General features: G+C 49.9%; 100 protein-coding genes, 18 pseudogenes and 1 other annotated feature. Of the genes and pseudogenes, 85 read left to right on the forward strand and 33 right to left on the reverse strand.

Annotated elements, in window-relative coordinates:
- The 3 genes from repA to HGD79_RS25765 all read left to right on the forward strand — a co-directional run bounded on the left by repA (position 1) and on the right by HGD79_RS25765 (position 2,359).
- The gene (gene repA / locus HGD79_RS25755) at positions 1 to 858 is read left to right on the forward strand and encodes an incFII family plasmid replication initiator RepA (RefSeq protein ID WP_042634321.1); all 858 of its coding nucleotides are present in this window, start codon (positions 1 to 3) and stop codon (positions 856 to 858) included.
- A gap of 965 nt (positions 859 to 1,823) precedes the next feature.
- Positions 1,824 to 2,075: a type II toxin-antitoxin system Phd/YefM family antitoxin gene (locus HGD79_RS25760; RefSeq protein ID WP_001132900.1), complete on the forward strand. Its 252-nt coding sequence runs from the start codon at positions 1,824 to 1,826 to the stop codon at positions 2,073 to 2,075.
- Positions 2,072 to 2,359 carry a type II toxin-antitoxin system RelE/ParE family toxin gene (locus HGD79_RS25765; RefSeq protein WP_000222766.1) on the forward strand — a complete coding sequence of 96 codons (288 nt, stop codon included), beginning with the start codon at positions 2,072 to 2,074 and terminating at the stop codon, positions 2,357 to 2,359. The genes HGD79_RS25760 and HGD79_RS25765 overlap by 4 nt, the downstream gene beginning before the upstream one ends.
- Before the next feature lie 276 nt (positions 2,360 to 2,635).
- Here HGD79_RS25765 and HGD79_RS25770 read toward each other — a convergent pair.
- A protein-coding gene (locus tag HGD79_RS25770; RefSeq protein WP_168848548.1) for an IS3 family transposase occupies positions 2,636 to 3,849 on the reverse strand; the annotation gives its coding sequence in 2 pieces (ribosomal slippage) (positions 2,636 to 3,558 and positions 3,558 to 3,849; 1,215 coding nt in all).
- Positions 3,452 to 3,568 (reverse strand) — a sequence feature (AL1L pseudoknot). (Overlaps the previous gene by 117 nt.)
- Positions 3,850 to 4,475: 626 nt before the next feature.
- Between HGD79_RS25770 and HGD79_RS25775 the strand changes: the two genes are divergently transcribed.
- Together HGD79_RS25775 and HGD79_RS25780 are read left to right on the forward strand one after the other, a co-directional pair.
- Positions 4,476 to 8,378 (forward strand): autotransporter outer membrane beta-barrel domain-containing protein, encoded by a 3,903-nt coding sequence (locus tag HGD79_RS25775; RefSeq protein WP_168848549.1) that lies wholly within the window; start codon positions 4,476 to 4,478, stop codon positions 8,376 to 8,378.
- 309 nt (positions 8,379 to 8,687) lie between these two features.
- A pseudogene (locus HGD79_RS25780) lies at positions 8,688 to 8,995 on the forward strand (transposase); the annotation flags it as partial.
- Between the two features lie 7 nt (positions 8,996 to 9,002).
- Here the strand turns inward: HGD79_RS25780 and HGD79_RS25785 are convergent.
- Positions 9,003 to 10,154, reverse strand: coding sequence for an IS30-like element IS30 family transposase (locus HGD79_RS25785; RefSeq protein ID WP_001254932.1), 1,152 nt, complete (start codon positions 10,152 to 10,154; stop codon positions 9,003 to 9,005).
- Positions 10,155 to 10,221: 67 nt separating this feature from the next.
- A pseudogene (locus HGD79_RS25790) lies at positions 10,222 to 10,479 on the reverse strand (IS3 family transposase); the annotation flags it as partial.
- Positions 10,480 to 10,574: 95 nt separating this feature from the next.
- Between HGD79_RS25790 and HGD79_RS27005 the strand changes: the two are divergent.
- Positions 10,575 to 10,787 (forward strand): annotated as a pseudogene (locus HGD79_RS27005) (helix-turn-helix transcriptional regulator); the annotation flags it as partial.
- Here the strand turns inward: HGD79_RS27005 and HGD79_RS26410 are convergent.
- Positions 10,758 to 10,949: pseudogene (locus HGD79_RS26410) on the reverse strand (IS91 family transposase); the annotation flags it as partial. The pseudogenes HGD79_RS27005 and HGD79_RS26410 sit on opposite strands and share 30 nt — an antisense overlap.
- A gap of 170 nt (positions 10,950 to 11,119) precedes the next feature.
- Between HGD79_RS26410 and tsh the strand changes: the two are divergent.
- Entirely contained in the window at positions 11,120 to 15,253 is a 4,134-nt protein-coding gene (gene tsh / locus HGD79_RS25800; RefSeq protein ID WP_063085579.1) for a temperature-sensitive protease autotransporter hemagglutinin Tsh/Hbp, read from the forward strand.
- 108 nt (positions 15,254 to 15,361) lie between these two features.
- Positions 15,362 to 15,753 (forward strand): annotated as a pseudogene (gene def / locus HGD79_RS25805) (peptide deformylase); the annotation flags it as partial.
- Between the two features lie 46 nt (positions 15,754 to 15,799).
- On the opposite strand, the pseudogene HGD79_RS26785 reads toward def, so the two are convergent.
- The 9 genes and pseudogenes from HGD79_RS26785 to HGD79_RS25845 all read right to left on the reverse strand — a co-directional run.
- Positions 15,800 to 15,901, reverse strand: a pseudogene (locus HGD79_RS26785) (resolvase); the annotation flags it as partial.
- A 169-nt stretch (positions 15,902 to 16,070) separates the two neighbouring features.
- Positions 16,071 to 17,270: an IS91 family transposase gene (locus HGD79_RS25810; RefSeq protein WP_000948429.1), complete on the reverse strand. Its 1,200-nt coding sequence runs from the start codon at positions 17,268 to 17,270 to the stop codon at positions 16,071 to 16,073.
- A 9-nt stretch (positions 17,271 to 17,279) separates the two neighbouring features.
- Positions 17,280 to 17,468, reverse strand: a complete 189-nt coding sequence (locus tag HGD79_RS25815) for a hypothetical protein (protein ID WP_000957857.1) — start codon at positions 17,466 to 17,468, stop codon at positions 17,280 to 17,282.
- 201 nt (positions 17,469 to 17,669) lie between these two features.
- Positions 17,670 to 19,079: pseudogene (ltrA, locus tag HGD79_RS25820) on the reverse strand (group II intron reverse transcriptase/maturase).
- Positions 19,080 to 19,121: 42 nt separating this feature from the next.
- Positions 19,122 to 20,309 (reverse strand): annotated as a pseudogene (locus tag HGD79_RS25825) (ISL3 family transposase); the annotation flags it as partial.
- A 117-nt stretch (positions 20,310 to 20,426) separates the two neighbouring features.
- Positions 20,427 to 20,876, reverse strand: a complete 450-nt coding sequence (gene afaD / locus HGD79_RS25830) for an AfaD family invasin (protein WP_105910642.1) — start codon at positions 20,874 to 20,876, stop codon at positions 20,427 to 20,429.
- Positions 20,873 to 23,320, reverse strand: coding sequence for a fimbria/pilus outer membrane usher protein (locus HGD79_RS25835; RefSeq protein WP_094308965.1), 2,448 nt, complete (start codon positions 23,318 to 23,320; stop codon positions 20,873 to 20,875). Before HGD79_RS25835 ends, afaD begins: the two co-directional genes overlap by 4 nt.
- A 15-nt stretch (positions 23,321 to 23,335) precedes the next feature.
- Positions 23,336 to 24,097, reverse strand: a complete 762-nt coding sequence (locus HGD79_RS25840; RefSeq protein WP_074425405.1) for a fimbria/pilus periplasmic chaperone — start codon at positions 24,095 to 24,097, stop codon at positions 23,336 to 23,338.
- A gap of 140 nt (positions 24,098 to 24,237) precedes the next feature.
- Entirely contained in the window at positions 24,238 to 24,741 is a 504-nt protein-coding gene (locus HGD79_RS25845; RefSeq protein ID WP_157769469.1) for a CD15/CS22/SEF14 family fimbrial major subunit, read from the reverse strand.
- A gap of 431 nt (positions 24,742 to 25,172) precedes the next feature.
- On the opposite strand from HGD79_RS25845, the gene HGD79_RS25850 reads away from it, so the two are divergent.
- From HGD79_RS25850 to HGD79_RS25865, 4 genes and pseudogenes are all read left to right on the forward strand, one after another.
- Positions 25,173 to 25,781: a helix-turn-helix domain-containing protein gene (locus HGD79_RS25850; protein WP_074425400.1), complete on the forward strand. Its 609-nt coding sequence runs from the start codon at positions 25,173 to 25,175 to the stop codon at positions 25,779 to 25,781.
- 52 nt (positions 25,782 to 25,833) lie between these two features.
- Positions 25,834 to 26,442: pseudogene (locus tag HGD79_RS25855) on the forward strand (autotransporter outer membrane beta-barrel domain-containing protein); the annotation flags it as partial.
- A 213-nt stretch (positions 26,443 to 26,655) separates the two neighbouring features.
- A complete protein-coding gene (locus HGD79_RS25860; RefSeq protein ID WP_232683390.1) occupies positions 26,656 to 27,120 on the forward strand; it encodes a hypothetical protein in 465 nt (154 codons plus the stop codon).
- A gap of 213 nt (positions 27,121 to 27,333) precedes the next feature.
- Positions 27,334 to 28,164, forward strand: coding sequence for an AraC family transcriptional regulator (locus HGD79_RS25865; protein ID WP_112889124.1), 831 nt, complete (start codon positions 27,334 to 27,336; stop codon positions 28,162 to 28,164).
- 130 nt (positions 28,165 to 28,294) lie between these two features.
- On the opposite strand, the gene HGD79_RS25870 is transcribed toward HGD79_RS25865, so the two are convergent.
- On the reverse strand, positions 28,295 to 29,251 hold the full coding sequence (locus HGD79_RS25870; RefSeq protein ID WP_112889123.1) for an IS481 family transposase: 957 nt from the start codon (positions 29,249 to 29,251) through the stop codon (positions 28,295 to 28,297).
- Between HGD79_RS25870 and HGD79_RS25875 the strand changes: the two are divergent.
- Both HGD79_RS25875 and HGD79_RS25880 read left to right on the forward strand, forming a co-directional pair.
- A pseudogene (locus tag HGD79_RS25875) lies at positions 29,214 to 29,666 on the forward strand (IS110-like element ISEc21 family transposase); the annotation flags it as partial. The gene HGD79_RS25870 and the pseudogene HGD79_RS25875 sit on opposite strands and share 38 nt — an antisense overlap.
- 16 nt (positions 29,667 to 29,682) lie before the next feature.
- Positions 29,683 to 29,991: pseudogene (locus HGD79_RS25880) on the forward strand (integrase core domain-containing protein); the annotation flags it as partial.
- A 29-nt stretch (positions 29,992 to 30,020) separates the two neighbouring features.
- Here the strand turns inward: HGD79_RS25880 and HGD79_RS25885 are convergent.
- The 10 genes and pseudogenes from HGD79_RS25885 to vapB form a co-directional block, all read right to left on the reverse strand.
- A complete protein-coding gene (locus HGD79_RS25885; protein ID WP_094308932.1) occupies positions 30,021 to 30,230 on the reverse strand; it encodes a hypothetical protein in 210 nt (69 codons plus the stop codon).
- A gap of 48 nt (positions 30,231 to 30,278) precedes the next feature.
- Positions 30,279 to 30,482 carry an HHA domain-containing protein gene (locus HGD79_RS25890; protein WP_004150739.1) on the reverse strand — a complete coding sequence of 68 codons (204 nt, stop codon included), beginning with the start codon at positions 30,480 to 30,482 and terminating at the stop codon, positions 30,279 to 30,281.
- Positions 30,483 to 30,542: 60 nt separating this feature from the next.
- Complete coding sequence (locus tag HGD79_RS25895) at positions 30,543 to 31,037, reverse strand: DNA-binding protein (protein WP_094313750.1); 495 nt, start codon at positions 31,035 to 31,037, stop codon at positions 30,543 to 30,545.
- A 30-nt stretch (positions 31,038 to 31,067) separates the two neighbouring features.
- Complete coding sequence (locus tag HGD79_RS25900; RefSeq protein ID WP_094309628.1) at positions 31,068 to 31,640, reverse strand: hypothetical protein; 573 nt, start codon at positions 31,638 to 31,640, stop codon at positions 31,068 to 31,070.
- A gap of 4 nt (positions 31,641 to 31,644) precedes the next feature.
- A complete protein-coding gene (locus tag HGD79_RS25905; RefSeq protein ID WP_065801593.1) occupies positions 31,645 to 31,893 on the reverse strand; it encodes a hypothetical protein in 249 nt (82 codons plus the stop codon).
- A gap of 278 nt (positions 31,894 to 32,171) precedes the next feature.
- Positions 32,172 to 33,178, reverse strand: a pseudogene (locus tag HGD79_RS25910) (IS110 family transposase).
- Positions 33,179 to 33,734: 556 nt separating this feature from the next.
- Positions 33,735 to 33,989, reverse strand: coding sequence for a hypothetical protein (locus tag HGD79_RS25915; protein ID WP_095153353.1), 255 nt, complete (start codon positions 33,987 to 33,989; stop codon positions 33,735 to 33,737).
- Positions 33,990 to 34,052: 63 nt separating this feature from the next.
- Positions 34,053 to 34,298, reverse strand: coding sequence for a hypothetical protein (locus HGD79_RS25920; protein ID WP_065801591.1), 246 nt, complete (start codon positions 34,296 to 34,298; stop codon positions 34,053 to 34,055).
- Between the two features lie 34 nt (positions 34,299 to 34,332).
- A complete protein-coding gene (locus HGD79_RS25925; protein ID WP_023292131.1) occupies positions 34,333 to 34,749 on the reverse strand; it encodes a type II toxin-antitoxin system VapC family toxin in 417 nt (138 codons plus the stop codon).
- Positions 34,746 to 34,976 carry a type II toxin-antitoxin system VapB family antitoxin gene (gene vapB / locus HGD79_RS25930; RefSeq protein ID WP_021312476.1) on the reverse strand — a complete coding sequence of 77 codons (231 nt, stop codon included), beginning with the start codon at positions 34,974 to 34,976 and terminating at the stop codon, positions 34,746 to 34,748. The genes HGD79_RS25925 and vapB overlap by 4 nt, the downstream gene beginning before the upstream one ends.
- A gap of 575 nt (positions 34,977 to 35,551) precedes the next feature.
- Here vapB and HGD79_RS25935 point away from each other — a divergent pair.
- The 3 genes from HGD79_RS25935 to HGD79_RS25945 all read left to right on the forward strand — a co-directional run bounded on the left by HGD79_RS25935 (position 35,552) and on the right by HGD79_RS25945 (position 37,422).
- Entirely contained in the window at positions 35,552 to 35,902 is a 351-nt protein-coding gene (locus tag HGD79_RS25935; RefSeq protein WP_000493379.1) for a hypothetical protein, read from the forward strand.
- 43 nt (positions 35,903 to 35,945) lie between these two features.
- Complete coding sequence (locus HGD79_RS26790) at positions 35,946 to 36,305, forward strand: hypothetical protein (protein ID WP_247653396.1); 360 nt, start codon at positions 35,946 to 35,948, stop codon at positions 36,303 to 36,305.
- A gap of 325 nt (positions 36,306 to 36,630) precedes the next feature.
- On the forward strand, positions 36,631 to 37,422 hold the full coding sequence (locus tag HGD79_RS25945; protein WP_112907394.1) for a site-specific integrase: 792 nt from the start codon (positions 36,631 to 36,633) through the stop codon (positions 37,420 to 37,422).
- Positions 37,423 to 37,559: 137 nt separating this feature from the next.
- Here the strand turns inward: HGD79_RS25945 and HGD79_RS25950 are convergent, their stop codons facing one another.
- Together HGD79_RS25950 and HGD79_RS25955 are read right to left on the reverse strand one after the other, a co-directional pair.
- Positions 37,560 to 37,835: a hypothetical protein gene (locus HGD79_RS25950; RefSeq protein ID WP_000239529.1), complete on the reverse strand. Its 276-nt coding sequence runs from the start codon at positions 37,833 to 37,835 to the stop codon at positions 37,560 to 37,562.
- On the reverse strand, positions 37,829 to 38,473 hold the full coding sequence (locus HGD79_RS25955; protein ID WP_000633913.1) for a division plane positioning ATPase MipZ: 645 nt from the start codon (positions 38,471 to 38,473) through the stop codon (positions 37,829 to 37,831). Before HGD79_RS25955 ends, HGD79_RS25950 begins: the two co-directional genes overlap by 7 nt.
- 228 nt (positions 38,474 to 38,701) lie before the next feature.
- Between HGD79_RS25955 and parM the strand changes: the two genes are divergently transcribed.
- Entirely contained in the window at positions 38,702 to 39,673 is a 972-nt protein-coding gene (parM, locus tag HGD79_RS25960) for a plasmid segregation protein ParM domain-containing protein (RefSeq protein ID WP_001103690.1), read from the forward strand.
- A gap of 4 nt (positions 39,674 to 39,677) precedes the next feature.
- The gene (locus tag HGD79_RS25965; protein WP_000340829.1) at positions 39,678 to 40,070 is read left to right on the forward strand and encodes a plasmid partitioning/stability family protein; all 393 of its coding nucleotides are present in this window, start codon (positions 39,678 to 39,680) and stop codon (positions 40,068 to 40,070) included.
- Between the two features lie 4 nt (positions 40,071 to 40,074).
- Here the strand turns inward: HGD79_RS25965 and HGD79_RS25970 are convergent, their stop codons facing one another.
- The 3 genes from HGD79_RS25970 to HGD79_RS25980 are packed head-to-tail and all read right to left on the reverse strand — an operon-like array spanning position 40,075 to position 42,028.
- A complete protein-coding gene (locus HGD79_RS25970) occupies positions 40,075 to 41,346 on the reverse strand; it encodes a Y-family DNA polymerase (protein WP_000457496.1) in 1,272 nt (423 codons plus the stop codon).
- Positions 41,346 to 41,783 carry a translesion error-prone DNA polymerase V autoproteolytic subunit gene (umuD, locus tag HGD79_RS25975; protein ID WP_000109071.1) on the reverse strand — a complete coding sequence of 146 codons (438 nt, stop codon included), beginning with the start codon at positions 41,781 to 41,783 and terminating at the stop codon, positions 41,346 to 41,348. The genes HGD79_RS25970 and umuD overlap by 1 nt, the downstream gene beginning before the upstream one ends.
- A complete protein-coding gene (locus HGD79_RS25980) occupies positions 41,780 to 42,028 on the reverse strand; it encodes a DinI-like family protein (protein WP_000618110.1) in 249 nt (82 codons plus the stop codon). Before HGD79_RS25980 ends, umuD begins: the two co-directional genes overlap by 4 nt.
- Before the next feature lie 417 nt (positions 42,029 to 42,445).
- Here HGD79_RS25980 and HGD79_RS25985 point away from each other — a divergent pair, with 417 nt between their 5' ends.
- From HGD79_RS25985 to HGD79_RS26030, 9 genes are all read left to right on the forward strand, one after another.
- Entirely contained in the window at positions 42,446 to 43,348 is a 903-nt protein-coding gene (locus HGD79_RS25985) for a DUF1281 domain-containing protein (RefSeq protein ID WP_001302618.1), read from the forward strand.
- Complete coding sequence (locus HGD79_RS25990) at positions 43,345 to 43,656, forward strand: hypothetical protein (RefSeq protein WP_032317461.1); 312 nt, start codon at positions 43,345 to 43,347, stop codon at positions 43,654 to 43,656. The genes HGD79_RS25985 and HGD79_RS25990 overlap by 4 nt, the downstream gene beginning before the upstream one ends.
- Positions 43,657 to 43,732: 76 nt before the next feature.
- A complete protein-coding gene (locus HGD79_RS25995) occupies positions 43,733 to 44,416 on the forward strand; it encodes a DNA methylase (RefSeq protein ID WP_168848551.1) in 684 nt (227 codons plus the stop codon).
- Positions 44,417 to 44,638 (forward strand): hypothetical protein, encoded by a 222-nt coding sequence (locus HGD79_RS26000; RefSeq protein ID WP_001104879.1) that lies wholly within the window; start codon positions 44,417 to 44,419, stop codon positions 44,636 to 44,638.
- On the forward strand, positions 44,619 to 45,086 hold the full coding sequence (locus HGD79_RS26005) for a DUF1380 family protein (RefSeq protein ID WP_223672102.1): 468 nt from the start codon (positions 44,619 to 44,621) through the stop codon (positions 45,084 to 45,086). The genes HGD79_RS26000 and HGD79_RS26005 overlap by 20 nt, the downstream gene beginning before the upstream one ends.
- A gap of 45 nt (positions 45,087 to 45,131) precedes the next feature.
- Positions 45,132 to 45,908 carry a hypothetical protein gene (locus HGD79_RS26415; RefSeq protein WP_175120217.1) on the forward strand — a complete coding sequence of 259 codons (777 nt, stop codon included), beginning with the start codon at positions 45,132 to 45,134 and terminating at the stop codon, positions 45,906 to 45,908.
- Positions 45,909 to 46,324: 416 nt separating this feature from the next.
- On the forward strand, positions 46,325 to 46,750 hold the full coding sequence (locus HGD79_RS26020; protein ID WP_069200721.1) for an antirestriction protein: 426 nt from the start codon (positions 46,325 to 46,327) through the stop codon (positions 46,748 to 46,750).
- 46 nt (positions 46,751 to 46,796) lie between these two features.
- Complete coding sequence (locus HGD79_RS26025) at positions 46,797 to 47,219, forward strand: DUF1380 family protein (protein ID WP_000271726.1); 423 nt, start codon at positions 46,797 to 46,799, stop codon at positions 47,217 to 47,219.
- Complete coding sequence (locus HGD79_RS26030; RefSeq protein ID WP_001027500.1) at positions 47,216 to 47,407, forward strand: hypothetical protein; 192 nt, start codon at positions 47,216 to 47,218, stop codon at positions 47,405 to 47,407. The genes HGD79_RS26025 and HGD79_RS26030 overlap by 4 nt, the downstream gene beginning before the upstream one ends.
- A gap of 271 nt (positions 47,408 to 47,678) precedes the next feature.
- On the opposite strand, the gene HGD79_RS26035 is transcribed toward HGD79_RS26030, so the two are convergent.
- Positions 47,679 to 47,927, reverse strand: coding sequence for a hypothetical protein (locus HGD79_RS26035; protein ID WP_077879799.1), 249 nt, complete (start codon positions 47,925 to 47,927; stop codon positions 47,679 to 47,681).
- Between the two features lie 517 nt (positions 47,928 to 48,444).
- Between HGD79_RS26035 and HGD79_RS26040 the strand changes: the two genes are divergently transcribed.
- The 3 genes from HGD79_RS26040 to HGD79_RS26050 are packed head-to-tail and all read left to right on the forward strand — an operon-like array spanning position 48,445 to position 50,699.
- The gene (locus HGD79_RS26040; RefSeq protein WP_000218642.1) at positions 48,445 to 48,675 is read left to right on the forward strand and encodes a hypothetical protein; all 231 of its coding nucleotides are present in this window, start codon (positions 48,445 to 48,447) and stop codon (positions 48,673 to 48,675) included.
- A 51-nt stretch (positions 48,676 to 48,726) separates the two neighbouring features.
- Entirely contained in the window at positions 48,727 to 50,088 is a 1,362-nt protein-coding gene (locus HGD79_RS26045; RefSeq protein ID WP_000170675.1) for a DUF3560 domain-containing protein, read from the forward strand.
- A 47-nt stretch (positions 50,089 to 50,135) separates the two neighbouring features.
- Positions 50,136 to 50,699 carry a class I SAM-dependent methyltransferase gene (locus tag HGD79_RS26050; protein WP_112889164.1) on the forward strand — a complete coding sequence of 188 codons (564 nt, stop codon included), beginning with the start codon at positions 50,136 to 50,138 and terminating at the stop codon, positions 50,697 to 50,699.
- Here the strand turns inward: HGD79_RS26050 and HGD79_RS27010 are convergent.
- Positions 50,680 to 51,307: pseudogene (locus tag HGD79_RS27010) on the reverse strand (hypothetical protein). The gene HGD79_RS26050 and the pseudogene HGD79_RS27010 sit on opposite strands and share 20 nt — an antisense overlap.
- A gap of 27 nt (positions 51,308 to 51,334) precedes the next feature.
- Between HGD79_RS27010 and HGD79_RS26795 the strand changes: the two are divergent.
- From HGD79_RS26795 to HGD79_RS26085, 8 genes and pseudogenes are all read left to right on the forward strand, one after another.
- On the forward strand, positions 51,335 to 51,541 hold the full coding sequence (locus HGD79_RS26795) for a hypothetical protein (protein WP_000547945.1): 207 nt from the start codon (positions 51,335 to 51,337) through the stop codon (positions 51,539 to 51,541).
- Between the two features lie 25 nt (positions 51,542 to 51,566).
- Positions 51,567 to 52,097, forward strand: coding sequence for a single-stranded DNA-binding protein (locus HGD79_RS26060; RefSeq protein WP_032214168.1), 531 nt, complete (start codon positions 51,567 to 51,569; stop codon positions 52,095 to 52,097).
- Between the two features lie 55 nt (positions 52,098 to 52,152).
- On the forward strand, positions 52,153 to 52,386 hold the full coding sequence (locus HGD79_RS26065; RefSeq protein WP_000005971.1) for a DUF905 domain-containing protein: 234 nt from the start codon (positions 52,153 to 52,155) through the stop codon (positions 52,384 to 52,386).
- Positions 52,387 to 52,449: 63 nt separating this feature from the next.
- Positions 52,450 to 54,408, forward strand: coding sequence for a ParB/RepB/Spo0J family partition protein (locus tag HGD79_RS26070; protein ID WP_168848552.1), 1,959 nt, complete (start codon positions 52,450 to 52,452; stop codon positions 54,406 to 54,408).
- Positions 54,409 to 54,462: 54 nt separating this feature from the next.
- Positions 54,463 to 54,897, forward strand: a complete 435-nt coding sequence (gene psiB, locus HGD79_RS26075; protein ID WP_042634413.1) for a conjugation system SOS inhibitor PsiB — start codon at positions 54,463 to 54,465, stop codon at positions 54,895 to 54,897.
- Positions 54,894 to 55,680: pseudogene (locus HGD79_RS26080) on the forward strand (plasmid SOS inhibition protein A). Before psiB ends, HGD79_RS26080 begins: the two are co-directional and overlap by 4 nt.
- 149 nt (positions 55,681 to 55,829) lie before the next feature.
- Positions 55,830 to 55,982: pseudogene (locus tag HGD79_RS26800) on the forward strand (DUF5431 family protein); the annotation flags it as partial.
- Positions 55,927 to 56,049 (forward strand): Hok/Gef family protein, encoded by a 123-nt coding sequence (locus tag HGD79_RS26085; RefSeq protein WP_223163518.1) that lies wholly within the window; start codon positions 55,927 to 55,929, stop codon positions 56,047 to 56,049. The pseudogene HGD79_RS26800 and the gene HGD79_RS26085, both read left to right, overlap by 56 nt.
- A gap of 300 nt (positions 56,050 to 56,349) precedes the next feature.
- Here HGD79_RS26085 and HGD79_RS26425 read toward each other — a convergent pair.
- A pseudogene (locus tag HGD79_RS26425) lies at positions 56,350 to 56,646 on the reverse strand (hypothetical protein); the annotation flags it as partial.
- Between the two features lie 69 nt (positions 56,647 to 56,715).
- On the opposite strand from HGD79_RS26425, the pseudogene HGD79_RS27015 reads away from it, so the two are divergent.
- The 3 genes and pseudogenes from HGD79_RS27015 to HGD79_RS26100 all read left to right on the forward strand — a co-directional run.
- A pseudogene (locus HGD79_RS27015) lies at positions 56,716 to 56,838 on the forward strand (single-stranded DNA-binding protein); the annotation flags it as partial.
- 31 nt (positions 56,839 to 56,869) lie between these two features.
- Positions 56,870 to 57,166, forward strand: a complete 297-nt coding sequence (locus HGD79_RS26095) for a hypothetical protein (RefSeq protein WP_001272240.1) — start codon at positions 56,870 to 56,872, stop codon at positions 57,164 to 57,166.
- A 105-nt stretch (positions 57,167 to 57,271) separates the two neighbouring features.
- Positions 57,272 to 58,093 (forward strand): DUF932 domain-containing protein, encoded by an 822-nt coding sequence (locus HGD79_RS26100; protein ID WP_001234469.1) that lies wholly within the window; start codon positions 57,272 to 57,274, stop codon positions 58,091 to 58,093.
- A gap of 296 nt (positions 58,094 to 58,389) precedes the next feature.
- On the opposite strand, the gene HGD79_RS26105 is transcribed toward HGD79_RS26100, so the two are convergent.
- A complete protein-coding gene (locus HGD79_RS26105) occupies positions 58,390 to 59,037 on the reverse strand; it encodes a transglycosylase SLT domain-containing protein (RefSeq protein ID WP_162716379.1) in 648 nt (215 codons plus the stop codon).
- Positions 59,038 to 59,312: 275 nt separating this feature from the next.
- Between HGD79_RS26105 and traM the strand changes: the two genes are divergently transcribed.
- From traM to tap, 43 genes and pseudogenes are all read left to right on the forward strand, one after another.
- Positions 59,313 to 59,696 (forward strand): conjugal transfer relaxosome DNA-binding protein TraM, encoded by a 384-nt coding sequence (gene traM / locus HGD79_RS26110; RefSeq protein ID WP_168848554.1) that lies wholly within the window; start codon positions 59,313 to 59,315, stop codon positions 59,694 to 59,696.
- Positions 59,697 to 59,887: 191 nt separating this feature from the next.
- On the forward strand, positions 59,888 to 60,535 hold the full coding sequence (locus tag HGD79_RS26115; RefSeq protein WP_000338012.1) for a transcriptional regulator TraJ family protein: 648 nt from the start codon (positions 59,888 to 59,890) through the stop codon (positions 60,533 to 60,535).
- Positions 60,536 to 60,654: 119 nt separating this feature from the next.
- Positions 60,655 to 60,882 (forward strand): conjugal transfer relaxosome protein TraY, encoded by a 228-nt coding sequence (gene traY, locus HGD79_RS26120; RefSeq protein WP_000589558.1) that lies wholly within the window; start codon positions 60,655 to 60,657, stop codon positions 60,880 to 60,882.
- Between the two features lie 33 nt (positions 60,883 to 60,915).
- Positions 60,916 to 61,278, forward strand: a complete 363-nt coding sequence (traA, locus tag HGD79_RS26125) for a type IV conjugative transfer system pilin TraA (protein ID WP_112889070.1) — start codon at positions 60,916 to 60,918, stop codon at positions 61,276 to 61,278.
- Between the two features lie 4 nt (positions 61,279 to 61,282).
- Positions 61,283 to 61,594, forward strand: a complete 312-nt coding sequence (gene traL / locus HGD79_RS26130) for a type IV conjugative transfer system protein TraL (RefSeq protein ID WP_000012101.1) — start codon at positions 61,283 to 61,285, stop codon at positions 61,592 to 61,594.
- Positions 61,595 to 61,615: 21 nt separating this feature from the next.
- Positions 61,616 to 62,182 (forward strand): type IV conjugative transfer system protein TraE, encoded by a 567-nt coding sequence (traE, locus tag HGD79_RS26135; protein ID WP_000399793.1) that lies wholly within the window; start codon positions 61,616 to 61,618, stop codon positions 62,180 to 62,182.
- Positions 62,169 to 62,897 carry a type-F conjugative transfer system secretin TraK gene (traK, locus tag HGD79_RS26140; RefSeq protein ID WP_001230787.1) on the forward strand — a complete coding sequence of 243 codons (729 nt, stop codon included), beginning with the start codon at positions 62,169 to 62,171 and terminating at the stop codon, positions 62,895 to 62,897. The genes traE and traK overlap by 14 nt, the downstream gene beginning before the upstream one ends.
- Positions 62,897 to 64,324 carry an F-type conjugal transfer pilus assembly protein TraB gene (traB, locus tag HGD79_RS26145; RefSeq protein WP_000146685.1) on the forward strand — a complete coding sequence of 476 codons (1,428 nt, stop codon included), beginning with the start codon at positions 62,897 to 62,899 and terminating at the stop codon, positions 64,322 to 64,324. Before traK ends, traB begins: the two co-directional genes overlap by 1 nt.
- A complete protein-coding gene (gene traP / locus HGD79_RS26150) occupies positions 64,314 to 64,886 on the forward strand; it encodes a conjugal transfer pilus-stabilizing protein TraP (RefSeq protein WP_024179131.1) in 573 nt (190 codons plus the stop codon). Before traB ends, traP begins: the two co-directional genes overlap by 11 nt.
- On the forward strand, positions 64,883 to 65,080 hold the full coding sequence (locus HGD79_RS26155; RefSeq protein ID WP_001324648.1) for a conjugal transfer protein TrbD: 198 nt from the start codon (positions 64,883 to 64,885) through the stop codon (positions 65,078 to 65,080). The genes traP and HGD79_RS26155 overlap by 4 nt, the downstream gene beginning before the upstream one ends.
- A gap of 11 nt (positions 65,081 to 65,091) precedes the next feature.
- Positions 65,092 to 65,343, forward strand: a complete 252-nt coding sequence (gene trbG / locus HGD79_RS26160; RefSeq protein ID WP_001038341.1) for a conjugal transfer protein TrbG — start codon at positions 65,092 to 65,094, stop codon at positions 65,341 to 65,343.
- A complete protein-coding gene (gene traV / locus HGD79_RS26165; RefSeq protein WP_000809906.1) occupies positions 65,340 to 65,855 on the forward strand; it encodes a type IV conjugative transfer system lipoprotein TraV in 516 nt (171 codons plus the stop codon). The genes trbG and traV overlap by 4 nt, the downstream gene beginning before the upstream one ends.
- A 134-nt stretch (positions 65,856 to 65,989) precedes the next feature.
- Positions 65,990 to 66,211 (forward strand): conjugal transfer protein TraR, encoded by a 222-nt coding sequence (gene traR / locus HGD79_RS26170; RefSeq protein WP_001278689.1) that lies wholly within the window; start codon positions 65,990 to 65,992, stop codon positions 66,209 to 66,211.
- Between the two features lie 159 nt (positions 66,212 to 66,370).
- A complete protein-coding gene (gene traC, locus HGD79_RS26175) occupies positions 66,371 to 68,998 on the forward strand; it encodes a type IV secretion system protein TraC (RefSeq protein WP_001064243.1) in 2,628 nt (875 codons plus the stop codon).
- Positions 68,995 to 69,381 (forward strand): type-F conjugative transfer system protein TrbI, encoded by a 387-nt coding sequence (gene trbI, locus HGD79_RS26180; RefSeq protein WP_000214096.1) that lies wholly within the window; start codon positions 68,995 to 68,997, stop codon positions 69,379 to 69,381. The genes traC and trbI overlap by 4 nt, the downstream gene beginning before the upstream one ends.
- A complete protein-coding gene (traW, locus tag HGD79_RS26185; protein WP_001203720.1) occupies positions 69,378 to 70,010 on the forward strand; it encodes a type-F conjugative transfer system protein TraW in 633 nt (210 codons plus the stop codon). The genes trbI and traW overlap by 4 nt, the downstream gene beginning before the upstream one ends.
- The gene (gene traU / locus HGD79_RS26190) at positions 70,007 to 70,999 is read left to right on the forward strand and encodes a conjugal transfer pilus assembly protein TraU (protein ID WP_000830839.1); all 993 of its coding nucleotides are present in this window, start codon (positions 70,007 to 70,009) and stop codon (positions 70,997 to 70,999) included. Before traW ends, traU begins: the two co-directional genes overlap by 4 nt.
- A 25-nt stretch (positions 71,000 to 71,024) precedes the next feature.
- Positions 71,025 to 71,486, forward strand: a complete 462-nt coding sequence (locus HGD79_RS26195) for a hypothetical protein (RefSeq protein WP_000277845.1) — start codon at positions 71,025 to 71,027, stop codon at positions 71,484 to 71,486.
- Positions 71,487 to 71,515: 29 nt separating this feature from the next.
- Positions 71,516 to 71,968, forward strand: a complete 453-nt coding sequence (locus HGD79_RS26200; RefSeq protein ID WP_000069427.1) for a hypothetical protein — start codon at positions 71,516 to 71,518, stop codon at positions 71,966 to 71,968.
- A 27-nt stretch (positions 71,969 to 71,995) separates the two neighbouring features.
- On the forward strand, positions 71,996 to 72,634 hold the full coding sequence (gene trbC, locus HGD79_RS26205; RefSeq protein ID WP_001104248.1) for a type-F conjugative transfer system pilin assembly protein TrbC: 639 nt from the start codon (positions 71,996 to 71,998) through the stop codon (positions 72,632 to 72,634).
- Positions 72,631 to 74,439, forward strand: coding sequence for a type-F conjugative transfer system mating-pair stabilization protein TraN (gene traN, locus HGD79_RS26210; RefSeq protein WP_063078212.1), 1,809 nt, complete (start codon positions 72,631 to 72,633; stop codon positions 74,437 to 74,439). The genes trbC and traN overlap by 4 nt, the downstream gene beginning before the upstream one ends.
- A gap of 26 nt (positions 74,440 to 74,465) precedes the next feature.
- Entirely contained in the window at positions 74,466 to 74,726 is a 261-nt protein-coding gene (locus HGD79_RS26215) for a conjugal transfer protein TrbE (RefSeq protein ID WP_000864323.1), read from the forward strand.
- Entirely contained in the window at positions 74,719 to 75,462 is a 744-nt protein-coding gene (gene traF, locus HGD79_RS26220; protein WP_168848555.1) for a type-F conjugative transfer system pilin assembly protein TraF, read from the forward strand. Before HGD79_RS26215 ends, traF begins: the two co-directional genes overlap by 8 nt.
- 15 nt (positions 75,463 to 75,477) lie before the next feature.
- Positions 75,478 to 75,825, forward strand: a complete 348-nt coding sequence (gene trbA / locus HGD79_RS26225; protein ID WP_001287893.1) for a conjugal transfer protein TrbA — start codon at positions 75,478 to 75,480, stop codon at positions 75,823 to 75,825.
- A gap of 118 nt (positions 75,826 to 75,943) precedes the next feature.
- Entirely contained in the window at positions 75,944 to 76,228 is a 285-nt protein-coding gene (traQ, locus tag HGD79_RS26230) for a type-F conjugative transfer system pilin chaperone TraQ (RefSeq protein WP_000624108.1), read from the forward strand.
- On the forward strand, positions 76,215 to 76,760 hold the full coding sequence (gene trbB / locus HGD79_RS26235; protein WP_000059818.1) for a type-F conjugative transfer system pilin assembly thiol-disulfide isomerase TrbB: 546 nt from the start codon (positions 76,215 to 76,217) through the stop codon (positions 76,758 to 76,760). The genes traQ and trbB overlap by 14 nt, the downstream gene beginning before the upstream one ends.
- Entirely contained in the window at positions 76,750 to 77,064 is a 315-nt protein-coding gene (trbJ, locus tag HGD79_RS26240; RefSeq protein ID WP_001384255.1) for a P-type conjugative transfer protein TrbJ, read from the forward strand. The genes trbB and trbJ overlap by 11 nt, the downstream gene beginning before the upstream one ends.
- Complete coding sequence (gene trbF, locus HGD79_RS26245) at positions 77,018 to 77,410, forward strand: F-type conjugal transfer protein TrbF (protein ID WP_000126338.1); 393 nt, start codon at positions 77,018 to 77,020, stop codon at positions 77,408 to 77,410. The genes trbJ and trbF overlap by 47 nt, the downstream gene beginning before the upstream one ends.
- A complete protein-coding gene (gene traH / locus HGD79_RS26250) occupies positions 77,397 to 78,770 on the forward strand; it encodes a conjugal transfer pilus assembly protein TraH (protein ID WP_000944325.1) in 1,374 nt (457 codons plus the stop codon). Before trbF ends, traH begins: the two co-directional genes overlap by 14 nt.
- Positions 78,767 to 81,589: a conjugal transfer mating-pair stabilization protein TraG gene (gene traG, locus HGD79_RS26255; RefSeq protein ID WP_168848556.1), complete on the forward strand. Its 2,823-nt coding sequence runs from the start codon at positions 78,767 to 78,769 to the stop codon at positions 81,587 to 81,589. Before traH ends, traG begins: the two co-directional genes overlap by 4 nt.
- A 14-nt stretch (positions 81,590 to 81,603) precedes the next feature.
- Complete coding sequence (locus HGD79_RS26260; protein WP_000605510.1) at positions 81,604 to 82,107, forward strand: hypothetical protein; 504 nt, start codon at positions 81,604 to 81,606, stop codon at positions 82,105 to 82,107.
- A gap of 31 nt (positions 82,108 to 82,138) precedes the next feature.
- Entirely contained in the window at positions 82,139 to 82,870 is a 732-nt protein-coding gene (gene traT / locus HGD79_RS26265) for a conjugal transfer complement resistance protein TraT (RefSeq protein ID WP_000850424.1), read from the forward strand.
- Positions 82,871 to 83,072: 202 nt separating this feature from the next.
- Positions 83,073 to 83,810 carry a hypothetical protein gene (locus tag HGD79_RS26270; RefSeq protein WP_000199900.1) on the forward strand — a complete coding sequence of 246 codons (738 nt, stop codon included), beginning with the start codon at positions 83,073 to 83,075 and terminating at the stop codon, positions 83,808 to 83,810.
- Positions 83,811 to 83,860: 50 nt separating this feature from the next.
- Complete coding sequence (traD, locus tag HGD79_RS26275) at positions 83,861 to 86,059, forward strand: type IV conjugative transfer system coupling protein TraD (protein ID WP_063078211.1); 2,199 nt, start codon at positions 83,861 to 83,863, stop codon at positions 86,057 to 86,059.
- On the forward strand, positions 86,059 to 91,329 hold the full coding sequence (traI, locus tag HGD79_RS26280; protein WP_112907288.1) for a conjugative transfer relaxase/helicase TraI: 5,271 nt from the start codon (positions 86,059 to 86,061) through the stop codon (positions 91,327 to 91,329). The genes traD and traI overlap by 1 nt, the downstream gene beginning before the upstream one ends.
- A gap of 19 nt (positions 91,330 to 91,348) precedes the next feature.
- Positions 91,349 to 92,095, forward strand: coding sequence for a conjugal transfer pilus acetylase TraX (traX, locus tag HGD79_RS26285; RefSeq protein ID WP_000205711.1), 747 nt, complete (start codon positions 91,349 to 91,351; stop codon positions 92,093 to 92,095).
- A 58-nt stretch (positions 92,096 to 92,153) separates the two neighbouring features.
- Positions 92,154 to 93,014, forward strand: a complete 861-nt coding sequence (locus HGD79_RS26290) for an alpha/beta hydrolase (protein WP_000704522.1) — start codon at positions 92,154 to 92,156, stop codon at positions 93,012 to 93,014.
- Positions 93,015 to 93,116: 102 nt separating this feature from the next.
- Entirely contained in the window at positions 93,117 to 93,677 is a 561-nt protein-coding gene (locus HGD79_RS26295) for a fertility inhibition protein FinO (RefSeq protein ID WP_000840464.1), read from the forward strand.
- 130 nt (positions 93,678 to 93,807) lie between these two features.
- Positions 93,808 to 94,017, forward strand: a complete 210-nt coding sequence (locus HGD79_RS26300; protein WP_001297500.1) for a hypothetical protein — start codon at positions 93,808 to 93,810, stop codon at positions 94,015 to 94,017.
- A gap of 411 nt (positions 94,018 to 94,428) precedes the next feature.
- Positions 94,429 to 95,055 (forward strand): NYN domain-containing protein, encoded by a 627-nt coding sequence (locus HGD79_RS26305; protein ID WP_000794191.1) that lies wholly within the window; start codon positions 94,429 to 94,431, stop codon positions 95,053 to 95,055.
- A 151-nt stretch (positions 95,056 to 95,206) separates the two neighbouring features.
- On the forward strand, positions 95,207 to 95,797 hold the full coding sequence (locus HGD79_RS26310) for a DUF2726 domain-containing protein (RefSeq protein ID WP_001375082.1): 591 nt from the start codon (positions 95,207 to 95,209) through the stop codon (positions 95,795 to 95,797).
- A 239-nt stretch (positions 95,798 to 96,036) separates the two neighbouring features.
- Positions 96,037 to 96,285 carry a replication regulatory protein RepA gene (locus HGD79_RS26315; protein WP_000083839.1) on the forward strand — a complete coding sequence of 83 codons (249 nt, stop codon included), beginning with the start codon at positions 96,037 to 96,039 and terminating at the stop codon, positions 96,283 to 96,285.
- Positions 96,286 to 96,529: 244 nt separating this feature from the next.
- A pseudogene (tap, locus tag HGD79_RS27020) lies at positions 96,530 to 96,595 on the forward strand (RepA leader peptide Tap); the annotation flags it as partial.

A 96,595-nucleotide genomic window follows, 5' to 3' on the forward strand; every position in this document is an offset into this window, starting at 1 on the left:
GTGACTGATCTTCAACAAACGTATTACCGCCAGGTAAAGAACCCGAATCCGGTATTTACACCCCGTAAAGGTGCCGGAACGCTGAAGTTCTGCGAAAAACTGATGGAAAAGGCGGTGGGCTTCACCTCCCGTTTTGATTTCGCTATTCATGTGGCGCATGCCCGTTCCCGTGGTTTGCGTCGGCGCATGCCACCGGTGCTGCGTCGACGGGCTATTGATGCGCTCCTGCAGGGGCTGTGTTTCCACTATGACCCGCTGGCCAACCGCGTCCAGTGCTCCATCACCACGCTGGCCATTGAGTGCGGACTGGCGACGGAGTCTGCTGCCGGAAAACTCTCCATTACCCGTGCCACCCGTGCCCTGACGTTCCTGTCAGAGCTGGGACTGATTACCTACCAGACGGAATATGACCCGCTTATCGGGTGCTACATTCCGACCGACATCACGTTCACACTGGCTCTGTTTGCTGCCCTTGATGTGTCTGAGGATGCAGTGGCAGCTGCGCGCCGCAGTCGTGTTGAATGGGAAAACAAACAGCGCAAAAAGCAGGGGCTGGATACCCTGGGTATGGATGAGCTGATAGCGAAAGCCTGGCGTTTTGTGCGTGAGCGTTTCCGCAGTTACCAGACAGAACTTAAGTCCCGTGGAATAAAACGTGCCCGTGCGCATCGTGATGCGAACAGGGAACGTCAGGATATCGTCACCCTGGTGAAACGGCAGCTGACGCGTGAAATCTCGGAAGGGCGCTTCACTGCCAGTCGTGAGGCGGTAAAACGTGAAGTGGAGCGTCGTGTGAAGGAGCGCATGATTCTGTCACGTAACCGCAATTACAGCCGGCTGGCCACCGCTTCCCCCTGAAAGTGACCTCCTCAGAATAATCCGGCCTGCGCCGGAGGCATCCGCACGTCTGAAGCCCGCCAGTGCACAAAAAAACAGCGCCACATACAAAAAACAACCTCATCATCCACCTTCAGGTGCATCCGGTCCCCCCTGTTTTCGATACAAAATACGCCTCACTGACGGGGAATTTTGCTTATCCACATATAACTGCAAGGGACTTCCCCATAAGATTACAACCGTTCATGTCATAAAGCGCCAGTCGGCAGCCTTACAGGGTGCAATGTATCTTTTAAACACCTGTTTATATCTCCTTTAAACTACTTAATTACATTCATTTAAAAAGAGAACCTATTCACTGCCTGTCCTGTGGACAGACAGATATGCACCTCCCACCGCAAGCGGCGGGCCCCGACCAGAACCACTTTAGTTACAACACACAAAAACAACCTCCTGAAAAACCCCGGTCCTGCGCAGAATCGAAACCACAAAGCCCTCCTTCATAACTGAAAAGCGCCGCCGCCCCCGCCCAAAGGGCGGGAACAACATCGCTTTTAATTATGAATGTTGTAACTAATAGTCGTCATCGCTGTCAGTCTTCTCGCTGGAAGTATTGAGTACACGCTCGTAAGCGGCCCTGACGGCCCGCTAACGCGGAGATACGCCCCGACTTCGGGTAAACCCTCGTCGGGACCACTCCGACCGCGCACAGAAGCTCTGTTGTGGCTGAAAGCGGATATGGCTTAGCAGGACTGAGGATGGGTAAGGTGATATCTATCAATCCGTACCGGCTTACGCCGGGCTTCGGCGGTTTTACTCCGGTATCATATGCAACAACGGAGTACCGCCTTCCATGCCGCTGACGCGGCATCAGAATAATACAAACAGCATTTAATGCATTTGCAAAAGTGTGAGTAATAAAGACTTGTTAAGTGGTCGTTTCAGGGATATCGTTAAGACTTGTTAAACAGTCTCAAAGGTGCGTTATGCCTAACATCATTCTGTCTGACACCAGTGCAAGTGTCAGTGAACTGAAAAAAAATCCTATGGCTACAGTCAGTGCCGGAGATGGTTACCCTGTCGCCATTCTTAACCGGAATCAGCCGGCATTCTACTGTGTGCCTGCTGAACTGTATGAAAGGATGCTTGATGCTCTGGATGACCAGGAACTGGTGAAACTGGTTACTGAACGCAGCAATCAGCCACTGCATGATGTGGACCTAGACAGTTATTTATGACTTATACGGTAAAATTCAGGGATGATGCGCTCAAGGAATGGCTGAAACTGGATAAGACCATTCAACAACAGTTTGTGAAAAAACTAAAAAAATGCAGCGAAAATCCTCATATACCGTCAGCAAAACTAAGAGGGCTAAAGGATTGCTACAAAATTAAACTACGTGCATCGGGATTTCGTCTGGTTTATCAGGTGATTGACGATATGTTAATTATTGCGGTTGTTGCGGTAGGAAAACGAGAACGTAGTAACGTTTATAATCTCGCCAGTGAGAGAATGAGATAGTAACATATAAATAGCCTTTCCCGCAGATAACTCTCAGAATTGTTATTTTCTCTGTGGACCAGTCTACTCGCCTGAGGCAGGAGAAGAAAAGTTTTGTTGAGAGTATGATTTTACCTGCCGGGATGAGTCCCGGGGGATTTATATCATCAGACAAACTGGAACGGAGAGACATGTTTTATGACAATACTCGTGACGGCACAGACTCAACTCATAGTTGGTGAGGCTAGGGGTCAGTGAACCGCCCCGATTTTCCTGGAGAGTGTTTTATCTGTGAACTCAGGCTGCCAGATCATTGTTTCCGATGGAAGCATAATGAGCTTTTTCTGCTTCTGCCGGAGGAGTATGGCCCAGCCTTCCCAGCAATCGTCGATTGTTATACCAGTCCACCCACGTGAGTGTGGCCAGTTCCACTTCTGCACGGTTTTTCCAGCTCTTACGGTGTATTACCTCCGCTTTGTAAAGACCATTGATGCTCTCAGCCATCGCGTTGTCATACGAGTCGCCTGTGCTCCCTGTTGATGCCAGTAATCCGGCTTCCTTAAGCCGCTGCGTGTAGGCCAGCGATACATACTGAGAGCCTTTATCGCTGTGATGGATGGTGCCAGACGGACGGCGGGCCCACAACGCCTGCTCAAGTGCATCCAGCACCAATGTCGTTTCCATGGACGATGAGACCCGCCATCCCACGATATATCCGGCAAACACATCAATGATGAACGCCACATAGACGACCCCCTGCCATGTGCTGACGTAAGTAGAATCAGCCACCCACAACTGGTCAGGACGTTCTGCCACGAACTGACGGTTTACGCGGTCGCCTGCGACAACGGCTTTCCGGCTGATGGTCGTACGGACCTTTTTACCACGGAGAACACCGGCAAGTCCCATAACCGCCATGAGACGTGCCACAGTGCATCTGGCCACTCTGATACCTTCCCGTAACAACTGACGCCAGACTTTACGCACACCGTATACCTTGTGATTTTCATCGTATACGCGCTGTATCTCTTTCTTCAGCCAGTCATCGCGCTGCGCACGGGCACTGCGTTTATCCGGATGATGTCGCTGTTGCTGACAGTGGTAATACGTTGACGGGGCAATATGCAGTTCACTGCATACCGGTCCGACCCCGTACTGCTCACGCAGCTTATCCAGCAGTGGCATTATTTTTTCCAGAGGCGGTCGAACTCCGCCTTCGCAAAATAAGCGGAAGCCTGGCGAAGGATATCGTTACTGCGGCGCAGTTCACGATTTTCACGTTCCAGCTCTTTCAGACGCTGACGTTCAGCGGTGGTGAGTCCACCATCACCGCCCCCGGTATCCCGCTCATGCTGGCGAACCCAGACACGCAGAGTCTCTGGCGTACAGCCAATCTTTGGAGCAATGGAACAAATTGCCGCCCATTGTGAGTGATATTCGCCCTGACTTTCCAGAACCATACGAACTGCCCGTTGACGGACTTCGGGGGAAAAACGAGTATTTTTAGTCATCCTGTTTACCTCTTTCTCAGGAAGTTTAGTCTCCAGGATTTCCGGGGCGGTTCAGATCGTGACATTGACAAACTTTGTGAGCTAACGTTGCCATAGGCACCATATTTCCCTGGAGGAAACAGAATCCGCAAAGCGTTCGTTGTGGCATCACAATCCATCCATTGCCTTTCAACTGTTATATCTGGCTACTATGATGTTGTCCTGACATTACAGCAGAGTTCCGGATTGAACGATAAAACATCGCCAGGGAACTTCTACTGCATGCCATCTACAAAACACTTTTGGCATACAACATGAGAACTATCCCACACAAAGGCATCAGAATACTCCCCCCTGAATTAATAAGAAATATTAATCAATATCGCATCTGTATGCTTTATCCTTCCCGGTACCAGGCATACTTTAAAAAATAAAAAACATGATAAAAAACTACCGCTCCTCCTTTTTTTTGCTGAGTTCCCGCTGAAGAATCCATAATGAACATGATGTTTTTGTTATCTGCATCATAACAAACTCACCAAATGCTAAACATTTGTCTGAAAAATAGTTACAATCATAAAAATGTTAGAGACACCCCTCTAACAGATTAACAACAATAATACTTTTCCTAACATACTGGAGCTTATATGAATAAAGTATATTCTCTTAAATACAGTCATATTACCGGAGGATTAATCGCAGTATCTGAATTAACGCGCAGAATAACGACAGGATCCAGAAAAAAACCATTTCCTATTATTTCATTATCCCTGATTGGTGTAATAACCCCCTCAGTTGCATCTCAAATGGACCTTACAAATTTTTATTCGCAGGATTTCTTCGATTTTGCACAAAATAAAGGAGCATTCAAACCAGGAGCAAAAAACATCACTATTCTGAAAAAAGATGGCTCTACCCTTGAATTACCAGATGTACCATTCCCTGATTTTTCATCTGTATCGAATAAGGGGTCAACTACTGCAATTGGTGGTTCATATACTGTTACTGCAACCCACAATAATATATCTCATCACTCTATATCAACCCAGGGATTTGGACAAACAAACTATTCATATATAGACAGAATGAGTAAAGGTGACTTTGCAGTAACTCGAGTTAACAAATTTATTGTTGAAGGCATTGGAGATATAGAAAGCGCGGACATTAATTTGTCACAAAGTGAAGCTCTTGAAAAATACGGGGTTATGTATAAAGGCAAAAAACAACTAATAGGATTCAGAGCTGGAGCGGGCAGCCTCATTTTTGAGAAAAATGGAAAATTAACAAATAATCAAAATGTCAGCTACGCACCGGATATCAGAAATGGTTCTTTTGTACTGATTGATGGCTGGGAAGGAGAACGCATCACCACCAATAATCTTTTTGATGAATTTAAAAACAGAACTACTGGTGGTGACAGTGGGTCTTCTCTTTTTGTATACGATAATGAAAAGAATAAATGGGTTATTCTTGGTACATTATTTGGTGAATATCATTACAGCAATGGGCAGATCCGTTCTGCATTCAACAAATATGACCAGTCTCTGGTAAACAAGTTGAAAGATTATTTTACTCAACAGATAAACCTGTCAGGTAAAAGCGCAGTCATAAAAAATGACAATATAACTATCAACTCCTCATCTGACAGTATTAAAGTTGTTAACCAGCTCAAGAATAATAAGACTGTGCAAATGGATTTATCTTTTAACGGTGGTGGAACTATAAATCTTGAACAGGATTTGCATACAGGTTCTGGAGGGCTTATTTTTGATGATTCCAGTGTATATGAAATAAACGGAAATAATTACTCATACAAAGGTGCTGGTATTAACACCGGAAATAGCTCTGTTGTTAACTGGAATGTAAAAGGAATTAAAGGTAATGATCTCCACAAAATAGGTGAGGGCACACTTAATATAAAAGCAATGCAGGATGGGAATTTAAAGATCGGTGACGGCAAAGTTGTTTTGCAGGCTGAAAAATCATTTGATAACATTTATATAACCAGCGGAAAAGCAACGGTCGTTATCGATAAAAACAATGCATTAAATAATGAAAATGAGTTCAGTGGGCTCTACTTTTCTAAAAATGGAGGAGTGCTGGACCTGAATGGATACGATCAATTCTTTAAAAAAATAGCTGCAACCGACAATGGTGCTACAATAACAAACACATCAGAAAAAACAGCCACCTTATCTTTATCCAGTACATCCGACTATCTTTACCATGGGAATATCAGTAATAATATTCAGATACGCCATGAACATACAGGTAAGAAGAGTGATTCACTACTCATTCTTGACGGAGATATAAATATAAATAATGACATACATATTAAAAATGCGCAGGTTGTGATGCAGGGACATGCCACATCCCATACTGTTGTAAAAAATCAGGCATGTGGTTTACCATCTTTTTTATGTCCGGTTACAACAACCGCCCACTTATCCAATCTTGAAAAAAATGATGCATTAAAAAATGGGGTTGCGTATAAAGCAAATAACCAGTCAGCATCATTTGAACAACCAGACTGGGAAGATCGCCAGTTCTCATTCAGAACCATGATTCTGGATAATTCGGTTTTTACAACCTCTCGTAACTCTTTTCTGAAAGGAGATATTATCTCATCAGGCTCTGATATCTATTTTGGAAGCAAGAATGATGTATATATTGACACTCTCGCTGGTGAGAATATTACCGGGAATGGATTCAGCTTTAGCCAGAATATTAAAAAAGGCGTATCTGCGGGTGATTCCGGTTTTAGCGGAGGGATTTACTCTACTGATGGTAGTATCAGGATTGGTGATAAAGCAAATGTCACCCTGACTAAATCCAGTTCAATGAATAATACAACTCTGACTATCGAGAAAGGTGGTTTAATAAATGCTCAGGGTGGCCTGTTCACCAGTAAAGAATCACTGATTGCGGGACAGATGAACCTGACCGGTAAACCCGATCTAAATACAACCACCTGGTCGCCATCTATTTATTTAGGTATCGGTGGCTACAGACTGACTGAAGATGGCGCTCAATTCACAGCCAGAAACCAGGCATCTGTAATTGCTGATATTTATTCTGATAAAGCGGCAAATATCTCGCTTGGTAGGGAAATCAATGCTGAAAGTAAGAACACTCCTGCTTACTCATCATTTGCCATATCATTATTGAATGGATTTGACACCTCACTGGAAGGAAAAATTAACGCCTCAAAATCAACTCTATCCATGAATGATGCATTGTGGAAAGTAACAGGCAATTCATCACTGAAAAAAGTAAGTTACAATGGAAGCATGACTTTATTTACTGGTGAAAACAATAAAACGTTTAGCACTCTGACCGTTGATGAACTTACTGCAAATAAATCAGCATTTGTCATGCGAACTGATATGACTAACTCAGATAAGTTAGTTGTAAATAGTAAAGTAGAAGGTCAGGATAATATCCTTCTGGTTAATTTCCTGCAGAAGAATGGTGACAACAAGAAACTGAATATTGACCTGGTCAGTACTCCTGGTGGTACAGATAAAAACACTTTTAAGGCGAGTACACAGAGTATCGGTTTCAGTGATGTAACCCCTGTAATTGAGCAACGTGATGCAGAGAATAAAACAACCTGGACCCTGACTGGCTATAAGACTGTTGCCAATAATGATGCCACTAAAAAAGCCACATCCCTGATGTCCGGTAGCTATAAAGCGTTTTTAAGCGAAGTGAACAATCTGAATAAACGTATGGGTGACCTGCGTGACATCAATGGTGAAGCTGGCGCATGGGCACGCATCATGAGCGGAACCGGCTCTGCCGGTGGTGGTTTCAGTGACAACTACACACATGTTCAGGTCGGTGTCGACAAAAAACATGAGCTGGATGGACTGGATTTGTTTACCGGTTTTACTGTCACACACACTGACAGCAGTGCCTCCGCCGATGTTTTCAGCGGTAAAACGAAGTCTGTGGGGGCAGGCCTGTATGCATCCGCCATGTTTGATTCCGGTGCCTATATCGACCTGATTGGTAAGTATGTTCACCATGATAATGAGTACACGGCAACCTTTGCCGGACTCGGAACCCGTGATTATAGTACGCATTCATGGTATGCCGGTGCTGAAGCAGGCTACCGCTATCATGTCACTGAGGATACCTGGATTGAGCCACAGGCTGAGCTGGTTTACGGTGCTGTATCCGGTAAACAGTTTGCATGGAAGGACCAGGGGATGCATCTTTCCATGAAGGACAAAGACTACAATCCGCTGATTGGTCGTACCGGTGTGGATGTGGGTAAATCCTTCTCTGGTAAGGACTGGAAAGTGACAGCCCGTGCCGGTCTGGGCTACCAGTTCGACCTGCTGGCTAACGGCGAAACCGTATTACGGGACGCATCTGGTGAAAAACGCATCAAAGGTGAAAAGGACAGCCGTATGCTGATGTCCGTTGGCCTGAATGCAGAAATCAGGGACAACGTCCGCTTTGGACTGGAGTTTGAGAAATCCGCCTTTGGTAAGTACAACGTTGATAATGCTGTCAACGCTAACTTCCGTTACTCGTTCTGATACTCCGTATTCAAAAGGGCCTGCGGGCCCTTTACGCTCAGAACCTGCCGCCCTGATATGTCTGAGAGACATTTCAGGGATGTCAGTCGACTGGTTTACTTAACTGCGATGACTAAAGCTGGCAGTAATGTCGGCTTTTTTACGGCCACATAAGTCTTCCTCTCATCCGGAACTGTGATACAAATCCTGCATACAGGATTGATCGCCGGTTCCCACAAATGGCACATCTTCAGTAAGATAGCGAAGGTTACATTCCCCCGTCATGTGTGGCACTGTAGTGGCACACTAAATTTGGCCACCTGATGAAAGGTGATATTCTCACCACAACACAAAACAGGTGACTTAATGAACAAGAAAACCAAACGAACCTTCACCCCTGAGTTCAGGCTGGAATGTGCACAGCTGATTGTTGATAAGGGCTACTCATATCGACAGGCCAGTGAAGCGATGAATGTCGGTTCAACCACGCTTGAGAGCTGGGTACGCCAGCTCAGGCGAGAGCGCCATGGTATTACGCCCTCTGCCACACCCATTACTCCAGACCAGCAACGTATCCGCGAGCTGGAAAAGCAAGTTCGCCGTCTGGAGGAACAAAATACGATATTAAAAAAGGCTACTGTAGATTCAATCTGTCAATGCAACACCCCTTTCAATTATCTCTTTCGGTGTTTTGAACTTCAGTGTCTTTCTCGGTCTGTTGTTTAGCTGAGCAGCAACCAGATCTAGTTCATGTTGAGTATATTGGGCAAGACATGTCTTTTTAGGAAAGTACTGCCGAATTAGCCCATTTGTGTTCTCATTTGTTCCCCGCTGCCAAGGACTCTGAGGATCGCAGAAGTAAACTTTAACGCCGGTGCTGACAGTAAATTCCAGATGTCTGGCCAGTTCCATTCCTCTGTCCCATGTCAGTGATTTTCTGAGTTCTGACGGTAAACTCAGGAATTTGTCGGTAAGAGCCTGATTTACTGAGACAGAATCTTTGCCCCTGAGTCTAAGGATGATCGTATAACGTGATTTTCGGTCTACAAGTGTGGCTATATGAGAGTTTTTTGTACCTGAGACTAAATCGCCCTCCCAATGTCCCAGAGAGCGTCTGTTATCGATATTTCGGGAACGTTCGTGAATTGGTGTTCCGTTCACTATGTTAATCGTACCTCTTTCGCCTTTGCGGGTATGACGCCTGCCATGGCGAAGGCTATGCGACCGTCGCAGATGCTGTATATTCAGGTGGTGTAGCGCTTCACGGCTACGAAAGTACAGCGTTTTATAAATTGTCTCAGGTGATATTCGCAGCGTTTTTTGACGTGGTTTTGTTCGCCTTAACCATCCTGATATTTGCTCTGGAGACCATTTCATCTCCAGCTTTTCCAGAACAAGCTTTCGCAATGGTAAATTTTGATCCAGTAAGCACGGTTTTGGCCTTTTCGCCATTCTGTTGGCTCGGTTATTAGCATCAACAGCTTTGTAATAGCGTCTGCCCCGATTACGCTGAACTTCACGTGAGATCGTCGAAGGACTGCGATTCAGCGCAGTAGCTATCGCACGAATGCTCATTTTGGCTGACAAACCAGCTCGTATCTCCTCGCGCTCAGACAGTGTCAGGTGAGCTACAGCCCGCTTACGCTCATGGGGTTTTATGCCGCCAGTATCCCTTAACATAGTGAAGATCGTTCCGGGTTTTGAACCCAGGATATTCGCTATTTCACTGAAGCCTGTTCCGTTCTTCCATAGTTCAAAAACAGAGGCTTTTTCCTCTGCTGTAAATGTTCGTCTCATTCAAAAAACCTCCGCAACCCCATGTTTTCACATAACTGTTGCGTTGACCAATTGAATCTACAGTAGCCTTTTTTAATATTTCATTCTCCATTTCAATGCGTTGTAGCTTTTTCCTCAGCTCACGTATTTCGATTTGTTCTGGTGTTATCGGAGAGGCTTTTGGTGTTTTGCCCTGACGCTCATCACGCAGTTGTTTGACCCATCTTGTCATTGTGGAAAGGCCAACATCCATAGCTTTGGCGGCATCTGCCACCGTGTAGTTCTGGTCAACAACCAGTTGAGCGGATTCGCGTTTAAACTCTGCGCTGAAATTTCTTTTTTTCATTGGAGCACCTGTGTTGTTCTGAGGTGAGCATATCACCTCTGTTCAGGTGGCCAAATTCAGTAAACCACTTCAAGGATGCGCCTGAAGGAGATGAAATGACGAAAGTAAAAAGTGTTCCGTTCAGCCAGGTAAAGCAAAAACTGCTTAATACTCCAGAAGCTGTTAAAGGGTATGAAGATGCTGACAAAGAACTGGAGATGGTAGAAATGTTATACGAAATGAGAGAAAAAGCGGGGTTAACAAAGTCTGCGCTGGCCGAACGAATGGGATTACGCCCGTCAGCCATCAGCCGGCTGGAAAGTAATCCTTATCAGACTGATATCCCGCGCGTTTTTCTTCAGCCCGTCCACATTCAGCCCCGCTATGGCACGCCGGTATACCATCCGACCGCCACACAGCACGCATTCGAGCGGGTCACGACTCAGGAACTGTTTCACCATTTGTGCATAGCACACATTCGCCACCGGTTCTGGCATACTTTATGTGCAGGCATAACGGTGCTCTCCCTGAATTTGTGAAAGAATCAGTAGTTCACATCACGCTATGCCTGTCTCCTTTTTCTGGGGATTCCTCAGGATGATGGTGATTATCCGTTATGCCTGAGTAGTACTGATTTTATTTTTCTCAGGAGTAATTAAAAATGAACAGAATTTATTCTCTTCGCTACAGCGCTGTGGCCCGGGGCTTTATTGCCGTATCTGAGTTTGCTAGGAAATGTGTTCATAAGTCTGTCAGACGTCTGTGTTTCCCGGTTTTATTACTGATCCCGGTACTATTCTCTGCAGGAAGTCTTGCGGGAACGGTCAATAATGAACTCGGGTATCAGTTATTTCGTGATTTTGCTGAAAATAAGGGGATGTTCCGCCCGGGGGCAACGAATATCGCTATTTATAATAAGCAGGGAGAATTTGTCGGTACGCTGGATAAGGCAGCTATGCCTGATTTCAGTGCTGTGGATTCGGAAATCGGTGTGGCGACACTGATAAACCCGCAGTATATCGCCAGCGTGAAACATAACGGGGGATATACAAACGTTAGCTTTGGTGATGGTGAAAACCGTTACAATATCGTGGACCGGAATAATGCGCCGTCACTGGATTTTCATGCCCCCCGGCTGGGTAAACTGGTGACAGAGGTTGCCCCTACTGCGGTGACGGCGCAGGGGGCAGTGGCTGGCGCATATCTGGATAAGGAGCGCTATCCTGTTTTTTATCGTCTGGGGTCTGGTACTCAGTATATTAAGGACAGTAACGGACAGCTGACAAAAATGGGAGGTGCATATTCCTGGCTGACCGGCGGGACTGTCGGTAGCCTGTCATCCTATCAGAATGGAGAAATGATTAGCACCAGTTCAGGTCTGGTTTTTGATTACAAACTTAATGGTGCAATGCCCATTTATGGCGAGGCCGGTGACAGCGGTTCGCCTTTATTTGCTTTTGATACTGTTCAGAATAAATGGGTGCTGGTCGGTGTTCTTACTGCGGGGAATGGCGCGGGGGGCAGGGGAAATAACTGGGCTGTTATTCCACTGGATTTTATCGGGCAGAAATTTAATGAAGACAATGATGCCCCGGTCACGTTCAGAACATCGGAAGGTGGTGCACTGGAGTGGAGCTTTAACAGCAGTACCGGAGCTGGTGCGCTGACACAGGGAACCACCACATATGCCATGCACGGGCAGCAGGGAAATGACCTGAATGCTGGTAAGAACCTGATATTTCAGGGGCAGAATGGTCAGATTAACCTTAAGGATTCGGTTTCTCAGGGGGCGGGTTCCCTGACGTTCCGTGATAATTACACAGTAACAACCTCTAACGGAAGTACCTGGACCGGTGCCGGTATTGTTGTGGACAACGGGGTGTCCGTAAACTGGCAGGTTAATGGTGTTAAGGGCGATAACCTGCATAAAATTGGTGAAGGTACGCTGACGGTACAGGGTACAGGTATTAATGAAGGTGGCCTGAAGGTCGGGGACGGAAAGGTTGTACTGAACCAGCAGGCGGACAATAAAGGACAGGTGCAGGCGTTCAGCAGTGTTAATATTGCCAGTGGCCGGCCGACCGTGGTACTGACTGATGAGCGGCAGGTAAATCCGGATACCGTCTCATGGGGATATCGTGGGGGCACACTGGATGTTAATGGTAACAGTCTGACGTTTCATCAGTTGAAGGCGGCAGATTATGGTGCCGTGCTGGCGAATAACGTTGATAAACGGGCCACTATCACGCTGGACTATGCCCTGCGGGCTGACAAAGTAGCACTGAATGGCTGGTCGGAATCAGGTAAAGGAACTGCCGGAAATTTATATAAATACAATAACCCGTACACAAATACGACGGATTACTTCATCCTGAAGCAGAGCACCTATGGTTATTTCCCCACGGACCAGAGCAGCAACGCCACCTGGGAGTTTGTGGGGCACAGTCAGGGGGATGCACAGAAACTGGTAGCTGACCGTTTCAATACTGCAGGGTATCTGTTTCACGGACAACTGAAAGGCAATCTGAATGTGGACAATCGCCTGCCTGAAGGCGTTACCGGTGCTCTGGTGATGGACGGAGCTGCGGATATCTCCGGTACATTCACCCAGGAAAACGGGCGTCTGACGCTGCAGGGGCATCCGGTTATCCATGCATACAATACTCAGTCTGTGGCTGACAAACTGGCTGCCAGTGGAGACCATTCGGTTCTGACTCAGCCTACGTCATTCAGTCAGGAGGACTGGGAGAACCGCAGTTTTACCTTTGACAGGCTGTCACTGAAGAACACTGATTTTGGTCTTGGTCGCAATGCCACACTGAACACAACCATCCAGGCAGATAACTCCAGCGTCACGCTGGGCGACAGCCGGGTATTTATCGACAAAAACGATGGCCAGGGAACAGCCTTTACCCTTGAAGAAGGCACATCTGTTGCAACTAAAGATGCAGATAAAAGTGTCTTCAACGGCACCGTCAACCTGGATAATCAGTCAGTGCTGAATATCAATGATATATTCAATGGCGGAATACAGGCGAACAACAGTACCGTGAATATCTCCTCAGACAGTGCCGTTCTGGGGAACTCAACACTGACCAGTACCGCCCTGAATCTGAACAAGGGAGCAAATGCTCTGGCCAGTCAGAGTTTTGTTTCTGACGGTCCAGTGAATATTTCTGATGCCACCCTGAGTCTGAACAGCCGTCCTGATGAGGTATCTCACACACTTTTACCTGTATACGATTATGCCGGTTCATGGAACCTGAAGGGAGACGATGCCCGCCTGAACGTGGGGCCGTACAGTATGTTGTCAGGTAATATCAATGTTCAGGATAAAGGGACTGTCACCCTCGGAGGGGAAGGGGAACTGAGTCCTGACCTGACTCTTCAGAATCAGATGTTGTACAGCCTGTTTAACGGGTACCGCAATATCTGGAGCGGGAGCCTGAATGCACCGGATGCCACCGTCAGCATGACAGACACCAAGTGGTCGATGAACGGAAACTCCACGGCAGGAAATATGAAACTTAACCGGACAATAGTCGGTTTTAACGGGGGAACATCACCGTTCACGACACTGACAACAGATAATCTGGACGCGGTTCAGTCAGCATTTGTCATGCGTACAGACCTTAACAAGGCAGACAAACTGGTGATAAACAAGTCGGCAACAGGTCATGACAACAGCATCTGGGTTAACTTCCTGAAAAAACCTTCTAACAAGGACACGCTTGATATTCCACTGGTCAGCGCACCTGAAGCGACAGCTGATAATCTGTTCAGGGCATCAACACGGGTTGTGGGATTCAGTGATGTCACCCCCATCCTTAGTGTCAGAAAAGAGGACGGGAAAAAAGAGTGGGTCCTCGATGGTTACCAGGTTGCACGTAACGACGGCCAGGGTAAGGCTGCCGCCACATTCATGCACATCAGCTATAACAACTTCATCACTGAAGTTAACAACCTGAACAAACGCATGGGCGATTTGAGGGATATTAATGGCGAAGCCGGTACGTGGGTGCGTCTGCTGAACGGTTCCGGCTCTGCTGATGGCGGTTTCACTGACCACTATACCCTGCTGCAGATGGGGGCTGACCGTAAGCACGAACTGGGAAGTATGGACCTGTTTACCGGCGTGATGGCCACCTACACTGACACAGATGCGTCAGCAGACCTGTACAGCGGTAAAACAAAATCATGGGGTGGTGGTTTCTATGCCAGTGGTCTGTTCCGGTCCGGCGCTTACTTTGATGTGATTGCCAAATATATTCACAATGAAAACAAATATGACCTGAACTTTGCCGGAGCTGGTAAACAGAACTTCCGCAGCCATTCACTGTATGCAGGTGCAGAAGTCGGATACCGTTATCATCTGACAGATACGACGTTTGTTGAACCTCAGGCGGAACTGGTCTGGGGAAGACTGCAGGGCCAAACATTTAACTGGAACGACAGTGGAATGGATGTCTCAATGCGTCGTAACAGCGTTAATCCTCTGGTAGGCAGAACCGGCGTTGTTTCCGGTAAAACCTTCAGTGGTAAGGACTGGAGTCTGACAGCCCGTGCCGGCCTGCATTATGAGTTCGATCTGACGGACAGTGCTGATGTTCATCTGAAGGATGCAGCGGGAGAACATCAGATTAATGGCAGAAAAGACAGTCGTATGCTTTACGGTGTGGGGTTAAATGCCCGGTTTGGCGACAATACGCGTCTGGGGCTGGAAGTTGAACGCTCTGCATTTGGTAAATACAACACAGATGATGCGATAAACGCTAATATTCGTTATTCATTCTGATGCTGTGCAGCAAAGGGACTATTGCTTTGTCCCTTTGCTGCGATTATCTGATTACGGTACAGTAGAAGAAATAATCTTTCTAACTCCTGAACACATCTCTGGAGATTTATGTCAGTTTTGCAAGTGTTACATATTCCGGACGAGCGGCTTCGCAAAGTTGCTAAACCGGTAGAAGAAGTGAATGCAGAAATTCAGCGTATCGTCGATGATATGTTCGAGACGATGTACGCAGAAAAAGTATTGGCCTGGCGGCAACCCAGGTTGATATCCATCAACGTATCATTGTAATTGATGTTTCGGAAAACCGTGACGAACGGCTGGTGTTAATCAATCCGGAGCTTTTAGAAAAAAGCGGCGAAACAGGCATTGAAGAAGGTTGCCTGTCAATCCCTGAACAACGAGCTTTAGTGCCACGCGCAGAGAAAGTTAAAATTCGCGCCCTGGACCGCGACGGTAAACCATTTGAACTGGAAGCAGACGGTCTGTTAGCCATCTGTATTGGGCTCCGTTTGGGAAACGGAAAATATTGTACGTTAAGGCTATTTTTTAATCAGGTTTAACCTCTTTATAGAGCGCCTGAATGCGACAAACTTGGGAAGTACTATAGCCTGTCACCTCTGCCGTTTCACGGATGCGCAGTTTCTTGACGTATAGGAAATTGAAAAACCAGTCGATACCATTGTCCACGCCTTATGCCACGTGAGCCTTTCTGCTTTTCCCACCACTCCGGTGGTTTCCCTCTCTCTATGGTCGATTTTTATACCGTAACAGGCTGTTTTTTATACTTTCACCGATTCCCGGGCACACTTAGCCTGTGTCAGGCCGGCATATACCTCAGTAGACTGATATCCCGCGCGTTTTTCTTCAGCCCTGATACATTCAGCCCCGCAATGGCCCGGCGGTATACCATCCGGCAGCCACACAGCACGCATTCGAACGGGTCACGACTCAGGAACTGTTTCACCATTTGTGCATAGCACACTTTCGCCACTGGTTCCGGTTTATCCATCCCCAGTGCACGGTACACCTGCGGCAGCTTCTCTCCACACACACGGTTGGCAAGGAACCCGAAGTACCTCACCATCTTAAAAAACTTCTCCGGGATGTGCTGTTTCAGCCTCGCGACCAGCTCACGCTGTGTCAGCGTTTCCGTCGCCGTTTCTCCCGTTTTGTGGTCCAGGTAACGGAAGCTCAGGCTTGCCCCTCCGTTGTAATGAGCCAGTCGGGAAGCCGCTATTGGTGGCTTCTTCAGATAACGACCCAGGTAGCGTGCCGTATTCCGCCCTCCGGCTGTCTTCTTCGACATGTACACATGCCAGTATTTTCCGCCGGATTTCAGCACCAGGCTTCTCCACTGTGATTCCGTCGTGATATGTGACAACGACTCCGGCATTGCCATCCCCTCTGACCACGCTTTCAGAAGCAGCTGCCGCATATTCCACATCCACCGTGAACGCATCGCGTCTTTCAGGAAGCTCAGCTTTTTCCACTGACCATGCTTATTCAGACCTCCACAGGTTACAGACACATGTACATGCGGATGCCAGTTGAGACGACGGCCATACGTGTGGATGGCGCAGAAGATACCGGGTTCCAGCCCCCGTTTTCGGGCGGCATACAGCAGATTCTCCACCGCCAGACGGCACACGTCATTCAGCAGCCAGCGGTTGCTTTCGAACACCGGCCACAGCGTGTCCGGCAGGGTGAAGACCAGATGTACCCAGTCGCAGTCAGGAAGACGATTCAGCTGTGTTGCTGTCCACAGGTCTGTGGCCTTCTTTCCGCAGGACGGGCAGGCACGGCTGCCGCATGAGTTGGTCAGGTACTTTACGTGCTGACAGTCCGGGTTATCACACCCGAACTCTTTTACACCCAGTATCCGTGTGCCGCAGGCCAGCATTTTGGTGACGGCTTCAACCTCGATATCGCGCAGACCGCCCGCATCCAGGAAGGACGTCCAGCACTGGTTGGCTGTGAACAGACGTTTCAGAGGGCGGGGAGTAAAACCGGACAACATGAGGATGGATTAAACCCCGGTATCCTGTAGCAGGGTAAGGGCTGCTGTATCGCCACGGCGCTTCAGGATGGAGGTCGTCACCATCGCAGGTGGTGGGTCCATGGGTTTGAGCATTTTCATCCAGTCCCATTCTCGTTGTGAGAGCTTCTCAGCACCAACAGAGAGCAGAACTGTATCGATACTTTTGCGGGTCAACATAAGGGGATGAGTCCTTAATAAAACAGGTCCTCAGAGCATACATATTCTGCGGGGCGTGCGGCAACAACAGGACGAACCGGGGCGGTTTTCAATTTGCAGCCGCCAGGCTGCCGTGGTTCAAAAAAACGGCCTCCGCAAAATAATGTTGCGGTAGGGATACCCGTTACCGGGTACCCCCGCACAGTTCCCGGCGTGCGCTATTCACGCACCGGGCTCCTGCCTTGGGTGTCTGGCGGTGAACCGCTCCACAGGCCATGGATGCAGAACCCGAACCTTCGGCAGCCATACGGCTGCCAGTCTGTTTGCTTTCGTCCATGTCGTATCATCCTGCTGCCTCCTGCGCCTCAGCGCCCGCAGCCAGAGGTCTGTTACGTATATCCTGAACTTCCGCATCATGGGATAGTTGCCCGGGACTGAGTGGTAGTTCAGGTATCCCTGAACCACTCTCCTGAGCCATTTTCCCTGTTCGGGGATTGACTAATGCCAGCGCTTTCGTAGTCCGTCCTTGATCGCTTTCAGTGTCGCCGTCATCCTATCCCGGCGTGTCTTTCGTATCAGCATGAACCTGCCACTACGATCTTTCCCACTGATATGCGTGAACCCGAGGAAGTTGAACGTTTCTGGTTTACCTTTTCCCCTGCTGGCGCGGTTTTCGGCTGCGAAGCGCCCGAACTCCATCAGTCGGGTTTTCTTCGGATGTACCGTGAGTCCGAACTCCTTGAGTCTGCGCTGCATGGCTATACGAAAGCGTTGAGCGTCGATTCGCTTGTCGAACCCGATGACTATGTCATCTGCGTATCTGACCATGACCACATTGCCTGTTGCATGGCGGCGTCGCCACTGATGCGCCCACAGATCGAAGACATAGTGGAGGTAGATGTTTGCCAGCAGCGGCGAGATAACCGCACCCTGTGGGGTGCCTTCCTCCGATGCCCGCCATTCTCCTTCCTCTGAGGTCCCGGCTGTGAGCCACTTTCGTATGAGCCTGATTACCCACTGGTCGCCGATTCTGTGTTCTATGAACCTGATTAGCCATTCATGGCTTACCTTGTCGAAGAACTGACTGATATCGGCATCCAGTACCCAGTTTACATTGGTCCGAACCAGCGCTGTGGCTAGTGCGTCCAGCGCATTGTGCTGGCTTCACCCGGGTCTAAACCCGTATGAAAACCCCATAAAATCATTTTCGTAGACTGCATTCAGGATCTTAACCAGCGCATACTGGACGATTTTGTCCTCCAGTGAGGCGATGCCGAGCGGGCGCTGTTTTCCATCCGCTTTCGGGATGTAGTGCCGCCTGCCGGCCTGAGCCCTGTAACTGCCCTGATGAAGCCTCCGGTGCAGATCTGCTATGTTGACCTTCAGGTTTTCGGCGTAGTCCTTCCACCTGACACCATCAACTCCGGCAGCCGCTTTCCTGCTCAGGGAGAGGAATGCGTTCTCCAGTGCCTCTGCTGTCAGGAGGTGGAACAATGCGGTAAACCGTTCTTTCTTCCGCTGCTTCGCAGCTTCCCGCACGCGTGACAGCCTCTGTGACATACTTTCCCGGCTCTGCGTCCGGCGCATGTGTGGCTGTTCCGCGTTTCCCTTGGCCCCGCTCCTTCGCTCCACTGACTCCGCTCCTTGCGGATTGTTCGCCAGCTTCGCAGCTACTATCACTCCCAGCTTAAAGCGCTCCCGGTTCCTGTATCCTCTGGCTTTTATTCTCAGCAGTCTGATCTTGCTGTTCAGCGCCTCTGCATTACCATTCGAGACACGATGACGCATCGCATTCAGTATTCCATATAACCGTTTTTTGATGGTTTTCGCTGCGTTTTTCATCATCGGCACATCACATTCAGACGCCAGCGATATCCACTGCAATCAGTCATTCCTGCGTTCTGTGCTCCAGGGGCGATCCCAGATATTTTTGGCCAGCTCTTTCAGTGTCCAGCACTGGCTTGTCTGCTGCATCTGTTCCCGCAGCCACATCAGCTTTTCCTGCCGGGACTCAGTCATCCATTTGTCGCTGTACTGCCACAGGAAGCGGGTACCTTTGGCCTGACGGCGGCTTTCAACCGGAAGACGGGGATGTTCATTCTGGCGGGTTTTATCCACCACCTCACCCAGCTGTTTCGCTACGTGGAAGCGGTCAAAGGCGATTTTATCAACTGCACACGGTAAGTGGATGCGCGCGGCTCTTATATAGCCCGCATTCATGTCCATTGAGAGCGTTTTAATGGCCTGCAGCTGTCCGTCAGTCAGGGTTCTGAGGTAACTGGCAAGACTTTCCTTACCTCGATCATCCGTTAAAGCCAGCGCCCGCCCGTCACGATCGGAGATCACCGTTATATAACGATGTCCTTTTTTAAAAGCGACCTCGTCCACATTCATATGCCGGGCTGCTAATGGCTTTTTTATCCGTGCAAGACCTCGTTTAACCGCGCGGCTCATAATGCCGTCAACGGCATTCCAGCTCAGTTTGAGTGGTTTCCTGACTGCATCAACAGTGCTGATTTTCAGCCATGAAAGCACGAATGATTCGGACAGCAGCGTATACCGGCTGCCGGGTCCCGCCCACGGAACAGGCAAAGTCTGGCATCCATGCTTCGGACACATAACACGGGGCACACTGGCTTCAACTATTGTGGCGAACTGGCAGGTATCGAGGTGGCGCCATTTACGATGCCGGTGATCGTGAACGGGGCAGGATTTCCCGCAGGCTGGACAGGTTAACTGAGTATTTTCAGCGATCCCGACAGTAACGGTAACAGAAGCGGCATTTTCATCGAGAGAAAGAGACTTTACCTGCCACGGAGCTGACAAGTTGAGGATATGTGCATAGAGGGACTTTTCGTCCATGGTGGTGACCTCTGGCGATTTAATACGCCATTATCATGCCTTCAGCCACCACAACAAGGGAAGACCCATAAATAACCGGTAACTGTCAGATCAGGTCTGAGCTAATACATGTATACATCAATCTGTTTTAACTTCTTTAGCAAACAGGTGTATCAAATAAACATCCGGATTAACTCTGTAATTATTTGAAAAATATAGTTCAAATTTTGATAGCATATTGATGCGCGAACTAATTCCTAGTCCAGTTTTATCCGGATGCCAGCCTTCGCCACCAAGCCTTATTGCTATTCTGTTTTGTGGATTGTTTTTACCTCTAAATATGTATGTTGCTTGTTGTCCGGGTACTTTTTCTGCACTAGAACTTACTATGACATATGATTTACCATCACTTTTTACATAACCTGTACCCAAAACATGGTTGTTCTGAGTGGATTCGTTGAGTTTTTCATTATCCATATTGATGCTAATTTCCAATTTTTTAGCTGCAGCTATCGTTGAATGTGTTAATAACGAAAATAGTAATAGCATCAATAGACTGTAGTTTTCTTTTAATAAGAAGCATTTCATTTACAAACTCCATTCAGGAAAGTTAGCGATTGTACTTTTGCGTGATGTCCTGTAAGGTTGTAACTGACCTTACAACTATCAGATGCTTCTCTTCCCCAAGTCGCATTTATTTCCTGTGTTCCATCGAGACCTGTGACATAAGCCTCGCCATTATCGCCAACAATAGATGTTGATTGCACCACTCCTTTTTCATCTTTAACTGCTAAAATTGTGCCAAAAGGTAGATGTTTTCCTTTTTTATTACTGATTTTAATGAGTGCGTTCACTCCGATACTGGTATTATATTTTGCCTTAACAATCGCCCCTGTAGTTGGGACTACTTTAATATCAGTTTGTTTAATGCTGCTATTATTTGGCAGCGAACTAGGATCTATTGATACTGTATTGTCCATATATGGCATTAGTGAACTAGAGAATGTATAACCTCTAAAATCAGTTTTTATACCAGGAAGTCCTAAAACGGTAGCCCCACTAACACCTTTTGCTTCAACTAAAGCCGTAGTATTGGAAATCCGCTGTCCAAATGTTATCCCTGATGAATGCGCTAAAATACCACCAGAGAGTGCTAAGCCAACTTCACGATGAGTGCTACTATAGTTATAGTTTGCACCAAGTGTTCCATACGTTCCGTTCCACGATGCATTAAAATAACTGAATTTTTTATATTTTGAGGCTTCCTGGATTTGCTCCCTTACTTGCCAGCTCATACGCCTGTCAAATGCCATGCCGTTGAAACCTATATCATGTGTTGTTTTATTATCAGACGATGAAGTCAATTGATAGTTTGCGTAAATCTCCTTATTTGTTAAGTCTTGTAGAGGAATATTTAACATTATGTTAAACAAGTCTTCATTATCGTTCTTTCCATATTTCTTAAAGGATGTTCGTGTATAGCTTAAGGATAGAGATGTACTTCCAATATCTTTTCCATACCAAACTGCAATTGAGTTGCTTCCATTTTTTTTCCAATAGTTATCATGATTATAACTTAAGTTAATCGCCCCCCAAGCGCCCAATGGTTGACTTAACATTGCATAAATTGTTGATTTCTTGCTGTAATATACATAATCATTGTAACTATCTATTGTTTCGGAAAGTGTGCGATAGTCTTTTGAATAATTGTAATGGTTTGCGATAGATATATCAGTATTTGTAGTATTGAGATTTTTAGTATACCTTATGCCATAAGCGCTACCACTTATAAAAGAGGTTTTTTCATACGGTTTAGATTTAGCGTACTTCATGTCGAAGGATATTGCGCCATATTCACCAGCATCCTTACTTATACCAACGGCATAAGAACTATAAATATCGGCTAACTGAACACCGCCAAATATACTTAAACCATAAGGAAGACCGTAAGAATAGGTGCCCTCTGCGAATATTGGTTCATATTTATGTATATCTGTATTGCGATACTTACCAGCCGTAAAACTATAATTTGAATAACCTTTTGCCAGAGAAATAACAGGTATTGTGTAAGGGATAGAATACATTTGTTTCTGTCCGTTACTTTCAATAATGGTGACATCAAATAAGCCACTTCCAAAGTTACTGAATTGATTGCTGTTAATTTCGAATTCACCAGGTGGAACAGAAGTAGAATAAAGAAGATAGCCTTGTTGTCTAATTTCCACAACAGCTTGAGTTTTAGCAATTCCACGGATTTTCGGCGAGTATGCTCTCGCAGAATACGGAATCATATTTTCATCTTTATTAAAGGTAACCCCTCGAAAAGAGATGCTGTCAAAAATATTCGTGTTAGTATATTTGTCGCCAATAATCAATCTGCTTTTTAATGAATTAATACCCCTTTCAGCATATGTATATGCTGACTCAAAATCTGTATTTTCTTTTGACTTTTTCCAAGTTGATAAATTCCTAATGCGCCATGGACCTACGTTGAGCCCTGGTTCTATTTGACCAAAATATGAATCACCTCGTTTATTGTTTGATTTGAGATAATTAGCCTGATAGTTGAATATCAACGCGTTAAGCCCATCATCCCAAAGCGATTCATCAGCAATCTCGCTGTTCTTGTCAGCTAAAAATCCTGATGGGATGTTTAACAGTAAGATTTGATTTGTTGGGTTAAAGAGGTATTTTATATTTTCCTTGTCTAGATTAACACATTGCTCATCATCAAAAATAAACTCATCAATTTTTTTTTGCAAAAATCCATATTTAATTAGGTTTTCTTGTGTCAGGCAAGGAGCAAGATTATTACCTATATTTTTAAAATATATTTCTGTTGTTTCTTTTAGTTCATTATTGATATATATATCAACAACATAGTTTCCTTGGGTTGTCTTGCTGTCAAAAAAATTTAAATCTGCATTTTCATCCATTGCTAAGTAGCGATAATTAAATTTATATTCTTTTGCAAAAGAATCTCCGGAATTAATGATGGATGTAAGGATTAAAACAGGAATGGTCTTCTTCATTTTCATTTCTTATATTTAAAGCGTCACTTCGTTATTAATTTCAGCACCTATATCATCCAATACAACCGAATTAACCTTGTCTCCTTTGCTGGCTTTAGCAAAGTTACTTACGGATTTGTAAGGTTCAATATATCCATCAGGTATAGCGACCTCTTTTCCATTGACAGTTATTCTTGCTATATTTATATAGAGGGGGGATGGGTTTTCTACTAACAATTCTCCCTCCTTAATACCCCATCTTAATTTCTTGTTAGCTTCTTCTACCGATATGTCAACTGATTTCGGCCTGGTTAGTAGCTTAATGCAACTATTAGTAATTACGTTTATATTAACATGTGTTGATTTATTATTGTCCTCAGTATCATAAGAGGATATATTTTCTGGAGGAATACCTTTTACACATATCCAGAATAATGATTCTCTGTCTTTTTTCAGAACATTTGAAACCGGAACAATTCTTAACCTCGTTTGAATTTCACTTTCAAGCCTTAATACAGGCGGTGTTATGATAAATGGGGCTTTCGTCTTTTTATCATCAGAGAAAACCTGAGATTGCACAATTATAGGATATTTTTTTTCATTTTTAATCCAAAAAGATGACGCTAACATTCCCTCATTATAAATTACACGAGTACTTCCTAATCTCAAGCCATAGATTTTATCTTCTATTTTGACAATGGCATTTGATTTCGCAACCGAAGTATTTGCTGTTTGCGCGTGACTTAAAAAAGAAGTTAAAAATAAAACAGGGATAAAAATTTTTCTATATTTGTACATATAGCACTCTTTTATACAAGCATTAGCAACAGTTGTTTATATATGGGTTATTAAATGTTACAACGTCAGCATCTTACAGAATTCCCCCGATTGATAAACACACCCTCAAAATTGAGGGTGTGTTCTGATAAGTAATTTAATTAGTTCTGATATTGTTGAATGTAGAATGTTGCCGTATATGTTCCAGCAGGAATATTATTCCCATTTTGGAAGGATCTAATGTCAAGATTAATGTTATCCCCGGTATTTACTAATTTCCAACCCGGTCCATTATGGCCTGCGATTGGTGTGCTGCTAAGTTGTGGAATTGAGCCATCAGTACGTCCACGTACATAAACCTGACCTGCAGCATTTTTAAATGGGATAGTCGCGAGGCCGCCACTTACACCCGTATCATCTCCTGTAACATAGACCCCTGCGTGAGAACCGGTTAATTGAATATTAAGGGTACCTAGTTTTTGCATGGCCGTAACTGAGGTACCAGATACAGAGGGATCCTGAGTCCAGGTTGCGTTGATGGTATTCTGTGCACCAAATGCTAATGGAGCCTGCACAGTAGCAACATCACCTATAGCTGTTTCAGCGGCATTTGCGGCACCACACGTCATCAAAGCAAGAATAAGGAGGGATAATTTACTACGCATAAATGATATATCCTTTACAAAGAAATAAAAACAATATAATTCACGCATGTTGCGTGATTTATTTTTATAACAATTTAATCGTTAGGTTAAGTGAATTTTTCATTATTCATATTTTTTATCTATTTGGAGTGTTTTGTTGGTTTTGTTTTAAATATTTATCGGATTTTATCTTTTTGCTGATATTGTTTTGTATGCCTATCTTTTTTTGTTATTTTGATTGGCGGTTTTATATTTTAAGTAAGAATGAGTGGATTTAGGGAGGAGCCTTGTTTTAGGCCGAGCAGGGAAAACAGAGTCCATGCTCACCTCAGTTTTTATTTCTCATTATCTGTATTAGTCGCGACTTGATCTGACACATGACCTTGAAAGGTTGAGAGTTACCGGTTTTGATATGGGTGTCGAATCCTTATACAAAACACGAGGTAACTCTCATGCTTCATACTACCAATCCGGTCATCAAACACAAAGCCGGTTTACTCAATCTGGCTGAAGAACTTAGCAACGTATCAAAAGCCTGTAAAATCATGGGCGTTTCGCGTGATACGTTTTATCGTTACCGCGAACTGGCCGATGAAGGCGGTGTGGATGCGCTGATTAATCGCAGTCGCCGCGTACCTAACCTTAAGAACCGTACCGATGATGCAACCGAACAGGCTGTTATTGATTACGCCATCGCTTTCCCGGCACACGGTCAGCACCGGACCAGCAACGAGTTGCGTAAACAGGGCGTTTTTATCTCCGGTAGTGGTGTCCGTTCTATCTGGTTACGCCATAACCTTGAGAATTTCAAAAAACGGCTAAAAGCACTGGAAGAAAAAGTGGCCCGTGATGGCATTGAACTGACCGACAGCCAGAGCGCAGCACTGGAGCGTAAAGCGTGTGATGACGAGGCCTGTGTGGAAAGCTTCTTTCATTCGCTGAAAGTGGAATGTATTCACGGAGAACGCTTTGTCAGCCGGGGAATAATGTGGAATTGTATCGAGTGTGATTACAATCACTGGCGTCGCCACAGTGCGTGTGGAGATCTCAGCCCTGAATAATTTTAAAACCAGAACCTCGCTTAGGACTGTGTCCGCTTTACGTGGGTAAGAGCAATCAACGGGTATTGGTGTGTATGCTTCAGCTATATTTGATTCTAAACTATATATAGATGCTATCGGGAAATATGTTCATTATGATTACGCATCAAATGCGTTAGGAATGCCAGAACAAGATTATGGCTCGCACTCTTGGTATTTGGGCGCTGAGACCGGTTCGCGTTTTTCCTTACCTGGCTAAACATGTATACAGCAGCAAACAGCGTTGATCTACGATGCCGTATCTGAGAATCAGTTTTCTTAGCAATACAATGGGGCTGAGATCAATATGCAACGTAAGCAGATGCAACCGTTGATTGGTCGCACAGGTATTGAATTTGGCAAAACATTCAGGGGTAAAAGATGGGAAATTACGGCATTGACTCTGGTTTATTATCAGTACGATTTGCTTAAGCCTGGCGTGACAACATTCAAAGCTCTGGTCGGTAATACATATATTAATAATGGTAAAGATAGCAGAGTGGTATTCAATATTGGTCTAAATAATAACTTAAAAGAAAACGCTAGGATAAGTCCGAATATGGAGCGTTCTGAGTTTAGTTTTTACAATGCTGATAAGTTAATTAATGCCAATATTAGTTATGCATTTTGGGTAGTAGAGTAGATAAAAAAGAAAACCTGAACATATTGTTCAGGTTTTCTTATTGATTGATTGCTATAGACAGTCAAATATACTTCTCTACTGGGTATTTAGAAGGGTAAAAATTTATCTTATTTTTCTATTTTTTTGAATGGCCTTTTTCTTAAGTTTAGCTTATAGTTGAATTCAATTTAGGTATCTAATATTTTTATATACGATATGAGCGTTGCTCTGATAATGGTTACAAAAGATATTTATTTGAAAAATGGTATCTTATATTTTGCAGACCAAGATGAAGGGTATAAGTGTTTTGAATTCAGTGGCCGTGGCTCTGTGTATGAGGCCGTTCAGCGATATAGTCAAGTTTATATCGCTTGCGATAATAATGATTATTTTTTATACAACCTTGTTTTTTCTGGGGGGGCTGTTAAATGCATATGTGCTGATAATGTAACTATACACAATGAAAATCGTTTATCAATTGATTGCACATACCCACCAGAGCAAATTTTACGCGCTCTTAATGATATTGAACGAGAGATCCTTTATCTCTACTTTATTAAGAGGAGGAAAATAAAGGAAATTTCAAAGCTTACATGTTTAAGCGTAAGTAAGATTTCTTATAAAATAAGAATGATAAAAATTAAATTTGATGCTGAAACGACACGGAAGCTTCCAATTCTTTTTAGACGCTACCTGTAACATAAATTGATTTTCAATTTTTTTCATGATATAACTATTATCAGAGTCAATTAATTTTATCATCATAGTGACTAACTATTTATAGTCTATGAAATTAGTTGATATGTCGATGCGAAACTTTTTATTGGGAGGTATTCATCTTTAAGTTATTTCCGAGTTTACAGAGTGGATATCCCATGAAATTATATTGTTACAAAGCATGGGGGTGACTGTATGAATAGTCAAAATGCTTTAAGTAATATGAGGCTTGCTGTTAGAGGGGATATATCCTGTAACTCTACATTGGTTCTTAAAAAGATTAGATTCTACAATTGTGCTATTATTTATCTTCGCAACGCCCAATTACTGGTTAAAACAATAGACGGGGAGGTTATTAATATTCCGCCTGAATCAATATGTTATATTGAGAAAAATACAGTCATTGATGTTACACTTAACGTGTTAGGTAAAGGCATGCCTTATAATATTTTCCATATAGACAACAATATATTAAGCTGTATCTGCAAAGTCATGGAACCATTGTTACTGAATCCACATAAAGTTGGTTCTATGCGAAGTAGAATTTTTAATTGCACGGCGGATAAGACAGATGTAGAAATATTTAAAATAATCACAGAGGCGAATGTCCCACATCATAGACTAATTTATAACATTACTTATTTGTTATCTAAAGTTGATGATATTGAATCTTTGGTTTGCTCATTATCTGTTTCAACAGACTCTACCTTCACAGAAAAATTAAAGTTAATAATAGAATCTGATCTGTCAAAATCATGGCGATTAGTTGATCTGGCAAATGTTTTACATATGTCTGAAGTCTCAATTCGGAAAAAACTTGAAAAAGAAAATAATAATTTTAATAATTTGATTTTAGATATTAGAATGCAACATGCAGCAAGATTGATAACGACGACTGAAAAACATATTAATAGTATATCTGATGAGGTTGGATATGTTAGTACATCATATTTTATCCGTAACTTTAAAAGTTATTTTGGTATAACGCCAAAACAGTTTTCCTTGAAAGTGAAAAGGAAATCATAATATATTACATATATAGGGTCTTCCCCGATCATGGTGGGAGACTCAGAAGTCCATGTTTAACCTGCCGTAATGTGTATTAGCTCAGACCTGATCTGACAGTTACCGGTTATTTATACAGGTATCTGTTAGATTACATCTGGTCTAAATTTTTCTCAGCCCAGACGTGCTTTCCATCAAGTAACGTTTCCATCGGCGTCCGGCCACAGCACATTTTTCCCTGATGGGTTCGCTCATTATTATAGTGAGCCAGCCATTCATCAAGATCCGACTGTAATGTATCAAGATCGCCGTACAGCTTTTTACGGAACGTTACCTGATAAAATTCGTTCAGTATTGTTTTATGGAACCGCTCGCAGATGCCGTTGGTCTGCGGGGACATCGTCTTCGTTTTCGTGTGCTCTATGTCGTTTATTGCCAGATAAAGCTGATAATCATGCTGTTCCACTTTGCCACAGTACTCTGTGCCTCTGTCGGTCAGTATTCTCAGCATCGGCAGGCCCTGTGAAGCATAAAACGGCAGTACACGATCGTTCAGTAAGTCAGCCGCTGTAATCGGTGTTTTGGTGACGTAAAGCTTACAGTGAGCCACTTTCGAGTACGTATCAACGAATGTCTGCTGATAAATACGGCCGACACCTTTCAGGTTGCCTACATAGAACGTGTCCTGCGAACCCAGGTATCCCGGATGAGCGGTTTCGATTTCGCCACAGGCCTCGTCATCACACGCTTTACGCTCCAGTGCTGCGCTCTGGCTGTCGGTCAGTTCAATGCCATCACGGGCCACTTTTTCTTCCAGTGCTTTTAGCCGTTTTTTGAAATTCTCAAGGTTATGGCGTAACCAGATAGAACGGACACCACTACCGGAGATAAAAACGCCCTGTTTACGCAACTCGTTGCTGGTCCGGTGCTGACCGTGTGCCGGGAAAGCGATGGCGTAATCAATAACAGCCTGTTCGGTTGCATCATCGGTACGGTTCTTAAGGTTAGGTACGCGGCGACTGCGATTAATCAGCGCATCCACACCGCCTTCATCGGCCAGTTCGCGGTAACTCGAGTTACATGACGAAATCGCTGATCTGGATGTCATGATTGCGGCAATTGTCGACGAGTTGGCACCTGAACTGATTAAACGTAATGCTATCGGATACGAAAGCGCTTCACAGTTGCTGATCACTGCCGGAGACAATCCTCAACGGTTAAGATCAGAATCAGGATTTGCGGCACTGTGTGGTGTCAGCCCGGTCCCCGTTTCTTCTGGAAAAACGAACCGTTACCGACTTAATCGTGGTGGAGATCGTGCTGCAAATAGTGCACTTCACATCATCGCCATCGGACGCTTACGAACTGACGCAAAAACAAAGGAATATGTCGCCAGGCGTGTAGCCGAAGGACATACAAAAATGGAAGCGATACGCTGTCTAAAGCGATATATCTCCCGCGAAGTTTACACGTTACTGCGCAATCAAAACAGGCGGATCAACAGTATCCCGATAACAGCTTGACTCTTAGAAGGGCGTCCAAGGCAGTCATTATACGAGCAGGCAGTTCCGGCAGTTACTGTGGCGATACCGGTTCAGGCAGAGTATGAGTCGGCGTGGAAACTGCTGGGATAACAGCCCAATGGAGCGCTTCTTCAGGAGTCTGAAGAACGAATGGGTGCCGGCGACGGGCTATGTAAGCTTCAGCGATGCAGCCCACGCAATAACGGACTATATCGTTGGATATTACAGCGCACTAAGACCGCACGAATATAATGGTGGGTTACCACCAAACGAATCAGAAAACCGATACTGGAAAAACTCTAACGCGGTGGCCAGTTTTTGTTGACCACTTCAATGTGTCAGATCAAGTCGCGACTAATACACATCAGAAGAGTAAAAGGAACTGTTTATAACCATTTGGTTAGCAGAAGAACTACCTAATGCATCCACCTTCGGGGTGACAATAGAAATTCCCCATCCAAAAATAACTACCATAGTGCCTGCTACTGCGGCTAAGAAAAAAGTGGTGAAGAATGCGCATCCGACTACCAGTAACAATCCAATCAGTTCAAATATCATATTCATGATTGCGCTCCAGGTGAGATAACTGCGAACAGACTGATGCTGGCTGTATTATTTAACATATTTCCAGACGCCTGCAGGTATTTTATCATAAAACTTCCCCATTGCCATCTCCGCCAGCCGGTGATCAACCGCGGCATTGAAATGCTCAAGCTCATCATCTGACAGTGAATATTTATTTTTTTCTATAACCCTTTCCAGGGTTTCCTTCGATGTACAGCGCCGTAGTCGTAAAATCCATTCCTGTTTCGTCATTAGTTTTTTATATCCTGAGGCTTCCCTGGTATTTAATTTTACAAATAACGCGAATTTCTTTCAGGCGTTATGGCCCGTGCCGTTCTGCTTCAGATAATCACAGATGCTCAGACCGGACAAGCGAATGTTATCCGAAATCTCCCTGAACTGCTCCTCCCAGCCGTCCTGCAGCTCCCTGATTGCCGCGATCTGGAAAGCAACACTGAAAGGCGTTCTGCCCAGTTTCTCGGAAAGCCAGAAAAGATGCCTGCCAATCTCTTCGTCCGGTACCGAATCGAGCGCATCACTCAGTAAGGTTTTTTCGTCTTCCTGCCAGGGATGACCGGCTCGCGGAAAACGCGGATCAGGCTGGCGGTCTTTTTTCTCCCTTTTTTCCCGTCTGGCAACGGCCGGCGCTTCGCCTTTTTTCATGCCGACGCGCGCTTTCATGGCGCCGATGGCGGCGACGGCCCGGACCAAATCCTCGCGCTCCTGGCGCGTGAGCAGGCTGTCCTCGCAAATCAGGGTGTTCAGGTTATCGATCAGCGTATTCAGCCCGGGTTCAGTGACTTTCATTTTATGCTCCTGTTCCTTGTGTGGTGCCGATCAGTCCCGGCTCTCATTCACCTGGACGATGACCGGCAGGCCTGCATCAAAACAGGTCTGATACCAGCTGGCCACCTGCAGGGGATCGCCCTCTTTTATCCGGCGTATGCCGCCGGCATCCGTCAGCTGCAGGCAGGTGGACCCGTCCGGACGGATCACGTAGGCCGCTTCCCTGATGGTGTAATGGCCGTCACCCAGCTGCAGCGCCACCGCGTCACCGGCAGCTGCCTGGCGTAACGGCAGACGCCGGACGTCTCTCAGCCGTTGTCGTGCCGTTTCAGCCTCGCGTTCTGCCTGGAAGAGCGGTTCTGCAATGCCGCGACCGGCCTCCGTCAGCTCGACGGCCAGCTGCAGGTTCGGGGCGCGCAGGGTGCGCAGCCAGCCCGCGGCTTCCATGCGCCGGCAGGAGGCGCGCAGGTTAGGCCCGTACACCGGAGCGTTCCCGCCCTGCTCCAGCACCCGCTCAATATCCTTTGTTGCCACCGGTCCCGGACGTTTCGCATCGAGGGCGGCCAGCACAATCAGCACCCGGCGCTGCAGCGGCGATGGTCGGCGGACGTTCACCGTTGTCATGAAATCAGACCTCTTTTCCGACTATAAGGGCTTTCAGGCGCGCCAGGTCGGCCTCAACGCGTTCATTTCCGGTCACCCTCGTATATCCAGAAATTGCCAGCCGGTGCCAGAAAAGCAGTAAGGCTGAGGCTTTCTCCAGTTCCCGGCCGTACAAATAACCATTCTTGTCCAGATTGCATTCACGGATACGCTCTTCCGCTATCCGGGTCAGCTGCTCATAGCTGAGTGAAAAATTCACTTCTTTCTCATCCATCCTGCACTATATGAACGCGTCCCGTTTGCAAGACTTCCGTGGTGTTGACGTTGACGGTAGGTTGCAGCTCTATATTCGGCCTTATTGCAGTCGGAGCTGAGGGCCTCGATGAGATTCGCTGACTCATTCCTCATTCGCTCCGCGGGTTTTTGAACCCAGTGCAGCATTCAGGTTTGGTGAGTCACGGTCTTACCTGTCGTTGTCATCGCTACGGCTGCCCATGCAACCTTTCAGCATTCACCCTTATGTTAAGAGTTATTGTTTATCGGTATCAGTGATTAATAAGGTCTGATACTGATGTGATTTTTGTCATACTTACGGCCATGGGCCGCTATCGCCCATACCGTTCGGGCCAGTTTGTTTGCCATTGCTACTATCAACACGCCTGTCGGACGTCTTTTTTTCAGTTCCGTTATCCATGGCCCCGGTTCTTTTGCCACTAATGACGCAGCCCGGGCACCATGCACAAACAAGTATCACCGCGTTTACTAATACCCAGCAGACGCACTTTTCCTCCTGAACCAGTCTGTTTTGGTACGAGACCGACATAAGCAGCGAACTCTCGCCCGGATTTAAATGCCGATGCTTCTCCCATAGTGGCAACTGCGGCTGTGGCAATGAGTGGCCCTACTCCAGGGATTTCCATCAGCCGTTTACAGGTTTCATTTTGCCGGGCAACGCTGTTAAGTTGTTTTTCGATTCCATCTATCAACATGTCCAACTCATTCAACCTGTTGTATTGATCTTCCAGCACAGTAATAAGATATGGTGGCAGCTTCGCCTTCATTCGTTCCAGGGCCAATGGCAGTTCTTTGTCCATAGCTGCTCGTCCTTTGTGGATGATTTCCCCAAATTCCAGAAGCGTTCCATGCAGGGCGCTAATCTGTGCAGTACGAAACTTAACTAATTGACGGCGAGAACGATGCAACACCAGGATCGACTGCTGCTCTTCCGTTTTTACGGCTATAGCTTTGCCGGGTTGCTGGACCGCAACCCAGATAGCTCGGGCATCCATCACATCATTCTTGTTGCCCATAACGAATGCTTTAACGAACCGTCCCTGCATCAACCGAACTGAGTGCACCATCTTCTCCAGCTCACGCGCCCAGTGCTGCGATCCACCACATGCCTCCATACCAATCAGGCAAGGTTCCCTATTACTGAAAAATGATAGAAAATCTTTGCTGCGTAATTGCTTATCAACCACTTCACCTGTGTGCTCATCGATGAAGTGAACTTGAATCAGACTTTTTGCGATATCAACGCCTACAGGTAGATATTTCATGATCGTATCCTTCAGTTATCCGGGTGTTTTGCGATACTGTAAGGATTGACACTCCCATTTCCCCGATAGCAATCACAAATCCCCTACCCAAAAACACTTTTGAATCAAGACTGAGGCGGAGCGCAACACAGTGAGCACCGAACAGTCTTGCTGAAAAAGTGGAGATTTAAACTCCGTTTGAGAAGGGTGGGATGCGTTCATCTCATTCGCTCCGTCTGATAATGTCCGGTTAGGTTAAAAATCATACATCGAATGATTTGTTACTCATTATTTAAACATCATATCAGATATTATTTTTTGGTTAATGCAAAATGTCATATTTAGTATGATTTTGTGCGCGTGACTTAATAATCATATCATTTACCGGTTTCCCGCCCCGTCTTGTCACCGCAGAAAAGGCATAAAAAAACCGCCGGGAAGACGGTCTGTATGCAGCTGGCAGGGGAGATCAGGAGGTGGCGCTGGCCAGCCTGGCCGCAAATCCGGTGAAAAAGAGACCGACTAGGGCATTTCTGATTGCAGACAGTCTGCGGTCACCACAACTGCCGGTGCGGCTTCAGTCGGGATAGATGGATTCTTTTCTGGCATTAATGCCCTGAAGACGAACACGGTCGTTATCAGGCAAATGGATACCCATCAGGCGCAGGACAAAGCCGCGCCAGCCCCGGTTAACCTGACGGTTATAGTCATACAGGTGAGCATTCTCTTTTTTCAGCCTGGACCATTCATGCATGAGTGTTAGCGCATCGAGCTCGGTGATATGCTTCACTTCACCGCCGATACGTACCGTGTTAATTCCTGTTACCATCATGATGCTCCCCTCCGGCGATATCAGTTTCAGATTAACGTTGTATTAATGGTACCGGGTAAGCTGTCAGGCATGGCCCGGTTTAAAAAGATACGCTGCCAGTTCGGCAGCGGTGATATCAAACTCAAGCTTCTGTATTAATTCGGCCAGTTTTTTCTCTGCCGTATCGCGGTCAATCCGATCCAGCAAAATCTGGATAACGGCGAGTTTAAGCTCCTCCGCAAGGAGTTCCGGATCAATAACAATATCACCGGAAATTTCTTCAGCCGGTTCACTGAAAAGCCAGCCGTAGTCGGTGTGTTCAGCATTCATGTCTGTCGTCTCCGTCACGGAAATTTTTACGGGATTAATTCACCCAGTCTTCCAGCACCAGGCCCGGGACCCGCGCAAACTCTCTTACATTATTCGTCACCAGAACGGCGCCGGCCGCGATGGCGTGCCCGGCTATCGCCGTGTCGTTCGGGCCAATCGGCGTCCCGGCCTGTCGCAAGGCCACCTTAATCTCCGTGGTCGCATCCACCGCGGCTCGGTCCCAGGGCAGGATGGCATCGAGGCGGGCACAGAACGCGTCAACCAGCTCGATATGGCGCGGGGAGGCCTTCGGGCCGGTGGCGCCGAAGCGCATCTCGGAGTAGGTGATGGCCGAGACCACGATACGGTGGCCACGCAGCACCGCCTGCTCCAGGCGCTTCAGCACCGCTGCCGGCTGCTCGCGCATGATGAACGAGCAGATGTTTGTGTCGAGCATAAAAGTCTTTTTCACAGGTCAAATCGTCCTTCGTCGCTGACCACATCCTCGCGTTCCGCCATAAAGTCCGGATCGGCCCTGTCCAGCTGCGCGAACGAGCCCCAGGTCGGCCGGACGGGACGCAGAATGATGCTGTCCCCTTCCCGGACGATCTCCAGCTCGCTGACGCCGTCAAAATCCAGGTCACGGGGCAGACGGATGGCGCGGTTATTGCCGTTTTTAAATATCGAAACTGTGCGCATGGTTTTTCCTCATATGCTGAGTGTGCCAGGGAGTATTCCCGCATAGGTGAAGTATATGCCTGCAAGCCTGGTTTGTATAGGTGTTACATATGCAGATGGTAAACATATGCGTATGTTTGCCCTATGCAGATGCGTGGCATATGGATATGCTGCACATATCCTGTTTTCTCATTTCTTCACCGCGGATCCGAAAAAAGCCAGTTCAGGATCTTCCTCTCCCCCCACACAACGCCACCTCCTGTCAGCACAACATGTGGTATCTCATTCAGCTGCTTATGACACTATATGTTGTGTCATCTCCCTGACCAGTGATGCGCCGCGCAGGGGCGGAAAACAGCGATATGATTATTTTCTCAGCGTGGTACACTTCCGGAAAGTTGTGATATTCCGGAAAGTCGGATCTGACGGAAACGGCTCTCCGGTAATTTAACTGCGTTTCTATATGGCTACTTATTATTTCAGTATGTGAAATTCATTTTTTGTGAAAGTCACTGTTCTCAACAGAGTGGCACTCATCTGGCGATGATTGAGGTGTGGTAAAATTGCACGGCTAACTATTCAACTGAGGAAAGGACATGTTTACTGCATTCAATGAGAGAAATGATTTCAGTTATGCTTTTGAAAAAATCCGTAATGCGATTTCCGCGCCAGGAGAAAATAATGTTTATGCTGCAACAGAATTAGGTCTTGGCATTCTGCTCCGTAAATACGAGCAGTTTCGCCGGGAGCTGGATGCGGCCGGTGAGCTGGGAAACTGGGAATATGATCTCGATACCTACAATCACTGTATTGCGGTGCTGCAACGTTACTTCACCGGCAATCCATCCGGGCTCACAGAACGTGATGCCCGGATTTACAGCCATTACCTGCAGACTGAGCACAAAGGCTTTGTGAAGCTGGCTGAAGAACTGGCTGCCGACCGCTGAATACATACAGAAGGCGGGATTTCTCAACAATAAAGGAATAAACATGGCTGACTGGTTTATTGCGACCGAAGGCGTGAAGGTGGTGAAGGACAGCGCCAGTCTTGGGCCGCAGATAATTACAGCTGTATCGACCATCGCATCTGCTGTCGGAGCGGTGTTGCTTACTCACCACTTCACACTCAGACGTGAGGAGAGAACTGCAGCAGCGAAGCTGGCCAGCGAGCGTCTTTACATTAGTACAGAGCTGGTTTTTTACTTGAGCGATTTGCGCAGCGTTGTGCTCCAGCAGCAACAGCAACTGTGGAGCACGATCAGGATGGCAGAGGAGAAGCTGAGTTCTTATTACCGGAAATCGATTATTCCCCGGTATCTGGTAACTGGCGCTCCCTTCCTTCTGGCCTGATGTATAGGCTCAGCGAACTCTCTGTTCTCAGCTACGAAGCTGTCGTGTGTGTAGATAATGTGTTTGTTGAAGATACTCCTTATGGTGGAGCGGGTGAATATAGTTTGCATAAAAACGCAGCTATGTTGGGAGTAAAAGCACTGCGGTTATCACGAGAACTGAGAATGTTATGTGGCCTCCCTCTGCACGGCCTTTCCGATACACTATCGCCAACGAGGTTGGTATTGTTGAAAGCCAGAGGTAAAACACTCCAAAAGGAGTACGAAATGGTAAAGAAGTCTAAAAAGACCGAGCAAGAGATTGAGGATTTCATAAAGGGGACATCATGAGTGGCCCACAATTGCTTTCCCTGCCTGGTTCTTTTTTAACGCCTCCGGCAACATTACCTGTTGCCATTGATTACCCGGCTGCGCTGGCACTACGTCAGATGGCACTTGTGCAGGACGAATTACCAAAATATCTGTTGGCGCCGGAGATCAGCGCCCTGCTCCACTATGTACCGGATCTGCACCGCAAAATGTTGCTGGCCACCCTGTGGAACACGGGCGCACGTATAAACAAAGCGCTGGCGCTGACGCGGGGAGATTTTTCTCTGGCGCCGCCATATCCGTTCGTACAGCTGGCCACGCTCAAACAACGGACTGAAAAAGCGACCAGAACGGCAGGCCGTGTCCCTGCTGGCAGTCAGGTGCATCGCCTGGTTCCCCTGTCCGATACACAATACGTCAGCCAACTGCAGATGATGGTGGCCACGCTGAAAATCCCACTGGAGCGCAGAAACAAACGAACCGGAAGAATGGAGAAGGCGCGCATCTGGGGAATCACCGACCGCACAGTTCGCACCTGGCTGAATGAAGCTGTAGAGGCCGCTGCGGCCGACGGCGTGACGTTCTCTGTTCCGGTTACCCCACATACTTTCCGCCATTCCTACGCGATGCATATGCTGTATGCTGGTATTCCGCTGAAGGTGCTGCAGAGCCTGATGGGGCACAAGTCGATTAGTTCGACAGAGGTGTACACGAAGGTGTTTGCGCTGGATGTGGCTGCACGGCACCGGGTGCAGTTTTCGATGCCTGAGTCCGATGCTGTCACAATGCTGAAAAACAGACACGCATAAGTCACAAATCATAATTATGAATTGTGATTTATTCTATAAAAGAAGAGACCACTGCAATATGTGATCTCTTGTATGCAAGGGTGCTTAAACAGTGTGAATTCACAAGTGTGATTTCATAAGTAATAACTTCTTGATTATTACGTTAGTGTTTTTAAGTATTGCTCAAGGGCTACTCTGACGATGGCACTTACATTTTTTGGATCTTTACCATTGCGTTTATTCCTCAATGCCAGATCTTCTATTGTGACAAGCATGCTTTCACCAAGAGAGATTGTCGTCCGACATTGTTTTTCTGGTTCGGGTTTTTCCGGCGCGCCGTATGGTTTATCCGCAAGGCGCTGAGCCAGAGCCTCTGCTTGTTCTACCGTAACTGCAGCTCTGTTTAATGCTTGCTGGCTGGGTTTCTTCACCATGGGCCAAATACCTCATTCATTAAATGTTCAATTTCTGCTCTGGCTGCTGTATTGTTCGTTTCTACTACACCGGTGCCGTTGCTCATGCAATCGCGATAGACTTTTCTGAAACAAATAACTGAATCCAGGACTTGAATTGTTGGGAATTCTTCAAGATATTCAAGGAATTCTTTTCTCTCATTTCCCCTCAAAACCGGATTGGTTGTTGCCATACTTTGTAAACAATAAACCTTAAGTTCCGGGTTAAGGTTACGCATTGCGTCTATCTGTTGTTCTAGTTCTGTAAGAGTATCCAGATCTGGTTGAGAACACTGTAGTGGCGCAATTATTTGATGTGCGACAACTCCACTCGTTATGAATTCCTTTGAGTTTCTTCCTGCGACATCCACTATTACATCATCGAACTTTTCATTCAGAGCCTGTAGTGTTTGTGTCAGGTTATCAAATTTCTCAACAAGGGTTATTGCTGGTAACAGTCCTGCAGCTTCTCGTTCCGCATGATGTTTTGCGGCTGTTCGTTGTAGATCTCCGTTTAACAGGCAGACTTCCCTTCCTTTATTTGCGAGAGCAATAGCCAGGTTTGATGCAATGGTAGTTTTCCCTGAACCACCTTTGTTCCCACCAACTACAGTAATCATTGCAACCTCATAAATGTGATGTGTGAAGTATGATGATATTTTGACACGGTAACCTGATGTGTCAACATGCATTCATATTTGTGAAGTATGAAATATGAAGTATGTAATATGATGTAATAAATATTACTTGTGTTTTGTGATTTCATAACTATGATAGTGCTCAAATTGAGTATTACCTTGCAACCAGAAACAGTGATTTACTCAGATTGAGTATTTAAGGGGCTATAGATGAACGTATACTGCGATGATGGTTCAACAACAATCAAGTTGGCATGGAATGACAATGGGAAAATCTGTAAGTCGTTGTCGCAAAACTCATTTCGTCATGGATGGAAGGTTGACGGGTTAGGGATTCGCCAGACATTTAACTATGAACTGGATGGTAAAAAATACACGTATGATGAAGTTAGCAACCAATCTATTCTTACGACTCATATTGAGTATCAATATACGGATGTTAACCTGTTAGCTGTGCATCACGCTTTACTGAATAGTGGATTAGCGCCTCAGCCTGTATCATTGACTGTGACTTTGCCTATCAGTGAGTTCTACACGAAAGAGTGTCAAAAAAATGAACTCAACATTCAGCGTAAAATTGAGAATTTAATGAGGCCGATTCGTCTTAATAAAGGCGATGTTTTCACCATTGAACACGTTGATGTGATGCCTGAATCATTGCCAGCTGTGTTTTCTCGTCTGGTCATGGATAAAGTTGGTCAGTTCGAAAAATCGCTGGTAGTTGATATTGGCGGCACTACGCTTGATGTTGGTGTTATCGTTGGTCAATTTGACTCTGTAAGTGCCATTCATGGTAATTCTGGCATTGGTGTATCTTCAGTTACGAAAGCTGCAATGAGTGCATTGCGCATGGCATCCAGTGATACCAGTTTCCTCGTTGCAGATGAATTGATTAAACGTCGTAATGACCCGGACTTTGTTCGGCAGGTTATAAATGACGAAACAAAAACTGATCTGGTCCTTAATACCATTGAGGGGGCTATTGCCAGTCTGGGGGAGCAAGTAGTCAATGAGCTCGGTGATTTTCATCATGTGAATCGTGTTTATGTTGTCGGTGGTGGGGCCCCGTTGATCTATGATTCGATAAAAACGGCATGGCACCATCTTGGGCAAAAAGTAGTGATGATGGAGTCGCCACAGACAGCACTGGTTGAAGCTATCGCGGCTTTCAAAGAGGAGTAATATTGTGGACGATGAACGGAAAAGGAAAAAATTCACACTTTATCTGCATCCGGAAAAAGCTGCAGACTTTCAAACTTTGGAAGCGATAGAGTCCGTTCCGCGTTCTGAGCGTGGTGAGCTGTTCCGGAATGCATTTATTTCTGGAATGGCGTTACACCAACTTGATCCTCGCCTGCCTGTATTGCTGACTGCCATTTTGAGCGAGGAGTTTTCAGCAGATCAGGTTGTAACCTTACTCAGTCAGACGACAGGATGGAAGCCTTCTCAGGCCGATATCAGAGCTGTGTTGACTGAACTCGGTGCTTTGCAATCTGCTGAAAAAATGCCTCCTTCTGCTACTGATTCGGTGCAGGAGGCAATGAATGATGTGCGCCTTAAAATGCAAAAATTATTCTGATATATCAGAATGAAGCAATGGGGATCTCAGTCCATTGTGTTGTATACGAAGGCGAGAGCATTTCCCGTTTCATTTGCCATTCAGGGGCGGTTCCTCGCCCCGCAAACCACACTTTCCCTTTTCCAGACTGGTTCAGTTCATCGAGTGTTTTCATTAACTTTTCGCTGTTTTTACGGGGCTGGATCTCATCAAATAATCCCGGCTGCGCTATACCCGATGGTGTGAAATCAGCCAGCATGACTCCTGCCTTCATATAGCGGTACCCTTCACGCCAGACATGGTTTAACGCTCTGCATGCTGCGGCAATAATGTCCCGGCTGTCCTGTGTGGGTAATGGAAGCTTTTCCACAGCGGCATTGCTGTAACAGGGTTCTTTTACTGCAAAGGGGGATGTCCGTACAAATGTCGTCACCTGCCGGCAATACTGACGCTCCCCACGTAGTTTCTCTGCGGCCCGCTCTGCATACTGAACAACAGCCTGGTGCATGGCATCTTTGTCTGTGATTCGTTCACCAAAACTGCGACTACAGACAATCTGCTGTTTTGCCGGTGGTGCTTCTTCCAGGGATATGCAGGACTCGCCGTTGAGTTCGCGTACCGTACGCTCAAGAATGACGCTGAAGTTTTTCCGGATGAATGCCGTGTTAGCCTGCGCCAGCTGCAGTGCTGTGTTAATACCCAGCGCATTCAGCTTTTCCGTCAGTCTGCGTCCTACTCCCCAGACCTCACCAACTGGCTGCAGCCCCAGTAGCTTCAAGATCCGATTGCGGTTTTCTGCTGTCAGCGCGACCACACCGGAAAACTGTGGCCATTGCTTTGTTGCCCACTGTGCACTTTTAGCCAGCGTTTTTGTAGGCGCAATGCCCACCCCCATGGTGAGTCCTGTCCAGCTTTTTACCTGTTCCCTGAGCTGATGACCAAAAAACTCCGGAGAGATGCAATGATTTATCCCCCGCAAATCAATGAACATTTCATCAATTGAGTAGGGCTCAACTGCGGGAGAAAGCGACTCCAGAACAGCCATAACCCGTTGGCTCATGCTGTGGTACAGCGCATAATTGCTGGAAAATACATGTATTTTCTTCTCCAGGCGCATCTGTCTCACCTGAAACCAGGGCTGCCCCATTCTGATGCCAAGGGCTTTTGCCTCCGGGCTGCGCGCGATCACACAGCCATCGTTATTGCTGAGTACGATGACCGGTTCGTTGCGAAGGTCCGGGCGGAAAACTTTTTCACATGAGGCGTAGAAACTGTTGATATCAGCCAGTGCAAACATCAGCGTAACTCCCGCGTCCTGTGTATCACGTGAGTGACAACACCAAAAATACAGATGTTTTCCGGATACAGTGTGCGGAACTCCGGGCTGTCTGAAACCGGCTCCAGTGCCGGGCGTGGGCGCAACAGCAGTCGTTTGACGGTGAACTCACCGTCGATCTCAGCGATAACGATGTCCCCGTGTTGTGGTTTTTCGGCCCTGTCCACTACCAGCAGATCACCATTCTGCACGCCAGCCTGGTTCATCGATTCACCGCTGGCGCGCAGAAAGAAGGTGGCTGCAGGTCTGCTGATGCAATAGCTGTTCAGATCCAGTTCCTGCTCAGCATAATCAGTGGCAGGCGAAGGAAAACCGGCCTGGCAACGATCGGCAAACAACGGTCGCACGTAACTGTCATCGCCTGAAGGGTCAGCCGGACGGTGATAAACGGTACTCATGCTGCAGGCAGCCAGCTGTCGTCCTGCCAGATTTCTTCCAGCAGAGACAGGATACGTTCTTTATCCTTGTCGTTGCGGGCTCCTGTGACAGATACAGACGGGGCGCTGCCCTGGTCTATACGCAGCCAGATTTCCGGGTAGTGTGGTTTCAGACGTTGTTCGATTTCATTCTGTAGCGCCTGAAGTGTGCCTGATTTGAGGTTTTTTGTGCTCTGGCGGTCGAAAAGAATTTCAATGCGGATCATGTTCTCATCTCCCTTTTCTATTGCTGTATGCATATACAGTATTCTAATGACTGAATCCACACACAGTCAAATGTCATTATTGTGACTAAAAAGCGCTCAATTCTCTGAGAGTGTGGCTGTATGCCTGCTGTGGACTGCTGTGTTCAGCTTATCCACAGCATTTTGCGCACGGTTCTGTGAATAAAATACCTGGTTACCAAGGCCGTGCCGGCACGTTAACCGGGCTGCATCCGATGCAAGTGTGTCGCTGTCGCCGGCCTCCTCACCCGGTCACGTTTCGTCGTTCCTCCTCCACGCGCTGCGGCTTCGGGGCCGCACCTGCATTCGTATGCGGTCGCCCGGTTACAGGTGCGGCACGGCCTGATGGAGGCCGCATGTGAGAGGAGAATTCCCATGCCAAACTGGTGCTCGAATCGTATGTATTTTTCTGGTGAACCGGCACAGATCGCTGAGATTAAACGACTGGCCAGCGGCGCAGTCACACCGTTTTATCGCCGCGCCACAAATGAAGGTATTCAGCTGTTTCTGGCCGGAAGTGCCGGACTTCTGCAGACCACTGAAGATGTGCAGTTTGAACCGTGCCCCGGACTGACGGCTGCCGGACGTGGTGTTGTATCGCCGGAGAATATCGCGTTCACACGCTGGCTGACACACCTGCAGAACGGTGTGCTACTGGATGAACAAAACTGCCTGATGCTGCATGAACTCTGGCTGCAGAGCGGTACTGAACAGCGTCGCTGGGAAGGATTACCGGACGATGTCAGGGATACCATCACCGCACTTTTCACCGCAAAAAGAGGTGACTGGTGTGGCTTCTGGAGTAACGAGGATGTATCGGTGTGGTGGAACCGTCTGTGTGACAACGTACTGCCGGAAAAAACCATGCCGTTTGACCTGCTGACGGTTCTGCCCACCCGCCTGGATGTTGAAGTGAATGGCTTTAACGGTGGTGTTCTGAACGGTGTTCCTTCTGCATATCACTGGTATACGGAACAGTATGGCGTGAAGTGGCCTGTGGGGTATGAGGTGAATATCAGTAGTCAGGGAGACAACTTCATTCAGGTTGATTTCGACACGCCGTGGTGTCAGCCGGAAAGCGACGTTATTGCAGAATTAAGCCGCCGTTTCAGCTGCACGCTGGAGCACTGGTATGCCGAACAGGGCTGTGATTTCTGTGGCTGGCAGTTGTATGAGCGCGGAGAACTCGTTGATGTGCTGTGGGGGGAACTGGAATGGTCTTCCCCGACAGATGACGATGAGCTGCCGGAAGTCACCGGACCTGCGTGGATAGTCGACAATGTGGCGCATTATGGCGGATGAAGTATGACGGAGACGGGCGGGAAACCGCCCGTTTCTTTTCCGACAAAGGATGTCGCCGTGCTCCTCTTTTTACTGCGCCGGCTGACGCGGCGCGGCATAAACGCTGCCTGTGGTCAGTGTCCCGCGTCCGGCGGGCACGGGACGGGCGCTTTTACCGCTCCCGGCTGGCGTCGATGACAGTGTACGCCAGCCTGTCGCCCTTTTCTGATGAACGCCCTTCAAGCCGCTTTCGCGGCATATTCTCGCCGTCAAAAAGACGACGGCTGCGGTATTCCACGGTCGGCCTGACCCGTTACCGGACGCGGTGAACAGCCCACAGGCAGCGGGGAACGGGCACCACAGGGGTGCCCTCCCGGTGCCCTCTGTAAGAGAAGGAGCGTTGTTATGTCCCGTTTTGTCCTTGGTAACTGCATCGATGTTATGACGCGTATCCCTGATAACGCCATTGATTTCATATTAACTGACCCGCCATATCTCGTCGGTTTTCGTGACCGTTCCGGGCGCACCATCGCCGGCGATAAAACCGATGAATGGCTGCAACCGGCCTGTAATGAAATGTACCGCGTACTCAAAAAAGACGCGCTGATGGTGAGCTTCTACGGCTGGAACCGCGTCGATCGCTTTATGGCCGCCTGGAAAAATGCGGGATTCAGCGTTGTTGGTCACCTGGTCTTCACCAAAAACTACACATCGAAGGCCGCATATGTGGGCTATCGCCACGAATGCGCCTACATCCTGGCAAAAGGCCGTCCACGTCTGCCACAAAACCCGCTGCCGGACGTGCTGGGCTGGAAATATTCGGGCAATCGTCATCACCCGACGGAAAAGCCCGTTACCAGCCTGCAACCGCTGATTGAGAGCTTCACACACCCGAACGCAATTGTGCTGGACCCGTTTGCAGGCAGCGGCTCAACCTGCGTCGCCGCCCTCCAGTCCGGACGCCGGTATATCGGTATCGAGCTGCTTGAGCAGTATCACCGTGCCGGGCTGCAACGCCTTGCCGCCGTGCAACGGGCCATGCAGCATGGGGCCGCGAATGATGACTGGTTTATGCCGGAGGCTGCGTAAATGAACTATGCCGGACACGAAAAACTGCGCGCCGAAGTGGCGGAGGTGGCCAATGCCATGTGCGACCTGCGTACAACCATGAATGAGATGGAGCAGCGGTACAGCTTTAATGCCGACACCCTGCCGGAACGTCTGGTGCGTCAGACGCTGTTTCGCGCAAACCGCCTCCTGATGGAGGCATATACCGAAATTCTGGAACTGGATGCGTGCTTTAAAGATTGAGAAGGAGACGAGAATGTACGGAACATGCGAAACACTCTGCCGGGAGCTGGCAGCAAAGTATCCGGGAGACACGCCGCTGATGCTGGTTATCTGGTCTCCGGAAGAGATTCAGGCACTGGCTGACGGTATGGAAATTTCTCTGACCGATCATGAAATCAGGACCGTCCTGGCGCGCATGGAGGACATCCCGGAAGACCAGCGGACTGAATCCGGTATTTCTTCCGGCGTGGCGATGGAGATCATCAATAACGTGAGCGAAAACCGCCAGGTGACCGTCCCTGCTGAACTGCTGGCGTCCCTGATTCAGACCGCTGAACAGGCATTGTGGAAACGTGAATGGGCCGCCCGGGATCATGGCCTCGCCGTCCCGGAATGCGTCACCCGCCGTCAGGCGGTGATTAATCAGGCCCGCGCCCTGCTGAAAAACAACAGACACGAAAACGACTGATGTTATCGCCGCCTCCGGGCGGCGATTCAGGGAGAACGATTAATCATGAACGAAAACACAACGCTGAACGCACTGATTTGTCGTCACGCCCGCAACCTGCTGCTGGCGCAGGGCTGGCCGGAAGAGACGGATGTTGACCAGCGGAACCCGAAGTATCCGGGCTGGATCAGCATTTATGTTCTGCTGGATGCGCCCCGGCTGGCGACGTTACTCATCAACCGTCACGGCGGCGTACTGCCGCCGATCCTGGCCTCCGCCATTCAGAAACTGACCGGAACCGGGGCGGAACTGGTACTGTCCGGCAGTCAGTGGCAGTCGCTGCCGGTACTTCCGGCAGACGGAACACAGGTGTTTTTCCCGTATGCCGGAGAATGGCTGACTGAAGACGAAATCAGGGCAGTTCTCGATGCAGTGCGCGATGCGGTACGCTGTGTCAGTTACCAGGTGGCAGAAGATACGCGGCGTATCCGGGCGGCGCTGACCACAACCGGTCAGACGTTGCTGACCCGCCAGACGCGCCGCTTTCGCCTGGTTGTGAAGGAAAGCGATCACCCCTGCTGGCTCGATGAAGACGACGAAAACCTGCCCGTGGTGCTCGATGCCATCCTGAACCGGGGAGCACGTTTTTCGGCGGTGGAAATGTATCTGGTCAGTGAGTGTGTGGAGCATATCCTGTCCAGTGGGCTGGCCTGCGATGTGCTGCGTATACCGGATGAACCGCCCCGCCGGTGGTTTGACCGTGGTGTTCTGCGGGAGGTGGTCCGGGAAGCCCGGACCGAAATCCGCAGCATGGCGGATGCCCTGGCAAAAATCCGGAAATGATGACGTTGGCGGGGTAAATCCCCGCCTTTTTCCTGCCGGTCCCCGGACAGAGCACAAAGGAAGTCGCCGCCGGCTCCGCTTTACCCGGCCATGCAGGGCATGGCCTTGTGGTTTTTCAGTTATGTGGCTGCCGTGTCGTGTGCGGGCTGTGCCGTGCCTCCATCTTAGCCGGGCTGGCGTTGATGCAAGGGTACGCTTCGCCGCTGCGGTCACCCGGTCCCTCCTTCCCGTCTGCCGTGATTTTCCGGTCGTTCACCCGCTCAGATTTCGCGGTCTCACCCTCCAACTCCCGTCAGCCGTGTGCGTCAGGCTGCGGCTTCCCTTGCGCCCCTGCATCCCCGCCTTATCGCCCGGCTTTTATGGAGGCACGGCACCGCCCGGTGTCGCGGAATATGTGAACAACGGAGGAAAACATCATGCAATATGCGAAACCTGTCACTCTGAACGTTGAAGAGTGCGACCGTCTGTCTTTTCTGCCTTACCTGTTTGGCCAGGATTTTCTGTATGCCGAAGCGTCTGTATACGCGCTGGCGAAACAAATGATGCCGGAATATGAAGGCGGATTCTGGCACTTCATCCGCCTGCCGGACGGCGGCGGTTACATGATGCCGGATGGCGACCGTTTCCACATGGTGAACGGTGCAAACTGGTTTGACCGTACCGTGAGTGCTGATGCCTGCGGCATCATTCTGACTTCCCTTGTGATTAACCGCCAGTTGTGGCTGTACCACGACAGCGGTGATGCAGGACTGACCCAGCTTTACCGGATGCGCGATGCGCAGTTGTGGCGTCACATCGAATTTCACCCTGAATGCAACGCGATTTACGCGGCTCTGGACTGATTAACGGACGGGGCGGCAATGCCGCCCCTGTAAAGGAGACGAGAAAATGTACTGTACTGTTAAAGAAATTATCCGCGAAGTGCTGGATACAGACGTGCCGGACAGTGAATGCGTTTTTGCCGTGGTGCTGACCCGTGGGGATGTGCGTCACATAGCCCAGGACTGGAACCTGCCAGACGATGAGCTGGAAACCGTCATGCAGCGGCTGGACGATGCCTTTGAGCATGGTGCGGATGTCAGCGTTGTTCACGACGTTGTTCGTGAACTGATGGAAGAAAAGCGCGTCAGCCGTCAGGTGACAGTCCCGGCGGTGATGCTGGAAAAAGTGATGGCGCTGGCAGGCAGTGAAATGAAGCGCCTGTATGCCGTCGGAAGTGAGAACGGGGGCGACGGTGACGCATTCGTCAGGGAGGAACGCGAAGCAATGGACGTTGTGTTACAGGCGCTGGACGGGGAGACGATGTCATGAATATCAGCACAGAAACCCGCGAAATTCTGCGCAATTACAAAGCCGTGATTAATGCGCGGCGTCGTGAAATGGGGCAGAAACCGCTCACTACCGCGCAGATTGTTGATGAAATCTGCGATTTTGTGGTGAATCAGCAGGCGGTTTTCCTGGGCGGTCACTATATCCTTCAGGGCAGCAGAAACAGGTAATACAGGGCAGGCGGTGGAGGCCGCCTGTCAGCCCGCGCGAAAACCCCTGGCAGGCTGGCGCCTGCCGGAAGGGAAGCGGGCCACGCTGACGCGTCGCCCGTTACCCTTCCCGTCTGTGATGTGTCTGACTCAGGAGTGTTTCTTTCTTATGTTATGGAACTGTTCCTGATGTTGTTGTTCCTTTATCTGCTGCTCTGATTCTGACTACTGCAGTGTTGTTCTGTCTGCCGGGCGCACCTTCGGCTCCCGGCTGCCTGGCGGCATCCAGTCGTCAGGCCCGACTCCGACAGGCAGCTGCTGGCGCACCTGCCAGTCTCCGCCGAACCCGCTGGCGCGGTTTCGGGCTGTCGCTACGGTCCGATGCGTGAAAACCACAGGCTTGCAGCGACCGTTCCGGTCGCGCCGCCTCTGTCGCGCCGTGGCCTGCGCTCCTGGCATCCCGGCAAAAGGCCGCCGGGATGTAAGGGGCAACGCCGTTTCGCGCACGCGCTCTCCGCCGTTGCGGCGGGTCCCTGCTCATTGCCTGCCGGGTGCCACACACCCGTATGAGTCCCTGTCGCCGGGGGCTGATACAGCCACAACCTGCCGCACTGACTGTCCAGGGTAAATGAACAGCCCACAAAATTTTTTACCCAAAACCCGGTAAAAAATTTTGCGTTCTGCCCAGGACAGGTGCGTCAGGCCGTGGCAGTGATGCCCCTTGCGGCGAAGGTTCTCAAACGGGTGAAGTTCATACCACAGGGAATACAGCAGCAGGTTCCCGCGAAACGTCAAAACCGCGGCTCCCGAAACTCAACGGGTGATGTTCTTTAAAAATCAGGATTTATTTCAGGCTCCGGCAATATGCATTTATTTGTTCTGTCAGTCATCCGGCTGGCAGGTAATGAGAACGCAGGAACAGAAGGAGGAAAACACCGTAGAACGTCAGACGCAGATATGAAAAAAGCAGGTCAGGGACCTGCTTAATCCACGCCGTAAGAATTGCACAACCAATTTTGACGGCATTGTTAACCAATTTGTCATAAGGAGTTTCATTTATGACAGTAAGTATTGTTTCACCTTCCGCAGCGGCTGTAAAGCCCCGCCGTCATCCCCGTTTCAGACGCGAAGACATCCCCGCGCCGGAAATTGACCCCGTGCTGAAAGCCTTCGGGCGACACATTGCCCGGAGTTTTCACCGGGGGCGTGGTGTACACATCCCCGCCATGAAAAACACGGCCTTCGGGCAGGTGCTCCGCACACTCGAACTGAAACGCGCTTTTAACTGATGAGGTGAGCCGCCCCGCGAGGGGCGGCAACAGACGGAAGGAGAACATTTTATGACATTAGCAGCCATCACCATGACCGCCCCGGAAGCCGCCAGCCCTGTGCAGATGTACCGCGCGACCTACTCACCGGATGACAACAAACTGCGCCTGTATGCCGCGTCACGCCTCGACCCGGAGACGTATAAAAAAGTGCATGATGCCGGTTTTCGCTGGGCACCCAAACAGGCGCTGTTTGTCGCGCCAGCCTGGACACCGGGCCGGGAAGACGTGCTCCTCTCACTTGCCGGAGAGATTGAGGATGAAGACAGCACGCTCGCTGAACGTCAGGAAGCACGGGCGGAGCGGTTTACCGGATACAGCGGAAAGCGGGCCAGTGAATCCGCACAGGCACTTGATGAAGTGGAAAGACTGGCCGCGATGATCCCGCCCGGTCAGCCCATTCTTGTGGGGCATCACAGCGAACGCCGCGCCCGTCGTGATGCGCAGCGTATTGAAAACGGCATGAAACGTGCCGTGATGCTCTTTGAACGTGCGGAATACTGGGAAGAACGCGCGCGGTCGGCACTGCTTCACGCGAAGTATAAAGAACGTCCGGACGTTCGCTGGCGTCGTATCAAAAAAATCGAAGCTGATTTGCGCAAGGCTGAAAAGACCATCGCACAGTCGCAGAAATATCTGACGATGTGGCGGGCTGAATCGCTGGATCTGAATATGGCAAAACTCATCAGCAGTCATGACCATATTAGCGCCTGTTTCCCGCTGGATACGTATCCGCGCCCGGCAGAAAAAAGCCAGTATGAAGGAAGTCGATCGTTATGGTCGGCCCTGGATGATGACATCATCACCACGGAGCAGGCCCGCGAAATTGCGATCCGCTGTCATGAACGGCAGATCCAGCGTCAGCAACGCTGGGTTAACCACTATCAGAACCGCCTTATCTATGAGCGTGCCATGCTGGACGAAAGCGGCGGCGTGGTTACCCGGACACAGGATTTTGAGCCGGGCGGACAGGTTTTCAGCCGGGGCGAGTGGCTGACCATCATCCGTGTGAACAAAAGCAACGGGGCGGTGAGTTCAGTCACAACGCCAAATTACAGTTTTCTCGGGTACAGCGGCACGATGAAAGTGACGCCCGATCGCATCACGGACTACAAAGCACCATCGGCAGAAGAGGCTGCCGTCGCCAGTCAGGCCGCGAAGCGTCCGCCGGTAGTCAACTATCCGGGGGAAGGTTTCCGGGAAATGACAAAGGCACAGTGGGCCGCCCTGCCCCGGGACTGTAAGGCCGTACGCAGTGTGGCAGAAGCAGAAGACCACGGGGCATACCGCTACCGCCGCACAATGGACAATAATTTCCGCCTGGTGAATGTGTATATCACCGACATGAAAATCACGGAAATTCCACAGAAATAAGGTATATCCCCCCGGGAAAATCCCCGGGGGATGACGGAGATAATGACATGCACAGTCAGTTAAGAGAACGTATCCGGCTGATGCGCGCAAGGCTGGATAACGCCGCGCCGGTTGCTGAAATCCGGGCTGAATCTCAGCTTTTTGTGACTCCTGCCCCGGTCTGTGATCGCCTGGTGATGCTGGCGGAGATCAGCAACCGTGATCACATTCTGGAACCCTCTGCCGGCACCGGGGCCATACTGCGGGCGATTCGGGATACCGCGCCGGGGGCCATGTGTGATGCGGTGGAGATTAACAGCGGGCTGGTCCGGTATCTGCGGGAAAATTTTAACGGTGTCAGGGTTCAGTGTGGCGACTTCATGGAATGGCAGCCGGCGCAGTATTACAGCCGGGTTATCATGAATCCGCCGTTCAGCCACGGGCAGGATATCCGGCATATCCTGCGGGCCTTTTCCCTGTTGCGTCCGGGTGGCGTGCTGGTCGCCGTCTGTCTCAACGGACCACGCCAGCAGGAGAAGCTGTTGCCGTTTTCTGACGTCCGCGAGGAGCTGCCGCGCGGCACGTTTGCTTATACCCGTGTTCCGACGATGATTATTCGTCTGCGGGCCTGAAGACGCCGGGCAGGCGGGAGGATAAATGCCTGTCTGTCCGCGCCGGGAAAAGACCGCGCGCCGGTGGCGCTGAAAGGGGCCGCGCTGACGCGCCGCCCCTTTCATTACGCGGACGTTCTGACGGGGGCTTCTGTCTTTTCAGACCTGTCATTTGCCTGTTACTGATGATGTTGTTGTTCCTGCTACTGCTACTGCTACTGCTACTGCTACTGCTACTGCTACTGCTACTGCTACTGCTACTGCTACTGTTCTTCTTTTTTCTGATGCTCTCATTACTGTCTGTTTTGTTGTTCTCCTGCTTATGCCTTTTCCGGGCGTCCCCCTGGCGGGGCGGGCTGTCGTGAACGGAGCCAGCGAAGCTGTCTCCGCCCTGGCGGGCTTCCATCCCTGACGCCAAACCCCCTGGCTTGCAGCGACCGTTCCGGTCGCGCCGCCTCTGTCGCGCCGTGACCTGCGCTCCCGGCATCCCGGCAAAAGGCCGCCGGGATGTGAGGGGCAACGCCGTTTCGCGCACGCGCTCTTCGTCGTTGCGGCGGGTGCCTGCCCGTTGTTGTATCCGGTGCCCTGCACCCGTTTAAGCCCCTGTCGCCGGGGGCAAAGACAGCCACAACCGTCTCCGCCAGTCCAGGGGTGAAATGCACATCCCACAAAAGTTTTTGCCCAAAAGCCGGCAAAAACTTTTGTGGTCTGCCCCCGGACAGTCGTTTCCGGCCGTGGCAGTGATGCCCCTTGCGGCGAAGGTTCTCAAACGGGTGATGGTTAATACCGGAGGGAACAAACGGCAGGTCCCCGCAAAACGTCAAAACCGCGGCTCCCGAAACTCAACGGGTGATGGGGGCTGAAAACATCAACAGAAGGAGACACATCATGGCAGTTCGTGGAATTAACAAGGTCATTCTTGTCGGTCGCCTGGGAAAAGATCCGGAAGTCCGTTACATCCCCAACGGGGGCGCAGTGGCAAACCTGCAGGTGGCCACGTCAGAAAGCTGGCGTGACAAACAGACGGGGGAGATGCGGGAGCAGACGGAATGGCATCGCGTGGTGTTGTTCGGCAAGCTCGCGGAAGTGGCTGGTGAATATTTGCGTAAGGGTGCGCAGGTCTACATCGAGGGGCAACTCCGTACCCGTAGCTGGGACGACAACAACGGCGTCACCCGTTACATCACTGAAATCCTTGTTAAAAACACGGGCACCATGCAGATGCTGGGACGTGCCGCAGGTACTCAGACTCAGCCGGAAGAGGCGCAACAGTTCAGCGGTCAGCCTCAGCCGGAATCACAGCCGGAACCGAAAAAAGGTGGCGCGAAAACGAAAGGCCGTGGACGTAAGGCCGCGCAGCCGGAGCCTCAGCAGCCGTCTGAACCCGCGTATGACTTCGATGACGACATTCCGTTCTAACGAAAGACAGTGACAACCGCCCCGTCCAGTGCGGGGCATCACCGGAGATATGAGGATGAGCGAATATTTCAGAATATTTCAGGGGCTGCCTGACGGCTCCTTTACCCGCGAACAGGCTGAAGCCGTTGCCGCACAGTACCGGAATGTCTTTATCGAGGATGATCAGGGAACGCATTTTCGCCTGGTTGTCCGCAATAACAGTGGCCTGGTCTGGCGTACCTGGAATTTTGAGGACGGTGCCGGGTACTGGATGAACCATGTCATCCGGAATTTCGGCATTCTTAAGTAAGAGAGGTGCCGGACGGGAACGCGTCCGGCAGACATACAACCATCCCGGTCAAAGGAGAAATATATGTCAGTTACAGAGTCTAAGACAAAAACGGAGCGTAAATCCAGCCGTAAATCTGCAAAAACGCAGGAAACAGTCCTGTCTGCCCTGCTGGAGCAGACGGAGGAAGTGAGCGTGTCGCGGGCCTCGCTGATTAAATCACCGCTGAATGTGCGCACGGTGCCGTATTCCGCAGAGTCCGTCAGCGAACTGGCGGAGTCCATTAAGGGCGTTGGCCTGTTGCAGAATCTGGTTGTTCATGCCCTGCCTGGTGACCGCCACGGTGTCGCCGCAGGTGGTCGCCGACTGGCAGCACTCAACATGCTGGCAGAGCGTGGCATCCTTCCGGCTGACTGGCCTGTACGCGTGAAGGTTATTCCGCAGGAGCTGGCGACGGCTGCATCAATGACTGAAAACGGTCAGCGTCGGGATATGCACCCTGCCGAACAGATTGCCGGATTCCGCGCAATGGCGCAGGAAGGCAAAACACCTGCACAAATCGGTGATTTGCTGGGCTATTCACCCCGCCACGTTCAGCGAATGCTGAAACTGGCTGACCTTGCGCCTGTCATCCTCGATGCGCTGGCAGAAGACCGCATCACCACCGAACACTGTCAGGCGCTGGCGCTGGAGAACGACACCGCGCGTCAGGTGCAGGTGTTTGAAGCCGCCTGTCAGTCGGGATGGGGCGGTAAACCGGAAGTACAGACCATTCGTCGTCTGGTGACCGAAAGTGAAGTGGCGGTGGCGGGGAACAGTAAATTCCGCTTCGTGGGGGCTGATGCCTTCTCGCCAGACGAACTGCGCACCGATTTGTTCAGCGACGACGAAGGTGGCTATGTGGACTGCGTGGCGCTCGATGCCGCCCTGCTGGAAAAACTCCAGGCTGTCGCAGAGTTCCTTCGGGAAGCCGAAGGCTGGGAATGGTGCGCCGGACGCATGGAGCCTGTCGGTGAGTGCCGTGAGGATGCCGGAACATACCGCTGTCTGCCGGAGCCGGAAGCGGTGCTGACGGAGGCGGAAGAAGAACGTCTGAACGAACTGATGACGCGTTACGACGCGCCGGAAAACCAGTGTGAGGAATCTGACCTGCTGGAAGCAGAAATGAAGCTGATGCGCTGCATGGCGAAGGTCAGGGCGTGGACGCCGGAGATGCGTGCCGGAGGTGGAGTGGTGGTGTCCTGGCGTTATGGCAACGTGTGTGTCCAGCGTGGTGTGCAGTTGCGCAGTGAGGATGACGTGGCTGACGACGCTGACCGTACGGAACAGGTGCAGGAGAAAGCGTCAGTGGAGGAAATCAGTCTGCCACTGCTGACGAAAATGTCTTCCGAACGCACGCTGGCAGTCCAGGCAGCACTGATGCAGCAACCGGACAAATCTCTGGCACTGCTGGCATGGACGCTCTGCCTGAATGTGTTTGGCAGCGGAGCGTACAGTAAACCGGCACAAATCAGCCTGGAATGTAAACATTATTCGCTGACCAGCGATGCGCCATCGGGGAAGGAAGGTGCCGCATTCATGGCGCTGATGGCAGAAAAAGCCCGTCTTGCTGCCCTGTTACCGGAGGGATGGTCACGGGACATGACGACATTCCTGTCACTCAGTCAGGAGGTGCTGTTGTCCCTGCTCAGTTTCTGCACCGCATGCAGCCTTAACGGTGTCCAGACCCGTGAGTGTGGTCACACGTCACGCAGTCCGCTTGACTCGCTGGAAACCGCTATCGGATTCCACATGCGCGACTGGTGGCAGCCGACAAAAGCAAACTTCTTCGGACACCTGAAAAAGCCGCAGATTATCGCAGCCCTGAATGAGGCAGGACTGTCCGGTGCTGCACGGGATGCAGAGAAGATGAAGAAAGGTGATGCGGCTGAACATGCAGAGCACCATATGAAAGACAACCGCTGGGTGCCTGGCTGGATGTGTGCACCACGTCCACAGACGGATACCACTGAACGCACCGATAACCTGGCTGATGCCGCCTGATGAACAACCACACCGCCCCGCCGGAGACGGGGCGGCAGCAAGGGAGATACCGTGATGAAAACTGAACTGACCCTGAATGTATTACAGACCATGAGTGCACAGGAATATGAAGATATCCGGGCTGCCGGAAGTGATGAACGCCGTGAGCTGACACACGCCGTGATGCGGGAACTGGATGCGCCGGACAACTGGACGATGAATGGCGAGTACGGCAGCGAGTTCGGCGGCTTTTTCCCCGTCCAGGTCCGCTTCACGCCTGCCCACGAACGTTTTCACCTGGCGTTATGTTCACCGGGCGATGTCTCTCAGGTCTGGGTGCTGGTTCTGGTGAATGCCGGTGGTGAGCCGTTTGCGGTGGTTCAGGTGCAGCGGCGGTTTGTACCGGAAGCTGTCAGCCATTCACTGGCACTGGCGGCGTCACTGGATGGGCAGGGGTACAGCGTTAACGACATCATCCATATCCTGATGGCGGAAGGAGGTCAGGCATGAGCGCACGTTCACAGGCACTGGTTCCCCTCAGCGTAGAGCAACAGGCCGCATGGCGGGCGGTGGCGGAGACGGAAAAACGCCGCCATCAGGGAAACTCGCTGGCGGAATATCCGTATGCGGGGGCGTTTTTCCGCTGTCTGAACGGAAGCCGCAGGATATCGCTGTCTGACCTGCGATTTTTCATGCCGTCCCTGACCGCAGAAGAACTGCACGGCAACCGTCTTCAATGGCTGTATGCCATCGATGTGCTGATTGAAACACAGGGCGAGGTCTGCCTCCTTCCCCTTCCCGGTGATGCAGCAGAGCGGCTGTTCCCGTCGGTGCGGTTCCGTGTCAGGGAACGCAGTCGCCATAAATCCGCGCTGGTCATGCAGAAGTACAGCCGCCAGCAGGCACGGGAGGCAGAGCAGAAAGCCCGTGCGTACCAGGCGCTGGTTGCTCAGGCTGAAATCGAACTGGCATTCCATTCGCCGGAGACGGTCGGAAGCTGGCATGCCCGCTGGAGTGACCGGGTGGCGGAGCATGACCTGGAAACGCTGTTCTGGCAGTGGGGTGAGCGTTTTCCGTCACTGGCCGGAATGGAACGCTGGCAGTGGCAGGATATGCCATTCTGGCAGGTCATCGCGGAAGCCAGTCTGGCAGCCAGAGAGGCCGGTCATGCCGTCCGTGAGATGGAGCGATGGATGGTGCCGAACAAACTCCGGGAGGCAGCGTGATGCGGCAACAATCACACGGATTTCCCGTGAACTGGCTGAACGACCAGATTATTTTCAGGGAAAGTGAGTGTGGTCAGCGTGCAGGTATATGGGCTATGATGTGCCCGGCGCTTGAGGCTTTCTGCCTCATGACGTGAAGGTGGTTTGTTATCCTGTCGTGTGGCAGAAGGACAAAAGCCCCGTAGTTAATTTTTCATTAACCCACGAGGCCTCTGCATGTCTAGTCCACGTCAGTATGGCCTCTTACCGTGCAAATTGCAAGGAGGAGTAAACCATGAAACTACCGGGAAACGCCCTTATCTGGTGCGTATTAATCGTGTGCTGCACGTTGTTAATATTCACACTCCTGACCCGGAATCGTCTGTGCGAAGTCCGGCTGAAGGACGGGTACAGGGAGGTTACGGCAAGTTTGGCTTACGAATCCGGCGGTAAGTAGCAACCTGGAGGCGGGCGCAGGCCCGCCTTTTCAGGGCTGATGCTGGTCTGACTGCACTGAAGCGCCTTTATAAAGGGGCTGCTGGTTCGCCGGTGGCCCCTTTCTCCTTGCTGGCATTGTGCGGGCATGAACAACCAGACTGCCAGGAAGGCCGTTTCCCTCCGGGAACGGGGATGAACGTGCGCCTGCGGCGCCCGTTCTTTTCCCCCGCCTTCTCTGTTTATGACCTGTCAGAAATCACATCACCTTCCCTTTGATTATTCTCTTTTTCCTCCTGTTCTGACTCTGATTACTGCTGCCCTGATTATTGTCTGTTTTGTTGTTCTCCTGCTTATGCCTTTTCCGGGCGTCCCCCTGGCGGGGCGGGCTGTCGTGAACGGAGCCAGCGGAGCTGTCTCCGCCCTGGCGGGCTTCCATCCCTGACGCGAACCCCCTGGCTTGCAGCGACCGTTCCGGTCGCGCCGCCTCTGTCGCGCCGTGACCTGCGCTCCCGGCATCCCGGCAAAAGGCCGCCGGGATGTAAGGGGCAACGCCGTTTCGCGCACGCGCTCTTCGTCGTTGCGGCGGGTCCCTGCCCGTTGTTGTGTCCGGTGCCACACACCCGTATGAGTCCCTGTCGCCGGGGGCACAGACAGCCACAACCGTCTCCGCCAGTCCAGGGGTGAAATGTACATCCCGCAAAACTTTTTGCCCAAAAGCAGGCAAAAACTTTTGCGGTCTGCCCCCGGACAGTCGTTTCCGGTCGTGGCAGTGATGCCCCTTGCGGCGAAGGTTCTCAAACGGGTGATGGGGGCTGAAAACATCAGATACAGGAGGAATTATGAGCGCATTTTCTTTTAACACCACTTATCAGCCAACCGGCGATCAGCAGAAGGACGCAATCGCACAAATCGACATCATGCAGAATCGTGCTGTTCAGGCAAATCTTGCATACCAGAGCAGCCTGGATGCGGAAACGCTGATGAAACAGTTAGGGCAAATCAATGATGAACTGGGGGCGCTGTTGGACAGCGTGGAAAATCACACGCCAGTTATCAGAAAAAAAGCCAGTGATTTGAGTGCACTGATGATGCTTTTCAGCCAACAGGCCGGTCAGCCCATGACCAGTCCGGTGTGATGATTTTTTCCCTGATTGTTGTCGATTTGTTAATAATAATCAGGGGGAGGAAATTAAGCGAAAAAATTTTTGACTTATTTTTTCTTTCAGCGAGGAGTGAATATTATGCGACTGGCTTCCCGTTTTGGCCGATATAATTCCATTCGCCGTGAGCGCCCGTTAACGGATGACGAATTAATGCAGTTTGTACCGTCTGTTTTTTCTGGTGACAAACATGAGTCCCGGAGTGAACGTTATACGTATATTCCAACAATCAATATCATCAATAAGTTACGTGATGAAGGTTTCCAGCCATTCTTTGCCTGTCAGAGTCGGGTTCGTGATTTGGGACGTCGCGAATACAGTAAACATATGTTACGTCTTCGCAGGGAAGGGCATATTAACGGACAGGAAGTTCCTGAAATTATCCTGCTTAATTCACATGATGGTTCATCCAGTTATCAGATGATCCCCGGAATTTTTCGTTTTGTCTGCACAAATGGCCTGGTGTGCGGAAATAATTTTGGCGAAATCCGCGTTCCACATAAAGGTGATATTGTCGGGCAGGTTATCGAGGGAGCGTATGAAGTGCTCGGTGTCTTTGATAAGGTCACTGATAATATGGAGGCGATGAAAGAAATTCATCTTAACAGTGACGAGCAACATTTATTTGGCAGAGCTGCACTGATGGTCAGGTATGAAGATGAAAATAAAACGCCAGTGACACCTGAACAGATAATTACTCCCCGTCGTCGGGAAGACAAACAGAACGATCTCTGGACAACCTGGCAGCGGGTTCAGGAGAATATGATAAAAGGTGGATTATCGGGGCGAAGTGCCTCCGGGAAAAATACCAGGACAAGAGCCATTACAGGTATTGATGGTGATATAAGAATCAACAAGGCGTTATGGGTGATTGCCGAACAGTTCAGAAAGTGGAAGTCATGATAATATAAGCAAAGCCCCGAAAAAATTTTCGGGGCTTTGCTTATATTATCATTTTTCGGAATTGCTGTGTCGTCTGATATACCTCAATTTCATCGACCGGCTTTCCGGTTGTCTGTAAATATTGTGCCCGCGAAAAATGGTCTGGCAGGAGGCTGCGCAGTTACCGGGTATATATAAGATGGGTTCCCGCTTCGCGGGGCTTCGGCCAGTCAGTATTGTCACTCATATGATATTTTTGTGTGTGGCCTTCCATGCCGCTTTTGCGGCATAACCGGTATCTGACAATGTCTGTAAGATTAATTGTTCTGCACGCTGTTAATTTCCGGAAGTGATTTCTTCGTGGCCGGAAGCCGGATACCTTTACTGCTTTTTATCCCGGTATAAATCCGGTAAACCTCTGATGCGTAGGCAAGACGTCTCTGGTTCTGGCGTTCGGATTTCCTGAATCCTGCATTGTATGCACCAACGGCCTCCCAGGTGACGCCCCATGTTTTAAATGCTATTGCCAGATAATAAGCACCGGTATAAATGTTCATGCAGGGATCTGTTGTCAGATGTTCCGGCTTAATTCCATAGCGGGCCAGTTCGTTAAAATGCTGGGAATCTACCTGCATCAGTCCGCTGCCATATCCCGTTACCGGATTAATACCGATGGCATTAACCCGGTAACGGGATTCTTTCCATGATATTGCTCTCAGTAAATCAGGATCTATTTTGTAATCCCGGCCTGCAAGATCAAAGCAATCAGTGGCATGGCAGATCTCATTTATAAACATCAGGCAGATGGCTAACATCCATTTTTTCATTTTTCCACCTCTGGTGACTTTATCCGTAAATAATTTAACCCACTCCACAAAAAGGCTCAACAGGTTGGTGGTTCTCACCACCAAAAGCACCACACCCCACGCAAAAACAAGTTTTTGCTGATTTATCTTTAATATCATTGAGTTGTATTTGTGGATTTATATTGTTTAAATCTGATTTATTTAAAGCAGCGTCGTTAACGCAGCTACAGCAACGCGCCGACACCGCTTTGTAGGGGTGGTACTGACTATTTTTATAAAAAACATTATTTTATATTAGGGGTGCTGCTAGCGGCGCGGTGTGTTTTTTTATAGGATACCGTCAGGGGCGCTGCTAGCGGTGCGTCCCTGTTTGCACTATGAATTCCAGTGTTTCGAAATTAACTTTGTTTTATGTTTAAAAAAGGTAATATCTAATGGCTAAGGTGAATCTGTATATCAGCAATGATGCTTATGAAAAAATAAACGCGATTATTGAAAAACGTCGACAGGAGGGGGCGAGAGAAAAAGATGTCAGTTTTTCAGCAACGGCTTCAATGCTTCTTGAACTGGGTCTTCGTGTATATGAGGCTCAGATGGAGCGCAAAGAGTCTGCATTTAATCAGGCCGAGTTTAATAAACTACTTCTTGAATGCGTTGTAAAAACACAGTCATCAGTAGCGAAAATTTTGGGTATTGAGTCTCTCAGTCCTCATGTCTCAGGAAATCCAAAGTTTGAATATGACAATATGGTTGAAGATATCAGAGAGAAGGTGTCGGTTGAGATGGAAAGGTTCTTTCCAAAAAATGATGATGAATAAAGGGAAATAAATTTTGACTTTGTTCAAATATCAGACTTTTTAATGGTTCAAACTGATGACAATAATCAGAATAATTAGTATATTAATTACGTGGTTAATGCCACGTTAAAATTTGAACTTGAAAATCGCCGATGCAGGGAGCTTGTCCCTCCCTGCATCGACTGTCCATAGAATCCTTTGAGGAGGTTCCTATGTGTGTGATGGATACTAGAGAAAGAGCACTCATACGTCAATCAGGCCTGCCGGAAATTATTTTATCCGCAAAATATCCAGTCTGTGTCCGCACAGAGTCAGGAAAATTCATAGACTCAAACTCTGTTTTTTTACACTTAATAAAGTGTCAGAATAGTAATTCTGAAATATGGTTTTCTGGTATTGATATTGATACGCAAATTTTATTTCATACTGCTGAAGTTGATGCTTTCTCGTCCTCGAATGGAGTGAGTATTATTAATGGTGTAATATTGAATGATGTATCATGGGATGTGGTGGTTGAAAGTACGGAAGTGAATAACTTGAATTTGTTTGTCTGGAGATTCTTTGAAAGATACGTAGTTAGTAGCTTTTTTATAAAGGGCAAGGAGTTTAGTTGTGAACCTGACAAATATCGCTTTAATAAGATAATACCGTATCTTTTGGGTTATAGTCATGAGTATTCTTCTCAGAGAATGGATATCTCTGTTGACCAATCTAAAAAAATATTTATGAATTTTAAAAAACACTATGGTTTCTCAGACAGGGATGAGTGGTTGCGATATGCTATAATCTCTGATGTGTTATTTTATCTATATCAATACTTCGCTAGTAATATTAACAGCCTTCACTGTAAAGAAATGTAAGCATTTCCGGCACTAAAAGTGCCGGTTTTTGTTAACGTAATTTACTATTTTGTTGTTTATTTTTGTGTGCGTCTTATGTGAATATTTTGACTAAATCTCTTTTATTTATGGGAGGGAGGGTGATTAAAGGAGCTTTAAGATCTGCGCCAAGTAGAAAGGTTTTACTTACCCTTGATGAGGAAACGAATAAATTATTACTTGGAGCCAGAGAGCGTAGTGGAAGAACGAAAACAAACGAAGCATTGGTGAGGTTGCAGGATCATTTGCAACGTTATCCAGATTTTTATAATGAAGAAATATTCAGGGAGGTGACCGAAGAGAGCGAGTCAACATTTAAAGAACTTTAGTTTTTATCTATCAATATTTAACAGAGGAATCATATGGACGCCGTTTTAAGTGTTCAGGGTGCTTCTGCGCCCGTCAAAAAGAAGTCGTTTTTTTCCAAATTCACTCGTCTGAATATGCTTCGCCTGGCTCGCGCTGTGATCCCGGCTGCTGTTCTGATGATGTTCTTCCCGCAGCTGGCGATGGCCGCCGGTAATCAGGACCTGATGGCAAGTGGTAACTCCACGGTTAAGGCGACCTTCGGTAAGGACTCCAGTGTTGTTAAATGGGTTGTTCTGGCTGAAGTTCTGGTCGGTGCTGTCATGTACATGATGACCAAAAACGTCAAGTTCCTGGCCGGTTTTGCCATCATCTCTGTATTTATTGCTGTGGGTATGGCCGTCGTTGGCCTGAAATAAAACGATGTCGGGAGACGAGAATAAACTTAAGAAATATCGTTTCCCGGAAACACTGACCAACCAGAGCCGCTGGTTTGGCCTGCCACTGGATGAACTGATCCCCGCAGCAATCTGTATTGGCTGGGGTATCACAAAATCAAAATATCTGTTCGGTATTGGTGCAGCGGTTCTGGTTTATTTCGGGATTAAAAAACTGAAAAAAGGGCGGGGCAGTTCCTGGTTACGTGACCTGATTTACTGGTATATGCCAACAGCCCTGCTGCGCGGTATTTTTCATAATGTTCCCGATTCGTGTTTCCGGCAGTGGATTAAATAGAACTGATACCAGGATTGTTATATGGAACACGGTGCCCGTTTAAGTACCAGTCGTGTAATGGCCATCGCCTTTATATTTATGTCAGTGCTTATTGTTCTCAGCCTCTCTGTTAACGTCATTCAGGGGGTGAATAACTACCGTCTTCAGAATGAGCAACGCACTGCCGTGACGCCAATGGCATTTAATGCCCCCTTTGCCGTGTCACAGAATAGTGCCGACGCCTCTTATTTACAGCAGATGGCGCTGTCATTTATTGCCCTCCGTCTGAATGTTTCATCAGAAACCGTCGATGCCTCACATCAGGCGCTTCTGCAATATATCCGCCCGGGCGCACAGAACCAGATGAAAGTTATTCTGGCTGAAGAAGCGAAGCGTATTAAAAACGATAACGTGAACTCAGCCTTTTTCCAGACCAGTGTTCGTGTCTGGCCTCAGTATGGCCGTGTGGAAATTCGTGGTGTGCTTAAAACCTGGATTGGTGATTCAAAACCTTTCACTGATATTAAACATTACATCCTTATTCTGAGGCGGGAAAACGGGGTGACCTGGCTGGATAATTTCGGGGAAACAGACGATGAGAAAAAATAATACGGCAATAATATTCGGCAGCCTGTTTTTTTCCTGCAGCGTGATGGCCGCAAACGGTACGCTGGCCCCCACCGTGGTGCCAATGGTGAACGGTGGTCAGGCCAGTATTGCCATCAGCAATACCAGCCCGAATCTGTTTACCGTTCCCGGTGACCGGATTATCGCCGTGAACAGTCTGGATGGTGCCCTGACCAATAATGAGCAGACCGCCTCCGGCGGTGTGGTGGTGGCCACCGTCAACAAAAAGCCCTTTACGTTCATTCTGGAAACAGAACGTGGTCTGAATCTTTCCATTCAGGCCGTTCCCCGTGAAGGCGCGGGGCGTACCATTCAGCTGGTCAGTGACCTGCGCGGAACCGGAGAAGAAGCCGGTGCGTGGGAAACGTCCACGCCTTACGAATCCCTGCTTGTGACCATCAGCCAGGCCGTCCGTGGCGGAAAATTACCCGCAGGCTGGTATCAGGTCCCGGTGACAAAGGAAACCCTGCAGGCCCCGGCGGGGCTGTCTTCAGTGGCAGATGCCGTATGGACGGGGAATCACCTGAAGATGGTCCGCTTTGCCGTGGAAAATAAAACGCTGTCTGCCCTGAATATCCGGGAAAGTGACTTCTGGCAGCCGGGAACCCGTGCCGTGATGTTCAGCCAGCCTGCCAGCCAGTTACTGGCAGGTGCGCGCATGGATGTGTATGTCATCCGTGACGGGGAGGGCAACTGATGGCCAGTATCAATACCATTGTGAAACGCAAGCAGTACCTGTGGCTGGGGATTGTGGTTGTCGGTACAGCCTCCGCGATTGGTGGGGCACTGTATCTGTCTGATGTGGACATGTCCGGTAACGGTGAAACCGTGGCTGAACAGGAGCCTGTGCCGGATATGACCGGTGTGGTGGATACGACCTTTGATGACAAGGTGCGTCAGCATGCCACCACAGAGATGCAGGTGACGGCAGCGCAGATGCAGAAGCAGTATGAGGAAATCCGTCGTGAGCTGGATGTTCTGAACAAACAGCGCGGTGATGACCAGCGTCGTATTGAAAAGCTGGGACAGGACAATGCCGCCCTGGCAGAGCAGGTAAAAGCCCTGGGTGCTAATCCCGTCACGGCGACCGGTGAGCCTGTACCGCAGATGCCTGCCTCACCGCCCGGCCCGGAAGGCGAACCACAGCCAGGAAACACCCCCGTATCCTTCCCGCCGCAGGGCAGCGTTGCTGTTCCACCGCCGACGGCGTTTTATCCCGGGAATGGTGTCACGCCACCACCACAGGTGACGTACCAGTCTGTGCCGGTGCCTAACCGGATACAGCGTAAGGTGTTTACCCGTAATGAGGGAAAACAGGGACCATCACTGCCGTACATTCCGTCAGGAAGTTTTGCGAAAGCCATGCTGATTGAAGGGGCGGATGCCAATGCCTCTGTCACCGGTAATGAATCCACGGTGCCGATGCAGCTGCGTATCACCGGCCTGGTGGAAATGCCGAACAGCAAGACGTATGACGCAACGGGATGTTTTGTGGGTCTGGAAGCCTGGGGGGATGTGTCCAGTGAGCGTGCCATTGTACGTACCCGCAATATCAGCTGCCTGAAGGACGGCAAAACTATTGATATGCCGATTAAGGGGCATGTCAGCTTCCGGGGTAAAAACGGTATCAAGGGCGAAGTGGTGATGCGTAACGGCAAAATCCTCGGCTGGGCATGGGGCGCGGGATTTGTTGACGGTATCGGTCAGGGAATGGAGCGCGCCTCCCAGCCGGCTGTCGGGCTGGGTGCCACTGCTGCTTACGGGGCCGGCGATGTCCTTAAAATGGGTATCGGTGGCGGCGCATCGAAAGCCGCACAGACGCTCAGTGACTACTACATCAAACGTGCCGAACAGTATCACCCGGTGATACCGATTGGTGCGGGCAACGAAGTGACCGTGGTGTTCCAGGACGGCTTCCAGCTGAAAACCGTGGAAGAGATGGCGCTGGAACGCACGCAGAGCAGAGCGGAAGAAGACAATCCGGAAAGTCCGGTTCCTGTTCCGCCATCGGCTGAAAGTCATCTTAACGGCTTTAATACTGACCAGATGCTGAAGCAGCTGGGCAACCTGAATCCGCAGCAGTTTATGTCCGGCAGTCAGGGAGGGGGCAATGATGGCAAATAATACGTCGTCCCGTCAGGCGGGCCATGCCGCCCGGTATGTTGTCGCCCGGGTTCTGCGAGGACTGTTCTGGTGTCTGAAATACGCCGTCATTCTGCCACTGGCCACAATGGCCCTGATGGCTCTGTTTGTTTTATGGAAGGACAACACCACACCAGGAAAATTACTGGTTCAGGAAATTGACTTCGTAAGACAAACAGCCCCTGCCGGGCAGTTTCCTGTAAGAGAATGTTTGCCTTCTCTGCATGATCTTCCAGGAGCAGAAGAGAAAATCTGCCGTTACCGTGCTGCTGATGCTGCAGATTATGTCAGGGAGACTGACCGGTCACTGATGCAACTGGTCACCGCATTCTGGGCAACGCTGGCACTTATGTATATGTCGTTTGCGGCAGGCACCGGGAAATATCCGGTGCGACCCGGAAAAATGAAATGTGTCCGTGTGGCAACAGCAGATGAGCGTCTGAAGGAAGTTCTTGCAGAAGACACTTCCCTGCCGGGAAAAATCAGGGAATGCCATGTTTATTTCCCCGATGACAGAACAATCAGAAACAACGGAGAAAAATGAACATGCGTAATATTAATGTTATTACAGCCCTCTCTGTGCCGGGTAAAACCGTGTCAGATGATTTTATGCATGCTGTTCTCAGTAACTGCGCCACAAGAATCGTACTTCCTGCACCGGAGAAATTCGGTTCTGAGTCATTGCCGGACAATTTTAATATGACTGCTGTCGGTGTGATGAAGAATTCAGAAATATAAGGAACCCTTCGATGAATAAGCTGGTTTCTGATGGCAGCGTCAAAAAAATAAATTATCCGGTGCTGTATGAGTCCGGAATAACACCTCCGTTATGTGAAGTCAGTGCACCAGAGCCTGATGCGGGTGGGAAACGCATTGTGGCATATGTTTATAAATCATCACGGAATACGGTTTTTGAAAATCCTGACATTGTAAAAACCTGTACGGTCAGGGATTTGAAGAATGATTTTGTGAACTGCGATGAGAAAGGTGAGGGACAATGAAACAGATTTCTTTATTTATTCCTCTGCTGGGGACCTTATTACTTTCCGGCTGTGCCGGAACCAGTACGGAATTTGAGTGTAACGCCACCACATCCGATACCTGTATGACGATGGAGCAGGCCAATGAGAAGGCCAAAAAACTGGAGCAGTCCTCAGAAGCAAAGCCGGTTGCGGCATCACTGCCGCGCCTGGCTGAAGGGAACTTCCGGACAATGCCGGTGCAGACCGTCACCGCGACCACTCCGTCCGGCAGCAGACCTGCGGTGACAGCACATCCGGAGCAGAAACTGCTGGCACCTCGCCCGCTGTTTACCGCTGCCCGGGAAGTGAAAACGGTTGTTCCGGTCAGTTCAGTTACGCCGGTAACACCACCTCGTCCGCTAAGAACGGGTGAGCAGACGGCAGCATTATGGATAGCGCCTTATATTGATAACCAGGATGTTTATCATCAGCCATCCAGCGTGTTTTTTGTTATTAAACCGTCTGCGTGGGGAAAACCACGTATTAATTAACTGGCCCTGAAGTTGTATATCAGCCGGCAATGCCGGCGGGCTTTCTGTATTCAAAATCTGCCTGTAAAACGAGTGCCCTGTGCGTGAAAAGGGATGGGCGGTAGCGTGTCAGAACATGTCGGGAGGAATATTCCGTGAGTGATGAAGCCGATGAAGCATATTCAGTGACAGAACAACTGACCATGACAGGAATAAACCGGATACGCCAGAAAATAAATGCTCATGGTATTCCTGTTTATCTCTGTGAAGCATGCGGAAATCCTATTCCGGAAGCCCGGCGGAAAATATTTCCCGGTGTGACGTTGTGCGTTGAATGTCAGGCGTATCAGGAAAGACAGAGAAAACATTATGCATAAGTCAGTCGCAGAACATAGTGATTTAATTCCGGATGAACATGAGTGGATATTCAGAAAACAGAAATCTTTGTATATGCGCCGGGAAATGGCGCGTTAATTACAGGTATTCCCTTCATGGCTACCGCATTTCTCGCTTTATTTTTCAACTAAGGAATTCATGTGAATAACCCACTTGAGGCCGTCACTCAGGCGGTTAACTCCCTCGTCACAGCACTGAAACTGCCTGACGAATCCGCAAAGGCCAATGAAGTTCTGGGCGAAATGAGCTTCCCGCAGTTCAGCCGTCTGCTGCCGTACCGTGATTACAACCAGGAATCCGGTCTGTTCATGAATGACACCACGATGGGCTTTATGCTGGAAGCCATCCCCATCAATGGGGCGAATGAGTCCATTGTGGAGGCCCTCGATCATATGCTGCGCACCAAACTGCCGCGCGGTATTCCGTTGTGTATCCATCTGATGTCCAGTCAGCTGGTTGGTGACAGGATTGAATACGGGCTGCGTGAGTTCTCCTGGTCTGGCGAACAGGCCGAACGGTTTAACGCCATTACCCGGGCCTATTATATGAAAGCGGCAGCGACACAGTTTCCGCTGCCGGAGGGAATGAATCTGCCCCTGACCCTGCGCCATTACCGGGTGTTTATCTCGTACTGTTCTCCCTCGAAGAAAAAAAGCCGGGCCGACATTCTGGAAATGGAAAACCTGGTGAAAATCATCCGGGCGTCGTTACAGGGGGCCAGTATCACCACACAGACGGTGGATGCACAGGCCTTTATCGATATTGTCGGGGAGATGATTAACCATAACCCGGATTCCCTGTACCCGAAAAGACGTCAGCTGGACCCGTATTCTGATCTGAATTATCAGTGTGTGGAGGACAGTTTTGATCTGAAAGTCCGGGCTGATTACCTGACGCTGGGCCTGCGTGAGAACGGCAGGAACAGCACGGCCCGCATCCTGAATTTCCATCTGGCCCGTAACCCGGAAATCGCCTTCCTGTGGAACATGGCCGACAACTACAGCAACCTGCTGAACCCGGAACTGTCCATCTCCTGTCCGTTCATCCTGACGCTGACTCTGGTGGTGGAAGACCAGGTGAAAACCCACAGCGAAGCCAACCTGAAGTACATGGACCTGGAGAAAAAGTCGAAGACCTCCTATGCCAAATGGTTTCCGTCCGTGGAGAAAGAGGCGAAGGAGTGGGGGGAACTGCGTCAGCGGCTGGGCTCCGGTCAGTCCTCCGTGGTGTCCTACTTCCTCAACATCACAGCCTTCTGCAAGGATAATAATGAAACGGCACTGGAAGTGGAGCAGGACATCCTGAACAGCTTCCGTAAAAACGGTTTTGAGCTGATTTCACCGCGCTTTAACCACATGCGCAATTTCCTGACCTGTCTGCCCTTTATGGCCGGGAAAGGGTTGTTTAAACAGCTGAAAGAGGCCGGAGTGGTACAGCGCGCAGAGAGCTTTAATGTGGCCAACCTGATGCCGTTAGTGGCGGATAACCCCCTGACACCGGCAGGTCTGCTGGCACCCACCTACCGTAACCAGCTGGCGTTTATCGATATTTTCTTCCGGGGGATGAATAACACCAACTATAACATGGCGGTCTGTGGCACCTCCGGGGCCGGTAAAACCGGGCTGATACAGCCACTTATCCGCAGCGTGCTGGACTCCGGGGGCTTTGCCGTGGTGTTCGACATGGGGGATGGCTACAAGTCCCTGTGTGAGAACATGGGGGGCGTATATCTGGACGGTGAAACCCTGCGCTTTAACCCGTTTGCGAACATCACCGATATTGACCAGTCAGCGGAGCGTGTCCGTGACCAGCTGTCGGTGATGGCCAGCCCCAACGGTAACCTGGATGAAGTGCATGAAGGTCTGCTGCTGCAGGCAGTCAGGGCATCATGGCTGGCCAAAGAGAACAGGGCACGTATTGATGACGTGGTGGATTTCCTGAAAAACGCCAGTGACAGCGAGCAGTATGCCGAGTCACCGACCATCCGCAGCCGTCTGGACGAAATGATTGTGCTGCTTGACCAGTACACTGCTAACGGCACTTATGGCCAGTATTTCAACTCCGATGAGCCGTCTCTGCGGGATGATGCGAAAATGGTGGTGCTGGAGCTGGGCGGACTGGAAGACCGTCCGTCCCTGCTGGTTGCGGTGATGTTCAGCCTTATCATTTACATTGAGAACCGGATGTACCGCACGCCGCGTAACCTCAAGAAACTGAACGTCATTGATGAAGGCTGGCGTCTGCTGGACTTCAAAAATCACAAGGTCGGTGAATTTATTGAGAAAGGCTACCGTACCGCCCGCCGTCATACCGGTGCCTATATCACCATCACACAGAACATCGTCGACTTTGACTCTGACAAGGCCTCCAGTGCGGCCCGTGCAGCATGGGGTAACTCCTCCTACAAAATTATCCTCAAACAGAGTGCGAAGGAGTTCGCGAAATACAACCAGCTGTATCCGGACCAGTTCCTGCCACTGCAGCGTGACATGATTGGTAAGTTCGGTGCGGCCAAAGATCAGTGGTTCAGTTCCTTCCTGCTGCAGGTGGAAAACCATTCCTCCTGGCACCGCCTGTTTGTGGACCCGTTAAGCCGCGCCATGTACAGCTCTGACGGCCCGGATTTTGAGTTTGTGCAGCAGAAACGTAAAGAGGGGCTGAGTATTCATGAGGCGGTGTGGCAGCTGGCGTGGAAGAAGTCAGGGCCGGAGATGGCTTCGCTGGAAGCCTGGCTGGAAGAACATGAGAAATACAGGAGTGTTGCATGACCACAACGCAAAAAACGACTGACGTTACAGCCCGTCGACGCAGCCACTGGTGGTGGACGGTGCCGGGATGCCTGGCAATGGTGTTACTGAACGCAGCCATCAGTTACGGCATTGTCAGACTGAACGCACCGGTGACTGCCGCCTTCAACATGAAACAGACCGTGGATGCGTTTTTTGACAGCGCCAGTCAGAAACAACTGTCAGAAGCACAGTCAAAAGCCCTTTCAGCGCGTTTTAACACGGCACTGGAAGCCAGCCTGCAGGCATGGCAGCAGAAACACCACGCGGTCATTCTGGTGTCGCCTGCCGTGGTACAGGGGGCTCCGGATATCACCCGGGAAATCCAGCAGGATATCGCCCGGCGAATGAGGGCGGAGCCATGAGATGCCGGGGGCTGATTGCCCTGCTGATATGGGGGCAGAGTGTGGCCGCCGCCGATCTTGGTACCTGGGGCGATCTGTGGCCGGTAAAGGAGCCGGACATGCTGACGGTGATCATGCAGCGCCTGACGGCACTGGAGCAGTCCGGTGAGATGGGCCGGAAAATGGATGCCTTTAAGGAGCGGGTGATCCGCAACAGTCTGCGGCCCCCTGCCGTGCCCGGTATCGGACGCACGGAGAAATACGGCAGCCGGTTGTTTGACCCGTCCGTCAGACTGGCTGCGGATATCCGGGATAACGAAGGGCGGGTGTTTGCCCGTCAGGGTGAAGTGATGAATCCGCTGCAGTATGTTCCTTTTAACCAGACGCTGTATTTCATCAATGGCGATGATCCGGCGCAGGTGGCCTGGATGAAACGCCAGACGCCGCCCACACTGGAGAGCAAAATTATCCTCGTGCAGGGCAGTATCCCGGAGATGCAGAAGTCTCTGGACAGCCGTGTTTACTTTGACCAGAACGGTGTGCTCTGCCAGCGCCTCGGCATTGATCAGGTCCCGGCACGGGTGAGCGCCGTTCCCGGCGATCGCTTCCTGAAGGTGGAATTTATTCCGGCAGAGGAGGGCAGAAAATGAAGCGAAGCCTGTGGCTGCTGATGTTATTCCTTCTCGCCGGTCATGTCCCTGCAGCGTCTGCGGATTCTGCCTGTGAGGGGCGTTTTGTAAACCCGATCACGGATATCTGCTGGAGCTGTATTTTCCCGCTCTCGCTGGGCAGTATCAAAGTCAGTCAGGGTAAGGTCCCCGACACGGCGAACCCGTCGATGCCCATTCAGATTTGTCCGGCACCGCCGCCGCTGTTCAGGCGTATCGGGCTGGCCATTGGTTACTGGGAGCCGATGGCGCTGACGGACGTCACCCGATCACCGGGATGCATGGTTAACCTGGGCTTCAGCCTGCCGGCTTTTGGTAAAACAGCACAGGGAACGGCGAAAAAGGATGAGAAGCAGGTGAACGGGGCGTTCTATCACGTTCACTGGTACAAATACCCGCTGACGTACTGGCTTAACATCATCACATCGCTGGGCTGTCTGGAAGGTGGTGACCTGGATATCGCTTATCTTTCTGAAATCGACCCCACCTGGACGGACAGCAGCCTGACCACCATTCTCAACCCGGAAGCTGTCATCTTTGCCAATCCGATAGCACAGGGAGCCTGCGCAGCAGATGCGATTGCCAGCGCCTTTAATATGCCTCTCGATGTTCTGTTCTGGTGTGCCGGTTCGCAGGGCAGTATGTACCCGTTCAATGGCTGGGTGAGTAATGAGTCCAGTCCGTTGCAGTCCTCCCTGCTGGTCAGTGAACGCATGGCGTTCAAGCTGCACCGTCAGGGCATGATTATGGAAACCATCGGGAAAAATAACGCCGTCTGTAATGAATATCCGTCCCCAATCCTGCCCAAAGAACGCTGGCGTTACCAGATGGTGAATATGTACCCGGACAGCGGACAGTGCCATCCGTTCGGGCGCAGTGTGACCCGCTGGGAAACCGGGAAAAATCCGCCCAATACAAAGAAAAACTTCGGCTACCTGATGTGGCGTAAACGTAACTGTGTCTTCCTGTAAAACTACTAATTCTGAAGGATTTTTTATGTATAAACAGGCAACAGAATTAATGCTGAACTTTAAAGACCGCATTCTGATTAAGGGGGAAGAAGATACCGGCAAGTCAACTCTCCTGACTGAAATAAGAATCAGTGATAGTGATTCCCGGTATTACAACTTTAAAACTCTTAACTCTGCGGGGTACAACCGGCTTTGTGATGAAAATATTGATAATTTTGATTTTCTGAATACACCTGAAAAGACGTTAATCCTTGATGGAGTCAGGCTGTGTGAAAAGAAAATGACATCAAAAGTTATCAGGTTAATTAAACAGGCCAGAAAATATCATAAACGCCTGGTTGTGGTTGCAGACTCATGTGAGTCTGAGTTTATCGAACTGTTGTTTGATGGTGTTATTGCATTGTCCTTCAATTCTGACAGAGAAAGGAGTTGCAATGTTTATACGCCATCAAGGCATCGTAATACAGATAATATTTATGCCAGGTAAATGTGTAAACAAAAACAGAGGAGGGTGTAATGAGTAATAATATAAAATATGGCTCCAGAATACTTGATATGGGTGTTCTGCTGGAGATGAAAGCGCTTGTGAATGCAAATGGTGGTGTGTCACGGTGCATTATGGAGTGTCGGCAGCTTGCCTGTGAGGTCCGTCATTCGCAACAATTACTGGATAAGCTGTCATGTATTGACGACTGGTTGTGCCGGTTTTCCTCAATAATGTATCACCGTTTTGATAAAGAACAGATTCAGTGGCGGGAGGATGTGGACAGGGATTATCCCAGAGAAAAGGTTTATATTTTCAGTCCCGATAATGTCTCCGTCCATAATAATGATATTAAAGACTCTGCCAATAACACATCAGGAATAACCGTGTCGATTACAGCCAGTAAAATATGCGCAGGTCAGAAAGAGTTTGATGCTTTTTTAAAACTGGCAGAAAAATTGAGAGAAAACCCTACGGGTAATTAAATTGTAACAATGCCATCAGGATATATCATGAACTGGAAAACATTTGCGCTTTTTGCCCTGACTGCAGGAATGCATATCACTGTTCATGCCTCAGACAATGTGAACACTCCTGAAAACCGCCAGTTCCTGAAGCAGCAGGAAAATTTAAGCAGACAACTGCGTGAAAAACCTGACCATCAGCTGAAGGCCTGGGCGGAGAAACAGGTGCTGGAGAACCCCCTTCAGCGTTCAGATAACCATTTCCTGGATGAGCTGGTTCGTAAACAGCAGGCTTCGCAGGACGGGAAACCCCGGCAGGGGGCCCTGTATTTTGTGTCGTTTTCCATTCCCGAAGAGGGGCTGAAACGGATGCTGGGCGAAACCCGGCACTACGGTATACCCGCCACACTGCGGGGCATGGTGAACAATGACCTGAAGACCACCGCTGAAGCCGTGCTGTCCCTGGTGAAAGACGGCGCGACTGATGGTGTTCAGATCGACCCGACGCTGTTTTCACAGTACGGCATTCGCAGTGTACCGGCACTGGTGGTGTTCTGCAGTCAGGGATACGACATCATCCGGGGAAACCTGCGGGTCGGCCAGGCGCTGGAGAAAGTGGCCGCCACGGGTGACTGCCGGCAGGTGGCTCATGATTTACTGGCAGGGAAAGGAGATTCCGGGAAATGAAACGTATTTTACCTCTGATACTGGCTCTGGTTGCCGGCATGGCACTGGCTGACAGCAACAGTGATTACCGGGCCGGCTCTGATTTTGCTCACCAGATCAAAGGACAGGGAAGCAGCAGTATTCAGGGCTTTAAGCCACAGGAGAGTATCCCCGGCTATAACGCGAATCCGGACGAGACAAAATATTACGGTGGCGTGACTGCCGGCGGGGATAGCGGCCTGAAAAATGACGGCACCACGGAATGGGCGACCGGTGAAACCGGAAAAACCATTACAGAGTCATTCATGAACAAGCCGAAAGACATTCTTTCACCGGATGCACCGTTTATCCAGACCGGCAGGGATGTGGTGAACCGGGCTGACAGCATTGTGGGAAACACCGGGCAGCAGTGCAGTGCGCAGGAGATTAGCCGGAGTGAATACACGAATTACACCTGTGAGCGGGATTTACAGGTGGAGCAGTACTGCACACGAACTGCCCGTATGGAGCTGCAGGGGAGTACCACATGGGAAACCCGGACGCTGGAGTATGAAATGAGTCAGCTACCTGCACGTGAAGTGAATGGTCAGTATGTTGTCTCCATTACCTCTCCCGTTACCGGTGAAATTGTCGATGCGCATTACAGCTGGAGTCGTACTTACCTGCAGAAGAGTGTACCTATGACAATTACAGTACTGGGAACCCCACTGAGCTGGAATGCCAAATACTCAGCAGATGCCTCATTTACACCAGTACAGAAAACACTGACTGCCGGTGTTGCTTTTACGTCATCTCACCCCGTCCGGGTCGGGAATACAAAATTCAAACGTCATACGGCAATGAAGCTGCGTCTGGTTGTCAGGGTAAAAAAAGCCTCGTACACCCCGTATGTTGTCTGGTCTGAAAGCTGCCCGTTCAGCAAGGAGCTGGGGAAACTGACAAAAACAGAATGTACGGAGGCTGGCGGGAACAGGACGCTGGTGAAAGACGGTCAGTCATACAGCATGTACCAGAGCTGCTGGGCATACCGGGACACGTATGTCACACAGTCAGCAGACAAGGGAACCTGTCAGACCTACACCGACAATCCTGCCTGTACCCTGGTGTCACACCAGTGCGCCTTTTACTCCGAAGAAGGTGCCTGTCTGCATGAATATGCCACGTACTCCTGTGAGTCAAAAACATCCGGGAAAGTGATGGTCTGTGGGGGAGACGTCTTCTGTCTCGATGGCGAATGCGATAAGGCTCAGAGCGGGCAGAGTAATGATTTTGCCGAAGCCGTTTCTCAGCTGGCGGCACTGGCCGCAGCAGGTAAGGATGTTGCGGCGCTGAACGGGGTGGATGTCCGTGCTTTCACCGGTCAGGCGAAATTTTGTAAGAAGGCTGCAGCCGGATACAGCAACTGCTGTAAGGACAGCGGCTGGGGACAGGATATCGGGCTGGCCAAATGCAGCAGTGATGAAAAAGCCCTGGCTAAAGCAAAATCAAACAAACTGACCGTCAGTGTCGGAGAGTTCTGTTCGAAGAAAGTGCTGGGTGTCTGCCTGGAGAAAAAACGCAGTTACTGTCAGTTTGATTCGAAGCTGGCGCAGATAGTCCAGCAGCAGGGGCGCAACGGTCAGCTGCGTATCAGTTTTGGCAGTGCGAAGCATCCTGACTGTCGGGGGATTACGGTTGATGAGCTGCAGAAAATTCAGTTCGACAGACTGGATTTCACTAACTTCTACGAAGACCTGATGAATAACCAGAAAATCCCGGACAGTGGTGTTCTGACGCAGAAAGTGAAAGAGCAGATTGCTGACCAGCTGAAACAGGCAGGACAGTAAGGTATGGAAAATAACCGGGGAAAATGATGAAAGTCATATTCACGTCGAACCGTTTTATTGATTTTCTTATCCGGCTTTTGATTACAGCGATTGTCATTTCCCCGGTAATTATCTGGTCGTGGGATACGGTAAAAGAAACCACTGCAGGTGAGATACTTGCTGCTGCTTTCGTTATTTTTTACTCCGGTGTGCTCCTGTTTATTCTGTATTTTTGTTTTTCTGCCCTGACTGACCTGCAGAAACCTGATGATGAAAGAAAAAGTGATGAAAGGAATGAAGATGAATAAAGCATTACTGCCACTGTTACTCTGCTGCTTTATTTTTCCGGCGTCAGGAAAAGATGCAGGCTGGCAGTGGTATAACGAGAAAATAAATCCGAAGGAAAAAGAAAATAAACCAGTACCTGCAGCCCCCCGTCAGGAGCCGGACATTATACAGAAACTGGCCGCACTGCAGACGGCAACAAAGCGGGCGCTGTACGAAGCTATTCTGTATCCCGGCGTGGATAATTTTGTGAAATATTTCCGGCTGCAGAATTACTGGACTCAGCAGGCCGGGCTTTTCACCATGAGCGCCAAAAAAGCCATGCTGGCGCATCCCGAACTGGACTATAACCTGCAGTACAGCCATTACAACGGCACGGTCCGGAACCAGCTGGCGGCAGACCAGGTGCAGCAGCGACAGGCCATTGCGAAACTGGCTGAACACTACGGCATCATGTTCTTTTACCGGGGGCAGGACCCCATCGACGGGCAGCTGGCGCAGGTCATTAATGGCTTCAGGGATACCTATGGTCTGAGTGTTATTCCCGTTTCCGTGGATGGTGTGATTAATCCGCTGTTGCCGGATTCCCGGACTGACCAGGGGCAGGCGCAGCGCCTCGGCGTGAAATATTTCCCGGCCATGATGCTGGTTGACCCGAAACAGGGCAGTGTTCGTCCGTTATCATACGGTTTTATTTCGCAGGACGACCTGGCAAAACAGTTCCTGAACGTTTCTGAAGATTTTAAACCCAATTTTTAATCGCGGATTTGATTTATGAGTGAAGATTATTTGAAACTGTTTACAGGTGTTGTTCTGTTAATATTTGTCATTATTGCCGGTTATTTCTTTTCTGAGCGTAATGACAGGAAAATGTTTCTCCTGAGTTCGCTGGTTTTCCTTGTTATTAATATCGCGTGTTTATATGTGCTGACTGCCAGTCTCTGGTTTCTGTGTGGTGCAATTATGAATCAGGGCGCAGCAATGGTTGTTCCAATGGTTATTGGCTCATTACCGAACGTTACGAGCTTCGACGGATTCAGAAGAATATTTATCTGTATTATGTTGTCATCAGTATGGTCCGGAGTGATGTGGTTTTTTATAAGGGGGCTTATGACAGGCTAAGTCATATAAAACGGTAATAAAAACCATACAAAATAATGAGGTTGATCTGATTAATATCACACAAACGCGAATATTACAGACATAAATACTCTCATGTAAATAATAACCGGAGTTTAACATGATAAGTAAACGCAGATTCTCTTTACCCCGGCTTGATATTACGGGAATGTGGGTATTTTCCCTGGGTGTCTGGTTTCATATCGTCGCCCGTCTTGTTTACAGCAAACCCTGGATGGCTTTTTTTCTGGCGGAGCTGATTGCGGCCATCCTTGTGCTGTTCGGCGCATACCAGGTGCTGGATGCATGGATTGCCCGTGTCAGCCGGGAAGAGCGTGAGGCACTGGAAGCCAGGCAACAGGCCATGATGGCAGAGCAGCAGGAGGGCGGACATGTCTCTCACTAAATTACTGCCGGTCATTTTGTTGATGATGGCCACAGGTGTGCAGGCCTCCACCCGGGATGAAATTGAACGACTCTGGAATCCGCAGGGTATGGCCGCGCAGCCTGCACAACCGGCAGCAGACACGTCAGCCAGGACAGAAAAGCCGGCTCCCCGCTGGTTCCGCCTCAGTAATGGCAGGCAGGTTAACCTGGCCGACTGGAAGGTGGTGCTGTTTATGCAGGGGCATTGCCCTTACTGTCACCAGTTTGACCCGGTACTGAAACAGCTGGCACAGCAGTACGGCTTTTCCGTTTTTCCCTACACACTGGATGGTCAGGGGGATACCGCCTTTCCGGAGGCATTGCCGGTGCCACCGGACGTAATGCAGACCTTCTTCCCGAATATCCCGGTGGCCACACCGACCACCTTCCTGGTCAACGTCAACACGCTTGAGGCATTACCGCTTTTACAGGGGGCAACGGATGCCGCCGGTTTTATGGCGCGGATGGATACCGTTCTGCAGATGTACAGAGGAAAAAAAGGTGCGAAATAAGCAGGTGGTGTTACTCATTGCCGGAATATCCGGCATCGCGACGGGAATAATCGTCAGCCTGAATATCCCCTTTATCCGTCAGGGGCTTTTTTATCCCGCCAGCCCTGTAGAAATAGTCGTTTCGCTGTGTCTTACCTTTTCTGTTTCTGTTGTGTTTTTTGTGGGGGCAATTGTGGGATGGATTTTGGTGTCTGAAATATATTACAGCCGCATGACCGGTCTGAATGAATCATCAGTAATATCAGAGGAAACTTATAATGACAGCAAACAAAAAGAATCAGGAATTCAAAATCAGAAAAATTAGACGGAATATTGAGTATAGTTTCAGGGATTCTGACAGATATTTTGATTTGTTTATTGTTTTCCTTGTTGCCGGAATTGTTTTATGGGCAGTTATGCACGTTATTTTCGATGTCTGTATTGATTCATGGATGGCCGACCCGAAATTACTTAATTTCCAGTATATGTGGAATGTTCTGATGAAAGTCATTCCGTTTACGTTATGGGCGCTGGCAGCAGGGTTTCTTGTTACATTTTTTCTGTCCCCAATGTGCGAATTAATATTCGGAAATATCATGATATTCCTGCTGAAACGCCGTATGCGCCGGGAGAACACATTAAGGGAGGGCAGCAATAATGCTTCGCATTAAGCCTCTTTTTATTCTTTGTGCCGCCTTACTGACGGTGACGCCTGCAGCGTCAGCGGATGTGAACAGCGACATGAATCAGTTCTTTAACAAGCTGGGCTTCGCCTCCAATACCACACAGTCGGGCGTCTGGCAGGGGCAGGCTGCCGGCTATGCTTACGGCGGCTCCCTGTATGCCCGTACTCAGGTCAAAAATGTTCAGCTGATTTCCATGACGCTGCCGGATATCAATGCCGGATGTGGCGGCATCGATGCCTACCTCGGTTCGTTCAGTTTTATTAATGGCGAGCAGCTGCAGCGTTTTGTTAAGCAGATTATGAGCAATGCTGCCGGTTACTTTTTTGACCTTGCCCTGCAGACAACGGTGCCGGAAATTAAAACCGCAAAAGACTTCCTGCAGAAAATGGCAAGCGACATTAACAGTATGAACCTCAGTTCCTGCCAGGCGGCGCAGGGGATTATCGGCGGGCTTTTCCCCCGGACGCAGGTGTCCCAGCAAAAAGTCTGTCAGGACATTGCCGGTGAGAGCAATATTTTTGCTGACTGGGCGGCTTCCCGGCAGGGATGTACCGTTGGCGGGAAATCTGACAGCGTCAGGGATAAAGCCAGCGACAAGGATAAGGAGCGGGTGACCAAAAACATTAACATCATGTGGAATGCGCTTTCCAAAAACAGAATGTTTGACGGCAACAAAGAGCTGAAAGAGTTTGTGATGACGCTGACCGGCTCACTGGTGTTTGGTCCCAACGGCGAAATCACACCGCTGTCGGCCAGAACCACTGACCGCTCAATTATCCGGGCTATGATGGAAGGCGGCACAGCAAAAATTTATCACTGCAACGATTCTGATAAATGCCTGAAAGTGGTGGCAGACACACCGGTGACCATCAGCCGGGATAATGCACTGAAGTCTCAGATTACTAAACTTCTGGCCAGCATTCAGAACAAGGCGGTCAGTGACACGCCTCTGGATGACAAGGAAAAAGGCTTTATTTCCAGTACCACCATCCCCGTCTTCAAATACCTGGTTGACCCGCAGATGCTCGGTGTTTCCAACAGTATGATTTACCAGCTGACGGACTATATCGGTTACGACATCCTGCTGCAGTACATTCAGGAGCTGATACAGCAGGCCCGGGCGATGGTGGCCACAGGAAATTATGACGAAGCAGTTATCGAACATATTAACGACAACATGAATGATGCCACCCGGCAGATTGCGGCGTTTCAGTCACAGGTGCAGGTACAGCAGGATGCGCTGCTGGTTGTCGATCGTCAGATGAGCTACATGCGTCAGCAGCTTTCCGCCCGCATGCTCAGTCGTTACCAGAACAACTATCACTTCGGAGGGAGCACGCTGTGAATGAAGTTTATGTGATTGCCGGTGGTGAGTGGTTGCGGAATAACCTGAACGCCATTGCCGCCTTTATGGGAACCAGGACGTGGGATTCCATTGAAAAAATTGCGCTCACATTGTCTGTTCTCGCGGTGGCCGTGATGTGGGTACAGCGGCACAACGTGATGGATTTGCTGGGCTGGGTGGCCGTGTTTGTGCTTATCAGCCTGCTGGTTAATGTCCGCACATCGGTGCAGATTATTGATAACAGTGACCTGGTCAAAGTTCACCGGGTGGATAATGTGCCGGTCGGACTGGCGATGCCACTTTCACTGACGACCCGTATCGGGCATGCAATGGTGGCCAGTTACGAGATGATCTTCACGCAACCGGACAGTGTCACCTACAGCAAAACGGGGATGCTGTTTGGCGCAGAACTGGTATCAAAAAGCACCGACTTTTTGTCCCGTAATCCGGAAATCGCCAATCTTTTCCAGGATTATGTGCAGAACTGCGTGATGGGGGATATTTACCTGAACCACAAATACACGCTGGAGGAACTGATGGCCTCCGCTGATCCTTACACGCTGATTTTTTCCCGCCCCAGTCCGCTGCGGGGCGTTTATGACAGCAATAATAATTTCGTGACCTGTAAGGACGCGTCGGTTTCGCTGAAAGACAAGCTGAATCTGGACACACAGAGTGGCGGAAAAACATGGCATTATTATGCCCAGCAGCTATTTGGTGGACGCCCTGATCCGAACCTGTTGTTCAGTACGCTGATTGGCGACAGTTATAGTTACTTCTATGGCTCAAGTAAATCAGCCAGCCAGATCATCCGCCAGAATGTCACCATCAATGCGCTGAAGGAGGGGATCACCAGTTATGCCGCACGTAATGGTGATTCGGCCAGCCTGGTGAATCTGGCCACCACATCATCGATGGAGAAGCAACGTCTGGCACATGTCTCCATCGGTCATGTGGCGATGCGGACACTGCCCATGACGCAGACCATCCTGACGGGGATCGCCATCGGTATTTTCCCGCTCCTGGTACTGGCGGCTGTCTTCAACAAACTGACGCTGTCCGTCCTGAAAGGCTATGTGTTTGCCCTGATGTGGTTGCAGTCATGGCCAATGTTGTACGCCATTCTGAACAGCGCCATGACATTTTATGCAAAGCAGAATGGTGCACCGGTGGTGCTCTCGGAAATTTCACAGATACAGCTGAAATGCTCCGATCTGGCTTCCACTGCCGGGTATCTTTCCATGATGATCCCGCCATTATCCTGGATGATGGTCAGGGGGCTCGGGGCAGGATTTTCCAGTGTGTACAGCCATTTCGCTTCCTCTGCTATCAGTCCGACCGCCAGTGCAGCAGGCAGTGTGGTTGACGGTAATTACTCCTACGGCAACATGCAGACGGAGAACGTTAACGGCTTCAGCTGGAGCACCAACAGCACCACGTCGTTTGGTCAGATGATGTACCAGACCGGCAGTGGCGCAACCGCCACACAGACCCGTGACGGTAATATGGTGATGGATGCAAGCGGAGCGATGTCCCGGTTACCGGTCGGCATCAATGCAACGCGTCAGATTGCGGCGGCACAACAGGAAATGGCCCGAGAAGCATCGAACAGAGCAGAAAGTGCCCTGCATGGGTTCAGCAGCAGTATTGCCAGTGCCTGGAACACGCTCAGTCAGTTTGGTTCTAACCGGGGGAGCAGTGATTCTGTCACCGGTGGTGCTGACAGCACGATGAGTGCTCAGGACTCCATGATGGCCAGCCGTATGCGCAGCGCAGTGGAAAGCTATGCGAAGGCGCATAATATCAGTAATGAGCAGGCGACAAGAGAACTGGCATCAAGAAGTACGAGAGGTTCTGCGGGGATGTATGGCGATGCTCATGCTGAATGGGGGGTTAAACCTAAAATTCTTGGTGTTGGTGGTGGCGTAGGTGTTAGAGGTGGTGGTCGGGCAAGTATTGACTGGAGTGATGAGGATGCGCATCAGGCCAGCAGTGGTTCACGGGCCAGCCATGATGCTCGCCATGATATCGATGCCAGGGCTACACAAGACTTTAAAGAGGCCAGCGATTACTTTACCAGTCGCAAGGTCAGTGAATCCGGCAGCCATACGGACAATAATGCCGATTCCCGTGTGGACCAGCTGTCTGCAGCCCTGAACTCAGCAAAACAGAGTTACGACCAGTACACGACGAATATGACCCGCAGCCATGAATATGCTGAAATGGCATCCCGTACTGAAAGCATGAGTGGGCAGATGAGTGAAGACCTGTCGCAACAGTTTGCACAGTATGTGATGAAACACGCGCCGCAGGATGCCGAAGCTATTCTGACAAACACCAGTTCACCGGAGATTGCAGAACGCCGTCGGGCTATGGCGTGGTCTTTTGTTCAGGAACAGGTGCAGCCTGGTGTTGATAATGCCTGGCGTGAATCCCGTGGGGACATCGGTAAAGGAATGGAGAGCGTACCTTCGGGGGGTGGCAGCCAGGATATTATTGCTGATCATCAGGGGCATCAGGCCATTATTGAGCAAAGAACGCAGGACAGTAATATCCGTAATGATGTAAAACATCAGGTTGATAATATGGTCACAGAATACCGAGGCAATATCGGAGATACTCAGAGCAGCATACGTGGCGAAGAAAATATTGTAGGAAGACAGTATTCTGAACTACAAAATCACCATAAAACAGAGGCATTATCTCAGTATAATAAATATAATGAAGAAAAATCGGGTCAGGAAAGAATGCCCGGGGCTGACAGTCCACAGGAACTGATGAAAAGAGCAAAGGAGTATCAGGATAAGCACAAGCAATAATATTGTATGGGGAGATGATAATGAAAAATTTAGCTCATATTGCTCTGGTGACGGTGATACAGTTCATTGCCTGTTATCTGGCTGATTGGGGGAGTGCCGAAACAGTTTTTATCCTGTGCTTTATTGTACTATGGCAGGGATTGTTTATATGGTTATTTTCTCAAATACGAAAAAAACGGCATGTGTCGGATGAGTTTAAATTCAGTAAAGGCGTTTGGTATATACTGATGCCAGTATCTTCCTTACTCTCTCCGTTATTAAGCCTGATGGTTTTTATCATTGGTACACTATACGAATTAAGGCGAATTAGTGGTTGTGTAAGTGTAAGAGAATGGATGCAATCTCAGGTAAATGAACAAACTAATGAAGATTTGCATCTGGATTTTGATGATGTGAATTTTGATTATGTGGATTTTTATCGTACTAATCCGGCAACAGGATTAGCTATGCATGGAGGATTTGATTCAGCAGGAAATACTTTTGGGACTTGTTGGCAGGACTATGATGACAGGCGATAAGAAAACTGTGGTTTGTAATAAAGGTAATTTGATGAAAACAAAAAAATTGATGATGGTTGCACTGGTCAGTTCCACTCTGGCCCTTTCAGGGTGTGGTGCGATGAGCACAGCAATCAAGAAGCGTAACCTTGAGGTGAAGACTCAGATGAGTGAGACCATCTGGCTTGAACCCGCCAGCGAACGCACGGTATTTCTGCAGATCAAAAACACGTCTGATAAAGACATGAGTGGGCTGCAGGGCAAAATTGCTGATGCTGTGAAAGCAAAAGGATATCAGGTGGTGACTTCTCCGGATAAAGCCTACTACTGGATTCAGGCGAATGTGCTGAAGGCCGATAAGATGGATCTGCGGGAATCTCAGGGATGGCTGAACCGTGGTTATGAAGGCGCAGCAGTTGGTGCAGCGTTAGGTGCCGGTATCACCGGATATAATTCCAGTTCTGCCGGTGCCACACTCGGTGTGGGCCTTGCTGCCGGTCTGGTGGGTATGGCTGCAGATGCGATGGTGGAAGATGTGAACTATACCATGATCACGGATGTGCAGATTGCAGAGCGTACTAAGGCAACGGTGACAACGGACAATGTTGCCGCCCTGCGTCAGGGCACATCAGGTGCGAAAATTCAGACCAGTACTGAAACAGGTAACCAGCATAAATACCAGACCCGTGTGGTCTCAAATGCGAACAAGGTTAACCTGAAATTTGAAGAGGCGAAGCCTGTTCTCGAAGACCAGTTGGCCAAATCAATCGCAAATATTCTCTGAACCTCGTCAGGAGGCTGGTCTGACCGGCCTCCTTGCTGACGCCTCGCGTTGCTCGTTGTCCAACCCCGGGATGTAACAAAATAAATTTTGTCACCTCCCGGCGTTTCCGAAATAAATATGAAAACACTGAGCGGTTGTGCAAATTCTTTGTGCGACCGTGAAGTGTTGCCGGCGAAGCCGGGATCTTCCGGAGAAAGTCATTATGACATCAGACAATATCGCTGAATATGTTGGTGAGAATAATCAATTTACTGAGAAGCCTGTAACTGAATACCCCCCGGTGATACAGGATAATACAGTGACCACTAAAGACTATCTGTACAGCAATAATATTGATACTGACCTTTTAGTGGTTATCGGAGGGCTTATTGTTATATTGTTTCTCATGATGCTTATCATGTACTTTATTAATTCTCTCAGGCATAAGGAATTAACTGAAATACTGGAAAAAATATCTTTTCCTGAAAAATCCGGGAGCAATTTGCTTAAACCGGAGGCGGTCAGCTGTAATTTGTTGTCCCTGTGTGTGCTGGCACCGGTATTCTGTACACCCAAAAAGCTGGCTGAAGTTTCCAGGGAGATCATCGTGGCGAGTGCGCAGGAAATTGCATGGACGCCGGGGAGCAGTCGTATTGATGGCCACCAGGCGGAGAATATCACCTGGGCGATTTCATCGCAGTCTCCTGCCGATAAGTATGATCTCATCAATAAAACGTCCCGTGTTTCTCCTGACAGTGGCCGTTTTTATGAACCGGACACAGTTCTGGATCACCGTGAACGGGTACGCCTTTTTATTCAGATCCAGTTTCCGCATGGGAGTGACTGGTCTGAAGTATTGCGCCTGACTGACATTGTTACAGAGAAGGTCTCTTCCGGCAGGGCTGCAGGCGGGTATCACCACCGGCATAAAGGGTACACCTGGTCTGTTTCTGTGAATTAACCCCACATCATCCTTTTCTGCCCTGTTCCAGATTTTCCCGGAGTTTCATCATGAGTTTTAACGCAAAGGATATGACCCAGGGCGGTCAGATTGCGTCCATGCGTATCCGCATGTTCAGCCAGATCGCCAATATCATGCTTTACTGCCTGTTTATTTTTTTCTGGATACTCGTTGGTCTGATTTTATGGGTAAAAATAAGCTGGCAGACGTTTGTGAACGGCTGTATTTACTGGTGGTGTACCACGCTGGAAGGCATGCGGGATTTAATCAGGTCCCAGCCAGTATATGAGATTCAGTATTACGGCAAAACCTTCCGGATGAACGCTGCCCAGGTACTGCATGATAAATATATGATCTGGTGCGGTGAGCAGCTATGGTCCGCATTCGTTCTGGCGTCTGTCGTGGCCCTGGTTATTTGCCTGATCACCTTCTTTGTTGTCTCCTGGATTCTGGGGCGTCAGGGTAAACAACAGAGCGAAAATGAAGTCACAGGTGGTCGTCAGCTGACAGACAATCCGAAAGACGTTGCCCGGATGCTGAAAAAAGACGGCAAGGATTCCGATATCCGGATTGGCGACCTGCCGATTATCCGGGATTCCGAAATCCAGAACTTCTGTCTGCACGGCACGGTCGGGGCCGGTAAGTCGGAGGTTATCCGTCGTCTGGCCAACTACGCCCGTCAGCGCGGTGATATGGTGGTGATTTATGACCGTTCAGGGGAATTTGTTAAAAGTTACTATGATCCCTCCATCGATAAAATCCTGAATCCGCTGGATGCCCGCTGTGCCGCATGGGATTTGTGGAAGGAGTGCCTGACACAGCCGGATTTTGATAATACCGCAAATACTCTGATCCCTATGGGTACAAAAGAGGACCCGTTCTGGCAGGGGTCAGGACGTACCATTTTTGCGGAAGCGGCGTACCTGATGCGTAATGACCCCAACCGCAGCTACAGCAAACTGGTGGACACACTGCTTTCCATCAAAATTGAAAAACTGCGTACCTTCCTGCGTAATTCACCGGCGGCCAACCTGGTGGAAGAGAAAATTGAGAAAACGGCGATTTCCATCCGTGCTGTGCTGACCAACTACGTGAAAGCCATCCGTTACCTGCAGGGGATTGAGCATAACGGTGAGTCTTTTACCATCCGTGACTGGATGCGGGGTGTCCGGGAAGATCAGAAAAACGGCTGGCTGTTTATTTCGTCGAACGCCGACACCCATGCCTCCCTGAAGCCTGTGATCTCCATGTGGCTGTCCATTGCCATTCGTGGTCTGCTGGCAATGGGAGAAAACCGTAACCGTCGTGTGTGGTTTTTCTGTGATGAGTTACCCACGTTACACAAACTGCCGGATCTGGTGGAGATCCTGCCGGAAGCCCGTAAGTTCGGTGGCTGTTATGTGTTTGGTATCCAGTCCTATGCCCAGCTGGAAGATATCTACGGTGAGAAAGCGGCTGCCACGCTGTTTGACGTCATGAACACCCGTGCCTTTTTCCGTTCTCCCAGCCATAAGATTGCAGAGTTCGCTGCCGGTGAGATTGGTGAGAAAGAGCACCTGAAAGCCAGCGAGCAGTATTCCTACGGTGCTGATCCGGTACGTGACGGGGTATCGACCGGTAAGGATATGGAGCGCCAGACGCTGGTCAGTTATTCCGACATTCAGTCTCTGCCGGATCTGACCTGTTATGTCACCCTGCCCGGACCGTATCCGGCAGTAAAACTCTCCCTGAAATATCAGACACGACCGAAGGTCGCTCCGGAGTTTATTCCGCGTGACATCAACCCGGAAATGGAGAACCGTCTGAGTGCCGTACTTGCTGCAAGGGAAGCAGAAGGTCGCCAGATGGCCAGCCTCTTCGAACCGGAGGTTGCCTCCGGAGAAGGCGTGACTCAGGCTGAACAGCCACAACAGCCACAACAGCCACAACAGCCACAACAGCCACAACAGCCACAACAGCCACAACAGCCAGTGTCTTCTGTCATCAATGATAAGAAGTCAGATGCAGGTGTGAGTGTTCCGGCAGGGGGGATCGAGCAGGAGCTGAAAATGAAACCGGAAGAAGAGATGGAACAGCAACTGCCACCCGGGATCAGTGAATCCGGTGAAGTGGTGGATATGGCCGCTTATGAGGCATGGCAACAGGAAAATCATCCGGACATCCAGCAGCAGATGCAGCGTCGTGAAGAGGTGAACATTAATGTGCACCGGGAGCGCGGGGAGGATGTTGAGCCGGGAGATGATTTCTGATGATGAGTATCGCGCAGGTCAGATCGGCCGGAAGTGCCGGTAACTATTATACCGACAAGGATAATTACTATGTACTGGGCAGCATGGGAGAACGCTGGGCCGGCAAGGGGGCTGAACAGCTGGGACTGCAGGGCAGTGTCGATAAGGATGTTTTTACCCGTCTTCTGGAGGGAAGGCTGCCGGACGGAGCGGATCTAAGCCGCATGCAGGATGGCAGTAATAAGCATCGTCCCGGCTACGACCTGACCTTCTCCGCCCCCAAAAGTGTCTCCATGATGGCCATGTTAGGTGGCGATAAGCGCCTGATTGATGCACATAACCAGGCCGTGGACTTTGCTGTTCGTCAGGTGGAGGCGCTGGCCTCCACACGGGTGATGACGGACGGACAGTCAGAAACGGTACTGACCGGTAATCTGGTGATGGCACTGTTTAACCACGACACCAGTCGCGATCAGGAACCACAGTTACACACGCATGCGGTGGTGGCTAATGTCACGCAGTATAACGGTGAGTGGAAGACACTGAGCAGTGACAAAGTGGGGAAAACGGGGTTCATTGAGAATGTGTACGCTAATCAGATTGCCTTTGGCAGGCTCTACCGGGAAAAACTGAAAGAGCAGGTTGAGGCGCTGGGCTATGAAACCGAAGTGGTGGGTAAGCACGGTATGTGGGAGATGCCGGGCGTACCGGTGGAGGCCTTTTCCGGACGCTCACAGACTATCCGGGAGGCCGTCGGGGAAGATGCCTCGCTGAAATCCCGGGATGTGGCGGCACTGGATACGCGAAAATCCAAACAGCACGTCGATCCTGAAGTCAGAATGGCTGAATGGATGCAGACGCTGAAGGAAACCGGGTTCGACATCCGGGCATATCGTGACGCGGCGGATCAGCGTGCGGAGATCCGCACGCAGGCGCCCGGGGCTGTTTCACAGGAGGGGCCGGATGTGCAGCAGGCGGTGACACAGGCGATTGCCGGATTAAGTGAACGAAAAGTGCAGTTCACGTATACGGACGTGCTGGCCAGGACGGTCGGCATACTGCCGCCGGAAAATGGTGTGATTGAACGGGCACGCGCCGGTATCGATGAGGCCATCAGCCGTGAGCAGCTTATCCCCCTTGACCGTGAGAAGGGGCTGTTCACATCCGGGATTCATGTGCTCGATGAGCTGTCAGTCCGGGCACTCAGTCGTGACATCATGAAACAGAACCGGGTGACCGTACATCCGGAGAAAAGTGTCCCCCGGACGGCCGGTTACAGCGATACCGTCAGTGTTCTGGCACAGGATCGCCCGTCGCTGGCCATTGTGTCCGGGCAGGGGGGAGCCGCCGGGCAGCGTGAGCGGGTGGCTGAACTGGTCATGATGGCCCGGGAGCAGGGGCGGGAAGTGCAGATTATCGCTGCTGACCGTCGCTCGCAGATGAACCTGAAGCAGGATGAACGGCTGTCCGGTGAGCTGATAACCGGACGTCGTCAGCTGCAGGAGGGCATGATCTTCACGCCGGGCAGTACCGTTATCGTTGACCAGGGCGAAAAACTCTCCCTGAAAGAGACGTTAACCCTGCTGGACGGTGCCGCACGTCATAACGTACAGGTCCTGATAACCGACAGCGGGCAGCGAACCGGTACAGGCAGTGCGCTGATGGCCATGAGGGATGCCGGGGTGAACACATATCGCTGGCAGGGGGGAGAACAGCGACCGGCAACCATCATCAGTGAACCGGACCGTAATGTCCGCTATGCCCGGCTGGCCGGGGATTTTGCGGCCAGCGTGAAAGCCGGAGAAGAGAGCGTGGCACAGGTCAGCGGGGTACGGGAACAGGCCATACTGACACAGGCCATTCGCAGTGAGCTGAAAACGCAGGGCGTGCTCGGACATCCGGAGGTGACCATGACCGCGCTGTCACCGGTCTGGCTGGACAGCCGGAGTCGTTATCTGCGGGATATGTACCGCCCGGGGATGGTGATGGAGCAGTGGAACCCGGAGACACGCAGTCATGACCGCTATGTGATAGACCGGGTGACGGCGCAGAGTCACAGCCTGACCCTGCGGGATGCGCAGGGCGAAACGCAGGTGGTGCGTATTTCTTCTCTGGACAGCAGCTGGTCGCTGTTCCGGCCGGAAAAAATGCCGGTGGCAGACGGCGAGCGTCTGAGGGTGACAGGGAAAATTCCCGGACTCCGCGTCTCCGGCGGTGACCGCCTGCAGGTGTCGTCCGTCAGTGAGGACGCGATGACGGTTGTTGTGCCGGGACGGGCTGAACCGGCCACCCTGCCTGTGAGCGATTCACCGTTCACGGCACTGAAGCTGGAGAACGGCTGGGTGGAAACGCCCGGGCATTCCGTCAGCGACAGTGCGACGGTTTTTGCCTCCGTCACACAGATGGCAATGGACAATGCCACCCTGAACGGTCTGGCCCGCAGTGGTCGTGATGTCCGGCTGTATTCCTCACTGGATGAAACCCGTACTGCGGAAAAACTTGCCCGCCATCCGTCCTTTACGGTGGTTTCTGAGCAGATAAAGACGCGGGCCGGTGAGACATCGCTGGAAACGGCTATCAGTCATCAGAAGTCCGCACTTCACACGCCGGCACAGCAGGCCATTCATCTTGCCCTTCCGGTGGTGGAAAGTAAAAACCTGGCCTTCAGCATGGTGGACCTGCTGACAGAGGCAAAGTCGTTTGCTGCAGAAGGAACCGGTTTTACTGAACTGGGAGGGGAAATCAATGCGCAGATAAAACGGGGTGATTTACTGTATGTGGATGTGGCAAAAGGCTATGGCACAGGTCTGCTGGTTTCCCGTGCGTCGTATGAGGCAGAAAAGAGCATTCTTCGCCATATTCTCGAAGGTAAGGAGGCGGTCACGCCGCTGATGGAGAGAGTACCTGGCGAACTCATGGAGAAACTGACATCAGGACAGCGTGCCGCTACCCGCATGATACTGGAAACGTCCGACCGTTTCACGGTGGTGCAGGGCTATGCCGGTGTGGGTAAGACCACACAGTTCCGGGCGGTGATGTCAGCCGTGAACATGCTGCCGGAGAGTGAACGTCCCCGTGTCGTGGGGCTGGGGCCCACGCACCGTGCGGTCGGTGAGATGCGCAGCGCCGGCGTGGATGCACAGACGCTGGCGTCCTTTCTGCATGACACGCAGCTGCTGCAGCGCAGCGGAGAAACGCCGGATTTCAGCAACACGCTGTTCCTGCTCGATGAGAGCTCTATGGTGGGCAATACCGACATGGCACGGGCATACGCCCTGATTGCGGCCGGTGGCGGTCGTGCCGTGGCCAGCGGTGACACGGACCAGTTGCAGGCCATCGCGCCCGGTCAGCCTTTCCGTCTCCAGCAGACGCGCAGTGCTGCCGATGTGGCCATCATGAAGGAGATTGTGCGTCAGACGCCGGAACTGCGGGAGGCGGTATACAGCCTGATTAACCGGGATGTGGAAAGGGCACTGTCCGGGCTTGAGAGTGTGAAACCGTCTCAGGTGCCACGTCTGGAGGGCGCATGGGCACCGGAGCACTCCGTGACGGAGTTCAGTCACAGCCAGGAAGCGAAACTGGCAGAAGCGCAGCAGAAGGCGATGCAGAACGGCGAGGCTTTTCCGGATGTCCCCATGACACTGTATGAAGCCATTGTCCGCGACTATACCGGCAGGACACCGGAAGCACGGGAGCAGACGCTGATTGTCACGCACCTGAATGAGGACCGGCGCGTACTGAACAGCATGATTCATGATGCACGGGAAAAGGCCGGTGAGCTGGGAAAAGAGCAGGTCATGGTGCCTGTCCTGAACACAGCGAATATACGCGACGGGGAGCTGCGTCGTCTCTCCACCTGGGAGACACATCGGGACGCACTTGCCCTGGTGGATAATGTGTATCACCGGATTGCCGGTATCAGTAAGGATGACGGGCTGATAACCCTGGAGGATGCGGAAGGTAACACGCGGCTGATTTCGCCCCGGGAGGCGGTGGCTGAAGGTGTCACACTGTACACCCCGGACACCATCCGGGTGGGGACCGGTGACCGGATGCGCTTCACGAAGAGTGACCGGGAGCGCGGTTATGTGGCCAACAGCGTCTGGACGGTGACAGCGGTTTCTGGTGACGGTGTCACGCTGTCGGACGGCCAGCAGACCCGGGTGATTCGCCCCGGTCAGGAGCGGGCAGAGCAACATATTGACCTGGCCTATGCCATCACCGCCCACGGTGCGCAGGGGGCGAGTGAAACCTTTGCCATCGCGCTTGAAGGCACGGAAGGTAACCGGAAACTGATGGCCGGCTTTGAGTCAGCCTACGTGGCCCTGTCGCGTATGAAGCAGCATGTGCAGGTGTACACCGATAACCGTCAGGGCTGGACGGATGCCATCAACAATGCCGTACAGAAAGGAACGGCCCACGATGTGTTTGAACCGAAACCGGACCGGGAGGTCATGAATGCAGAGCGGCTGTTCAGTACGGCTCGGGAACTGCGGGACGTGGCGGCAGGCCGTGCCGTTCTCCGTCAGGCGGGGCTTGCCGGGGGAGACAGTCCTGCACGGTTTATTGCTCCGGGACGTAAATATCCGCAGCCGTATGTGGCACTGCCGGCGTTTGACCGTAACGGCAGGTCCGCCGGTATCTGGCTGAACCCACTGACCACGGATGACGGAAACGGGCTGCGGGGATTCAGTGGTGAAGGACGGGTGAAAGGCAGCGGGGATGCGCAGTTCGTGGCCCTGCAGGGCAGCCGTAACGGAGAAAGCCTGCTGGCTGATAATATGCAGGATGGTGTCCGGATTGCCCGTGATAATCCTGACAGCGGTGTGGTGGTGAGAATTGCCGGTGAAGGTCGTCCGTGGAATCCCGGTGCCATCACCGGTGGCCGCGTGTGGGGGGACATCCCGGACAACAGCGTCCAGCCGGGGGCCGGAAATGGCGAACCGGTCACGGCAGAGGTACTGGCACAGCGGCAGGCTGAAGAGGCCATCCGCCGTGAAACGGAACGTCGCGCAGATGAAATTGTCCGTAAAATGGCAGAGAACAAACCTGACCTGCCGGATGGCAAAACAGAGCAGGCTGTCAGGGAGATTGCCGGGCAGGAACGTGACCGGACTGCCACTTCTGAACGGGAAACCGCACTGCCGGAGAGTGTGCTGCGTGAATCACAACGGGAGCGGGAAGCGGTCCGGGAGGTTGCCCGGGAAAATCTGCTGCAGGAGCGTCTGCAGCAGATGGAGCGGGATATGGTCCGTGACCTGCAGAAAGAGAAAACCCTGGGCGGAGACTGATACAGGAAGACAAACATTGATGACAACGGATAACACGAACACGACACGTAACGATTCACTGGCTGCACGGACCGATACCTGGTTGCAGTCGTTTCTGGTCTGGTCACCCGGACAGCGGGATATCATCAAAACGGTGGCACTGGTGCTGATGGTACTGGACCACATCAATCTGATATTCCAGCTGAAGCAGGATTGGATGTTTCTGGCCGGGCGAGGAGCCTTTCCGCTGTTTGCCCTGGTGTGGGGGCTGAATCTGTCCCGTCATGCGCATATCCGGCAACCGGCCATTAACCGGCTGTGGGGATGGGGAATTATTGCTCAGTTCGCATATTATCTGGCCGGCTTTCCCTGGTATGAGGGGAATATCCTGTTTGCCTTTGCAGTGGCGGCACAGGTGCTGACGTGGTGTGAAACGCGCAGTGGGTGGCGTACAGCAGCGGCCATTCTTCTGATGGCCCTGTGGGGGCCTTTGTCCGGCACCAGTTACGGCATTGCCGGGCTGCTGATGCTGGCAGTCAGCCACCGGCTGTACCGGGCGGAAGACAGAGCGGAACGTCTGGCGCTGGTCGCCTGCCTGCTGGCTGTTATTCCGGCGCTTAACCTTGCCACCAGTGATGCAGCGGCGGTGGCCGGCCTTGTGATGACGGTGCTGACCGTTGGTCTGGTGTCGTGTGCAGGAAAATCATTACCCCGTTTCTGGCCCGGGGATTTTTTCCCGGTATTCTACGCCTGTCATCTGGCTGTGCTGGGCGTTCTGGCGTTGTGACTGGTATGATACTGACGCTGATTCTGATTATTAATAAACAACATAACACAGGATATTTATGAAAATTACGGATCACAAACTCTCTGAAGGTATTGCCCTGACATTTCGTGTTCCTGAAGGAAATATAAAACATCCTTTGATTATCTTATGCCATGGGTTTTGCGGTATCAGGAATGTTCTGCTCCCTTGCTTTGCGAATGCCTTCACAGAAGCAGGATTCGCAACGATTACTTTTGATTATCGAGGATTCGGTGAGAGTGATGGAGAACGAGGGCGTCTGGTTCCTGCAATGCAGACCGAAGATATTATTTCAGTTATCAATTGGGCAGAAAAGCAGGAATGTATTGATAATCAGCGTATTGGGTTATGGGGAACATCGCTGGGAGGGGGGCATGTCTTCAGTGCAGCTGCGCAGGACCAACGCGTAAAATGTATTGTCAGCCAGCTGGCTTTTGCTGACGGTGATGTTCTGGTTACCGGAGAGATGAATGAATCGGAGAGAGCGTCTTTTCTGTCCACGCTGAATAAAATGGCAGAAAAGAAGAAAAACACCGGGAAAGAGATGTTTGTGGGGGTTACACGGGTACTAAGTGATGATGAATCGAAGGTATTCTTCGAGAAAATCAAAGCCCGGCATCCCGAAATGGATATAAAAATACCTTTCCTTACGGTCATGGAAACGTTGCAATATAAACCGGCAGAGAGTGCAGCCAGCGTCCAGTGCCCAGTTTTGGTTGTTATTGCCGGCCAGGATAGCGTTAATCCACCGGAACAGGGAAGAGCATTATATGATGCTGTTGCTTCTGGTACTAAGGAATTATACGAGGAAGCTGATGCATGCCATTATGATATTTATGAAGGCGCGTTTTTTGAACGTGTAGTAGCTGTGCAGACACAATGGTTTAAACAATATCTTTAATTGTCAGTATTTATACGTTAAAGGTCGTTGAAATTAACTTCCTGTTACGATGAGTTGTTTCAACGGCCTGCAGGGCATATTTTCACGAAGGTCAGAGTAAGCATGGCAGAGCAAAAACGACCGGTACTGACACTGAAGCGGAAAACGGAAGGGGAGACGCCTGTCCGCAGCCGGAAAACCATCATCAATGTCACCACGCCACCAAAGTGGAAGGTGAAAAAGCAGAAGCTGGCCGAGAAAGCAGCCCGGGAAGCAGAGCTGGCGGCAAAAAAAGCGCAGGCCAGACAGGCGCTGTCCATTTATCTGAACCTGCCCACACTGGATGAGGCCGTGAATACCCTGAAACCCTGGTGGCCGGGATTATTTGACGGTGACACGCCCCGGCTTCTGGCCTGCGGTATCCGGGACGTGTTACTGGAAGATGTGGCGCAGCGGAACATCCCGCTCTCGCATAAAAAACTGCGCAGGGCGCTGAAGGCCATCACCCGTTCAGAAAGCTATCTGTGTGCCATGAAAGCCGGTGCCTGCCGGTATGACACGGAAGGGTATGTAACGGAGCATATTTCTCAGGAGGAGGAAGCGTATGCGGCAGCGCGTCTGGATAAAATCCGCCGCCAGAACCGGATAAAGGCAGAACTTCAGGCCGTGCTTGATGAGAAATAAAAAAAGCCTCCCTCAGAGAGGGGAGGCAGGGAAATAAGGCTTAAAAGGAAATAACTTCCGTACCCGAAAGAAAACTAGTCCACTGAATTATTTATCACAATAATACTGACAACTAAAGGGGGACAGGAAAATGAATGGATTCAGAAACAGTTCACGAAACGGCCAGGTCTGGCGCTGGCAGCGTACCGGACACAGGGCTGTTAATCTGGAAATCCGTGGATTCTGGATGGAGGCTGCTGAGGCGTGGTGTCAGGCCGCCGGAATTGCTCCCCGGGCGGACTGGCGACGATTTGCCCGGCTACGCGCAGAACGATGCCGAAAATATGGACGGAAGGAATAAATAAAGAGGCTGGCATATTTGAGATTAAATTCATAAAACTCACCAGCGATGAATCATTGCGGATGGTGTTTCAGGAATATAAAAAAACAGCCTCCGTTTCTCCAGGGTAAGGAGGCTGAATGATGCATGAGATTTGCTTTTGTATTATGTGAGACAACCTGGCACTCTGTATTTCCGTTCTTCAGAACGGATTACTCATGGCGCACCGGATAACCGACCGGCTTATAGTGACACAAGGATGTTTATGAATTAAGTGGTGGTTTATTGATTTGTGATATCACTCACGGAACTCCGGGCAGCCTGACTGGTGGCAGACAATATTTTATATCCCGATAATGAAAACTTAACCAGATCGGTAGATACACGACGTCGGGGTTGCAGTTTATTCTGTTTTATTATAGTGAATATATAATGAAAAACATGATGAGAAATGAAGCATTACGCATTGCGCTCATTGATTATGAAAACTGTTGCAATCTGAGAAATATATCGCTTGCTGATTATACCGATTTGATTTTATTTGCTGGTCCACTTCAGCAAACAGTGGTCTTACCTGCTGATACCTGGCCAGATAATATCAGAGTGAGTATCAGACAGATAGATAACATTTCGAAGAATAATGTTGACTTTCACCTTGTTATGGAGCTCGGCAGGATGACGTGCTGCAGTGCCGGAAACAACACCTGGCATATTATTTCAAACGATAAAGGCTATGATGGAATAATTCATACTCTGCAAAAACGGGGTTTTCGTTGCGAACGTATTGCGCCAGAGCACGCTGAGAGTCATTTGCCGGTATCTCACCTGATTGTCCCTGAGGGGGATGTTATTATCCGGTGGGCTAACAGAATGCAGCAGGCATCCGGAAGTGATGTGCGGAATTTACCGGTGTCAGTGGAGGGGTTTAATAATTATTTAAAATCGCATATGCGAGGAGAATGGCATAAAGAACGGGCTGTGAGTATACGTAGTGAGTTGGTTCGTCGTGGGGTAATTAAAATCCAGGCTGATAAAATTGTCTGGTTAACGAGGCGGTGACCCCTTATCACAACAGAATTATCTGTTGCAGATCTGGTTTGTCGTATTTCTGATAACGTTCAGGAAATTCATGGGATAAATATTGCGAGTCTTACTTCGGGTGAAAACTACATTCGTTCATCTGGACTCATATGCAATTAAGGACATAATAATGAATTTAATTATTTTCATTGTGGTTGTTATTATTATAGCTGTTTTGTCTGTCCGGATAATATTCCGGAGGAGTAAAAACTGTCCTCCCGCACTGATACGGTTACATGCAGCAGGCATACGCCCCGGTGAAGCTGAGCGAATACTGGTCAGCGGTGAATACTGGCAGCGTCAGAAAACGTTGCTGACAGAAAGAGAGGTCAGTTTCATGAAAGGACTGTTCAGAATTGTGGATATGAAGCGGTGGTATCTGTGTCCGCAGGTACGGGTCGCAGATATCGTCCAGCTGAACGGGAATATCCGGCCACGATCACGCCAGTGGTGGCAGTTATTCAGGATGGTGTCTCAGTGGCATGTTGATGTGGTTATCGTTGAGCGGCGTTCGTTCAGTATTGTTGCAGCAGTAGAGCTGGATGATGCCAGCCATTTACGACCTGAACGCAGACGCCGGGATATTCTTCTTGAAGAGGTTCTGAGGCAGGCTGGTATTCCGTTGCTCAGAAGCCACGATGCCAGAAAACTGCTGCAGATGACCGGAGAATGGCTGAATACAACAGGGGCTGCCCAGCAGTCACCGGAACATCGTAGCTGACGCCTTCGCGTTGCTCAGTTGTCCAACCCCGGAAACGGGAAAAAGCAAGTTTTCCCCGCTCCCGGCGTTTCCATAACTGAAAACCATACTATTTCACAGTTTAAATCACATTAAACGACAGTAATCCCCGTTGATTTGTGCGCCAACACAGATCTTCGTCACAATTCTCAAGTCGCTGATTTCAAAAAACTGTAGTATCCTCTGCGAAACGATTCCTGTTTGAGTATTGAGGAGGCGAGATGTCGCAGACAGAAAATGCAGTGACTTCCTCATCAGGTACAAAGCGAGCATACAGAAAAGGTAATCCTCTGACGCTTGCAGAACGTCAGCAGGCATCCCTGGCAAGAAAACGAGCTACACATAAAGAACTCAGAGTGTTCATTCCTGCTGCGTTAAAAGCGCAATTGCAGGTGATGTGTGAAGCTGAGGGCGTTACCCAGGCTGAGATGATTGCCGAACTGATAAAGCAGAAGAGTGCTTTTAGCTAACTAAAATGTAGCGACATCACATTCTTGCCTGTTTCTGGTGTGCGTGATAGATTGCTGATCGTTTAAGGAATTTTGTGGCTGGCCACGCCGTAAGGTGGCAGGGAACTGGTTCTGATGTGGATTTACAGGAGCCAGAAAAGTGAAAACCCCGATAATCTTCTTCAAGTTTGGCGACATGAAAGATTACCGGGGCCATCTAAAAACCGTATAGCCAACAATTCAGCTATGCGGGGAGTATAGTTATATGCCCGGAAAAGTTCAAGACTTCTTTCTGTGCTCACTCCTTCTGCGCATTGTAAGTGCAGGATGG

It is taken from the genome of Escherichia sp. SCLE84, from assembly GCF_012584495.1.
GTDB lineage: Bacteria > Pseudomonadota > Gammaproteobacteria > Enterobacterales > Enterobacteriaceae > ECMA0423.

What these genes read in the sequence shown, in the direction of transcription:
- HGD79_RS25760 (WP_001132900.1), top strand. Translation starts at nt 1,824, where the DNA reads ATGCCTAACATCATTCTGTCTGACACCAGTGCAAGTGTCAGTGAACTG.
- HGD79_RS25765 (WP_000222766.1), top strand. Translation starts at nt 2,072, where the DNA reads ATGACTTATACGGTAAAATTCAGGGATGATGCGCTCAAGGAATGGCTG.
- HGD79_RS25775 (WP_168848549.1), top strand. Translation starts at nt 4,476, where the DNA reads ATGAATAAAGTATATTCTCTTAAATACAGTCATATTACCGGAGGATTA.
- HGD79_RS25785 (WP_001254932.1), bottom strand. Translation starts at nt 10,154, where the DNA reads ATGAGACGAACATTTACAGCAGAGGAAAAAGCCTCTGTTTTTGAACTA.
- tsh (WP_063085579.1), top strand. Translation starts at nt 11,120, where the DNA reads ATGAACAGAATTTATTCTCTTCGCTACAGCGCTGTGGCCCGGGGCTTT.
- HGD79_RS25810 (WP_000948429.1), bottom strand. Translation starts at nt 17,270, where the DNA reads ATGTTGTCCGGTTTTACTCCCCGCCCTCTGAAACGTCTGTTCACAGCC.
- HGD79_RS25815 (WP_000957857.1), bottom strand. Translation starts at nt 17,468, where the DNA reads ATGTTGACCCGCAAAAGTATCGATACAGTTCTGCTCTCTGTTGGTGCT.
- afaD (WP_105910642.1), bottom strand. Translation starts at nt 20,876, where the DNA reads ATGAAATGCTTCTTATTAAAAGAAAACTACAGTCTATTGATGCTATTA.
- HGD79_RS25835 (WP_094308965.1), bottom strand. Translation starts at nt 23,320, where the DNA reads ATGAAGAAGACCATTCCTGTTTTAATCCTTACATCCATCATTAATTCC.
- HGD79_RS25840 (WP_074425405.1), bottom strand. Translation starts at nt 24,097, where the DNA reads ATGTACAAATATAGAAAAATTTTTATCCCTGTTTTATTTTTAACTTCT.
- HGD79_RS25845 (WP_157769469.1), bottom strand. Translation starts at nt 24,741, where the DNA reads ATGCGTAGTAAATTATCCCTCCTTATTCTTGCTTTGATGACGTGTGGT.
- HGD79_RS25850 (WP_074425400.1), top strand. Translation starts at nt 25,173, where the DNA reads ATGCTTCATACTACCAATCCGGTCATCAAACACAAAGCCGGTTTACTC.
- HGD79_RS25860 (WP_232683390.1), top strand. Translation starts at nt 26,656, where the DNA reads ATGGTTACAAAAGATATTTATTTGAAAAATGGTATCTTATATTTTGCA.
- HGD79_RS25865 (WP_112889124.1), top strand. Translation starts at nt 27,334, where the DNA reads ATGAATAGTCAAAATGCTTTAAGTAATATGAGGCTTGCTGTTAGAGGG.
- HGD79_RS25870 (WP_112889123.1), bottom strand. Translation starts at nt 29,251, where the DNA reads ATGACATCCAGATCAGCGATTTCGTCATGTAACTCGAGTTACCGCGAA.
- HGD79_RS25885 (WP_094308932.1), bottom strand. Translation starts at nt 30,230, where the DNA reads ATGAATATGATATTTGAACTGATTGGATTGTTACTGGTAGTCGGATGC.
- HGD79_RS25890 (WP_004150739.1), bottom strand. Translation starts at nt 30,482, where the DNA reads ATGACGAAACAGGAATGGATTTTACGACTACGGCGCTGTACATCGAAG.
- HGD79_RS25895 (WP_094313750.1), bottom strand. Translation starts at nt 31,037, where the DNA reads ATGAAAGTCACTGAACCCGGGCTGAATACGCTGATCGATAACCTGAAC.
- HGD79_RS25900 (WP_094309628.1), bottom strand. Translation starts at nt 31,640, where the DNA reads ATGACAACGGTGAACGTCCGCCGACCATCGCCGCTGCAGCGCCGGGTG.
- HGD79_RS25905 (WP_065801593.1), bottom strand. Translation starts at nt 31,893, where the DNA reads ATGGATGAGAAAGAAGTGAATTTTTCACTCAGCTATGAGCAGCTGACC.
- HGD79_RS25915 (WP_095153353.1), bottom strand. Translation starts at nt 33,989, where the DNA reads ATGATGGTAACAGGAATTAACACGGTACGTATCGGCGGTGAAGTGAAG.
- HGD79_RS25920 (WP_065801591.1), bottom strand. Translation starts at nt 34,298, where the DNA reads ATGAATGCTGAACACACCGACTACGGCTGGCTTTTCAGTGAACCGGCT.
- vapB (WP_021312476.1), bottom strand. Translation starts at nt 34,976, where the DNA reads ATGCGCACAGTTTCGATATTTAAAAACGGCAATAACCGCGCCATCCGT.
- HGD79_RS25935 (WP_000493379.1), top strand. Translation starts at nt 35,552, where the DNA reads ATGTTTACTGCATTCAATGAGAGAAATGATTTCAGTTATGCTTTTGAA.
- HGD79_RS26790 (WP_247653396.1), top strand. Translation starts at nt 35,946, where the DNA reads ATGGCTGACTGGTTTATTGCGACCGAAGGCGTGAAGGTGGTGAAGGAC.
- HGD79_RS25945 (WP_112907394.1), top strand. Translation starts at nt 36,631, where the DNA reads ATGAGTGGCCCACAATTGCTTTCCCTGCCTGGTTCTTTTTTAACGCCT.
- HGD79_RS25950 (WP_000239529.1), bottom strand. Translation starts at nt 37,835, where the DNA reads ATGGTGAAGAAACCCAGCCAGCAAGCATTAAACAGAGCTGCAGTTACG.
- HGD79_RS25955 (WP_000633913.1), bottom strand. Translation starts at nt 38,473, where the DNA reads ATGATTACTGTAGTTGGTGGGAACAAAGGTGGTTCAGGGAAAACTACC.
- parM (WP_001103690.1), top strand. Translation starts at nt 38,702, where the DNA reads ATGAACGTATACTGCGATGATGGTTCAACAACAATCAAGTTGGCATGG.
- HGD79_RS25970 (WP_000457496.1), bottom strand. Translation starts at nt 41,346, where the DNA reads ATGTTTGCACTGGCTGATATCAACAGTTTCTACGCCTCATGTGAAAAA.
- umuD (WP_000109071.1), bottom strand. Translation starts at nt 41,783, where the DNA reads ATGAGTACCGTTTATCACCGTCCGGCTGACCCTTCAGGCGATGACAGT.
- HGD79_RS25980 (WP_000618110.1), bottom strand. Translation starts at nt 42,028, where the DNA reads ATGATCCGCATTGAAATTCTTTTCGACCGCCAGAGCACAAAAAACCTC.
- HGD79_RS25985 (WP_001302618.1), top strand. Translation starts at nt 42,446, where the DNA reads ATGTATTTTTCTGGTGAACCGGCACAGATCGCTGAGATTAAACGACTG.
- HGD79_RS25990 (WP_032317461.1), top strand. Translation starts at nt 43,345, where the DNA reads ATGAAGTATGACGGAGACGGGCGGGAAACCGCCCGTTTCTTTTCCGAC.
- HGD79_RS25995 (WP_168848551.1), top strand. Translation starts at nt 43,733, where the DNA reads ATGTCCCGTTTTGTCCTTGGTAACTGCATCGATGTTATGACGCGTATC.
- HGD79_RS26000 (WP_001104879.1), top strand. Translation starts at nt 44,417, where the DNA reads ATGAACTATGCCGGACACGAAAAACTGCGCGCCGAAGTGGCGGAGGTG.
- HGD79_RS26005 (WP_223672102.1), top strand. Translation starts at nt 44,619, where the DNA reads ATGCGTGCTTTAAAGATTGAGAAGGAGACGAGAATGTACGGAACATGC.
- HGD79_RS26415 (WP_175120217.1), top strand. Translation starts at nt 45,132, where the DNA reads ATGAACGAAAACACAACGCTGAACGCACTGATTTGTCGTCACGCCCGC.
- HGD79_RS26020 (WP_069200721.1), top strand. Translation starts at nt 46,325, where the DNA reads ATGCAATATGCGAAACCTGTCACTCTGAACGTTGAAGAGTGCGACCGT.
- HGD79_RS26025 (WP_000271726.1), top strand. Translation starts at nt 46,797, where the DNA reads ATGTACTGTACTGTTAAAGAAATTATCCGCGAAGTGCTGGATACAGAC.
- HGD79_RS26030 (WP_001027500.1), top strand. Translation starts at nt 47,216, where the DNA reads ATGAATATCAGCACAGAAACCCGCGAAATTCTGCGCAATTACAAAGCC.
- HGD79_RS26035 (WP_077879799.1), bottom strand. Translation starts at nt 47,927, where the DNA reads ATGAGCAGGGACCCGCCGCAACGGCGGAGAGCGCGTGCGCGAAACGGC.
- HGD79_RS26040 (WP_000218642.1), top strand. Translation starts at nt 48,445, where the DNA reads ATGACAGTAAGTATTGTTTCACCTTCCGCAGCGGCTGTAAAGCCCCGC.
- HGD79_RS26045 (WP_000170675.1), top strand. Translation starts at nt 48,727, where the DNA reads ATGACATTAGCAGCCATCACCATGACCGCCCCGGAAGCCGCCAGCCCT.
- HGD79_RS26050 (WP_112889164.1), top strand. Translation starts at nt 50,136, where the DNA reads ATGCACAGTCAGTTAAGAGAACGTATCCGGCTGATGCGCGCAAGGCTG.
- HGD79_RS26795 (WP_000547945.1), top strand. Translation starts at nt 51,335, where the DNA reads ATGCACATCCCACAAAAGTTTTTGCCCAAAAGCCGGCAAAAACTTTTG.
- HGD79_RS26060 (WP_032214168.1), top strand. Translation starts at nt 51,567, where the DNA reads ATGGCAGTTCGTGGAATTAACAAGGTCATTCTTGTCGGTCGCCTGGGA.
- HGD79_RS26065 (WP_000005971.1), top strand. Translation starts at nt 52,153, where the DNA reads ATGAGCGAATATTTCAGAATATTTCAGGGGCTGCCTGACGGCTCCTTT.
- HGD79_RS26070 (WP_168848552.1), top strand. Translation starts at nt 52,450, where the DNA reads ATGTCAGTTACAGAGTCTAAGACAAAAACGGAGCGTAAATCCAGCCGT.
- psiB (WP_042634413.1), top strand. Translation starts at nt 54,463, where the DNA reads ATGAAAACTGAACTGACCCTGAATGTATTACAGACCATGAGTGCACAG.
- HGD79_RS26095 (WP_001272240.1), top strand. Translation starts at nt 56,870, where the DNA reads ATGAGCGCATTTTCTTTTAACACCACTTATCAGCCAACCGGCGATCAG.
- HGD79_RS26100 (WP_001234469.1), top strand. Translation starts at nt 57,272, where the DNA reads ATGCGACTGGCTTCCCGTTTTGGCCGATATAATTCCATTCGCCGTGAG.
- HGD79_RS26105 (WP_162716379.1), bottom strand. Translation starts at nt 59,037, where the DNA reads ATGATATTAAAGATAAATCAGCAAAAACTTGTTTTTGCGTGGGGTGTG.
- traM (WP_168848554.1), top strand. Translation starts at nt 59,313, where the DNA reads ATGGCTAAGGTGAATCTGTATATCAGCAATGATGCTTATGAAAAAATA.
- HGD79_RS26115 (WP_000338012.1), top strand. Translation starts at nt 59,888, where the DNA reads ATGTGTGTGATGGATACTAGAGAAAGAGCACTCATACGTCAATCAGGC.
- traA (WP_112889070.1), top strand. Translation starts at nt 60,916, where the DNA reads ATGGACGCCGTTTTAAGTGTTCAGGGTGCTTCTGCGCCCGTCAAAAAG.
- traL (WP_000012101.1), top strand. Translation starts at nt 61,283, where the DNA reads ATGTCGGGAGACGAGAATAAACTTAAGAAATATCGTTTCCCGGAAACA.
- traE (WP_000399793.1), top strand. Translation starts at nt 61,616, where the DNA reads ATGGAACACGGTGCCCGTTTAAGTACCAGTCGTGTAATGGCCATCGCC.
- traK (WP_001230787.1), top strand. Translation starts at nt 62,169, where the DNA reads ATGAGAAAAAATAATACGGCAATAATATTCGGCAGCCTGTTTTTTTCC.
- traB (WP_000146685.1), top strand. Translation starts at nt 62,897, where the DNA reads ATGGCCAGTATCAATACCATTGTGAAACGCAAGCAGTACCTGTGGCTG.
- traP (WP_024179131.1), top strand. Translation starts at nt 64,314, where the DNA reads ATGGCAAATAATACGTCGTCCCGTCAGGCGGGCCATGCCGCCCGGTAT.
- HGD79_RS26155 (WP_001324648.1), top strand. Translation starts at nt 64,883, where the DNA reads ATGAACATGCGTAATATTAATGTTATTACAGCCCTCTCTGTGCCGGGT.
- trbG (WP_001038341.1), top strand. Translation starts at nt 65,092, where the DNA reads ATGAATAAGCTGGTTTCTGATGGCAGCGTCAAAAAAATAAATTATCCG.
- traV (WP_000809906.1), top strand. Translation starts at nt 65,340, where the DNA reads ATGAAACAGATTTCTTTATTTATTCCTCTGCTGGGGACCTTATTACTT.
- trbI (WP_000214096.1), top strand. Translation starts at nt 68,995, where the DNA reads ATGACCACAACGCAAAAAACGACTGACGTTACAGCCCGTCGACGCAGC.
- traW (WP_001203720.1), top strand. Translation starts at nt 69,378, where the DNA reads ATGAGATGCCGGGGGCTGATTGCCCTGCTGATATGGGGGCAGAGTGTG.
- traU (WP_000830839.1), top strand. Translation starts at nt 70,007, where the DNA reads ATGAAGCGAAGCCTGTGGCTGCTGATGTTATTCCTTCTCGCCGGTCAT.
- HGD79_RS26195 (WP_000277845.1), top strand. Translation starts at nt 71,025, where the DNA reads ATGTATAAACAGGCAACAGAATTAATGCTGAACTTTAAAGACCGCATT.
- HGD79_RS26200 (WP_000069427.1), top strand. Translation starts at nt 71,516, where the DNA reads ATGAGTAATAATATAAAATATGGCTCCAGAATACTTGATATGGGTGTT.
- trbC (WP_001104248.1), top strand. Translation starts at nt 71,996, where the DNA reads ATGAACTGGAAAACATTTGCGCTTTTTGCCCTGACTGCAGGAATGCAT.
- traN (WP_063078212.1), top strand. Translation starts at nt 72,631, where the DNA reads ATGAAACGTATTTTACCTCTGATACTGGCTCTGGTTGCCGGCATGGCA.
- HGD79_RS26215 (WP_000864323.1), top strand. Translation starts at nt 74,466, where the DNA reads ATGAAAGTCATATTCACGTCGAACCGTTTTATTGATTTTCTTATCCGG.
- traF (WP_168848555.1), top strand. Translation starts at nt 74,719, where the DNA reads ATGAATAAAGCATTACTGCCACTGTTACTCTGCTGCTTTATTTTTCCG.
- trbA (WP_001287893.1), top strand. Translation starts at nt 75,478, where the DNA reads ATGAGTGAAGATTATTTGAAACTGTTTACAGGTGTTGTTCTGTTAATA.
- traQ (WP_000624108.1), top strand. Translation starts at nt 75,944, where the DNA reads ATGATAAGTAAACGCAGATTCTCTTTACCCCGGCTTGATATTACGGGA.
- trbB (WP_000059818.1), top strand. Translation starts at nt 76,215, where the DNA reads ATGTCTCTCACTAAATTACTGCCGGTCATTTTGTTGATGATGGCCACA.
- trbF (WP_000126338.1), top strand. Translation starts at nt 77,018, where the DNA reads ATGACAGCAAACAAAAAGAATCAGGAATTCAAAATCAGAAAAATTAGA.
- traH (WP_000944325.1), top strand. Translation starts at nt 77,397, where the DNA reads ATGCTTCGCATTAAGCCTCTTTTTATTCTTTGTGCCGCCTTACTGACG.
- HGD79_RS26260 (WP_000605510.1), top strand. Translation starts at nt 81,604, where the DNA reads ATGATAATGAAAAATTTAGCTCATATTGCTCTGGTGACGGTGATACAG.
- traT (WP_000850424.1), top strand. Translation starts at nt 82,139, where the DNA reads ATGAAAACAAAAAAATTGATGATGGTTGCACTGGTCAGTTCCACTCTG.
- HGD79_RS26270 (WP_000199900.1), top strand. Translation starts at nt 83,073, where the DNA reads ATGACATCAGACAATATCGCTGAATATGTTGGTGAGAATAATCAATTT.
- traD (WP_063078211.1), top strand. Translation starts at nt 83,861, where the DNA reads ATGAGTTTTAACGCAAAGGATATGACCCAGGGCGGTCAGATTGCGTCC.
- traI (WP_112907288.1), top strand. Translation starts at nt 86,059, where the DNA reads ATGATGAGTATCGCGCAGGTCAGATCGGCCGGAAGTGCCGGTAACTAT.
- traX (WP_000205711.1), top strand. Translation starts at nt 91,349, where the DNA reads ATGACAACGGATAACACGAACACGACACGTAACGATTCACTGGCTGCA.
- HGD79_RS26290 (WP_000704522.1), top strand. Translation starts at nt 92,154, where the DNA reads ATGAAAATTACGGATCACAAACTCTCTGAAGGTATTGCCCTGACATTT.
- HGD79_RS26295 (WP_000840464.1), top strand. Translation starts at nt 93,117, where the DNA reads ATGGCAGAGCAAAAACGACCGGTACTGACACTGAAGCGGAAAACGGAA.
- HGD79_RS26300 (WP_001297500.1), top strand. Translation starts at nt 93,808, where the DNA reads ATGAATGGATTCAGAAACAGTTCACGAAACGGCCAGGTCTGGCGCTGG.
- HGD79_RS26305 (WP_000794191.1), top strand. Translation starts at nt 94,429, where the DNA reads ATGAAAAACATGATGAGAAATGAAGCATTACGCATTGCGCTCATTGAT.
- HGD79_RS26310 (WP_001375082.1), top strand. Translation starts at nt 95,207, where the DNA reads ATGAATTTAATTATTTTCATTGTGGTTGTTATTATTATAGCTGTTTTG.
- HGD79_RS26315 (WP_000083839.1), top strand. Translation starts at nt 96,037, where the DNA reads ATGTCGCAGACAGAAAATGCAGTGACTTCCTCATCAGGTACAAAGCGA.